This window comes from Paenibacillus sp. P32E (genome assembly GCF_001909085.1).
In the GTDB taxonomy this organism is placed as follows: Bacteria; Bacillota; Bacilli; order Paenibacillales; family Paenibacillaceae; genus Paenibacillus_AQ; species Paenibacillus_AQ helianthi.
In genome coordinates this window covers 57672-173014 of sequence record NZ_LVYY01000002.1, presented here as the reverse complement: position 1 = coordinate 173014, position 115343 = coordinate 57672, and the positions used below count along the sequence as shown (strand labels likewise).

99 protein-coding genes, 1 pseudogene and 1 other annotated feature (2 of these 101 cut by a window edge) are annotated in these 115343 nt (G+C 48.7%); of the genes and pseudogenes, 77 read left to right on the top strand and 23 right to left on the bottom strand.

All coding sequences use genetic code 11. The features are described from left to right. From A3848_RS02970 to A3848_RS02940, 7 genes are all read left to right on the top strand, one after another. A protein-coding gene (locus A3848_RS02970; protein ID WP_178381891.1) for a glycosyl hydrolase crosses the window boundary here: on the top strand, positions 1 to 715 show its final stretch. It extends 2357 nt beyond the left edge of the window; the window shows 715 of its 3072 coding nt (coding positions 2358-3072); the start codon falls outside the window, past its left edge; it ends in the stop codon at positions 713 to 715. A gap of 200 nt (positions 716 to 915) precedes the next feature. Then, positions 916 to 1779, top strand: coding sequence for an ABC transporter permease (locus tag A3848_RS02965; RefSeq protein ID WP_371916078.1), 864 nt, complete (start codon positions 916 to 918; stop codon positions 1777 to 1779). 49 nt (positions 1780 to 1828) lie between these two features. After that, positions 1829 to 2734, top strand: coding sequence for a carbohydrate ABC transporter permease (locus A3848_RS02960; RefSeq protein ID WP_074083466.1), 906 nt, complete (start codon positions 1829 to 1831; stop codon positions 2732 to 2734). Positions 2735 to 2763: 29 nt separating this feature from the next. Then, positions 2764 to 4455: an extracellular solute-binding protein gene (locus tag A3848_RS02955; RefSeq protein WP_074083465.1), complete on the top strand. Its 1692-nt coding sequence runs from the start codon at positions 2764 to 2766 to the stop codon at positions 4453 to 4455. A gap of 127 nt (positions 4456 to 4582) precedes the next feature. Then, positions 4583 to 6148, top strand: a complete 1566-nt coding sequence (locus A3848_RS02950) for a response regulator (RefSeq protein WP_074083464.1) — start codon at positions 4583 to 4585, stop codon at positions 6146 to 6148. 1 nt (position 6149) lies between these two features. Further along, entirely contained in the window at positions 6150 to 7868 is a 1719-nt protein-coding gene (locus A3848_RS02945) for a cache domain-containing sensor histidine kinase (RefSeq protein ID WP_074083463.1), read from the top strand. Positions 7869 to 7918: 50 nt separating this feature from the next. Further along, entirely contained in the window at positions 7919 to 9706 is a 1788-nt protein-coding gene (locus A3848_RS02940; protein ID WP_074083660.1) for a glycoside hydrolase family 36 protein, read from the top strand. A gap of 229 nt (positions 9707 to 9935) precedes the next feature. On the opposite strand, the gene A3848_RS02935 is transcribed toward A3848_RS02940, so the two are convergent. Beyond that, positions 9936 to 10823 carry a LysR family transcriptional regulator gene (locus tag A3848_RS02935; protein WP_074083462.1) on the bottom strand — a complete coding sequence of 296 codons (888 nt, stop codon included), beginning with the start codon at positions 10821 to 10823 and terminating at the stop codon, positions 9936 to 9938. Between the two features lie 197 nt (positions 10824 to 11020). Here A3848_RS02935 and A3848_RS02930 point away from each other — a divergent pair, with 197 nt between their 5' ends. Beyond that, positions 11021 to 12097, top strand: a complete 1077-nt coding sequence (locus A3848_RS02930; protein ID WP_074083461.1) for a YeiH family protein — start codon at positions 11021 to 11023, stop codon at positions 12095 to 12097. 83 nt (positions 12098 to 12180) lie between these two features. Here A3848_RS02930 and A3848_RS02925 read toward each other — a convergent pair whose 3' ends face one another. The 3 genes from A3848_RS02925 to A3848_RS02915 form a co-directional block, all read right to left on the bottom strand. Then, positions 12181 to 12591, bottom strand: a complete 411-nt coding sequence (locus A3848_RS02925; protein WP_074083460.1) for a VOC family protein — start codon at positions 12589 to 12591, stop codon at positions 12181 to 12183. 113 nt (positions 12592 to 12704) lie between these two features. Beyond that, complete coding sequence (locus A3848_RS02920; RefSeq protein WP_074083459.1) at positions 12705 to 13559, bottom strand: SDR family oxidoreductase; 855 nt, start codon at positions 13557 to 13559, stop codon at positions 12705 to 12707. Positions 13560 to 13634: 75 nt separating this feature from the next. Next, complete coding sequence (locus A3848_RS02915) at positions 13635 to 14462, bottom strand: helix-turn-helix domain-containing protein (protein WP_074083458.1); 828 nt, start codon at positions 14460 to 14462, stop codon at positions 13635 to 13637. Between the two features lie 157 nt (positions 14463 to 14619). Between A3848_RS02915 and A3848_RS02910 the strand changes: the two genes are divergently transcribed. The 10 genes from A3848_RS02910 to A3848_RS02865 all read left to right on the top strand — a co-directional run bounded on the left by A3848_RS02910 (position 14620) and on the right by A3848_RS02865 (position 27463). Next, entirely contained in the window at positions 14620 to 15783 is a 1164-nt protein-coding gene (locus A3848_RS02910; protein WP_074083457.1) for a Gfo/Idh/MocA family protein, read from the top strand. 22 nt (positions 15784 to 15805) lie between these two features. Beyond that, entirely contained in the window at positions 15806 to 16570 is a 765-nt protein-coding gene (locus A3848_RS02905) for a sugar phosphate isomerase/epimerase family protein (RefSeq protein ID WP_074083456.1), read from the top strand. Positions 16571 to 16591: 21 nt separating this feature from the next. Continuing rightward, positions 16592 to 17680: a Gfo/Idh/MocA family protein gene (locus tag A3848_RS02900; RefSeq protein WP_074083455.1), complete on the top strand. Its 1089-nt coding sequence runs from the start codon at positions 16592 to 16594 to the stop codon at positions 17678 to 17680. A 37-nt stretch (positions 17681 to 17717) separates the two neighbouring features. After that, positions 17718 to 18752, top strand: coding sequence for a Gfo/Idh/MocA family protein (locus tag A3848_RS02895; RefSeq protein WP_074083454.1), 1035 nt, complete (start codon positions 17718 to 17720; stop codon positions 18750 to 18752). Between the two features lie 74 nt (positions 18753 to 18826). Beyond that, positions 18827 to 19339, top strand: a complete 513-nt coding sequence (gene msrA, locus A3848_RS02890; RefSeq protein WP_074083453.1) for a peptide-methionine (S)-S-oxide reductase MsrA — start codon at positions 18827 to 18829, stop codon at positions 19337 to 19339. A 243-nt stretch (positions 19340 to 19582) separates the two neighbouring features. After that, positions 19583 to 20953, top strand: coding sequence for a glycoside hydrolase family 64 protein (locus A3848_RS02885; RefSeq protein WP_074083452.1), 1371 nt, complete (start codon positions 19583 to 19585; stop codon positions 20951 to 20953). A 218-nt stretch (positions 20954 to 21171) separates the two neighbouring features. Beyond that, a complete protein-coding gene (locus tag A3848_RS02880) occupies positions 21172 to 22362 on the top strand; it encodes a cell wall-binding repeat-containing protein (protein ID WP_074083451.1) in 1191 nt (396 codons plus the stop codon). A gap of 77 nt (positions 22363 to 22439) precedes the next feature. Beyond that, on the top strand, positions 22440 to 25370 hold the full coding sequence (locus A3848_RS02875; protein ID WP_074083450.1) for an insulinase family protein: 2931 nt from the start codon (positions 22440 to 22442) through the stop codon (positions 25368 to 25370). Positions 25371 to 25373: 3 nt separating this feature from the next. After that, complete coding sequence (locus A3848_RS02870; protein ID WP_074083449.1) at positions 25374 to 26078, top strand: response regulator transcription factor; 705 nt, start codon at positions 25374 to 25376, stop codon at positions 26076 to 26078. A 38-nt stretch (positions 26079 to 26116) separates the two neighbouring features. After that, positions 26117 to 27463, top strand: coding sequence for a sensor histidine kinase (locus tag A3848_RS02865; RefSeq protein ID WP_256702124.1), 1347 nt, complete (start codon positions 26117 to 26119; stop codon positions 27461 to 27463). Positions 27464 to 28301: 838 nt separating this feature from the next. Here the strand turns inward: A3848_RS02865 and A3848_RS02860 are convergent. Beyond that, positions 28302 to 28787: a DUF6803 family protein gene (locus A3848_RS02860; RefSeq protein ID WP_074083447.1), complete on the bottom strand. Its 486-nt coding sequence runs from the start codon at positions 28785 to 28787 to the stop codon at positions 28302 to 28304. A gap of 145 nt (positions 28788 to 28932) precedes the next feature. On the opposite strand from A3848_RS02860, the gene A3848_RS02855 reads away from it, so the two are divergent. From A3848_RS02855 to A3848_RS02825, 7 genes are all read left to right on the top strand, one after another. Beyond that, complete coding sequence (locus A3848_RS02855; protein ID WP_074083446.1) at positions 28933 to 29610, top strand: HAD family hydrolase; 678 nt, start codon at positions 28933 to 28935, stop codon at positions 29608 to 29610. A 458-nt stretch (positions 29611 to 30068) separates the two neighbouring features. Continuing rightward, positions 30069 to 31982, top strand: coding sequence for a threonine--tRNA ligase (thrS, locus tag A3848_RS02850; RefSeq protein WP_074083659.1), 1914 nt, complete (start codon positions 30069 to 30071; stop codon positions 31980 to 31982). Positions 31983 to 32160: 178 nt separating this feature from the next. Beyond that, positions 32161 to 32763 carry a GNAT family N-acetyltransferase gene (locus A3848_RS02845; RefSeq protein ID WP_256701501.1) on the top strand — a complete coding sequence of 201 codons (603 nt, stop codon included), beginning with the start codon at positions 32161 to 32163 and terminating at the stop codon, positions 32761 to 32763. Between the two features lie 127 nt (positions 32764 to 32890). Then, complete coding sequence (locus A3848_RS02840) at positions 32891 to 33325, top strand: SRPBCC family protein (RefSeq protein WP_074083445.1); 435 nt, start codon at positions 32891 to 32893, stop codon at positions 33323 to 33325. Between the two features lie 274 nt (positions 33326 to 33599). Beyond that, on the top strand, positions 33600 to 35111 hold the full coding sequence (locus tag A3848_RS02835; protein ID WP_143192327.1) for a hypothetical protein: 1512 nt from the start codon (positions 33600 to 33602) through the stop codon (positions 35109 to 35111). Between the two features lie 11 nt (positions 35112 to 35122). Next, on the top strand, positions 35123 to 35881 hold the full coding sequence (locus tag A3848_RS02830) for a DUF6063 family protein (protein WP_074083443.1): 759 nt from the start codon (positions 35123 to 35125) through the stop codon (positions 35879 to 35881). Further along, complete coding sequence (locus A3848_RS02825; protein WP_074083442.1) at positions 35868 to 40364, top strand: coiled-coil domain-containing protein; 4497 nt, start codon at positions 35868 to 35870, stop codon at positions 40362 to 40364. The genes A3848_RS02830 and A3848_RS02825 overlap by 14 nt, the downstream gene beginning before the upstream one ends. Positions 40365 to 40474: 110 nt before the next feature. On the opposite strand, the gene sstT is transcribed toward A3848_RS02825, so the two are convergent. After that, positions 40475 to 41704: a serine/threonine transporter SstT gene (sstT, locus tag A3848_RS02820; RefSeq protein ID WP_074083441.1), complete on the bottom strand. Its 1230-nt coding sequence runs from the start codon at positions 41702 to 41704 to the stop codon at positions 40475 to 40477. 404 nt (positions 41705 to 42108) lie between these two features. After that, on the bottom strand, positions 42109 to 42627 hold the full coding sequence (locus tag A3848_RS02815) for a hypothetical protein (RefSeq protein ID WP_074083440.1): 519 nt from the start codon (positions 42625 to 42627) through the stop codon (positions 42109 to 42111). An 85-nt stretch (positions 42628 to 42712) separates the two neighbouring features. Here A3848_RS02815 and A3848_RS02810 point away from each other — a divergent pair, with 85 nt between their 5' ends. The 3 genes from A3848_RS02810 to A3848_RS02800 all read left to right on the top strand — a co-directional run bounded on the left by A3848_RS02810 (position 42713) and on the right by A3848_RS02800 (position 46097). Further along, on the top strand, positions 42713 to 43876 hold the full coding sequence (locus A3848_RS02810) for a phosphodiester glycosidase family protein (protein WP_074083439.1): 1164 nt from the start codon (positions 42713 to 42715) through the stop codon (positions 43874 to 43876). A gap of 157 nt (positions 43877 to 44033) precedes the next feature. Next, on the top strand, positions 44034 to 44966 hold the full coding sequence (locus A3848_RS02805; protein ID WP_074083438.1) for a LysR family transcriptional regulator: 933 nt from the start codon (positions 44034 to 44036) through the stop codon (positions 44964 to 44966). Positions 44967 to 44981: 15 nt separating this feature from the next. Further along, positions 44982 to 46097 (top strand): 5-methyltetrahydropteroyltriglutamate--homocysteine S-methyltransferase, encoded by a 1116-nt coding sequence (locus A3848_RS02800; protein WP_074083437.1) that lies wholly within the window; start codon positions 44982 to 44984, stop codon positions 46095 to 46097. A gap of 328 nt (positions 46098 to 46425) precedes the next feature. Here A3848_RS02800 and A3848_RS02795 read toward each other — a convergent pair whose 3' ends face one another. Next, positions 46426 to 46827 (bottom strand): hypothetical protein, encoded by a 402-nt coding sequence (locus tag A3848_RS02795; RefSeq protein ID WP_074083436.1) that lies wholly within the window; start codon positions 46825 to 46827, stop codon positions 46426 to 46428. 223 nt (positions 46828 to 47050) lie between these two features. Between A3848_RS02795 and A3848_RS02790 the strand changes: the two genes are divergently transcribed. The 6 genes from A3848_RS02790 (at position 47051) to A3848_RS02765 (ending at position 53635) form a co-directional block, all read left to right on the top strand. Beyond that, entirely contained in the window at positions 47051 to 48373 is a 1323-nt protein-coding gene (locus A3848_RS02790; RefSeq protein ID WP_074083435.1) for a S8 family peptidase, read from the top strand. A gap of 66 nt (positions 48374 to 48439) precedes the next feature. Beyond that, positions 48440 to 48703 (top strand) — a binding site (T-box leader). Between the two features lie 66 nt (positions 48704 to 48769). Continuing rightward, positions 48770 to 50323 (top strand): lysine--tRNA ligase, encoded by a 1554-nt coding sequence (lysS, locus tag A3848_RS02785; RefSeq protein ID WP_074083434.1) that lies wholly within the window; start codon positions 48770 to 48772, stop codon positions 50321 to 50323. Positions 50324 to 50417: 94 nt separating this feature from the next. Continuing rightward, positions 50418 to 51137: a YebC/PmpR family DNA-binding transcriptional regulator gene (locus A3848_RS02780; protein WP_074083433.1), complete on the top strand. Its 720-nt coding sequence runs from the start codon at positions 50418 to 50420 to the stop codon at positions 51135 to 51137. A 164-nt stretch (positions 51138 to 51301) separates the two neighbouring features. Then, positions 51302 to 51481, top strand: coding sequence for a hypothetical protein (locus tag A3848_RS02775; protein WP_074083432.1), 180 nt, complete (start codon positions 51302 to 51304; stop codon positions 51479 to 51481). Between the two features lie 180 nt (positions 51482 to 51661). After that, positions 51662 to 52426 carry a TSUP family transporter gene (locus A3848_RS02770; protein ID WP_074083431.1) on the top strand — a complete coding sequence of 255 codons (765 nt, stop codon included), beginning with the start codon at positions 51662 to 51664 and terminating at the stop codon, positions 52424 to 52426. 33 nt (positions 52427 to 52459) lie between these two features. Continuing rightward, a complete protein-coding gene (locus A3848_RS02765) occupies positions 52460 to 53635 on the top strand; it encodes an alanyl-tRNA editing protein (protein WP_074083430.1) in 1176 nt (391 codons plus the stop codon). On the opposite strand, the gene A3848_RS02760 is transcribed toward A3848_RS02765, so the two are convergent. Both A3848_RS02760 and A3848_RS02755 read right to left on the bottom strand, forming a co-directional pair. Next, on the bottom strand, positions 53625 to 54053 hold the full coding sequence (locus A3848_RS02760; protein ID WP_074083429.1) for a GNAT family N-acetyltransferase: 429 nt from the start codon (positions 54051 to 54053) through the stop codon (positions 53625 to 53627). The genes A3848_RS02765 and A3848_RS02760 overlap by 11 nt on opposite strands. Positions 54054 to 54088: 35 nt before the next feature. After that, the gene (locus tag A3848_RS02755) at positions 54089 to 55195 is read right to left on the bottom strand and encodes a hypothetical protein (RefSeq protein ID WP_074083428.1); all 1107 of its coding nucleotides are present in this window, start codon (positions 55193 to 55195) and stop codon (positions 54089 to 54091) included. A gap of 70 nt (positions 55196 to 55265) precedes the next feature. Here A3848_RS02755 and A3848_RS02750 point away from each other — a divergent pair, with 70 nt between their 5' ends. Then, positions 55266 to 55427, top strand: coding sequence for an ATP-binding protein (locus A3848_RS02750; RefSeq protein WP_083609758.1), 162 nt, complete (start codon positions 55266 to 55268; stop codon positions 55425 to 55427). A gap of 12 nt (positions 55428 to 55439) precedes the next feature. Here the strand turns inward: A3848_RS02750 and A3848_RS02745 are convergent, their stop codons facing one another. Beyond that, positions 55440 to 56006 (bottom strand): GNAT family N-acetyltransferase, encoded by a 567-nt coding sequence (locus A3848_RS02745; protein WP_074083427.1) that lies wholly within the window; start codon positions 56004 to 56006, stop codon positions 55440 to 55442. 132 nt (positions 56007 to 56138) lie between these two features. Here A3848_RS02745 and A3848_RS02740 point away from each other — a divergent pair, with 132 nt between their 5' ends. Next, the gene (locus A3848_RS02740; protein ID WP_074083426.1) at positions 56139 to 57281 is read left to right on the top strand and encodes a stalk domain-containing protein; all 1143 of its coding nucleotides are present in this window, start codon (positions 56139 to 56141) and stop codon (positions 57279 to 57281) included. Between the two features lie 94 nt (positions 57282 to 57375). Here the strand turns inward: A3848_RS02740 and A3848_RS02735 are convergent, their stop codons facing one another. Further along, a complete protein-coding gene (locus A3848_RS02735) occupies positions 57376 to 57579 on the bottom strand; it encodes a TOBE domain-containing protein (protein WP_074083425.1) in 204 nt (67 codons plus the stop codon). Positions 57580 to 57841: 262 nt separating this feature from the next. Between A3848_RS02735 and A3848_RS02730 the strand changes: the two genes are divergently transcribed. From A3848_RS02730 to A3848_RS02705, 6 genes are all read left to right on the top strand, one after another. After that, positions 57842 to 58825, top strand: a complete 984-nt coding sequence (locus A3848_RS02730; protein ID WP_074083424.1) for an aldo/keto reductase — start codon at positions 57842 to 57844, stop codon at positions 58823 to 58825. Positions 58826 to 58834: 9 nt separating this feature from the next. Next, positions 58835 to 60808: an elongation factor G gene (locus tag A3848_RS02725; RefSeq protein ID WP_074083423.1), complete on the top strand. Its 1974-nt coding sequence runs from the start codon at positions 58835 to 58837 to the stop codon at positions 60806 to 60808. 35 nt (positions 60809 to 60843) lie between these two features. Then, positions 60844 to 61245, top strand: a complete 402-nt coding sequence (locus A3848_RS02720; protein WP_074083422.1) for an NUDIX hydrolase — start codon at positions 60844 to 60846, stop codon at positions 61243 to 61245. 185 nt (positions 61246 to 61430) lie between these two features. Then, complete coding sequence (locus A3848_RS02715) at positions 61431 to 61856, top strand: DMT family transporter (RefSeq protein ID WP_074083421.1); 426 nt, start codon at positions 61431 to 61433, stop codon at positions 61854 to 61856. A 14-nt stretch (positions 61857 to 61870) separates the two neighbouring features. Next, positions 61871 to 62617, top strand: coding sequence for a Crp/Fnr family transcriptional regulator (locus tag A3848_RS02710; RefSeq protein ID WP_074083420.1), 747 nt, complete (start codon positions 61871 to 61873; stop codon positions 62615 to 62617). 7 nt (positions 62618 to 62624) lie between these two features. Beyond that, entirely contained in the window at positions 62625 to 63119 is a 495-nt protein-coding gene (locus tag A3848_RS02705) for a DMT family transporter (protein WP_074083419.1), read from the top strand. 78 nt (positions 63120 to 63197) lie between these two features. Here A3848_RS02705 and A3848_RS02700 read toward each other — a convergent pair whose 3' ends face one another. Both A3848_RS02700 and A3848_RS02695 read right to left on the bottom strand, forming a co-directional pair. Continuing rightward, the gene (locus A3848_RS02700; protein WP_074083418.1) at positions 63198 to 64256 is read right to left on the bottom strand and encodes an anthranilate phosphoribosyltransferase; all 1059 of its coding nucleotides are present in this window, start codon (positions 64254 to 64256) and stop codon (positions 63198 to 63200) included. Positions 64257 to 64261: 5 nt separating this feature from the next. Next, a complete protein-coding gene (locus tag A3848_RS02695) occupies positions 64262 to 64858 on the bottom strand; it encodes an ANTAR domain-containing response regulator (protein WP_074083417.1) in 597 nt (198 codons plus the stop codon). A 334-nt stretch (positions 64859 to 65192) separates the two neighbouring features. Between A3848_RS02695 and nirB the strand changes: the two genes are divergently transcribed. The 9 genes from nirB to A3848_RS02650 all read left to right on the top strand — a co-directional run bounded on the left by nirB (position 65193) and on the right by A3848_RS02650 (position 73966). Next, positions 65193 to 67640, top strand: a complete 2448-nt coding sequence (nirB, locus tag A3848_RS02690) for a nitrite reductase large subunit NirB (RefSeq protein WP_074083416.1) — start codon at positions 65193 to 65195, stop codon at positions 67638 to 67640. A 2-nt stretch (positions 67641 to 67642) separates the two neighbouring features. Beyond that, positions 67643 to 67966 (top strand): nitrite reductase small subunit NirD, encoded by a 324-nt coding sequence (gene nirD / locus A3848_RS02685; RefSeq protein WP_074083657.1) that lies wholly within the window; start codon positions 67643 to 67645, stop codon positions 67964 to 67966. Beyond that, entirely contained in the window at positions 67963 to 68730 is a 768-nt protein-coding gene (gene cobA / locus A3848_RS02680) for a uroporphyrinogen-III C-methyltransferase (protein ID WP_074083415.1), read from the top strand. The genes nirD and cobA overlap by 4 nt, the downstream gene beginning before the upstream one ends. Before the next feature lie 132 nt (positions 68731 to 68862). Further along, positions 68863 to 69180: an iron-sulfur cluster biosynthesis family protein gene (locus tag A3848_RS02675; protein WP_074083414.1), complete on the top strand. Its 318-nt coding sequence runs from the start codon at positions 68863 to 68865 to the stop codon at positions 69178 to 69180. Positions 69181 to 69320: 140 nt separating this feature from the next. Beyond that, a complete protein-coding gene (locus A3848_RS02670; protein ID WP_074083413.1) occupies positions 69321 to 70010 on the top strand; it encodes a response regulator transcription factor in 690 nt (229 codons plus the stop codon). Further along, positions 70003 to 71097, top strand: coding sequence for a HAMP domain-containing sensor histidine kinase (locus A3848_RS02665; RefSeq protein ID WP_074083656.1), 1095 nt, complete (start codon positions 70003 to 70005; stop codon positions 71095 to 71097). The genes A3848_RS02670 and A3848_RS02665 overlap by 8 nt, the downstream gene beginning before the upstream one ends. A 106-nt stretch (positions 71098 to 71203) precedes the next feature. Then, positions 71204 to 72082 carry a M15 family metallopeptidase gene (locus A3848_RS02660; protein WP_074083412.1) on the top strand — a complete coding sequence of 293 codons (879 nt, stop codon included), beginning with the start codon at positions 71204 to 71206 and terminating at the stop codon, positions 72080 to 72082. After that, positions 72079 to 72564, top strand: a complete 486-nt coding sequence (locus tag A3848_RS02655; RefSeq protein ID WP_074083411.1) for a VanZ family protein — start codon at positions 72079 to 72081, stop codon at positions 72562 to 72564. The genes A3848_RS02660 and A3848_RS02655 overlap by 4 nt, the downstream gene beginning before the upstream one ends. Positions 72565 to 72601: 37 nt before the next feature. Next, a complete protein-coding gene (locus A3848_RS02650; protein WP_083606615.1) occupies positions 72602 to 73966 on the top strand; it encodes a sedoheptulokinase in 1365 nt (454 codons plus the stop codon). Between the two features lie 30 nt (positions 73967 to 73996). On the opposite strand, the pseudogene A3848_RS02645 reads toward A3848_RS02650, so the two are convergent. Continuing rightward, positions 73997 to 74248 (bottom strand): annotated as a pseudogene (locus A3848_RS02645) (acetylglutamate kinase); the annotation flags it as partial. Between the two features lie 198 nt (positions 74249 to 74446). Between A3848_RS02645 and A3848_RS02640 the strand changes: the two are divergent. Then, on the top strand, positions 74447 to 75013 hold the full coding sequence (locus tag A3848_RS02640) for a VanZ family protein (protein WP_208619385.1): 567 nt from the start codon (positions 74447 to 74449) through the stop codon (positions 75011 to 75013). A gap of 99 nt (positions 75014 to 75112) precedes the next feature. Here A3848_RS02640 and lacZ read toward each other — a convergent pair whose 3' ends face one another. Beyond that, the gene (lacZ, locus tag A3848_RS02635; protein ID WP_074083410.1) at positions 75113 to 78235 is read right to left on the bottom strand and encodes a beta-galactosidase, LacZ type; all 3123 of its coding nucleotides are present in this window, start codon (positions 78233 to 78235) and stop codon (positions 75113 to 75115) included. A 107-nt stretch (positions 78236 to 78342) separates the two neighbouring features. Here lacZ and A3848_RS02630 point away from each other — a divergent pair, with 107 nt between their 5' ends. Further along, positions 78343 to 79167 (top strand): AraC family transcriptional regulator, encoded by an 825-nt coding sequence (locus A3848_RS02630; protein WP_074083409.1) that lies wholly within the window; start codon positions 78343 to 78345, stop codon positions 79165 to 79167. A 31-nt stretch (positions 79168 to 79198) separates the two neighbouring features. Here A3848_RS02630 and A3848_RS02625 read toward each other — a convergent pair whose 3' ends face one another. Beyond that, positions 79199 to 79789 (bottom strand): P-loop nucleotide/nucleoside kinase family protein, encoded by a 591-nt coding sequence (locus tag A3848_RS02625; RefSeq protein ID WP_074083408.1) that lies wholly within the window; start codon positions 79787 to 79789, stop codon positions 79199 to 79201. A gap of 143 nt (positions 79790 to 79932) precedes the next feature. Between A3848_RS02625 and A3848_RS02620 the strand changes: the two genes are divergently transcribed. Genes A3848_RS02620 through A3848_RS02605 form a run of 4 tightly spaced genes read left to right on the top strand, consistent with a single transcriptional unit; the run spans position 79933 to position 83322 of the window. Next, complete coding sequence (locus tag A3848_RS02620) at positions 79933 to 81084, top strand: DUF116 domain-containing protein (protein ID WP_178381890.1); 1152 nt, start codon at positions 79933 to 79935, stop codon at positions 81082 to 81084. A gap of 50 nt (positions 81085 to 81134) precedes the next feature. Continuing rightward, positions 81135 to 82310: a YARHG domain-containing protein gene (locus A3848_RS02615; protein ID WP_074083406.1), complete on the top strand. Its 1176-nt coding sequence runs from the start codon at positions 81135 to 81137 to the stop codon at positions 82308 to 82310. A gap of 56 nt (positions 82311 to 82366) precedes the next feature. Further along, positions 82367 to 82930 (top strand): TetR/AcrR family transcriptional regulator, encoded by a 564-nt coding sequence (locus tag A3848_RS02610; protein ID WP_074083405.1) that lies wholly within the window; start codon positions 82367 to 82369, stop codon positions 82928 to 82930. Beyond that, entirely contained in the window at positions 82930 to 83322 is a 393-nt protein-coding gene (locus tag A3848_RS02605) for a DMT family transporter (protein WP_074083404.1), read from the top strand. The genes A3848_RS02610 and A3848_RS02605 overlap by 1 nt, the downstream gene beginning before the upstream one ends. A gap of 98 nt (positions 83323 to 83420) precedes the next feature. Here the strand turns inward: A3848_RS02605 and A3848_RS02600 are convergent, their stop codons facing one another. Both A3848_RS02600 and A3848_RS02595 read right to left on the bottom strand, forming a co-directional pair. Continuing rightward, on the bottom strand, positions 83421 to 83963 hold the full coding sequence (locus A3848_RS02600; RefSeq protein WP_074083403.1) for an NADPH-dependent FMN reductase: 543 nt from the start codon (positions 83961 to 83963) through the stop codon (positions 83421 to 83423). A gap of 119 nt (positions 83964 to 84082) precedes the next feature. Beyond that, positions 84083 to 85540 carry an alpha-L-fucosidase gene (locus A3848_RS02595; RefSeq protein WP_074083402.1) on the bottom strand — a complete coding sequence of 486 codons (1458 nt, stop codon included), beginning with the start codon at positions 85538 to 85540 and terminating at the stop codon, positions 84083 to 84085. 121 nt (positions 85541 to 85661) lie between these two features. On the opposite strand from A3848_RS02595, the gene A3848_RS02590 reads away from it, so the two are divergent. From A3848_RS02590 to A3848_RS02560, 7 genes are all read left to right on the top strand, one after another. Beyond that, complete coding sequence (locus A3848_RS02590) at positions 85662 to 86498, top strand: AraC family transcriptional regulator (RefSeq protein WP_074083401.1); 837 nt, start codon at positions 85662 to 85664, stop codon at positions 86496 to 86498. 215 nt (positions 86499 to 86713) lie between these two features. Continuing rightward, positions 86714 to 88363: a spore germination protein gene (locus A3848_RS02585; RefSeq protein WP_074083400.1), complete on the top strand. Its 1650-nt coding sequence runs from the start codon at positions 86714 to 86716 to the stop codon at positions 88361 to 88363. Positions 88364 to 88388: 25 nt separating this feature from the next. Further along, complete coding sequence (locus tag A3848_RS02580) at positions 88389 to 89492, top strand: GerAB/ArcD/ProY family transporter (protein ID WP_074083399.1); 1104 nt, start codon at positions 88389 to 88391, stop codon at positions 89490 to 89492. Beyond that, positions 89485 to 90681 (top strand): Ger(x)C family spore germination protein, encoded by a 1197-nt coding sequence (locus A3848_RS02575; protein ID WP_074083398.1) that lies wholly within the window; start codon positions 89485 to 89487, stop codon positions 90679 to 90681. Before A3848_RS02580 ends, A3848_RS02575 begins: the two co-directional genes overlap by 8 nt. A 371-nt stretch (positions 90682 to 91052) precedes the next feature. Continuing rightward, positions 91053 to 92435, top strand: coding sequence for a DHA2 family efflux MFS transporter permease subunit (locus tag A3848_RS02570; protein WP_074083397.1), 1383 nt, complete (start codon positions 91053 to 91055; stop codon positions 92433 to 92435). A gap of 197 nt (positions 92436 to 92632) precedes the next feature. Beyond that, on the top strand, positions 92633 to 93403 hold the full coding sequence (locus tag A3848_RS02565; RefSeq protein WP_074083396.1) for an NAD(P)H-dependent oxidoreductase: 771 nt from the start codon (positions 92633 to 92635) through the stop codon (positions 93401 to 93403). 50 nt (positions 93404 to 93453) lie between these two features. Then, entirely contained in the window at positions 93454 to 93840 is a 387-nt protein-coding gene (locus A3848_RS02560) for an FMN-binding protein (protein ID WP_256701743.1), read from the top strand. 187 nt (positions 93841 to 94027) lie between these two features. On the opposite strand, the gene A3848_RS02555 is transcribed toward A3848_RS02560, so the two are convergent. Beyond that, entirely contained in the window at positions 94028 to 95671 is a 1644-nt protein-coding gene (locus tag A3848_RS02555) for a cellulase family glycosylhydrolase (protein ID WP_074083394.1), read from the bottom strand. A gap of 199 nt (positions 95672 to 95870) precedes the next feature. Here A3848_RS02555 and A3848_RS02550 point away from each other — a divergent pair, with 199 nt between their 5' ends. Continuing rightward, positions 95871 to 96692: a methyl-accepting chemotaxis protein gene (locus A3848_RS02550; RefSeq protein ID WP_074083393.1), complete on the top strand. Its 822-nt coding sequence runs from the start codon at positions 95871 to 95873 to the stop codon at positions 96690 to 96692. Positions 96693 to 96762: 70 nt separating this feature from the next. Here the strand turns inward: A3848_RS02550 and A3848_RS02545 are convergent, their stop codons facing one another. After that, on the bottom strand, positions 96763 to 98430 hold the full coding sequence (locus A3848_RS02545; RefSeq protein ID WP_074083392.1) for a ribonuclease J: 1668 nt from the start codon (positions 98428 to 98430) through the stop codon (positions 96763 to 96765). Positions 98431 to 98645: 215 nt separating this feature from the next. On the opposite strand from A3848_RS02545, the gene A3848_RS02540 reads away from it, so the two are divergent. The 12 genes from A3848_RS02540 to A3848_RS02495 all read left to right on the top strand — a co-directional run bounded on the left by A3848_RS02540 (position 98646) and on the right by A3848_RS02495 (position 113396). Then, positions 98646 to 101282 (top strand): sensor histidine kinase, encoded by a 2637-nt coding sequence (locus tag A3848_RS02540; RefSeq protein WP_074083391.1) that lies wholly within the window; start codon positions 98646 to 98648, stop codon positions 101280 to 101282. Further along, positions 101275 to 101991, top strand: coding sequence for a response regulator (locus A3848_RS02535; RefSeq protein ID WP_074083390.1), 717 nt, complete (start codon positions 101275 to 101277; stop codon positions 101989 to 101991). The genes A3848_RS02540 and A3848_RS02535 overlap by 8 nt, the downstream gene beginning before the upstream one ends. 231 nt (positions 101992 to 102222) lie before the next feature. Further along, positions 102223 to 102366, top strand: coding sequence for a hypothetical protein (locus A3848_RS32090; protein WP_178381889.1), 144 nt, complete (start codon positions 102223 to 102225; stop codon positions 102364 to 102366). Between the two features lie 91 nt (positions 102367 to 102457). Further along, entirely contained in the window at positions 102458 to 102595 is a 138-nt protein-coding gene (locus tag A3848_RS32085; protein WP_178381886.1) for a hypothetical protein, read from the top strand. Then, on the top strand, positions 102592 to 102669 hold the full coding sequence (gene kdpF, locus A3848_RS33390; RefSeq protein ID WP_074083653.1) for a K(+)-transporting ATPase subunit F: 78 nt from the start codon (positions 102592 to 102594) through the stop codon (positions 102667 to 102669). Before A3848_RS32085 ends, kdpF begins: the two co-directional genes overlap by 4 nt. A 53-nt stretch (positions 102670 to 102722) precedes the next feature. Beyond that, positions 102723 to 104399, top strand: a complete 1677-nt coding sequence (gene kdpA / locus A3848_RS02525; RefSeq protein WP_074083389.1) for a potassium-transporting ATPase subunit KdpA — start codon at positions 102723 to 102725, stop codon at positions 104397 to 104399. Positions 104400 to 104414: 15 nt separating this feature from the next. Beyond that, on the top strand, positions 104415 to 106448 hold the full coding sequence (gene kdpB, locus A3848_RS02520) for a potassium-transporting ATPase subunit KdpB (RefSeq protein WP_074083388.1): 2034 nt from the start codon (positions 104415 to 104417) through the stop codon (positions 106446 to 106448). A gap of 39 nt (positions 106449 to 106487) precedes the next feature. Further along, positions 106488 to 107072 carry a potassium-transporting ATPase subunit KdpC gene (gene kdpC / locus A3848_RS02515; protein WP_074083387.1) on the top strand — a complete coding sequence of 195 codons (585 nt, stop codon included), beginning with the start codon at positions 106488 to 106490 and terminating at the stop codon, positions 107070 to 107072. Positions 107073 to 107140: 68 nt separating this feature from the next. Further along, the gene (locus tag A3848_RS02510) at positions 107141 to 109477 is read left to right on the top strand and encodes a histidine kinase (protein ID WP_074083386.1); all 2337 of its coding nucleotides are present in this window, start codon (positions 107141 to 107143) and stop codon (positions 109475 to 109477) included. Between the two features lie 328 nt (positions 109478 to 109805). After that, positions 109806 to 111284 carry an Lsa family ABC-F type ribosomal protection protein gene (locus A3848_RS02505; protein WP_074083385.1) on the top strand — a complete coding sequence of 493 codons (1479 nt, stop codon included), beginning with the start codon at positions 109806 to 109808 and terminating at the stop codon, positions 111282 to 111284. Between the two features lie 31 nt (positions 111285 to 111315). Then, positions 111316 to 112443 (top strand): NAD(P)/FAD-dependent oxidoreductase, encoded by a 1128-nt coding sequence (locus tag A3848_RS02500; RefSeq protein WP_074083384.1) that lies wholly within the window; start codon positions 111316 to 111318, stop codon positions 112441 to 112443. A 305-nt stretch (positions 112444 to 112748) separates the two neighbouring features. Continuing rightward, on the top strand, positions 112749 to 113396 hold the full coding sequence (locus tag A3848_RS02495) for a FusB/FusC family EF-G-binding protein (protein ID WP_074083383.1): 648 nt from the start codon (positions 112749 to 112751) through the stop codon (positions 113394 to 113396). Between the two features lie 442 nt (positions 113397 to 113838). Here the strand turns inward: A3848_RS02495 and A3848_RS02490 are convergent, their stop codons facing one another. Beyond that, positions 113839 to 115095 (bottom strand): MFS transporter, encoded by a 1257-nt coding sequence (locus A3848_RS02490; RefSeq protein WP_256702123.1) that lies wholly within the window; start codon positions 115093 to 115095, stop codon positions 113839 to 113841. Between the two features lie 20 nt (positions 115096 to 115115). Continuing rightward, positions 115116 to 115343 carry the 3' end of a TetR/AcrR family transcriptional regulator gene (locus A3848_RS02485; RefSeq protein WP_074083382.1) on the bottom strand. The gene runs 423 nt beyond the window's last position, so 228 of the gene's 651 nt are visible here — the last part of the coding sequence; the start codon falls outside the window, past its right edge; it ends in the stop codon at positions 115116 to 115118.

Genomic DNA, 115343 nt, shown 5'->3' with positions numbered 1-115343 from the left:
CGGCCGGCCTATTGCTATCGGGGAAAATGGTGAGCTGCCGGATATGCAGATGCTTCGGGAAAAGCAGTCAAGATATGTGTATTTCATGACTTGGTCCCAGTATTTAACCGACAAAAATTCGATTAGCGGTATTCAAGCACTCTATAGTGATCCGCGGGCGCTCAACAACGGAGAGACCGGAAATGGCCCGTTTATTCCACCTCCGGTGGACTCCTATCTGATCGATGATTTCGAATCCTATGGTGGCTCGAATGGAAGCCTGCGCTCCAAATGGCAGCGCAATGTCTCGGGCAATGCTGCAACTGTAACACTGGATACGTATCAGCTGAACAGCGGAAGCTATGGGCTTAAACTGGACTATACGGTTGGCAATCCTGGCTATGCAGGTGTCTACCGCAGCATGGGCAAGGAATGGCCGGGCATGGGAGCGATCTCCTTCTGGCTCCAGCCGGATGGCTCGAACCGCCAGCTGGCAGTTCAGTTTCATGAGACGAACGGAGAAGTCTGGGAAGCCGGAATCAAGATTGAAGGCACCGAGCCAAGGCTTGTAACCATTCCGTTTACGGACTTCGCAAGGCCCGGCTGGTCAACCGGCGGTAACGGGGTCATTGATTTGGGCTCCATTAAAGAGTTCGCCTTCTATGTAGCCCAGGGCAGTGGGACCCAGGGCAGCGGGACGATCTACTTTGACGATGTGAAGGCCATTAAGCTCTAATCTGCTCATCATTGCTGAACCACACATTTCGTTGACCACGGTACTGGTTCCTCCTTTCCGAACTGCATAAGATTAAGGTGTAGAGCAAAGAAACAGGAAGGATGACAAACGTGGAAATCGAACGAAAGGTCATTACCAGGGCGAAAGGTAAGCCGGTATCATGGTGGACCAGGTGGTTCAGGCAATGGGATATTCAGCTGATGGTTATACCCGCTATGATGTTTATCTTCGTATTCAGCTATTTGCCCATGTACGGGGTACTGATGGCGTTCCAGGATTATCAGCTGTTCGGCGGTTTTTTTCACAGTCCCTGGGTCGGGCTGAAGCATTTTGAAGCATTCTTCAATTCGCCCGACTTCTGGACGGTCATGCGCAACACCATTGTAATCAGCCTGCTGAAGCTGTGTATCGGGTTCCCGGCTCCGATCCTGCTCGCGCTGATGCTCAATGAGATTCGGCTTATGTTATTCAAGCGGATCATCCAGACTGTCAGCTATCTGCCGCATTTTCTGTCCTGGGTGATCGTCGGAGGGTTCGTAGGATCGATGCTGTCGACTGATAATGGAAGCGTTAACATGCTGCTTATGAGTCTGCATCTTACCTCAGAGCCTATCAGCTTTCTGTCCGTGCCGGAGTATTTCTGGGGGATTCTGGTGGGAACAGGCATCTGGAAGGAGATGGGGTTCGCAGCCATCGTCTATCTGGCGGCAATTGCCGGAATCGACCCGCATCTCTATGAAGCCGCTTCCATTGACGGTGCTGGGCGGTTCAAGCAGATCCAGCTGATCACATTGCCCTGCATCCGGCCGGTCATCATCATCTTTCTCATTCTGGCTGTGGGTAATATTCTGAATGCCGGGTTCGAGGATATCCTGATCTTGGCCACCAATCCGATCCTGCGTGATGTTTCAGACGTAATCGATACGTATGTCTACCGGATGGGGATTTTGAACAACCGCTTCTCTTATGCGGCGGCGGCGGGACTGTTCAAAGCGGTAGTGAGTATTGGACTGCTGGCCCTGGCGAATAAGGCAGCCAGAAAAATGGGTTCAAGTCTATGGTAAGCAACAGTGAAGCAGAACAAATGTGGAGAAGGAAGGCGGGGGTCAGGTTATGATGAAGCTGTCGGCGGGAGACAAATTCCTGCAAGTTATTATATATGCAACGCTGCTGCTGCTGGGCTTCATCACCCTGTACCCCTTCTGGAATTCACTCGTGATTTCCTTCAATAGGGGCTCGGACACGGCGCTTGGCGGGATTACGTTCTGGCCGCGCAGCCCAACGCTTGATAATTACGAGGTCGTGTTCCGGGACAGCCGCATCGGCCATGCATTTCTAATCTCCATCATGCGCACCATCGTAGGAACCACTCTATCGGTCATGTTTACCGCCATATTGGCCTACGGACTCTCCCGGCATGAACTGATGGGACGCAAAATATATATGGTATTCTGCATCATAACTATGTATTTCAGCGGAGGACTGATTCCCACCTTTCTACTGCTGCGCGAGTTTGGCATGATGGATACCTTCTGGGTGCTGGTCATTCCCGGGATGATCAGTGTCTACAACATGATTATTTTCAGGACTTTCTTTTTGGGACTGCCGGCGGGACTGGTTGAATCGGCGCGGATTGACGGCTGTAACCATATCGGAGTGCTGACCCGTATCATTTTACCCATCTCTGGTCCTGTAGTGGCTACACTGTCCTTGTTTACGGCCGTATATCACTGGAATGACTGGTTCTCGGCCAGCATTTATATCAATAATCCCGATCTGATCCCGATTCAGACCCTGCTGAAGCAGATCCTGAATTCCAATATTGTGACAGATCAGCTCCAGAAAGCTATCGGGAGTAGTGCAGCTGCTCAAGACCGGCTCGCCCTCGTGCAGTCGGTAACCAGCAAATCGCTGATCATGGCAACCACCATGGTCGCTACGCTGCCGATTATTATGGTCTACCCGTTTTTGCAAAAGTATTTTGTGAAAGGTGTGTTAATCGGGTCGCTTAAGGAGTAGAAAGTGAACATTAGAGAGGGGTTACTCATTTGAAATCTACGAAACGGTACCATCCCTTCAAAGGACGGCAAAGCCATTTCTGCTTGCTGCTGAGTGTTGTGTTGTGTTCGGCGCTTTTGATTGCCGGTTGTGGAGGGGGGAACAATACTGCAGCGCCATCCGCTGATCCTACCAAAGAACCAGCGGCAACGGAGGCAGCAACGGCAAGTGCAAGTCCTGAAGCTACATCATCCGCTATAGGAAGCACGGTCAAACCGGTCTCCTTCACGTATTACAGTAATTACGATTGGGATACCACGGAAGAATGGGGAAGGGATTCGACCACCAAGTGGATTGCCGACACCCTCAAGGTCAAGATGACCCCGGTTCAGTCCAGCGGCGCTGCCGAAACTAAGTTCAGCACCATGATCGCCTCGGGAAGTCTGCCGGATGTCATTATGATGGACCGAGGTGCGAATGTCGAGCGGCTTCGTCAGCCCGGGCTGCTGGTACCCTTCGATGATTATCTGGACCGTTATCCTAATCTGAAAAAGAACGCCGGTGAAGCCACACTGAACATGCTGCGCTCTGAAGACGGCAAGCTCTACCAATTCCCCAACTGGTATACGTCAAGCCCGAATGGCAACGGCGGCTGGATCATTAACCGGAAAATATACAAGGAACTGGGTTCACCGAAGCTGGAAACCTACGATGAACTGTATGCCTACCTGAAGCAGGTGAAGGTGAAGTATCCCGATGTAGTGCCGCTTGAAGTGGGAGCCAAAGGCCGGGGACTCGAGACGATGTACGGCGGATTTGCTGAAAATAAACCATATCTGCCCAAAGCCAATCCGGTGGGTACCACGCTGCAATCGATTTTTGAGGATCAGGTGTTCATCGAGAACATGCAGTACGCCAGCAAGCTCTTCCGTGAAAAGCTGATCACGCAGGATCTGTTCACCCAGACCGGTGACCAGATTTCCGAGAAACTCAAGACTGGCCGCGTAGCAGTATATGTAGACGGTGATGTGGTGAACCCTGGACGGGGAGCGGATACCGCGCTGCGTACAACAGACCCTGATGCCGGCTACGATATCATCTGGCCGATTCACAAGGCGGGTCTGGATGCAACCCAAATTACACCCAACAATTACAACTCACTGGGTTGGAACGTGCTGGTCATCACGAAGAACGCCAAGGACCCGGAAGCGATCTTCTCCTACCTCGACTGGGTGACCAGCGAAGAAGGCCAGCGGATTTTGAACTTCGGACGTCAAGGCCTGTATTGGGATGAGTACGATGCAGACGGCGTGCCTATTCTGAACGAGGCCGGCCTGAATACACCACAGGGAGACAAGGATAAGGAAAGAATCGGCCGTTTCAACTGGGTCGGCAACACCACCTTTATTGACCAGACCAAAGCCAAGATGGATGCGCAGCTTCCGGCCGACAAGCAGAACTGGACTACGCTTGCCCAGCAGAAGGTGACCTGGAAGACATCGAAGAACTTCACGGAGTTCGTCAATCTGGACCCGCTGCCGGACTCGGAGGAAGGAACGATTGCTACGGCGGTTAACGATATTTATCAGGAGGTTTTTGCGAAAACCCTGTACGCCAAAAGTGATGATGAAGTTCTCAGCCTCTTAAACAAAGCGAATGAAGACGCCAAAAAAGCAGGCTATGAGAAGCTGCTGAAATTCCAAACCGCGAAATGGCAGGACAATTTGAGCAAGATGAAATAAAGCTAGAGCCAGCCTAAACCGTGGGGTATACTGAATCCAAGTGTACCCCTTTTACTATTATATGGTATTCACCACAAGCACAAGTTGCCGGGGGCGGATTGAATTCTGAGTGCGAGGGTGGGATGGGATGTACAAGGTACTGCTGGTCGACGATGAGCTGCTGGATCTGGAGGGTCTGCAGCGCTTCATGAACTGGGAAGGTCTTGGCATGGAGGTGTGTGCAGCCGCGAGCAGCGGCTTTGAAGCTCTGGAGGTGCTGGATTCGCAGGCTGTGGATATTATGGTCACCGATATCAGAATGCCGATCATGTCAGGGATGGAGCTTGCCCGCAGAGCCCTTGAACTGAACCCGAAGCTGAGGATTATTTTTGTCAGCGGCTATGAAGATTTTCAATATGCCAAGCAGGCCATATCCATGAGCGCATCCGGTTACGTGCTGAAGCCTGTGGACGACGACGATATGCGCAGATCACTGGAAGAGGTTCGGGAGACTCTGGACCGTGAGCGTGAGCATTCCCATTTAGAGCGTTATTTCTCCGAGTCCGAACCGCTTCTGCGCAGAGAGCTGTTCATGCAGCTTCTTGATGGTACACCTGATGAAGAAAAAGTGGTGTCCCTGCTTCAACGTATCGGCATTAACTGGAATGGGGCGAGGCTGTACACTGCGCTGCTGGAGCCCGATGATATGTCCTGGAAGCTGAATGGCTTCAGCGACGGGGCTAAGGCAGAGATGGAGAACAGCCTGGAGACGTCGATTGAGCGGTACTGTGCTGAGGAACAGATACAGGCCTGCCGGACGGAGCGGTTCCATTACGCACTGATTCTGGAAGAAAGTGTGGGACGTGAAAGACTCCGCAGGCTGATCCATCAGGCAGCGGATGGTATACCGCTGACAGTAACCATTGGTGTAGGTCCCACCGTTAGCCATTTGCGTGGGCTGCGGGATTCCTTCCGGCAGGCGAGGAATGCGCTGGGACTGAAGCTGTTCCTGGGCAAAGGCAAGCTCATCCTCCATTCCGATGCCAGAGGGCCGATCTCGGCCTCCGCCAAAGATTTGGACAGTATTCTGCAGGCCTTGTTCGCGGCGGTGACCTCTTACCGTCTGGTCGATGTGGACGACTGCAATGAGGAGCTCTTTGTTTGGGTGGGCAATATGGAGACCAAGCTTGAGATTTACCAGCTCTTCCTGCACCTCGTCTCCAAGCTCGATGCGTATTTGCATACAATCAATGAGGATTTTTATGAGCTGCTGGGGCTGGAACGAAAACATCTGAATATTTTATATGATCTGGAAACCATTGAGGATATGAAATCCTGGCTCCGCCGCCGGATGTTCGAGCTGTCTGAGCGGCTGCAGCGCAAACGCCAGGGGAAGAAACGTAAGCTTGTGGAGGAGATCCAGGCGTACATTGAAGAACATTTGGAGCATAATGTCATGCTGCGGGATGCCGCCAACCACTTTTCCTTCTCACCTAATCACTTGGGCCAGATCTTCTACGAAGAGACCGGAGTGTATTTCTCCGATTATGTGGGGCTGAGGCGGCTGGAGCGGGTCAAGGTATTGCTTAGTGATCCGAAGCTGAAGGTATATGAAGCCGCGAACCGGGTGGGCTATAAGAATCTTTCCCATTTCAGCAAGCAGTTTAAGGAATTTTATGGTGTGAGCCCAGGTGATTACAGGAGACATTTGTGACATGCGGCGCATGGGGAGCATTCCTTTTGGATACAAGCTCATTCTGCCTTACGTGCTGTGCCTGCTGATTGCCGTGCTGACGGTTGGCCTGTTCGCCTATGCGCATTCTGTGAATTCCCTGCGGGAAAAGACGCGGGAGAATCTTCAAGGAACGCTAAGGCAAATGCGCGACAATATCCGTTACCGTACAGATGATATCGAACGCATCTCGAACAGCCTTTACTATAATTACAGTCTGCAAAATGCGCTTCGCCGTTATGATCAAGGCTGGTACAGCTATGAGACCATGACCAGGACACTCATGCCGGCGCTTGAAAATCTGCTGAATTACACAGCCAGCAATATCGGCCTGTCTCTGTATCTTCAGAACGAAACGCTGCCTGAAGTGTTCTATAAGGACGGGGGGCAGAATCCACTGCTATCCACGAAACGTTACGAGATCTATCATGTGCAGCGGATTCAAGACGCAGATTGGTACCGTATGCTGGAATTCTCGGGTAACCTGCCGGGTCTCAGCCGCTGGCAGCAGATTCTGCGCGATCAAGAGGATGGCAATATTTCGCTGCTGCAGCGTCTGGATGATGTACAGCGCGGGAAGGCGATTGGTCTTGTCCGGGTGGCGGTACAGATCAAGGATCTGCTGGATTCTGTGGATTACCGCAAAATTGGCGAATACAGTACGCTAGTCGTGCTTGATGACAACGGCAGGATTGTGATGCAATCTTCACCGGAAGGCACGATAGCGGCGAGCAGCCGGACAGAGCCCGGAGAGCTTGTCCTTAGTGAATCACTGCACGGTCTGGGCTGGCAGCTTCAAGCCTACATTCCTTACAGCCTGTTCGATCAGAGCGCGAACGAGGTCCGCCGGATGACACTGCTGGTATGTCTGGTCAGTGCCGTTGTCCTGGCAGCCTTGGGGATCTGGGTATCCGGTTATTTCTCACGGCGGATTCAGAAGATCGTGGGGTCCCTTAATGCTTTTCATGACGGGGATTTCCACAAAAGAATCCGCTTCAAAGGCAATGATGAGCTGGCGCAAATTGCTATCGCCTTCAACCGGATGGGAAGCAATATGGAAGAGTTGATTCATAAAAATTATGTTGCCGATCTTCAGAAAAAAGAAGCGGAGCTGGAGTCGCTGCAGGCACAGATCAATCCCCATTTTCTATACAATACCCTCTCCTCTATTAACCGTCTGGCCCAATTCGGCGATATCGATAAACTGCATATTATGGTAAAGGAACTGGCGAAATTCTACAGGCTTAGTCTGAACCGCGGAGAAATCCTGACTACTGTGGGTAAGGAAATCGAACATGCCAAAGCCTATGTGGCGATCCAGTGCATTAAATACGGTGAACGGCTTAGTGTATATTATGATATTGATCCGGAAGTTCTGGAGTACGCAACGGTCAAGCTGATTCTGCAGCCGCTGATTGAAAATGCACTTGAACATGCCTGGTTCGGAGCCACCTTGGGCATCCGGCTTGTCGTAGCAAAGCGGGATTCGGAGATTGTGTTCAAAGTGATTGATAATGGGGTGGGTATGAATGCAGATATCATCCGGCAGATTATGGCCCCTCAGGGTCCCCGTATCGGTTATGGCATCCGTAATGTGGATTCCCGGATCAAGCTGCATCATGGCAACAGCTACGGGGTAATCATTGCCAGCCGTTCAGGGATCGGGGCTTGCATACAGATTTCGATTCCCTGCCGGATGTAACATTGACCATTCAATCAGACATATCCGGTTATAAAGGAGCTAAGAAGCAATTGAAAATCATACTTAGCAATGGCTGTGAAATGAGGCTGGAGGGACAGACCGGAACTTTTGCCCTAGCTCTCTCTTCCTTTATGGATGTCGCTGAGGCCGATGTAGAATATGTTCGTCTTATTATGGATGCCTCTAGTCCGGCTGTTCTACCGGAATTATCCCTGAAGTGGAGCTGTGCAGCAGTGGATGTACAAGGCTTGTGGCATCCAACAGTGGAGCGGAGCCGGGGGCTGATCCCCGATTGGCGGCAAGGCTTCCCTTCAAGATCCACTTCGTCCGCACCGGTTATCTGTCTCTACGGAAACCGGGGCAACAATGTGCTGACCTTTGCCTGCTCGGATGTACTAAGCCCCGTGGAGCTTCATGCAGGCCTGAATGAGGAAACATCCAGCTTCCATTGTTCCGTGACGCTCTTTGCAGACCCTGGCGCGCCCGAAGACCATGTTGAGGTCATGTTGCGATTGGATACGCGAAGTCATCCCTATTATGATGCGCTGAAAAGGGTGGGCGAATGGTGGGCCGGACTTCCCGGCTGTAACCCTTCACCCGTTCCGGACGCGGCCAGGGAACCGGTGTATTCTACATGGTACAGCTTTCATCAGCAGCTTTCGCCTGATGCAGTGGAAGCCGAGTGCAGAGCAGCTGCAGCCATGGGCTGCAAGACGGTTATCATGGATGACGGCTGGCAGACCTCAGATGAGACCCGGGGTTATGCATATTGCGGGGACTGGAGGGTGAGTGCGGATAAAATTCCTGATCTGAAGGCACATGTAACCCGGATTCATGAGCTTGGAATGAAATTCATGCTGTGGTATGCGGTTCCGTTCATCGGGAAACACAGTCAGGCCTGGGCGAGATTCAAGGATAAATTGCTGTACGTAAGTGATGAGCTTGGAGCGGGGGTCGCTGATCCCCGTTATCCGGAAATCCGGGAGTATTTGACCGGCATCTATGAGCAGTCGCTACTGGAATGGGATATGGACGGGTTTAAGCTGGATTTCGTTGACAGCTTTTATGCCAAAGGGGATCAATATCTTCCCGCAGATGGGCAAGACACGGGGTCGGTACCGGAAGCAGTGGATAAGCTTCTAAGTGGAATCATCTCCCGTCTAAGGCAGTTGAAGCCGGATATTCTGATCGAATTCCGCCAGAATTACATTGGACCGCTTATGCGCAAATACGGGAATATGTTCCGGGCCGGCGATTGTCCTAATGATGCGCTCGAGAACCGGATCAGGACGATCGATATAAGGCTGATATGCGGCAGCACTGCGGCACATTCCGACATGCTGATGTGGAACCCCCGGGAGTCTTCGGCGGCAGCAGCCCTTCAGTTCATAAATGTGCTGTTTTCCGTTCCCCAGATTTCAGTCCGGCTCGACCGGCTGCCGGAGGAACATACTGCGATGCTGGCGTTTTGGCTATCCTTCTGGCGTGAGCACCGGGAGGTATTGCTGGATGGCCGCCTGGAGCCGCAGCATCCCGAGCTGCTGTATCCGCTGGTCACAGCCCGCACTACCCGGAAATGGGTGATTGCGGCTTACCATGATACGGTTATCCCTGTAACCGGGGATTTGCCAGAGCTGGTGGTTGTCGTCAACGGTACGTTGCTCTCACGACTGGTACTTGAGCTGGACCGTGACACGGGTCCTCTGGAAATTTGTGTTCGAGATTGTCAGGGAATAGTGACGGCAGAGTATCCATTGAACTGGAACAGCGGGGTGCACACGCTTGAGGTGCCTGCAGCTGGTGTGATTACGGTGCAGTCTGTCAGCGGGAAAGAATGAATACCCGAGAGGTCATCCATACCGCTGTTCCCGCATTGCTGTAGCTGCTGGCCTGAGCTTCTATCAGCCATACAGTACGTCAATAGCCGCTGTTCCCAATTAAATTCGGGTCAGCGGCTTTTCTCCGTCAAGGCCAGAAATGCCGCTAGTGGAGCCCCACAGGCGGGTCTGCCCAGGAACAACGGCAGAAATGCCGCTGTTGAAGCGCCGCATATCGGTTTTTCTAGCGTTACGTTCGGGGTACAGCGAGCAGCTTCTCAATAAACATCTGTACCGCCATACTCTCCGGGTTGCCTTTGTGCCGGATGATCAGAAATTCACGTTCCAGCAGTCTTTGTCTGAGCCGTAGCTCGCAGATTTCGCCGCCCGCCAGCTCTTTACGCACGATCCATCTGGACAGGATCGCCAGCCCCAGTCCGGCAGAGACGGCCTCCTTGACACCCTGACTGCTGTTGAATACATACGATCTTTTCATAGTTACCCCCGATTCCTGCAGAAAATGATCGCTAAAAGCACGGGTGCCGGAGCCATGCTCGCGCAGGACCCAGGTCTCCTCCTGTAGCATATCCTTTTCCACCGCAAGACTCTCTGCGAGCGGATGTCCTGGAGGGGCGACAATGATCATCTCATCCTTCATGTAAGGAATGATCACAAGCTCGGGGTCAGTGGTTTCACCTTCGATAAAAGCCACATCCAGCTGGTTCATTCTTACTGCCGCGATAATCTCCTCCGTATTGCCAATGGTCAACTGAAGGCTGACCAGCGGATACTGTTTGGCGAATGCAGCAAGCTTGGCCGGTAAAATATACTCCCCGATCGTAAAGCTTGCCCCGATATGAAGATTTCCTGTTACTTCATCCCGCAGCAGACGAATTTCCCGCCCAGCCTCCTCATAATGGGATAGAATCTGCTTGGCATGCTTATAGAGTATCGCTCCAGCTTCCGTCATGCGGACCTGCTTCGGCGACCGATGGAGCAGCTTGGTTCCCATTTCATTCTCCAGATTGCGGATATGAAGACTTACACCAGGTTGTGACAAGCCCAGCAGCTCGCCCGCCTTAGAGAAATGACTCTGTTCCACAACGGTAACAAATACATTCAGTGCATCAACAATCATATGAATCCCTCATTTTAAATCGGCAAAAATGCCGGAATAGCCTTTATATCATGCATTTTATCATATCGTTCGCGTTCGATCATAACAAAAACTGATGCTAAGAATAGCAAAGCTGTATTTCACTTTCACGTGAGAGGCACTTATAGTGAAGCTATCAAGACTTAGCCGCCGTGAGCGGTGGACGGAGAGTGAAGCAGATGAACCCTACACATAAGCTGAATCCATATACAGTGAAGCTCCCGGGGGTGACCTGGGGGATTGGAATCACATTCCTGCTCGCCGTAGCAGCCAAATATCTCGCTCTGCTGCCGCTAATGAATATTCTGGGGCAACTGGTCCTGGCCATTCTGCTGGGTATAACATTCCGTGCAGCGGCTGGCGTTCCGCATAGTGCGATGGCAGGGATTCAATTTTCCAGCAAAAGACTGCTTCGGGCGGGAATCATTCTGCTGGGGATGAGACTCAACCTTGCAGATATCCTGGCTGCCGGCCCGAAGGTATTTGCCATTGCAGTAATCAATATCTTGTTCACTTTATTCACCGTGTACGGCTTGGCCAAATGTTTCAGAATCGACAGAAGATTAAGTCTGCTGACAGCCTGCGGTACAGCCATTTGCGGAGCGGCAGCAGTCGCGGCAATTGCCCCGCAAATCAAGGCTTCTGAACATGAAACGGCTGTCGGTGCAGCCACTGTAGCAATACTGGGTACGATTTTTACACTGGTATATTCGTTGCTGTATCCGTTCATGGGATTGAGTCAGGCAGGCTACGGGATCTTTGCAGGAGCTACACTTCATGAGGTGGCTCATGTGATTGCTGCTGCCGCTCCGGCGGGCAGGGACGCTGCGGATCTGGCGGTCATTGTGAAGCTGACCCGTGTGGCGATGCTGATCCCTGTCGCTATCCTCATCGGAAGCTGGGAAGCCTACAGAACACGTAAGAAGGAGAGAGTGGAGAATCCTGCTGAGGAAGCGGAGGCGCGGGAGATTAAGAAAGCCATAGAGTGGAAGAAGCTGCCGGTCCCTTGGTTTATCCTCGGCTTTCTGGTAATGAGCGGAATCAATACATTAGGTATTATCCCGGCAAGAATCACAAGTGAGCTTGTTGTTCTGGCTTACCTTTTGCTGGCAATGGCAATGGCGGGGATGGGGCTGGGGATTGATCTGAGAACCTTTGGCCGGATGGGGAAAAAGCCATTTCTGGCCGGACTGATCGGATCTGTTCTGCTATCCGTGCTGGGGTATATACTGGTGATTGCTTTTGGATTTGCTTAGATGAAGAGGGCTGGCCGTACAGGTAATAGACGCCTCTCGATAAGATCAAGAAGCGTCTATACCCGAAGCATATTTGCATCAGCTTACTGCTGGTCCTGCTTAGGCACTGTAGTGATCATCCAGAGGATGCCGAATTTATCCTGAACATGTCCGAAGAGCGCTCCCCAGAATGCAGGGTTCAGTGCTTCCTTGACCACACCACCCTCTGCCAGATTGTCAAAAGCTGCATGCGCTTCAGCTTCTTCCGCGAATTCCAGGTTTAAGTTGACTGTATTCCCATAACTAACCGGTTCGAGGACGGAATCAGACATCATAAAATGGACTCCGGCAGCTATAAAGCTGAGATTGATCACCTTGTCCTTCAATTCCTCATTCGCATTAGGCAAGTCTCCGTGTTTGGTAATGGAATTCATTTTGCCGCCAAGCGCCTCAATGTAGAACTCCGCTTGAGCTTTGGCATCCTCCGACATCAGGTAAGCCGTAAAATTAGCCATGTGAACAACATCCTTTCCAGGGTTGATGTTTGGTTCTGACCTGCCCATTGTACCAAACTTCTTCAGCTGTATTTCTTATGGATTGCTATATTATGGGGCTGGGTTGATGGAATCTATACCCCCGAATATGCCATAAATCCGCCGTCGACCGGAACCGTAATCCCCGTAACAAAACCCGACATCTCTTCGTCCGCCAGCCAGAGCAGGGTACCCAGCAGATCCTCCGGTTTCCCGAAGCGGCGCATCGGAGTCTGGGAGATGATTTTGTGTGATCGTTCGGTCAGTTCCCCGTCTTCCCGCAGCAGGAGCTTCTCATTTTGATTCGTCAGAAAAAAGCCCGGTGCGATAGCATTGACCCGAATTCCGGACTCAGCCAGGTGGACGGCCAACCATTGGGTGAAGTTATTGATCCCTGCCTTCGCCGCACTGTACGCAGGGACTTTGGTCATTGGCGATGCAGCGCTCATGGATGAGATGTTAATTACGGATGTGCCCGGACGCCCAAGCATTTGCCTGGCGAAAATTTGCGTGGGCAGGAGTGTGCCAACCAGGTTGAGATCCAAGACCTGACGGAAGCCGGATGCTGAAAGATCGAAGAAAGAGGTAATTTCCGGGTTCTCCAAATCTCCTTCAGATAATGTTTCCTTCGTTGTAACCGCTGACGGCTGATTTCCCCCGGCCCCATTGATTAACAGATCGCAAGGCCCCCAATGCTTCAGAACTACAGCTGCGGCACTCCGCACGCTGCTGTCTTCTGTAACATCACAAGCCACAGCAAGGGCCTGTCCACCAGCTGCGCTAATCCTGGCAGCAAGAGAGTCACCTTTTGCAGCGGTGCGGTTAAGAATAGCAACTTTGGCTCCCTGGCGTCCTAATTCCTGTGCCATGACAGCGCATAAGACACCCGCTCCTCCGGTAATGACAGCAACTTTGCCTGCAAGTGCAGGCTGTAAGGCTAACTCAGCCATATATAGCACTTCCTCTCTGAAGGGTGCTGCGCGGAGGCGCAACCCAGGATGAGTAAACAAACAGTTAACAGGGATTTATCGTGTACTGCTCCGGTAGGCCGAAGGGGAGACCCCGGTTGTTTTTTTGAAATATTTAGAGAAGTGGGCGAGCTCCATGCCTACCTGTTCGGCGATATCGGAGATGCTGAAGCCGGTATAAGAAAGCTGTTTTTTGGCTAGCTCCATCCGCTTGAGCTGTACATAATGCATGGGGGTGACCCCCATGAATTTTTTGAAGTAAGGGATGAAGTAATTCGGATGCAAATGCACCTGCTCCGCCAGCTCCTCGACCTCAAGGGGGCGCTTCAGCCGCTGGTCAATGTATTCCAGCACATGCGCGAGTTTGCCCTGATCACTGGTATGCAGCAGCTCATCCATGAAGTCAGAGTAGCCGCCAGCCTCCAGGCACAACGCCATCAGATTGAGCAACGCGGCCTGCACACGAATCGAGGAGAGAAAGCCCTCAGCCTGAAACAGTGAGATCATCTCAGTAAATACCGCCCGGACCGCATCCGGATCGGCAGCATCGCTGATATACAGCTTGTTCGCGGAATAAAACAGCGGCCACTCCCCGATGCGGGCATCGAAATGGCAATAGTAGCGGGTATATGGATGGTCTGGCGATGTTTCGGTCGTCTGTATGGAACCGGCAGGCATGATCATTAATTGTCCCGGTCTGGGATAATAAGCAACTCCGTTAATGATCACTTTTCCTTCTCCGCGGTCAATAAAATAAAGCCGGTTAAAGGAAGGTGTCTCGTTCGTGCGGTTCCAGCCGGGGTACCCGGTGGTGAGCTGGGCATGGGTTACGGTGACATTCAGATTTTGCAGCAGGCGTCCTGTCATATTTCCCAATCGATCCATAGAGCACCTCCTTTCAGGTTATTGTTCTATTATACCGCTTTCATTTATCTAATACATCTTAATTATATACAAATACTCCTTAATTCCAGTCATGTTCACACTCTAAGATTAAGGTTATTCTCATAACATAAACTGAAATCAGGAAGTGATTATAGAGATGACAAAGGTACGATATGGAATTATCGGCATCGGAAATATGGGCCGGGCTCATGCCCTGAGTCTGCTTGAAGATGTGAAGGGGGCGGAACTGGCTGCCGTATGCGATATCAGTCCTGAACGCCTGGAATGGGCGGTGGATCAATTACCGGAGAAAGTGAAGCATTTCAGCACCGCGACAGCGATGTTTCAGTCAGGCGCTATTGATGCCGTATTAATTTCCACGCCGCATTATGATCACCCTCCGCTCGCGATAGAAGCGCTGGACTACGGACTTCATGTTCTGATTGAAAAGCCTGCTGGTGTATACACCAAAGCGGTTCAGGAAATGAACGACGCCGCTGCTAAATCGGACCGCAAATTCGGTATTATGTATAATCAGCGGACCAACCCGCTGTACCAGAAACTACGGGAGCTGATTCAGGCCGGTGAGCTTGGTGAGATCCGCCGTACGAACTGGATTATTACCAATTGGTACAGATCCCAGAACTATTACGATTCTGGCGGCTGGCGTGCGACCTGGGCCGGAGAAGGCGGTGGGGTGCTGCTGAATCAGGACCCGCATCAACTGGATCTCTGGCAGTGGACCACTGGAATGATGCCGGTGCGCATCCGGGCATTTTGCCACTTTGGCAAATACCGCAAGATCGAGGTCGAGGATGATGTAACCGCTTATGCCGAGTATGCAAATGGTGCTACCGGGCTGTTTATCACCACAACCGGAGAAGCTCCGGGGACGAACCGTTTTGAAATTACAGGGGACAATGGAAAAATCGTTATTGAAGACGGTACACTGACCTTCTGGCGGCTGCGTACACCGGAGCCTGTGTTCAATGCTGAATTTAAGGGCGGATTCGGAGCACCGGAATGCTGGAAATGCGAGATCCCGGTGGAAAAAGGGGATGGAGAGCAGCACAAAGGTATTTTGCGCAACTTCACAAATGCCATCCTGTTCGATGAACCTTTGCTTGCACCAGGAGAAGAAGGCATCCATGGCCTGACACTCTCAAACGCCATGTATTTGTCCGCATGGACAGACAACTGGGTGGAACTGCCGCTCGATAGCGATCTGTTTCATGAGAAGCTGATGGAAAAAGTGCAGAATTCCACCTTCCAGAAGGATATAACTGCACAAACGACACTGAATGTATCTGGAACACACTAAGACTCAAGGAGTGAAGCGACCTATGAAGACTTCAACGATTGCCGCGCAAATGTATACCCTAAGGGAATTCACCCAGACTGCTGAAGGACTGCGTGACAGTTTGCTGAAGGTACAGGACATTGGCTATCAGGCAGTGCAGGTATCGGGTATTGGCCCGATTGATCCGCAGCTGGTGAAGCAATACGCGGATGAAGCCGGGCTTGCGATCTGCGCGACACATGTTCCCTGGGACAGGCTGGTGAACGATCTGGATGCACTGGCCGCCGAGCACAAGCTCTGGAACTGTACATACATCGGGCTTGGAGCACTTCCGGGTGAGTACCAGACAAGTCAGGAAGGCTATCGCACATTCGCGAGGAAAGCCTCCGAAATTGCACAAGTCTTGAAGCATAAGCACGGACTGCAGTTTGTGTATCATAATCATGATTTTGAGTTCGAGCGTCTGGACGGCCTCACCGGTCTTGAAGTACTGCTGCAGGAGTCAGACCCGGGGGCGTTCGATTTTGAACTGGATCTCTACTGGGTTCAGGCCGGAGGAGGAAGTCCGGTGGATTGGATCAACAAGGTGAAAGACAGAATGCGGGTAGTGCATCTGAAGGATATGGCGGTGGTCGCGAGAAAAGCGGAGTTTGCGGAAATCGGCCAAGGCAATATGGATTACAGAGCGATCATTGAAGCCTGCCGCGAGACAGGAGTAGAGTGGTATGTGGTAGAACAGGATGTCTGCCGCCGCAATCCGTTCGAGAGTCTCGAGATCAGTTTGAAGTATCTGCATACCTTGCTGTAATCAGATCTGGAGGGAAGAAGAATGAGCCGTAATGACGGAATGAATTATGCTCCCAAGCATGAAGCAAAACCGGTTGTGGGACCGGGTGAATTCATAATCGCTGCAATTGCGCTGGACCATGGGCATATTTATGGAATGTGCAACGGCCTGGTGGAGGCCGGAGCGCAATTGAAATGGGTATATGATCCGGATCAGGAAAAAGTCAAAGCCTTCACCGCCGCATATCCGGGAGTCCGGGTGGCCAGATCTGCAGAAGAAATACTGGAAGACCCTGAGGTACGCCTGGTGGCGGCAGCCGCCGTTCCTTCCGAGAGGGGACCACTGGGCCTGCGTGTAATGGCACATGGGAAAGATTATTTTACAGACAAGGCGCCTTTTACAGCTATAGTGCAGCTGGAGGCAGCGCGGGTACAGGCAGAGAAGACAAAACGTAAATATATGTGCTATTTTAGTGAACGGCTGCATGTGGAAAGTGCAGTATATGCAGGTCATTTGATCAGACAGGGCGCGATTGGCCGCGTGCTTCAGGTCATCGGAATGGGGCCGCACCGTCTGAATGCGCCTAGTCGTCCAGGGTGGTTCTTTCAGCGTGAGAAATACGGAGGTATTCTCTGTGATATCGGCAGTCACCAGATCGAACAATTTCTATATTATGCCGGCTGCCGTGACGCCAAGGTGCTGCACAGTAAGGTTGCCAATTACAACCACACAGCCTACCCGGAGCTGGAGGATTTCGGAGATGCCACATTGGTGGGTGACAACGGAGCAACCCAGTATTTTCGCGTGGACTGGTTCACTCCGGAGGGACTCGGCACATGGGGAGACGGGCGCATGATTATCATGGGAACCGAGGGATACCTGGAGCTGCGTAAATACACCGATCTAGCCCGCTCGAATACACCGGATCATGTCTTCTGGGTAGACAGTCAAGGCGAGCATTATGAGCAGGTGGCCGGTAAGATTGGCTTTCCTTTCTTCGGAGAGCTTATTCTGGATTGTCTGCAGCGCTCGGAACTGGCGATGACACAAGCCCATGTTTTTAAAGCGGCAGAGCTGTGTCTCATCGCACAATCGCAGGCTCTGAACCTTACACCGGATAGTCTCAGATAGCAGAATCTAACACAGAGCAGAGCGGAAGGTGAACTGGATGAGTACAATAGGCGCAGCTATCATCGGCTGCGGGGCCATTGCTCCCCTGCATGCCAGGGCTATTCTATCTATGGAAGGGGCTAGGCTGGTAGCCGTTGCCGATTCAGATCCTGAACGGGCAGCACAAGCTGCACAGGACTACGGCTGTGAGTCGGTAACAGACTACAAGCAGCTTCTCGGGAGAACAGATATCGGCATAATCCATTTATGCACACCGCATCATCTCCACGCGGCGATGGCAGTAGAATTTCTTCAGGCAGGACATCATGTTCTGACAGAGAAACCAATGGCCATAGATGTGTCTTCTGCCCAGCGGATGCAGGAGGCTGCTGCGGTCAGCAAGGGGCAACTGGGTGTTGTTTTTCAGAACCGCTATAATGAACCATCCATACGGATCAAAGAAACTATCGATTCCGGCATTCTGGGCCAACTGATCTGCATGAAGGGGATTGTGACCTGGAACCGGAACGAAGCCTATTACACAGAGAGCAGTTGGCGCGGAAAATGGGCTACCGAAGGTGGCGGAGTCCTGATCAACCAGACGATCCACACCCTGGATCTGCTGCAATGGTTCGGCGGCGAAATTGCCTCCATTAAGGGAAGTGTGACCACTGACGTGCTGAATGAAGTGATTGAAGTGGAGGATACTGCTCATGCCTGCATTCTTTTCAAGAATAAAGTACGCGGGCTTTTTTATGGTACAAATGCGTATTCAGTGAATTCTCCGGTTGAATTAGAGCTTATCTTTGAACTGGGCACACTGCTTCTGCGCAGAGACTGCCTGTACCTCTGGAAGGATGGCCATGAAACGCTGCTCTGTGAACCCCTGTCCACGGCAGTCGAAGGGAAGTCTTACTGGGGAACCAGTCACAACCTGTTAATCCGTGATTTCTACAAGCATATCATCGATGGCCGGGAATTCTGGATTGACGGGAACGAGGGGATCAAGGCCCTTGAGGTTATTGCCGGTATTTATACATCCTCAGAAGTATCTGGAAAAAAATGGGCCATGGACTCCCTCAAATTGACTTGAAACGGATTTAGCCTTATCTTCATAACATACGTTTCTAGTATGGCAGATGATAGACAGGGAGAGGGATACAGATTATGGAACAGGCAATGTTTGCCGGAGGCTGCTTTTGGTGCATGGTAACACCCTTTGAGGAGCTCCCCGGAATTCATGGGATTATCTCCGGTTACACCGGGGGATCCGTAGAGAATCCGACCTATGAGCAGGTCAAAACTGGAACGACAGGCCATTATGAGGTAGTCCAGATCACTTATGATCCGGCGTTGTTCCCATACGAGAAGCTGCTGGAGCTGTTCTGGCCGCAAATCGATCCGACCGATGACGGCGGACAGTTTCAGGATAGAGGGCCCCAATACCGGACAGCGGTATTCTACTATAATGAAGAGCAGCGTCAGGCTGCGCTGTCTTCCCGGGAACAGGTAGCGGCCAGCGGCAGGTTCGAAGGTCCGGTAGTAACGGAAATTCTGCCGGCGCCGGTCTTTTACCGGGCGGAAGAATACCATCAGGACTATCATAAAAAGAATCCGAAGCACTATAAAGAGGACCGCGAGCAATCCGGACGCGACACCTTCATCGCGAAGCATTGGTAAAGCTAGAATCGAATTTGAAAAGCCTTATGCCTCCTGTATTATGGAGAATTAAGGCTTTTTTCTTTTTTTGCAGTATCCGATGCCGAAAATACCCTTATTATAACGTTTAACCCGAAATATGGTGCCGAAAACCGAAATTCCGCTCCTACTAAATGTTCTGTAAGGATACTATAATCAACACTGTAAACGCATACATTTATGGTGCGTGATTGAACCTATACCAATTAATGGAGGAAGATTGCGATGAGAAAAAAATGGCTAATGTCCGTACTCGCGCTTCTGCTACTGGTTTCCTGTTTCCCTTTGTTCGCCTCCAAGGCGGAGGCAGCCGATTACTCGCAAGGTGTTGATTTGTCAGGATCTACGGCAACTATCTGGTTCAAATCAACTGTCAGCACGAGTTGGACTGATGTGCATTACAAGGTTAATAACGGTGCTCAGATGAATCTCCGCATGACTTACAGCAGCAGCAACGCCCGCTATGAACAAGCCGTAACGGGTGTTTCCAGCGGAACCGCAATCAACTATTTCTTCACGTACAACAATGGAACGCCTGCTTTTGACACTGGCTGGTTCTCTTACACTGCCGGAACCACACCTACACCAACACCTACACCAACACCACCGAATCCTTCCGGGTCGATCTATTCGATTCCTGCTTCTTCCATTCCTACAGCGCCAAGCGGTTCATTGTCGCTTAAGGTAATGAACGGAACCGGCGGCGCATATCCGGACAGCCAGATCTACTGGGGCGTTCTCGGCATCAATCCGGCCAACGGACAATGGAGTTATTTGGACCTCAATGGTAACCTGGTGCCGATCTCACCAGCTCTGAATGACGCTTCAGGCCACTTAACCAAGAATGGCGTGAATTATGCGAATATTTATCATACGGTCAGCCAGGCCTCTTGGGTGAACTTGCCTAAAATCACTTCCGGGCGGATGTTCCTCAGTGTAGGTTCACCATTGTACATCAAAACCTATACTGAAGGCTTCGCCGGACCGGATATCAACAATCTAACCGATCCGAACCGCAATATTTATTTTGATTTCGTAGAATTTACTGTCGATGGATCCGGATATCATGGCAATACTACCCGGGTTGATGCTTTCGGTTTCCCGATCCAGCACCGTCTGGTGAACTTGTCCGGCTCCTACGACCGAACCGTAGGTGAATTGGAATCTGAAACCCGTGCCGGAATATTCACCAAATATCAGAACGAAGTGCCGGCCGCTTTCAAATCGCTGGCTACCGATCAAGCGCCATACCGGATCATAGCGCCGATTTATGGATCCTTTGCTCCAGGCGGAGCAAATGCCAACTATTTCGCTGGCTATTCCGGCTATAGCACGAAGGATATTCTCCGCTGCGACGGAGCACTAACCGATGCCGCTACTGCGGCTGCGATCAACCGCCATGTCTATACAACCAGCAACTGGAACAATGTAGCTAATTATTACAATGCTGCTCCAGCCAATTATTATGCGAAGTTCTGGCATGACCACAGCATCAGCGGCCTGGCCTACGGCTTCCCGTATGATGATGTCAACGGTCAAGCGGCTTATCTGGAGGTTGGCGATCCCAAAGGTCTGATTATCCGTGTAGCCTGGTAAAAAGAACTGCAAATTGATTCATAGGAAGCAGGAAAACGGCTGTAACGCTCAGAGAAGGGCGGTGCAGCCGTTTTTGTACGAAAAGAAAGATTCAAAGAAATATCACCTCTCAGATAATAGTCATTCTTTATTTGTTGCAATTCTACATTCTTTCTACATAATTATCCGGTACACTTCTATTTACATTCGCGAGTGCAATGAAATGGAGGGATACACCGGTGAAGAAAACCATATGTAAAGCTGCTTTGACTATATTGCTGGGTGCGGCGCTGGCAGGCTGTTCTACGGCGAATAACTCACGTTCCGCGTCAACGGACACTCCATCACAATCAGCTGTTTCTATACCCTGGATCGCTACCAAGAATACAACCAGAATCAATACCTCAGATCCGATCCAAGCGGCAGTGCTCGTATCTCAATCCCTCTGGACGGCGGAAACGAAGAACAATCGGCCTTCCAGTGTAGTCCTTACCGATGTCAGCAGCTGGCAGATTGCCGCGGTAAGCACGGACTTGATCCATCATCCAAGCAATGGTCCGGTGCTATTCATCACCAAAGAGGGTATTCCGGAAGCGACGCTGACGGAACTCAAAAGACTTAAGCCTATGGGAGCGGAGAGTAACGATGGTGTTCAAGTGGTTCTTGTCGGAACAGTAGCAGACGGTGTAGAAGATCAACTAAAGGTCCTGGATTTGAAGGTGGATAAAATAGAGGGGGAAGAACCGGATGAAGTTGCTAAATCGATCGATGCCTATTATGAAAAAGTGTCCGGAGCGCTGCCGCAAAGCGTCATAGTCGGCTCCGTGGACAGTCCTGAATATACACTGCCCGCAGTCAACTGGATCGCTCATATGCCCGAGCCCTTACTCTATGTGAGTAAACGAAAAATTCCGGAAGCTACTGCAGAAGCCCTCAAAGCCCGCGGAGGTAAAGCGGCTATCTACATTCTTGGCCCAACGTCCGCAATTTCGGCAGATGTTGAGGCACAACTTCAGGAATACGGAACGGTAAAGCGGATTTCCGGCGATAATCCTTACACGAACGCTATTGCTTTTGCGAAGTTCAAGGATGAGGCTAACGGCTTCGGCTGGGGCATCACAACGCCCGGACATAACTTATCTTTGCTGACGGCGGATTCGACCATGCTGGCGATTGCAGCCGCGCCGTTGTCACACTTAGGCAAACATGCACCGTTAGTTTTCACAAAAAAAGATGGTATGCCGGATTCGTTAATGAATTATACAATGGAGCTTCAACCGAAATTCAAGGATTCTCCTGCGGAAGGTCCGTATAATCATGCCTGGCTGACCGGTGATACCGACACCCTTTCCAGCGGTACGCAAAGTGAAATCGACGATATGCTGGAGATCTCTTCTGCCTCCGGGGGAGACCCTCACTCCGGGCATTAACTTAGGTTAGAACAATAAACCCGTAATATGATAAGCTCATAGAGTGAAATACAGCCCTAAATAGAGGAGGACAATCTATGAGCAGCTTGAAAACAGGCAATGTCTACTCCGGATTTAAAGTCATACTTGAGGAATATATCCGGGAAATCGAATCCTCCGTATTTACAATGGAGCATCAGCAAAGCGGCGCAAGGCTGCTTTTCGTGCAGAATCAGGATGATAATAAGGTGTTCAGCGTCAGCTTTCGGACTCCGCCCGTGGACAGCACGGGAGTCTTTCATATTTTAGAGCATTCCGTATTATGCGGTTCGGCTAAATATCCGGTCAAGGAACCGTTTGTTGAGCTGTTAAAGGGCTCGATGAAGTCATTTCTGAATGCATTTACATTTGCCGATAAGACCATGTATCCGGTGGCAAGCCGGAATGACAAGGATTTCTCCAACTTGATGGAGGTCTATCTGGACAGCGTGTTTAAGCCGAATATTTATAAGCAGCAGGAGATTTTTGAGCAAGAGGGCTGGCATTACGAGCTACAGCGTACGGAGGATGAGCTGATCTATAAGGGCGTTGTATACAACGAAATGAAAGGCTCTTATTCCTCACCGGTTACGGTACTGCTGGACCGGATCAAAAAGTCGCTGTATCCGGACACCCTATACCGTCATTCCTCCGGCGGAGATCCTCAGGATATCCCTGCATTGACCTACGAGCAGTTCCTTGCGGCGCACAGCAACTATTACCATCCGTCCAACAGCTATTTTTATCTCTATGGGGATGTGAACATCGAAGAGAGGCTGGAGTTCATCCATCAGGAATACCTCAGCCAGTACACCCGGAATGACTTCGATACCGCCATACCTATGCAGCAGCCGATGGGAATGACGGAATTTAGGGCGGATTATTCCATTCTGGAATCAGAAACAGCTGAGGATAAGACCTATCTGAGCATGAACTATGTGATTGGAACCTCTTTGGACCGGGAGCTGAATCTGGCCTTTGCTATTCTGAAAAACATATTGATGGACAGCAACGCTGCTCCGCTGAAACAAGCACTGCTGGAAAGCGGTCTGGGCAAAGACGCGTTTGCCTTCTATTCCGACAGTATGGTCCAGCCGCTGCTGGGTATTACATTGACTCACTCCAATCCCTCATCCAAGGCTGCTTTTCTGGACCTGATCAGAACGACATTAAGCCGCCTTGCAGCGGATGGACTGGATGAGAAGCTGGTTCTCGCCGCAGTCAACAGCAAGGAATTTGAACTGCGTGAAGCGGACTTTGACCGCTATCCGAAAGGGCTGACCTATAATATTGAGGTTATGAAGTCCTGGCTGTACGAAGGTTCACCGTCTGCCCATCTGGAATATGAAACAGTGTTTGCTGCCATCCGGGAAAAATGTGCGGACCGTTATTTTGAACAGCTGATCGAAACGTATCTGCTGAACAGTCAACATTGCAGTGTAGTCATACTTCAACCGTCGAATACCATCGCAACCGAAAAAGAAGCATGTAACCGTAAGCAGCTTGCTGAATATAAATCGTCTTTGACCCCTGAACAGCTCGGTCAGCTTGTTGAGAACACACAGAACCTGTTGGCCCGGCAGAGCCGTCCGGACGCACCAGAGGATCTGCAAAAACTTCCGAGGCTGTCCCTTCAGGACATTACCCGCTGCGCACCACCTCAAGTACCTACTCATGAATACACGCTTAAAGGCATAAAACTGATTCATCATGAGATACCTACGAACAGAATCGCCTATATCAAGTTGTATTGGGATACCAGAGTTGTTACCGTGGAGCAGATTTCTTATCTGACACTGTTGTCTAAGGTATTTGGCCAATTGGAGACTGACGCTTACAGTATTGAAGAGCTCACCAGTGAAATTGGGATCAAAACCGGAGGTATTCATTTTCAAAATGAGGTTTTTGGTGCTGCTCAAGATTCTGATGTCAAATATCAGCCTAAATTCAGTGCACGCATAAAAGTGATGAAGGGCAACATTGGCGATTCTCTGCAGCTGCTCCATGAGCTGCTCTATGCCAGCAATCTGGATAACTTGACCAAGCTGCAGGAAATCGTCCGCCGGGAAGCCTCAAAGATGGAATCCATTCTGAACCAGAAAGGCAATGAAATCGCAGCCAGCCGTTTGCTTTCCTACTTCTCAGATAGAGGTGCTTATCAGGAACAGCTCGGAGGGGTAGCTTATCACCAGTTTATCCGGGATCTTGCCCATACGATTGACCAGCAGAGTGAACGGCTCTCTGACACGCTCAAAGAGATCTGCGCAGTCTTGTTCAACAAGCAGAATCTGATCTTGTCTGTGACAGGGGCTTCGGATATCTATGAGGAGTTCGCTGCGAATTTGGAACAGCTGGATCTACAGGACCGGCAGGTGGAGCTGCAACCTGTGCTGAAGGCACAAGACCAGGCCAGTAACGAAGGCTTCATGTCTTCAAGCCAGGTGCAGTATGTAGTTAAGGGATATGATTTCAACAAGCTCGGATTTACGTATTCCGGCAAGATGCAGGTTCTCAAAAAAATCCTCAGTCTGACCTACCTGTGGAATGCCGTCCGGGTAAAAGGCGGAGCTTATGGTGGGAGTCTGATTCTACAAAAAGAGGGTATTCTCTTGTTCACTTCCTATCGCGATCCGAATTTGCAGGGGACACTGGAGATCTACGATCAGGCGTACCGGTTTGCCGAAAGCTTTGTAGCAGATGAGGATGAAATGACCAAATCGATTATCGGCACCCTGGCTATGTTTGACCAGCCGCTCAGTCTAAGTGCTCAGAGACGGCAGGCGGACCGGCATTATTTTGAACACATTACTGGAGAAGAGCTGCAGCAGGAGCGGGATGAAATCTTGTCTACTACACCCGGAGATATCAGAGAATATGCCGGGCTGCTAAAAGCTGTGGCGGAGAAGAACTACCTCAGTGTGGTTGGTAATGAAACCAGAATGAAAGCGGCACAAGCCTTATTTGGAAGCCTGGAGGAATTAGTGAGGTAACGTATGAAAACACAAATTCTGATTATAGACGACGAATGGAATATGCGGAATTTGCTGCGTATCTATTTACAAAAAGAAGGCTTTGCTACTCAGGAAGCGGCGACAGGGCACGAAGCGCTCCGTATGGTCGAACAGCACACCTTTGATCTGCTGCTCCTGGATGTTATGATGCCTGACATGGATGGCTGGCAGGTCTGCCGTGCTGTGCGAGAGCATACGCAGCTTCCCATTCTGATGCTTACCGCACGCTCTGAAACTAAGGACAAAGTGCATGGACTGGGAATTGGTGCGGATGACTATCTGACCAAACCTTTTGAGCCGGAAGAATTATTGGCACGAATCCATTCCTTGCTGCGGCGTTCATCGCTGACCCGGGCGGTCGAACCTCAGGAAGAGCAGTTGAATTATCCGGGCCTGCGAATCTCTCCAGAAGCACGAGAGGTCTGGATTGAAGGCCAGAGTGTTGATTTTACCTTGAAGGAGTTCGATCTTCTGACAATGCTTGCACGAAGCGGCCAGCGGGTATTTACCAGGGATGAACTGGTGGAACGTCTCTGGGGCAATGATTTTGGCGGAGAGATACGCGTGATCGACACACATATCAAGAATATCCGCGAGAAGCTGCAAAAGGCAGGACTGCCCTACAACCCGGTTCAAACGGTATGGGGACTGGGGTATAAATTCCAAATTCCCGGCACTGTCGAATGAAAAACAACATCATCGGTTTTAAACTGGGAGTTGTGATCATGTCAGTGTTTGTGATTGTTTTGCTGTTTCTGGGGATAGTCATCGACCGGATGTTCAGCAGCTTTTATTATAAAGAAATGCAGACTGAAACGAATGAACTGGCTTCGCATTTCACTGTGATGGCTGAATCCAAGGATACGACAAGCGAACAAATGATGCGTACCTTTGCTGAATTTTCCAATGTGAGTATTTTTAACATTTCACGGGACCGGAGCGTCAGTTTTCACTCAGGCTTGCATAATTCGGCTGACCGGTCATTTATTCATGCTGCAGATTTGGAACAGATTTTTTCCGGCAACGGTGTGAGCTTTCTCTATAAAGATCCCGGTGGAAACCGCTATTTCGTGACAGGACAACCCATTAAGGCAGGCCAGACCATCAGTTCAGCGCTTTATGTCATGTCCTCTACAGCAAGTATGGAGCAATCCATAGATTCGGTGCGGGTTATCCTGCTGCTCTCGGGAATGGGGGCTTTGGTGCTGGCGCTGGGAATCACCTGGATTATTGCCCGGGTGCTGTCGCGTCCGTTGGTGCAGATGCAAAAAGCTACCCGCAAAATTGCGGCAGGAGAGCTTGAGACCCGGCTGACGATCAGCAGCAATGATGAGATCGGGTTTCTAGCGGCTGCAATCAACGATCTGGCCATCGACTTGCAGCGCTATCGAGACACCCGGCAGGAGTTTCTGGCAAATATCTCGCATGAGCTGCGGACACCGATCACCTATTTACAGGGCTATGCCAAGGTAGTGAAGGGTGAATTATACGAGACGGATGAAGAAAAAAATCTGTATCTTGATATCATTGACCAAGAGGCCCACCGTATCCAGCACCTGGTGGATGATTTATTTGAGCTCGCCAAGATGGAGGAAGGCAAAATTCCGCTACACCTGGAAGATGTGGACTTGAAGCCGATTGTGGAGCATGCGGCCCGCAAGCTGGAATTAACGGCCAAAGAAAAAGGCCTCAGTATTACAGTTTCTTATAGCGGTCAAGCTGTTGAAGTTCGCGGGGACCGCAAACGGATGGAGCAGATTGTCATGAATCTGCTGGAAAATGCCGTGCGCTACACCGACGAGGGCGAGATTAACGTCCAGCTGAATTCTACACCCGACGCCATACTTTTCATCGTAGAAGATACCGGGATTGGGATTCCTGAAGACGAGCTTCCGTATATCTTTGACCGCTTTTACCGGGTAGAGAAATCCCGCTCACGACAGTATGGAGGTACGGGCCTTGGCCTTTCTATCGTGAAGAAGCTGATCCAGCTCTTGGGCGGTTCGATCCGCATCACCAGTACATATGGTGTGGGCACCCGCTGCGAGGTCAGGTTTCCAAAACGTAGTTGAGAACAGTATCAATCTTGACTGTGAACTAAAACTAAATAAACTCAATTGGATCTAATTGAATTCGACCGAATCGAACTTGATTGAATGGAGTCGAACTTGATTGAATGGAGTCGAACTTGATTGAATGGAGTCGAATCTATTCTGAATGTTATAAGTTTCGCATAAACTTTTGGTTTTCAGCATAATAAAGCCTGCACTTGGTTCGGATTTTCCTCTGTATATTCACGAGTGTTGCGGACCGCATCTTTTATCCTTTATTGGTCGGATCAGGCGATTCTTTAGATCATACGGACACAGATGACGTTACGTAGCCTGTTCCTCTTCAATTCAGGAGGGAATGCACGAAATAACGCCTCCTGAGTCCGTATATGCTAAAGAAACAAGTGTATTCGCAAAATAACGCCTTCTCTGTCCGTAAAACTCTGCATTCTTAGACGATAACGAGTTACCAGATCACATTATGTTCAGCCTAAATGCTTTTAAGGTCCCCATACATTCTATGTATTTTATAATTTCATAAGCAATAAAAAAAGAACGCGCAACCACACGCGTTCTTTTCCATTTTCCTATCCCTATGGATGGAAAATAAATAAAAACTTTGAGAAAGGTGGAGAGTAACGGAGGGGATTTTGGAACTGTAGGAGCGGCAGCGTCCGCCTGAAAGCTTTCCGAAGGAAAGCTCGCATCGGAAGCATATACTGTCTGCGGATTTCAACCGCTTATTGCGGTTCAATCATAGAAATCTGCAGACAACAGCGGCCGAAAGTCCAAACATTCCCGCAGTTACGGCTATATACCTTTTCGCTCGTTCTATTTAATTTTCACATCCAACCCAATCTCAATGACTCATCCCAGCCATCCCGCTCATTATCTCAGGATTCACCATCCCGAAGATCATCGCGATATGCGCTACCACAAGAAAGCCGCTGATCAAGATGAAATGTAGTCTCAGCTTATTTTCCTCACTTTGCTTACGGGCAATAAGTCCAAGGTCCAGCAGGGCAAGGGGCAACAGGAAGATGACCCCGCTTAAGTAAAAGCTTACCGCCACTACGTCAACCCAGGTATGCCATTCCCCGTTTGCGGTAATCGGAACAAAAGCGGTAGGGAATAAATACAGAAACACTCCTGTAAAATACAGCCCGGCAAGTATGCTGCATGCCCGGTTAAACGCCCTAAGCGGCCCGTTGAGATTTTTGGTGAACAGAATAATAAATTCGGTCACTGTGATTGTCTCAGCAAAGATGACCGGAATCGCCATAAAAAGAATCAAATTCCATGGCTGATTGTCCGTTAGCAGGGACATGTAATGCGTCATGTTCATGTTAGTTCCTCCATTAGATTAAATAACTGCCATGATCATGTTAGTAAATAAGTGTGTGGAAAGTATGGAGAATCGAAGGTATGATAGTTAAAGCTGTAGAATCACGCAAGTAGCAATTGATCGTGAAGGGAGCACTGCGTAAGTAATGGAGAGACTGCAGAGTATTTTATTTGATCTGGACGGCACCTTAACCGACCCCAAAGAAGGGATCACCAAAAGCGTAGAATACGCGCTGGGCAAATTCGGAATTACCGTGGAGCATCCGGACCTGCTATTGCCCTACATCGGACCGCCCTTATACGATTCTTTCATAGAAATCCAGGGCTTCAGCGCTGAGAAAGCGGCCCAAGCCGTTGAATACTACCGCGAACGGTACCGCACACTGGGAATGTTCGAGAACGCGGTAATACCCGGTATCCCGGAATTGCTTGAGGAGCTGCAGAGTAAAGGCTTCAATCTATACGTAGCTACTTCAAAACCAACGGTATTTGCGGAAGAGATTATCCGTCATTATGGCCTGGACTCCTATTTCAGACATGTAGCTGGAAGCAATCTGGACGGTACCCGCTCCAAGAAGAAAGAAGTTATTCAGTATGTGCTGGACGAGAATCACATTCCTCCGGAAACAGCGCTGATGATTGGAGACCGCGAGCATGATATTATCGGTGCCAAAGCCTGCGGGGTAGCCTCTATCGGAGTCATGATCGGCTATGGCTCGGAAGCGGAGCTTCAAAGTGCCGGTGCGGATCATATTGCATACAATGTGAAAGATATTGGTAATATTATCTCACGTATTCACGATAATTTAATTGACGTGAAATAATGCTGTGATCATACTTTTTCATCCGCAGGTTCAATGACTGGTGAAAAGTCTTTTTATTTGAGTGGTTGACATTTCATAAATGACATGAGTATTATGTAACCAGCAACACCATATCCAAGGCAATGACCAAAGACATGATATCCTTCGCGGACTGGCCAGAGAAAGAAGTGAACGGTGAGAGCTTCTTACAGAGACCGGCAGGATGTTACCCCTTTGCAGCCGTGGCACTGAACCTTCCCTGCTGTTAGGGACGCTGTAAATGCCACCGTTTTATCCCCGATAACGGATACCAATGAGGATCTAGTATATTATTCTTCCGCCGAACAGCCGGGGGTCGAACGTTGCAGATCAAATTAGGGTGGAACCACGAGCCAGAACGCACTCGTCCCTTTCCGGGAGAGATGCGTTTTTTTGCGTTCTATAACACCAATAAAATCGAAGAAATGGAGGCCACAATCATGGAGATCAATGTAACGCTGCCGGATGGAACAATTAGGAGGTACGCACGCAGCACCACGATTGCGCAAATAGCGGAATCGATCAGCCCTAGCCTGAAGAAGCAAGCAGTAGCAGGCAAAATCGACGGTAGACCCGTTGACTTACATCAACCGGTTGAATACGACTGTCTCGTTGAAATCGTGATGCCGGAAAGCTCAGATGGACTGTCTATCCTGCGGCATAGCACAGCACATCTCATGGCTCAGGCCATCCAACGAATATATGGCCCATCGAAGATTAAGCTGGGCATTGGTCCGGTTATCGAGGACGGCTTCTACTACGACATCGACATAGCTCAACCGATATCCATAGATGAATTCGCTGCAATTGAGCAGGAGATGCAGAAGATCATCCGGGATAATCTGCCGATTGTCCGGCGGGTCGTCAGCCGCAGTGAAGCAATCGAGTTCTTTGAAGCAAAGGGTGAACCGTTCAAGGTAGAACTGATTCACGATTTGCCGGAGGACGCAGAGATCAGCCTGTATGAGCAAGGGGAGTTCACAGATTTATGCCGGGGACCTCATCTGGTTTCTACAGGCCAGATCAAAGCCTTTAAGCTGCTGAGTGTAGCCGGAGCCTATTGGCGCAGTAATTCCGATAATCCAATGCTGCAACGGATCTATGGAACGGCTTTTTACAAGAAAGCGCAGCTGGAAGAGCATCTGCACATGCTGGAGGAAGCGAAGAAACGTGATCACCGCAAGCTGGGTAAGGAGCTGGGACTCTTCATGTTCTCCGAAGAAGCGCCTGGTATGCCTTTCTATTTGCCCAAAGGAATGATTCTCCGCACTGAGCTGGAGAACTTCTCTCGGGCATTGCAGCGTGAACGGGGATATGACGAGGTCCGCACACCCTTGATGATGAACAACCGGATGTGGGAGCAGTCAGGCCACTGGGACCACTACAAGGATAACATGTACTTTACTCAGGTGGATGAAACGAAATATGCGCTGAAGCCTATGAACTGTCCAGGGCATATGCTGATGTTCAAAAACAGTTTGCATTCCTACCGGGAACTACCGATGCGTATCGCGGAGTTTGGCCAGGTGCACCGTCATGAATTTTCAGGAGCGCTGAACGGGATGATGCGGGTCCGGACCTTTTGCCAGGATGACGCCCATTTGTTCGTGCTTCCTAAGCAGATCGAAGAAGAAATCGGTGGTGTACTGGAGCTGATCGACTACATCTACAAGGTATTTGGCTTCGAATACAAGGTAGAGCTGTCTACACGGCCGGAAGACTATATGGGTTCGGAAGCGTTATGGGATCAGGCGGAAGCGTCGCTCCAAAGGGTACTGGATGCGCGTGGAATAGACTATCGGATAAATGCGGGGGACGGTGCGTTTTACGGACCAAAGATTGACTTTCATATTCAGGATGCACTGAAGAGAAGCTGGCAATGCGGGACCATTCAACTGGATTTCCAGATGCCGGAGAAGTTCGATCTGACTTATGTCGGTGAAGACGGCGAGAAACACCGCCCGGTCGTCATCCACCGAGCCATCTATGGCTCCATTGACCGGTTCATGGGGATTCTTACGGAGCATTTCAGCGGTGCTTTTCCACTGTGGCTGTCTCCGGTGCAAGTGAAGCTGCTGCCAGTATCCGAACACTATGCCGATTATGCCTTTCAGGTAAAAAAAGAACTGCTGGCTGCCGGAATCCGCGTCGAACTGGATCTGCGGAATGAGAAGTTGGGTTACAAAATCCGTGAAGCCCAGCTGGAGAAAGTACCGTACATGCTTGTGCTTGGTGAGCAAGAGCAGAGCTCCGCTATGGTAGCTGTAAGAAAACGTGAGGGCGGCGATGCCGGAGTCATGACCCTATCTGAGCTTGTCCGGCGAATTGCAAGTGAGATTGAGGGTAGAGGATAGGTTTTCTTCATTAATATGCCTGCAAAAATAACGGCCTTATGCAGCTCCGTTTTACACAAACGGGGCTGTTTTTTTATATGAATGAGGCAGACAGAGATAATATATGTAATATATAATCATATGAGGGTTCCCTTCTGCGGGGATTGGCTGGCATAATATGTCTATAGGAGGCATCTTCGTGATTTCCAACAATATCAAAGAACTTATCGGCACTAGTATTAGAATGGTTCCTATGGAAGCCGAGCATAAGGCCGAACTGGTTGCTATTCTGATCAATCCGCAAATTTGGGAGTATACCTGGCGCAAAATTACCTCTGCCGCACAAGCGGAAGGATTAATAGATACGGCTCTTGCCAATCAGGCGAAGGGGACGGAGCTCCCTTTTGTCATGATCGAACAATCCACAGGCAGGATCGCCGGTACATCGCGAATTATGCACATCGATCACAATCACCGCAACGCGGAAATTGGCTGTACCTGGATTTCACCGGAGTTCTGGCGGACAGCTGTTAATACGGAAGCCAAGTCACTGCTGCTACAGTATTGTTTTGAATCCTTGGGTTTCATCCGGGTCAATTTTACTATCGTAGGGGATAACCTTAGATCTCAACAGGCGATCGAACGTATTGGTGCGGTGAGGGAGGGCGTTTTGCGCAAACACCGGATCACTGCGGAAGGCTCTATTTTGGATACCGTACTGTACAGTATCATTGACGACGAGTGGCCTGCGGTGCAAGCAAATCTGCATTACTTGCTTCATGTGAAGTATGCAGAACATTAATTATGGTAAATAATAAGATGAACAAGTTTGAGAATATAGCAATCAAAAAGAAATGTAGTACATACCTTTTTGCTATAATAAAGGTTGTAAGTAATGTATATATCTCAGCCATCAAGGAGGTTATGTGTTGGAAACAGGTAAGCCGGTAACAATAACAGTGGAAACAATCGTTCATTCTCCCGTTGAAAGTGTGTGGACCTATTGGACAGAGCCGAAGCATATCACGCAGTGGAATACCGCTTCCGAAGACTGGCATACGCCACATGCCGAGAATGATCTGAAGGTCGGGGGTAAATTCCTCTCCAGAATGGAAGCCAAGGACGGAAGTTTTGGGTTTGATTTTACCGGAGTATACGACAATGTGAGCATTAACGAGGTCATCTCCTATACGATTGCTGACGGCAGAAAAGTGGAAGTCAAATTTTCCCGCCAAGATAACGACACGAAAATCATCACCGTGTTCGATGCGGAAACGATCAATGCCGTCGAGATGCAGCAAGCCGGGTGGCAGGCAATTCTCGATAATTTCAAAAAATATGTGGAAACATCTCCAGAAGAATAGAATATTCCATTCTTAGAAGCGCATGCCGGTGTTGGCATGCGCTTTGCTGTGTCTATATTAGTAATAACCTGATACTTATCAGGTTTATTTATAATGCATTTATATTTTTGCAAATAGCCAGAATTCTATATCATTGGTATAATAGAAACATATATTCCCTAGTAGCATATAGCCCATATTCCACCCTTCTTGGGGCAGATATGGGTTTATGTTATTTTATGAGGTTTCCTAGAAAGTCTTAAATTACGAAGTGATGGCGAGGTTAGAGTGAAGCATGAACTGGAGTGATTTTGGAGAACGGAACAAACGTCTCAATCCCTTATGGACCTTGGGGGCGGGTATGAATCTCGGCGAGCTGCAGCCTTATAAGGAAATGGTTGCATTGAGCGTATTGCTGCAGGTCTATTATCTGGAACTGGAATCCAGTGAGCTTAGAGCCAGGGAGGATATCGTGGAGCTGGCCTGGAGTTCACTCGAGCGGTTCAATATAACCAAACTCGGTACTGCCGAATCTGTGGAACGGCTGGTGGATGGTCTGCTATGGAGCGGGAGCGGCGGAGATTTCGAAGCCTTTTATTATGATGATCTGTCCCGGCAGATGGCGGTGCAGAAATACAAGTACTTTACTGTCGATGAAGACGCTACCCGCACCAGCTGGGAAGAGAGCGGCAAAACCGTATACCGGCTGTCCGAATATGCCATGGAGCTGATCTTCATGAGCCATGAGATTATAGAAGAATTTCAGATCAGCATCAAGCTGCTGGAAATTCAGATGCACATCAAGCATGGACGGGTGACGCGCGCGATGCAGGATGTGGGTGAACTGATCTCGCGGGTACGGAAGATGACTCAGCAGCAGCAGGAATACCGCAATGCGCTGCGCCGCAATCCGAAGCACATATTCAGTGAATACGGGGTGATGCGGCATCAGCGGCTGGAGGAGATCCACCTGCAGTTTGATGAAGAGCGCAAGCATTTTGATAATATCCACCGCTCACTGGCACGTCTGGCCAATGATGAGAAGGATGTTATCGACTTCAATGAGCTCCGTCAGCTTTCGGAAAGAGTGGAGCTGTCGAGACGGGTGCATGATGAACTAGCCGAGGTGGTCCTGAGCATCTTTGAGGCTGAGACGAATCTCCGGCTGAATTTCCCAGAGCTCTTCTGGGGAGCGGGCGGCTTTAATTTCCGTACGAATGTCTGGGAGGAATGGGTCAAAGCCGATGGCTTGCCGGATGCGGACAGCCTGGAGCTGCTGGTTAGCGGACTGTTTGCCCCTAATCAGGATTTTATCTATCCGCTGGCCTGGGCATGGGAAGAACAGGAGGTCGGGTTCCTGCCTGAAGACGCATTGGACGAGCCGGATGAAGCTGGTGAAGAAGAGAGCATCTCCTATACGCCTAGATCTATACCATGGCCGGAGGTTGCTGAGCTGTGGCGTCCTGTTTTTATAGGACTGGCAGATCACGGCAGCTTTACTTTCTCAGCAGAAGCTTTCACAGAGGAGCAACAGCACAAATGGTCGCTTACACCGGATGCAATCGATCTGTGGGTGCAGTTCTTCCATACTGAAATTACAGTCCAGGAGCAGGACCCGGATAATAAGCAGGGCGGAGCAGCAGATGAATGCCAGACCTTAATCCAGCGGCTGCTGGGGGCAAACCCTGATTTGGAGGTGCTGCGCGGTAAGGTGCTGCGTACAACGATTCAGGGCAATAATAGCGCAAGTATCTCCTGGCCGGGCCTGGAAATGAGTCCGTATACCATTACTATAATCGAGAGGTGAGATGATACAACATGAGCTATTCACTCGAACAATTGCAGCAGGCCTCACGGCTGTTTTTTGACCTGCTTCGCCGCAAGGTGATCTCGCTGGATGATCCCGCAGCCGCCGAGTGCCTTCAGGATACTGGAGCCTATGATGCGCTGCAGTACATGGCCAAAGAAGGAGGCTGCCGGATTATGAATTCCGGACACCGCCTGCATCTGCTGGTCAATCCGCTCGGCTCGGGTTTTGCCAGCAACTTCACCCAACTCCGGAACAAATATTCACGGATTGAGCGTAAAACCCATTTACATATCATCAACATCATCATTCTGGTGTTCCTGGCCGAGATGGATCAGGATGAGCACCACTTCAAGCCGGGGCAGGACAGTATGTCCTATATTCAAATCTCCGACCAGGTATCCTCGCTGTTTCAGGCGTGGGTGGAAATGGATGCTGACGGGGGCTTCAGCAAGCAATGGCGCCTGGACATTCAGGCGATGCATAAGGTTTGGACAAGCCTATACATGCAGACCAAAAGCCAGGAGGAAGGCGATTCCCTGACCCGGGGGGCAGGTTCCCGGATCGGCCTGATTCATGAGGGGATGAAGCTGCTGGAGGAAGAGCATCTGGTATTCATATCGGAGAATGAGAAGCGGATCTTCCCGCGGGAAGAATTATATGAAAGAATGCGTTACCTGTACCATGATGTTGACCGTTATAAGGAACTGAAGGCACTTACCCTACGCACCTTGACGGAGAAGGAGGGGGAGGCCCATGCCGCGTATTGAACGGATCCGGATTGCCGGACTCAAATATGAGAAGATGCTCAAAAAGTATGACGATATGGTTCTGGACCTAAGTAATGATGAGGGTCCGGCGAACACGCTGATTACCCTGATGAATGGCGGCGGCAAAGGAGTGCTGCTGCAGTCGATTTTTCAGTTGCTAATTCCGAAAGCGGCCTGGGGTAAGGACAACGAGAACCAGGTAGAAGCATTTTTCCATAATCACAAAAAACAGCTCAAGCCCTACACCTTCCACGTGGCTATTGAGTGGCGGCTGGACAACAGTGATCGTAACGAATATATGACTACAGGCATTGCGATGACGGCCCACAGCTCTGCGGATCAATTGGAGATCAAGGTCGACTATCTGCTCTATGCGTTGCTGGATTATGAAGAGCATGCAGAACTTACGTTATCTACCTTGCCTCTATATGATGCCAATGCCGGAGGCCCTGTTAGCTTCGATAGTATACAGCAGTTCGTGCGCGACCGGCGGGGCGAAATTGCCTCCTTTGGAAGTCACAGCTCAGATCTGAAAAGGTACTATCATTTCCTGGCGGAACGGGATATCCATATCGGTGAATGGCGCAATATGCGGCGGATCAATGGTGAAGAGGGTGGTATTAAAGGGTATTTTCAGAAAAATGATGCCTTTACGAACCAGAACTTATTCGAAAAGCTCATCATTCCCGAAATCGGCACCAGCCTGAACGAAGGTCTGTCTGAACAGGAGGGCTCCCTTCAGAAGATGTTCATGGACGCGGCGATTATTGCGCAGAGACTGCCGATGCTGGAGCAGCGGGAGAAGGCGTTTGCCGAATTTACTACGTTAGCAGCACCGCTATATGAACTGGTGAAACAGGGGATGGAAGCGGACCGGAGCTACCGTGAAACGGAGCTGCTGGGACGGCAAATGTACACGGTCATACATGATGAATTGAAAGCAGCCGAGGAAGAGCGCCGCAAAAAAGCAGACGAGCTGGTGCTGCTGCACCAAGAGGCCCGTCAGCTGCGTTTTGAGGGAGATAACCTGAACTACCTGCGCAGCAGAGAGGAAGTTATCCGGAAACAGGAGGATTTCAAACAGGTTAGTGACAATCTGAACAGGGCCCGTCAACGGCTGGAAGATTCGAAGACCAAGGAAAAGGAGCTTGAAACCGCCCTTTATCTGGCCCGCCGGAAGCTTCAGCTTCGTCAAATGGAACAGTGGCAGAAGGAAATTGAAGCCATCGAAGGCTCCTTAGAAATGAAGGAGCGCCAAGAAGTGGTGCAGGCTTCGAAGGAGAGCCTACGCAAGCAGTGGGCGGATGTATTCAAGTTGTGGCAAGAGCAGATTTCCATGTTCAGCCGCCGCCAGCATTCATTGACTGCTGAAGAGGCGGGGGTTCGCAAAGAACGGGAAAGCTTTTTACTGGAGCTTGGAGGGTTGGACAGCCGGATTAATGAGCTGACCGCTTCTATCCGCCAATACACGGAAGCGCTGGGAGTGTTCGCTTCCCGCCATGGGCAGGAAGCCGCCCATTCACCGGCAGCGTCGCTTCAGCGGGCCATCGCTTACGCCAGAAGTTATGCTGACAATATCAGCGCGCTGAACGAACGGCACAAGGCTGCGGATGAAGACCGCTTCAATTTGCATAAAAAGCAGACTCAGCTTAGCGAGAAGCTTCTCAGTCATGAACAGCAGGAGAGCGAGCTTCAGTCGCAGCTGGATGTACAGCTGAACAAAGAGTCTCAGCTTTGGTCTCAGCTCGTGGTGCTGCTGGAGTTGTATGAGGAGCATAATGTGCTGGGCGCTACAGGCTTGTTCGAAGCGAAGGCCGCCGTACAGGAACGTTTCATCCGCAGACTGGATGAAGCTGAGGTGCAGACCAAAAGGCTCAGAAGAGAGTATTATCATCAGCTGCTGGATGTTGAGCTTCAGCATGAAGCGTACTGGCTGCCGAATAGTGATCTGCTGACGGTCAAGGACAGGCTAGATTCGCTGAAAATCAGCTCGATGCTGGGCAGTGCCTTCCTGAACGATCAGCCTTACCTGATCCGGGAGGAAGAGCTGGAGCGTCATCCTTTACTGGCTTACGGCCTCATCATTAGTGAACGCGAGGCTGCCAAGCTGCAGCCGGACATACTGAAGGATCTGCTGCTAAAATCAGCGGTGCCAATCTTCATCCGCGAACAGATGGCGCAGCCTGCGGCGCAGCCCTTCCTCGTGCTGGACGGGCAAGGTCCGCAAATGGTGCTGCAGCCGGACCGTTTTCTGGAATGGAAGCAGGGGATTTCTGCCAGACTGAAAGAACAGGAAGCTGAGCTGCAGGATGCTGAAGGTTATCTGTCCAAGCTGAAATCCGCAAGGCAGGAATATGAACGGTTATTCCAAGGTGAACATTCGGTTAGTCTGAAGGGCAAGCTGAATGCACTTGAGGGTTTGCAAAACGAGGTGCGCACAGCTATAAGCGCACTGAATACAGAAATCAGTGGAAACGAAGAAACAATAGCGATGATCGTGAGAGAAGCCGCCGAATGCGAAGCTGGCAAGGCCGAGCAGGAGGACAGAGCGGCAGCACTGCGCGAATGGAACGAACGGACCAAGAAGCAGGAACAGGATTATAAGGACAAGCAGAAGGCGCTCGAGCGCAAAGTGGATCTGAATAAAGAGATCACAGGCAAGGAACACCAGCTCGCACAGCTTAAGGCAGAATTGGACAGCATCGCCCTTGAGCGGGAAAAATGGCTTGGAGATACCCGATATTCATTATTCCCGAGACTTCAAACCTGGTTCCCTGAGCTGGCCTTCCCGGACGGGCTTGAGGTTTCAGTTCGTGGGATTCAAGAAGAACTTTCGGAATTCCTGCCTGATGCTACCGTTCAGAACAAGCTGCTGGAGACACTCAGCACTCTAGAGAGTCTCCAGCAATCCCTAAGCCGCAATGAGCTGGAGATCCGTACGAGATCGGCACAGATTAAATCAGCCGCCGGGCAGCTGGCTGAGCTTGAGACGGCGGTCCAGCAAATAGACCCTGACTGGCGCAAGGTACCGGAGCCCGTTGACACTCCAGACTCGATTATGTCGGCCAAAGCGCGTCAGAAGAGCGACACCGAGATTCTGGACGAAGACTATCAGCATCTCCGTGATTCCTTCGTCCGCTGTCAGACCGAGCTGGATAACCTTCAGAAGCAGCTGGCCAAATTGGAGAGGTCGATTAAGGAGAAGCATGAAAGGTCGGCTGAGCAGTGGCATGATCCGCTGGACCTCAAGGAAGAAGAGATTAGAGAACGGTCCCGGGAGAATGAATATACGCTGAATAGCTGTAAGCTAAAGCTGACTTCCCTGGATCAGTGGCTTCAGACGCTTGGAAGCCAGAGTAAAATCATGGAAACTCATGTGGAAGGGCGGCTGCAAATGCGGGACATTCCTGAGGAGGTCCAGCATCTGGTAAAAGAGGAATGCGAACATACGGTGAGTGAATGGCTTCTGCGCAGCAGGGAGAGCCGCAGTGAACGGAGCGAAATTTCGCGGAGAGTTAAGGAAGAGAAGAACGCACTCAGCGGCAAGCTTGCCAAGAGCGGCTGGAATGCGGAGCTAGAGGTTAAGATCCAGGAACGCCTGAACACTGTTCACTGGGAGGATTTCTCCATTGCGCTTCAGGTGCTGGACTCCATGCTCCAGAGCTCCCAGGACCAGATTGAGAGCATCCGCAGTGATAAGGAAGGCATGGAGCTCTCCCGCAAGATGTGGGTCGGACGAGCTGCCAAGCGGGTTGTGCAGATCGTCGACATTCTGAAGCGGATGGAACGCCGGATGATTATCCACAATGAGAATGGTCATGCCTTCCCGTTGGTGCGTTTGAACTATAAGAACATTAATGTTCCAAAAACCACAGAAGATATCGAACCGCTGGTCAGCGACTACTTCAACAACTGCATCAGCAGCCTGCTGGAGAAATTCCCGAAGATGGAGCAGGTTCCGGCAGCAGCGCTCAAGGATCTGATCAGTGACGGTAAGATTGTCTATGCCTCAATGCAGAACCGCTTCCCGGTCTTGCAGGTTTACAAGCCGGTAACAGAGAACTATTTCTTATATGCAGCTCCTGAGGAGTACCACTACTCCGATTGGGAAGTCATCAACCGTGGTGCGCTGGATGAAGCGGTCGGCAGCGGCGGACAACGCCAGTCGGTCCAGCTGCTGGTGGCGATGATGATCATGACCCATAAACGGGTCAACCGCGAGAACAAAGGCTGGACGGTTTTTTTATATGACAATCCCTTTGGTGAAATGGTCTCCAACAACGTACTCGATCCGGTATTTGAAATCTCCAAGGCACTTAGGTTCCAGTGGCTGATCGTTACGCCGCCGGAGCTGGTGAAGAATGATGTCAGTATCCGGTTCGGTGTGTACTGGCAGCTGTATTTTGGCGGTGAAAAGGGAGAAATGCTGGAATCCACGCTTATAAAAGGCGGACGCAAGCTGATTCCGGCAACATTGTTCTAATTAACGGGGCATTCAAGGGGGCGGTGTTGGACGGAATCGCCAAATCTGAAAAAAGACGACATTTCATTCCGAAACAAATGAATGAATGTCGTCTTTTTTGGCATTTTTATCTAGACATTAGTTAGATATGCTTTGCCCTCTTTACGGTTTTTTGAATATTCAGCGGTTGCTGTGAAAAGTACGTCAGAGGATGAATTAAGTGCTGTTTCAAATGAATCCTGTAATACGCCGATGATGAATCCTACACCAACGACTTGAATCGCAATATCATTAGGAATTCCGAATATGCTGCACGCTAGAGGGATGAGCAAGAGCGACCCGCCAGCAACACCTGAAGCACCTGCAGCAGATACAGCAGATAGAACACTTAGAACAAGTGCCGTACCAAAATCTACTTCAATGCCAAGGGTATGAACCGTTGCGAGAGTTAAGACAGAAATCGTAACCGCTGCACCCGCCATATTAATCGTAGCCCCTAGTGGAATGGATACCGAATACGTATCTTTGTCCAAATCGAGTTTTTCACATAATCTCATATTGATTGGAATGTTAGCAGCAGAACTTCGGGTGAAGAATGCGGTAATTCCACTTTCCTTCAGGCAACTAATGACAAGCGGATACGGATTTCTGCGAATATTCAGGTATACGATCAAGGGGTTCACAACAAGCGCCATAAATAACATACATCCCACCAGAACGAGAAGTAATTTCCCGTAATCAAGCATGGAAGAAAGCCCGTTTGATGTGATGGAATCAAAAACAAGTCCCATAATTCCCAATGGTGCCAGATTGATTACCCATTTGACGATTTGTGATACGGCATCTGAAAAATTGGTTAGCATATTTTTTGTAGTTTCATGGGCATTCTTCAAAGCAAATCCAAGCAGGATAGCCCAAGCCAGGATACCGATGTAATTAGCATTCAGCAGCGCGTGAACCGGGTTGTCGACCACCTGGAACAACAAAGACTTTAGGACTTCTACAATCCCATCAGGTGGAGTCAGATCAGTAGCTCCCTTTACAAGTGACAAAGTTACCGGAAATATAAAACTAGCAATGACTGCAATCAGACCTGCCAGAAAAGTACTTAAACCATAGAGGACAAGGATGGATTTCATATTCGTTTGATGGCCTTTTTTATGCTGCGAGATGGCAGATATCACCAGGAGTAAGACCAATACAGGCGCAACCGCTTTTAGTGATAATACAAATAATGAACCGAAAATGTTGATCCCTGTTGCATTTGGAACGGACAACGCCAAGATTACCCCCACTATAATCCCCACAAGGATCCGATTTACAAGGCTTAGTTGATTCCACTTGAGTAGTAATGTTTTCATGTATTCCCTCCGGGTTTATTATGGAAAATATTACTAAGCCCAGCCAAAAGACTGTTGTGCGGCAAGTAAACATTTTCGTTAGTTTATCACGGAAGTTGCCGGTTGTGTGCGATTGGAAGGATTTGTGCGTGAAAACATACTTTATCGTGGTAATACATTAAAAGAATATCTTTTTAGCGTGGAATAAAGCGGGTACCAGCATCCATTAGGCGGATGGAATCAGCTAACAATATAGATAAGCTAAATCGATCCGCTCTCATTGGGATCGCTAATCATTTTAACCCCAATTAACGAGCCCACCTCATTGTAAACTTCGATTTCATAAGGTAGTGAAACCAAAGCAGGCAGATGCGCATACCAGATCCGGTGTCCCTGTTCATCGCTGGAAATTACGGAAGGATATTCTACTGCGTTTCACCTGTAGTTTTGACTATGACACGCTTCACCGACGGATTTAGAACATCCCCGAATACGAGGGGGAAGGGGGATTCAATATGTTTTACTTCAGGTATATTCAAATAATTTAGTACGGCCTTATCCTGCAGAGTGCCCCCAGTTCCGTATCCACCGCCCCACACCCATTTCCAGCCGAGCCATGTTTTACGCACATATTCAACCTCAAGATCGCTACCATCCTTCTGATAGGACCGTTTCAAAAAGAGGAGCATGCCGCCTTTGACGGGCTCACGATAAATCAATTGGGCTGCTGAAGTATGCCGAAACTGTTGAACCGCTGCTTCCGGTGACTTTTCAAGTGGAATACGCAGAGTCTCTTGCAAGCCTAGGGCTTGAGACATCCGCCAATCGGAGTAGCTTCCGGGAATATCTTTTATAACTAAAAATGCGATATATAAAATGGCAAACACTTCAATAATTCTTGAACCAATCCATAGAATTCGCTTATCTTCTTTTAGCTTTGTCATTACTCTCACCAGCTTCATAGGGGATAGTTGAACAAACTGAAACCTTTAATCTATCATTATCGTCTATGATGGGGTATATGAGCTAATGCCCATTTACATTATCAGACAGTACCAGGGAGGAAATCAAGAAGTGAATTCTTCATCATTACCACAGCGCAACACCGTCCGCAAGAAGAAGCCCGTTCGTAAACCCAAGAAAAAAAGCTTTTTTCGCACACTCTCCAAAGTTTTTCTGTTTTTCGTATTTCTGCTGTTAGCCGCTGGCGGATGGCTCTATTTTGCACCCTCTGCACAGAACACCCGCTACTTAATAGCAGATACGCTAATAACCACACAGCACCGCTATCTGGCGAAATATATTATTGGCGAGGATGAGCTGAAGGAACGTGTCACTGAATACAATCTGCGGTTTCAGCATATGGGGGATGAGAAGGATACCCACGTGATCAAGAAACCCACCGCAGAAGAACAAGACAAGCCCCTGGTCGAAATCGAGAAGGTTTCCGGCAGCGGTTATACCGGTTTTGTTATGACGGTTAATGATCCAACCAAGGTTCGCTTGGGCGTACCGGACAAGACTGGTTCGGGCGAAAAAGTGACCAGCATGGTGGCACGTACAGGAGCCATTGCCGGTGTGAACGGCGGGGGATTCGCAGACCCCAACTGGAAGGGAAATGGCTTCAAACCGATTGGACTGGTTATTTCACAAGGCAAGCTTTTCTATAATGGACTCGGGGGTAAGAATTCCACACAGATCGTTGGCCTTGATAAGCAGGGTAAAATGATTGCCGGAAATTACACTCTCAATGAGCTTAGCAAGATGGGCGTGCAGGAGGCCGTGTCTTTTCAACCGCGGATCATAGTCAATGGCAAAGGCCTGATCAAGAATGCTGCCGAGGGCTGGGGAATCGCTCCCAGAACCGCGATGGGTCAGCGTGCCGACGGTGCGCTGCTGTTCGTAGTCATAGACGGCAGACAACCCGGGTACAGCATTGGTGCGAACCTGTATGATGTGCAGCAGATTATGCTGAAGCATGGAGCGGTTATCGCTGCCAACCTTGACGGTGGATCATCCACTGTTCTGGTGAAGGACAATGAGATTGTCAACAAGCCTTCCTCCCAGTATGGCGAGCGTTATCTGCCTACTGCATTCCTGGTGTTTGAGCATCCTGAGCAGGCGGATATCAAGAACATCTGGGAAGGCCTGGACCCGTCCAAGATTGATGCAGGTAAAAAGCGCAGCCAATAAGAAACCGCAAACCCTTCTTGTATCCGGCATGGATGGAACCGTAAATCTATGCTACTATAAGCAGAAACCCAGGTGCCGTTCCTTCCGAGGGACGGCATCTGTTGTAGCCGGGTAATGAAGTATTAGCAATATAGTCCTTGTAAAAGGAGGAACAGGTTTGACTTTGCAGCAGCTCCGCTATGCTATTGAGATTGCGAACAGCGGCTCAATGAATGAAGCGGCCAAAAGGCTTTTTGTCTCCCAGCCAAGCCTCTCCAACGCCATCAAGGAGCTGGAGAACGAGCTGGGAATTACGATCTTCGAACGGAACAACCGGGGCATCAGCATTTCAGCCGAGGGTGTAGAGTTTCTCGGTTATGCCCGGCAGATTATTGAACAGACTGAATTCATGGAGAACCGTTATACCGGCAAGAAACGCAGCCCGATCTATTTTTCCTTGTCCACTCAGCATTATCCTTTTGTTGTGGATGCTTTTGTAAAGCTGATGAAAGAGAGTAAAGTGCCGGAATATAACTTCAGTCTGAGAGAGACGCAGACCTATGAGATTATTGAGGATGTGCGGACCCTCCGCAGTGATCTGGGTATTCTCTATATCAATGAGAGTAACTATAAGGTGATGAATAAGCTGTTCAGTGACGGGAATCTGAAGTTTACCCCGCTGTTCAACACGAATCCGCATGTGTATGTGAGGGCAGGGCATATTCTCGCCGGCAAGGAAATGATCAAGCTGGCTGATATTCTTCCCTATCCGTACATTACCTTTGAGCAGGGGGAGAACAACTCGCTGCATTTTTCGGAGGAGATGCTCAGCTTCACGCAGATTGAGAAGAATATCCAAGTAACGGACCGGGCGACGCTGACCCATCTTTTGCTGGGTAGTGATTCCTACACGGTAGGAACGGGAATTATGGATACTGAACGGTATGGCGATGGGCTGGTAACGATTCCTTTTGACAGTCCTGAGGTATTCACCGTCGGCTGGATCGCCCATAAGGACCGCAAGCCAGGTGAGATGATGTCCGCCTATATCGATATTCTGAATGACCAGGTATCCAGGAATGTTTTCGACCTTAAATCTTTCTTACTCTAACCGCAGGAGGGACGTATGATCAGTCCAGTTATCGGCTCCAAACGAAATACTCCGCCCTTTCGCTACGACATCGTCGGCAGCTTCCTCCGCACAGAGGAACTGAAATCCGCGCGCAATCTGCGTTTGCAAGGAGAAATTACAGACGGGCAGCTTCATGAAATCGAGAATACGGAAATATTCAAGCTGCTGGAACAGCAAAAAGCTCTGGGACTTAAAGCTGTTACAGACGGAGAATTCCGCCGGTCCTGGTGGCATCTGGATTTCTTTCTTGGGATCACAGGCACGCAGAAGATCAGTCTGGATCAAGGCAGAGGTGCTAAAGAGACGGTTCAGCGTGCAGAAAGCTTCCGGATCGTTGACAAAATCTCCTTTGGTGATCATCCCATGGTGGGAGAGTTCATTGAGCTGCAACAGATGGCTGGAGATACACTGGCCAAAATGACTATTCCTTCTCCGGCTTTGTTCCACTTCGTGCAGGACTACAACGGCAATGAGATCTATCCTGACCGCGAGACGCTGTATCATGATATTATCCAAGTCTATCAGCAGGCCATCCGTGACTTCTATGAGGCAGGATGCCGTTATCTGCAGTTGGACGATACGACCTGGGGGACTCTCTGCAGCGGCAGACACCGGGCGCATCTGCGCAGCCGCGGCATTGATCCCGATCAGCTCGCCAAGGATTATGTGAGGCTGATTAATGAAAGTATCAACGAGCGGCCGGAGGATATGACGATTGCACTGCATGTCTGCCGGGGAAATTTCCGTTCTACCTGGTTTGCCGCCGGCGGGTATGAGCCAATAGCTGAAACTCTATTCGGAGAGGCTAAGGTAGATGCCTTTTTCCTCGAATATGATAATGAACGTTCCGGCGACTTCACTCCGTTGCGCTTCATCCGAGGTCAGCAAGTTGTACTAGGTCTCGTGACAACGAAGCATGGCGGTCTGGAGAGCAGCGAGCAGATCATCGCGCGTATTGAAGAAGCTGCACAGATGGTTCCGATCGACCAGTTGTGCCTCAGCGCCCAATGCGGCTTTGCCTCTACCGAAGAAGGTAACATGCTGACGGAGGAAGAACAGTGGGATAAGCTTCGTCTAATCATTGAAACGGCAAATAAAGTTTGGCTTTGATTTTGTGCGGATATTGTCCAGCCAGTAATCGCAGCTAGAGGTCAAGCTCTTTCGGAAATGGGCGCAAATACTGCAACAGTGGCTCATAACGCGCTTACCGTACAATTGGCAAAGAAGCAGCTGTTGAACTCTACAGTGATGTTTTAAATACAATTAAGGAATCCAATGTACAATTGTATATAGAAGTACATAAAGCCATCTGGTATTGGATGGCTTTTATATTTGAAACGATTTACCTGTTCTAAAGTGGATATCTAAGTGTTTTTGGCTATGCGAGGTGCAAAAAAACTGACCGGAGTTGTTAACCGGCCAGTTTTTATTCTCAGTTCTATAAAAGCGCCATGAGAATTGCAACAATTTGTTTTGCCTTAATACATTGTTTTCCAGCAGGAGTATCAACGCATATCTCTGATTCTCCAACAATTGTGGGGTTAATCAAATCGTAGGTACCATTAATTTCATATGTTACTGAATATAATGTGACACCAGCAAAAACTTTATGCTTTGATCGAATCCATACTTTTAAATTAACTACAGTTCCATTAAGTGAAAGTTCTTCAACCCGAGCATCTCTTTCATTTCCAACCGCTAAGTTTTCCTTACAATAATCAGCAATTCTTGCTTTCACTTCATCAATTGTTGATGTAGATTCTAAACGAAAAGCATTTTCATTTAACGCAGTTTCAACCTGAATATTCGTAATTTCAAATGAATTAAGCGCAGTAGCCAAATTAATCTCCACCTTTTATTTTTTTAACTTCGTTCTTTAGAATGGAGTGGAAAAGGATGAATTATCCTGTTAAAAATTGGTATGTAAACCTTTTTAATAAAATTGTATATTCCTTACTTTCATTTGATATAAACGATTAAAACATAAATGTTAATATATAACATTAATATTCGTTTTTTAGAAGGAGATGATAAGACCGAAAATTTATTTAGGAGGGTAAGACATGACAAAAGAAAACGATAAAACAATTATCCTAATATCGTTAAAGGAGAATGTGAATCCAGAAAGTGTACTTCCTGTGAATATAAGATCAAGCGGTAATTCTACACTTAGCCATTCTGAAATACCTGAGGGGATTGAAATCCAGAGAGTACACAGTATTGAACCTCTTCTGAAGAACGGCATAATAGAAGGAGCATCTGTTGATAATAATTCACTCAATCAGAAAACATTTGAAAATGAATACAAAAAAATGAGCGAAACTGAGAAAAAGTTATACAGAACATTTGAAATTAAGCTAAATAAAAATATTGATGTTGAAGAATTTTTGGAGAAATTAAGGAAAAATAATGGCGTTGAAAGAGCAGAACTAGATACAGTTAATGTACTACATGACGTACCCAATGATACGCGATATGAAGAACTATACGGCCTGAAAAATATTCAATGCGAAAAGGCTTGGGAGATTAGTCAAGGTGAAGATGTTGTGGTTGCGGTTGTGGATTCAGGAGTCGATTATAATCATCCTGATATTAAAGAGAATATGTGGAAGGATGTAAATGGGAACTTTGGCTATGATTTCTCAGATGAAGAAAGTGACCCGCAAGACCAAAATTTACACGGTACGCATGTTGCAGGAACCATAGCAGCTATTGGCAATAATGATATGGGAATTATCGGTGTAGCCCCTAAAGTTAAAATAATGGCTTTAAGAGTTTTCCCGAAGGGTGGAAGTAACAGTAAAATCATTGCAAGAGCTTTAAAATATGCAGTCGATAATGGTGCCAAGGTCATTAATAATAGTTGGGGACCGATAGAAAGAACTAAGGAAAACTTTGTAATCGAAGATGCATTAGATTATGTTTTTGAAAAAGGGGCCATTGCTGTTGTCTCTGCAGGTAATGCAAATGATGAAGCGAAGTATTATTCACCCGCTAACTATAGCAAAACAATATCTGTTGGAGCAGTAAATATTGCTGATCAGCGGGCTGATTTTTCAAATTATGATGATACCGTTGATGTTGCAGCACCGGGAGTGCAAATTCTATCCCTTAAAGCCCGTAGTAATGACTACTTAAAAATGGATGGTACTTCAATGGCGGCACCACATGTCAGTGGTTTGGTGGCTTTACTGTTATCGAAAAAGCCGGATCTTACATTTGGGCAAATTAAAGAGATACTGCAAGATAGTGGTGATACTATACAAACAGATAAATTTGTTGGTAAGAGAATAAATGCATTTAATGCTCTAAACCACAGTTTAATGAACGGCAATGTAATTGAAAGAGAATTAGCGGGTGTAGGAAATATGTCATTCCAAAGTTAGCTGCATAAGGGTAATGACATTCTGAACTAGTTTTGCTATAGTGGAATATATTGAAAACAGCATATCACTTCAGCGATGACGAGAAGAGTACTTAGGCGGCACAGTTCACAGAGAGCTTCGGAATGGTGAAACGGAGCAGCAGTGTGCCTAACGAAAAAAGTCTCCGAGCCTCATACGGAATTGGGCAGCACGCCTAAGGATGCTATGACGGGTTCTCCCGTTACAGAGATAGGGTATAAGCGTAATGGCCGTACCCGAAGAGGCGTTCATGGTGACATGTCCGCGAACAGAGGTGGTACCACGGCGCTGATTACAGCTCTCGTCCTCAAGATGACAATCTTGAGGATGAGGGCTTTTTTTGTTGTTTTTTTACAATAATTGTAGAGGTGATTATTCATGCATTGGTCAGAGAAAATTGCAAAACGGTTAATCGAAAGCCACCCGGAGCAGCAGACATTCGTATGCGCATCAGGGATCAGTCCGTCAGGCCACATCCATATCGGGAACTTCCGGGAGATTGTGACGACTTATTTTGTAAGTAAGGCGCTTGAAAAAGCGGGTAAAAAGGTCCGGTTTATTTTTTCATGGGATGACTTTGACCGTTTCCGTAAGGTTCCGGTTCATGTGGACCCAAGTTTCGGTCAGTATATCGGCAGGCCCTATACGCAGGTTCCTTGTCCATACGGGTGTCACACTTCCTATGCGGAGCATTTTGAGCAGGAATTTGAACAAGCGCTCAGCGCTTTTGGGATCAGGCCTGAATTTATCTATCAGAGCAAAGAATATCAATCCCGCCGTTATGCACCGGGAATCCTTCAGGCGCTGCGCAGCAGAGGAGAAATCTATGACATTCTGATGGCCTTCAAAACAGGAGAAGCCAGCGAAGCAGAGAGAGCCACATTTTATCCTGTAAGTGTGTATTGCGGGGATTGTGGCAAGGACTCGACTACAGTGCATTATTTTGATGAAGAGCAAGGACTCTTGACCTACAGCTGTAAATGCGGCCATCACTGTACGATGTCTGTTGCGGAAGCGGAGAATATCAAGCTGCAATGGAAAATCGACTGGCCGATGCGCTGGAATCTGGAGCAGGTGCTGTTCGAGCCTGGAGGCCGCGACCATTCGTCGGAAACGGGCAGCTACAATGTAGCGTCCGTGATCTCGGAGAAAATTTTTGAGAATGAACCGCCTATGTATGAGCCTTACGAATTTATTAGAATCAAAGGCAGCTTTGCCAAAATGTCCAGCTCGTCCGGGAATAACTACACGCCTGATGATCTGCTGAAGGTCTATGCCCCGGAGAATATTCTGTTTCTGTTTGCCAAATACCAGCCGGACGCTGAGTTTCATATCGGGATGGACGAAGATGTGCTGCGCAATTATACGGAATTCGAACGTTACCGGAAGGCTCACGATTCCCGTACACTCACGGATGATATGGATTCGGCGGTAGAGCTTTCGCTGATTCATCCGTTGAACGACAGAATACCTAGCTTCGGTCCCATTGCAGGCTTGCTGCCTCTGATTCATTTCGATCTACATCTGCTACAGGAGATTATGACCCGGAACGGAGAGGTAGTGGATGCGGATGGGCTGAAGCAAACAGCGGAGCGGGCGGAATATTGGATCAAGCACTGGATGCCGCAAAAGCTGGTTACCGTAAATTCCAGCCGTGATACTGCCTTGTATGATACCTTGGAGACACATGAGCAAGCATGGCTGGAAGCCTTTTGCGGACTGCTGAGGACCGGGGGGTTGGAGGATGAGCAGATGATGACAGAAATTTACGCTATTTGTTATAACGAGGATAAAAAAACGATGAAAAACAATCAAAAACGTTTGTTCACCCTAATCTATCAGCTGGTGCTGGGCCAGGAGACAGGTCCGCGAATCCCTGTGCTGATCCAGGCAGTCGGGCTGGATAGGTTGCTGGCTTTGCTGGATTTTTAGCCGTCACCGGGACTGCCCTTTACGGGATACACAGAGCGGAGGTATAATATATTGGACTGTTTATAATTAATGTTGGAAAGTGAGCGGGAAGAATATGGGTCGTAAATGGAATAATATTAAAGAAAAGAAGGCATCCAAGGATGCCAATACAAGTAAGGTATACGCCAAGTTTGGTGTGGAAATTTATGTAGCGGCGAAGAAGGGTGAACCGGACCCGGAATCGAACCGTGCATTGAAAGTCGTGCTTGAGCGCGCCAAAACGTACAACGTGCCTAAGGCCATTATCGACCGGGCGCTGGACAAGGCCAAAGGCAGCGGTGACGAAAATTACGTAGAGCTACGTTATGAAGGATTTGGACCCAGCGGTTCGATGATCATTATCGACGCGCTGACTAACAACGTTAACCGTACTGCCCCGCTGGTGCGTTCCGCATTCAGTAAAAACGGAGGCAACATGGGTGTCAGCGGTTCGGTAACCTATATGTTCGAGCCTACAGCTGTAATTGGCCTGGAAGGCAAAACAGCTGACGAAGTGATGGAGCTGCTGATTGAAGCGGATCTGGATGTGCGCGATGTGCTGGAAGAGGACGAGGCTGTAATCGTCTATGCCGAGCCTGACCAGTTCCATGCCGTTCAAGAGGTTTTCCGCGGTGCCGGAATTACCGATTTCACTGTCGCTGAGCTGACCATGCTCCCGCAGAACTATGTTGCTCTTCCGGAGGATGCCGAAGCACAGTTCGAGAAACTGATCGACGCTTTGGAGGAACTGGATGATGTACAGCAGGTCTACCACAATGTAGATTCGGAAGAATAGAAGGATTGTAGATGAGAAAGCCGGACAGGCAGATCGTGAATCTGCTTATCCGGTTTTTTTTGCGGACATTCTCTGGTTCCAGCCACAATGCATAATCTGCTCCATATCTTGCCACAATAAGCTGATGCGACCCATCAACCCAACAACTTAAAGGAGGCAATACAATGGATAGTCACACCAAACCGGATAAGAATCTGATCAATACGGTAGACGAATTGAACAATGCTCCGGTGACCAGTCAGGAAGCTCAGCAGATGGATCAGAAGAAAAGTGATATCCGCAAGGAAGCGCTGCGGGATGACAAAACTACCTATAAGAAAAATGAACAAAATACGTACAAATGAGCTAGTACAGTCTGAAGGTGACAAGAGTGGCAGGGAGGGTTCCTGTCACTTTTTTTGTATTCATAAATGAAAAATTTCAAAAGTTCATCAAAGAATACTATGGTACACACCCGCGAAATTGTGTATGCTGGAGTTTGTTTGTATGACACTTACCCCCTGGCAGGAGGCATTTTTTGCATTATGGAGCATGGCAGTATAGCAATGATTTCGATTTTGGTGATTTGCGGTTTTTTGGCGGGAGTGATTGATTCTGTGGTAGGCGGCGGAGGCCTGATCTCCATTCCAGCGCTGCTCGCAGCCGGGATCCCGCTCCCAATGCTGCTGGGCAGCAATAAATTAGCCGGGACCTTATGCTCGTTCACGAGCACGGCGTCTTTTGTCCGTTCCGGGAAGATTAATTTTGGAATGGTCAAATTCCTGATTCCGTTCTCTATCGCGGGTGCAGTGGCTGGCTCGCTTACGGTCCGGCAGGTACCTTCAGCATTTCTGAAACCGCTTGTGATTGTGATGCTGGTCGTCATTACGGTCTATACTTTGTTCAAAAAATCCTGGGGGGACGTCTCAACGTACTCCCAAGACAGCAAAAAACCGCTGATTATCGGCATGGGTTTTGCCTTGGTTATTGGATTTTATGACGGATTCTTTGGTCCGGGCGCCGGTTCGTTTCTGATCTTCGCCTTCCTCATGCTGGGCTTTGAATTTGTGACTGCCGCCGGCAATGCCAAAGTGCTTAATTTCTCGAGTAATATCGCAAGTCTGCTGACGTTTGCCGCATTTGGCTCAGTCAGCCTGTATTATGGCCTGCTTCTGGGCATTCCGATTGTCATCGGAGCTGTAGTCGGTTCAAGGCTGGCTATCCGCAAGGGGGCCAGTTATATCCGCCCGCTGTTTATTACGGTTACGGTAATCTTGATCGGGAAGCAAATATGGGATACGATGCACTGATACCTAAAGACGATTCGGAAAGGAACTTTGACTATGACTAAGAAGCTGTATTACGAGTCGGCCTATTTGAAGGAATGGCAGACCTCGATAAGTAAAGTGGTAGAACGCGAGGACGGGCAATATCTGATTCTGGAGGAGACAGCTTTCTATCCTCATGGAGGCGGGCAGCCTTGTGATACCGGAACTATTGGCGGAATTCCCGTGCTGGATGTCATTCTTGAAGAGGACGAGGTCTTGCACAAGGTTGATCGTGTTCCAGAAGGAAGCCAAGTGAGCTGTCAGATAGACTGGAACCGCAGATTTGACCATATGCAGCAGCACAGCGGCCAGCATCTGCTATCAGCGGTATTCCTTGAGCTGTTCGAAGCGAATACGTTAAGTTTTCACCTGGGCAATGATTACGCAACTATCGACATTGAGCTTCAGGAGCTAACCGCGGATCTGCTGGCTACGGCAGAGCAGGAGGTTAACCGCCAGGTAGTGCTTGACCACCGTATCGTAAGCTATTTTGTCACCGCCGAGGAAATGGCTAACCTGACGCTGGTGAAGCTGCCCAAGGTTACGGAGAATATCCGCATTGTTGAGATTGAGGGAGTGGAGCATAATGCCTGCGGCGGGACTCACGTATCTGCTACCGGAGCGATTGGGATGATCAAGCTGTTGAGAGCGGAGAAGCAGAAGGGCAATATCCGGGTCACGTTCAAATGCGGAGGGCGTGCGCTGGACGAAGCTAACGAGAATCAGCGTATCCTTGGCGCGCTTTCTGCGAAATTCAATACAGGCAAAGATGAAATCCTGGACCGGATCGGGAAGTGGGAAGCCGAGCAGAAGCAACTGCAGGCCGAACTGGGTGCACTCAAAGAACAGAATGATCATTATTTGGCCCAAGAGCTCCTATCCGGACTTGAGTCTGAGGCAAGGGTAGCCGCACACATCTTCGAGGATAAAACCCTCAAGGATTTACAGAGTCTGGCCATGAAGCTGACTGCAAATACCGGACTTCCCGTGCTGCTGCTGACGGCGGCGGAGAATAAAGTCGTGCTCGCTTGCAGCGGAAGTACAGAATGGTCCTGTGGTACCTTTTTTAAAGCCAATCTGGGCGAATTCCAGGGAAAAGGCGGCGGCAGCGATAAAATGGCCCAAGCCGGGTTCCCGGACTGGGCACATGCACTCGGATTTTATGAGTTCACAAAAGGCTCTATTCGATAGACTTATCCAGAATATGTTGCGATTTCACAAGAACAAAACCAAGCCGGTTATAGAATTGAACCGCATCTGACCTTTTTTGATTCGTACGCACTCTGAGTTTGGTGAACCCGGATTGTGCTGCCCAAACTTCAGTCTGTGCGATTAACTGCCTGCCAATGCCCTCTCCCCGGTGAGCACTGTCTACAACCAGTCCGGTTATTTCCACAAATCGCGGGGCCTCGACCAGAACACGGACCTGGGCATGAATCCAACCCAGCAGTTGATTCCCTGAATCTGCTACATATACGATATTGTCTCTCTGTTCAGTGAGATCACGAAGCCTCTCAGCCATTTGGGAGGCTTCTGCTGCATATCCCAGCTCGCCCGAAAGTCTGGAAATTTCATGTGAATCGCTTATTAACGCTGTCCTGATTAGCATGTGAAGTACCTCCAGTGTTCAAATGTCAATTCATCTCAGATTAGCCGCTTGCCCGATATACAGGCGGATTCATTAATTTCAAGAAATACCTCCGCATATGGATGGTAGAAGTAGGGACATAATGTCTTGTCGGTGAACTCCATTTCACCCGAATCAGGATTTAGAACGGACAAACCCTTTTCCGGTCCCCACATTACAATCTTCCCGTATACTGCAGCGATTTGACCATGTGGAAAATAATGCTCCCCATCGCTCAAGGGTTGGGTCCGGTATTCAGGTACTGGATTGAACAGATTTTTCCGTTCTCCAGTTTGCACATCATATATAGCCAGAAAATGAGAGTAACCGTTATCGCCGTAATCCTTCGTGTCTTCTTCATCATACATATCACTTGCCAGTTGTCCCCAGACTGCGATAGTAGACGAATTAAGCCAGACTACAGGCTGATCCCAATCTTCCATGTAGTCCCCGAGCACCCGTAAGGTAACTCCATCCTCTGACTCCCAGCAGTTCGTCAGCCATGATTGAAGATTCCATGAGCGTATGGATGCGACAGGCTGCCAGTGCCAGCCAGTATCGACGATCCACTCCCCTTGAGGGGAGACATGGATTTTACCGTGAAAATAATCGAGATCGTGTTTCGTGAGCTGTTCTCCATTTTCTGCTACGGAAACCGTTGACTGACGTGTAGACAGATTCTCACCTGAGAGGACATCGAGCAAATCCATCTGGTTCCATTTCGTGCCGTGAATCAACAGTGTCCTGCCCTCATGTTCAGCAAAAGCAAGCGGGAAGGTACAAACATCATAATGATAATGATCACGGGACAATGCCATGATCTGCTTGGAATCTTGGAGATCGTACAACGCTGCGTGCTGGCTGAATCTACCCGAAACTGCTGCGAAGCATTCATTTGCCGATACTACAATCTGTACAGGTTCCTCTAATTTCAAATCAGGTATATCGACATGCAGCAGCATTCTTGCGTATCCTGTGTGCAAGTCAAATCGCCAGAGATCACTATTCCGATCCAGCGCAAGCAATGAGACTGCTCCTTCCCCGGTACCTTTTAAGGCCTGGACAGCGACAAGCTGGCCCGCACTCGGCACGACTTCAGGAAATGGGATAAGTTCAAACGGCATACTTCAACCTCCTCATGGATTTTGACATCTATGTACCGGATCTAAGCCTTGCACTTAGTCATTCTACCAGATGACGAATTCAATCTTCCAGCGCGGTTCGAATGCAGAAGGAAAGAAAGGGAACGGTCTGGGACTGTATATCTGTAAACAGCTGCTGCAGAAGATGGACGGTGATATTTATGCTGAAGCCACAAGTCGTGGCATGCGCTTTGTGCTGGTGCTCCGTTACTAAGTTCTTGCTATTCTAGTCCCCGCTTTTACGGAAGGATTTCATATGGAAATTGGTAATATGTCGGAATAGGGCTTGTCCATCACCGGTAATGACAAAATCCTGGCTCAGCGGCAGCACCATGGCCCGGTAAGGCTCGGGAATCCAGATATATTGGTGCACATAAGATGTTGCAATGAAGCCGCAATGCTCCCAGAAATGGACCCGCGCCGTATCGTCTTCCGTATTCCCAGCTTCCACCTCAATTAGAACCGCGTGAACGTGATGCTCCTGCACCGCCCAGTCGCGGATCATCTCCAGAAATTGTCTTCCCAGACCTTGGCTGCGAAGCTGGGTATCCACGGCCATATAGTCGATGATTAGTATCCGTTCAGCGGATGAACCGCTAAGACCTGTAACCGCCATCGCAGCGATTTTCCCGTTCTGGTATCCGGCATGCAGCCAGGCGATTTTTTTGTCCAGCATGGCATGCAGAATGTTAACCGGTTTGGCTCCATGCGGAAAAGCTTCGCGGTAGAGCGGCTCGATTGCTGCCCACAGCGCGTCATCCCACTCCCTGTAAGTCATGAATTCAAGTGTCATTTCAGTCACCTCCAGGATGATCATAGCAGAGCGGATCACATGTAGTAAAATCAGAGCCCCTACGTAAGGTTTTGCAACTTTTTCCAGTCATTCGCGTCCAATTTGTAGGATTATTATAAGGAGACTATGCGAATGCAAAAATGGAAGCAGTCATTGGGCTGTATTGGTGCAGTCTTGGTGTTTGCCTTAAGCACCGGGACCGTGCATGCAGCCAAGGAAAGCGGGATTCTATTAAATGACAAAAGTACCACAATGGGCAGCAGTCAGATCATTGTGAAGGGGGCAACATGGGTCCCATTAAAGGAACTGGCCGGTTCTATGGGCTATGCGCTGTCCTGGAATCAGAAGACTAGGGCTGCTGTATTGATACGTCCAGGGCGTGAAGTGATCCTTAAGGCAGATTCAAAAATAGTGTCTACGAACAGCATACCTTTAATGCTTGCGGAGGCACCGAATATTCTTGGTGGCAAGTTATACGTTCACTTGGTATCAGCGGTAAGCGCCATGGGCGGCAAAACCTGGACCGATAAGAGCACGGGCAACATCATGCTCGTAGATGAACCGAGATTTACTTCTGCTTCCATTCAAGGCAGGACTTATTGGGTATCCCAGAAGAGCGGAGAAATCTTCCTTAGATCATCATCTGACGGCAAGCCGGAGTCCATCGGTACCTTTCAACTGGGTGAATCGCCATATTCCCACTGGCTTCAGATCAAGAGTGCGGGGAAGGGCAGTGATCTGCTGCTGCTGACCGACAAGCACTACGCGATGTTCGGTGATTTCAGCAATGGCTATCAGGCTCTTATCCAGAACGGAAAAATTGTGAAGCAAATGGATTATCACTACAGAATACCCGCTTATCCGCATCCCGCTGAGCTCCAGTCGCAACAGTTATATATGACAGACGGAAAGAACGTTCAGTATATGAATACCGATGGCAGTCTCGGCAAGCTGTTTGAGCTGGAGAAGGGCAGCGGAAGAACAGGAGATTTCACAGTGGAATATGCGGCAAAAGATGTGCTGCTCGTTCGTGAATTGAAGCATGCCGGGCTGTTTGCCATCCATACATTTTCTGGTGAATTCACGAATCTCAGTGAGGAATTGATCAGCTCAGAGGACCGCAAGGATTGGGATACGGCAGACGGCTCTGACCCGTATGTGGTGACCAAAATGCTGGCTCTAAAAAAGCGCGAAGGGAATGTAATGACCTTCACATACGCAGCCCTTCCGAACGGTAAGGTGAAGACGGTGGTATATACCCTAAACAAAGAGTAATTTTTTGATAAAACGGCTCGCCATAAAAAGGACCCCAATCCAGACTGAGCCTGGATTGGAGTCCTTTTCGCTGGTTATAGAAATTCTCTGCTGGTTAAGCCATCAGCATTACGGAGGAAGCTTTGATGACAGCAGTCACACTGGAGCCTTCCTTAAGGTCCAAATCCCGCAGCGCTTCTACGGAGATAATGGAAGTAATCTTCTGACCACCTGTGTCGACCACGATTTTGGCATTGACTTGGCCCTCTTCGATGGAGAGTACTTTGCCTTCGAACTGGTTTCTGGCGCTGATTTTCATAGTCCTTACCTTCCTTTCAGTTGGAATAATTGCGAAATGAAGATTTATAGTGTGCTTCGTGGATGCTTTTCAACTAATTATATTTAAATTCACCTAGATAATACTAGATATATATTCGGTAGACAATGATTTCTACAGAATGTAACAAATATCTCGAAGGAGAGTTAGTCAATGATTGAGCTGGGCTATGCTGGGTTTTGAACCCGTGGCGAATTATCCGGTATAATAGAACAAGAATCTATTAGAACGGGAGGCTAATCATATGAACTACCGCAAACTGGGCAAAACAGGTCTATCTATAAGTGAAGTCAGCTTCGGCACATGGGCCATTGGCGGGGATTGGGGTGTGAGCCGGGATGAGGATGGTCTGAAGGGGCTGGAGCAGGCGATAGAACAGGGTGTCAATTTCTTTGATACTGCCGATGTGTATGGCTCCGGCCATGCCGAGGAGCTTCTCGCAAAGGCAACCAAAGGTAAAGAGGATGAGATCCATATCGCCACTAAATTTTGCCGGGCGGGTGACATCCATGACCCGGAAACCTATTCGGAGCGGAAGGTAAGCGATTACTGTGAGCAGAGTCTGCGCCGTCTGAATAGGGAGACTATTGATCTGTACCAGATCCATTGTCCGCCCATTGAGATCCTGCGGGACGGAAGCGTGTTCAGGGTGCTGGACAAGCTGAAGGCAGACGGTAAAATCCGCCATTACGGAGTCAGTGTAGAGACCATCGAAGAAGGACTGCTTAGTCTGGAGTATCCTGGTGTAGAAGCGTTGCAGATCATCTTCAATTTGTTCCGCCAGCAGCCGGCACTTACGCTTCTGCCCCGCGCAGAAGCTGCAGGGGCCGGAATCCTGGTGCGGCTGCCGCTGGCCAGCGGACTGTTGACCGGTAAGTTTAAGGAGAACAGCACCTTTGCCGCGAATGACCACCGGAATTTCAATGCCAACGGCGAGCAGTTCAATGTGGGGGAAACCTTCGCCGGACTGCCTTTCGCAAAAGGTGTCGAGCTGGCGCGGGAACTTGAATGGATTGTGGAAGGACGCGGCAGCATGGCCAGAGCGGCTATGCGCTGGATTCTGGATCATCCAGCGGTCAGCTGCGTAATTCCAGGCTTCAAGAATGAGGCCCAAATCACGGACAATCTGGCTGCTTCTGGGGTTCCAGCCTTCAGCAACGTTGAAATGGAGCGGCTAAGCGCTTTTTACAAGACTGAAGTTGCACCGCATATCCGTGGAGGTGTATAGCCCTACTCTATGAAGAATGTAACCATTGGACTGCTGGCGCATGTCGACGCCGGTAAAACGACGTTTGCCGAGCAGCTGCTCTATCATACTCAGGCCATCCGCAGCCGTGGCAGAGTAGATCATAAGGATACTTTTTTGGATACCCATGAGATTGAAAAGACTCGTGGGATTACGGTGTTTGCCGACCAGGCAGAGTTTGTGCGCGGGGACACGCGGTACTTTCTGCTGGATACGCCGGGTCATGTCGATTTCTCGCCGGAAATGGAACGTGCGCTGCAGGTGCTGGACTATGCTGTAGTAATTGTCAGTGCTGTTGAAGGTGTGGAAGGCCACACCGAAACGGTATGGCAGCTGCTGCGCAGGCATGGGATTCCAACCTTCTTTTTTATCAATAAAACCGACCGCACCGGTGCTGATCCGCAGCGTGTGTATGAAGAAATATACGCTCAGCTTAGCGATGGGGCGCTGCTTCTCCCGGAATGGGAAGATACTGCATTACCAGAGGAGCTGAAGGTCTCCCTGGCTGAACGCGATGAACGTATACTGGATGCTTATTTCGAAGGGTCCATGAGTGAATCAGATTGGCAGGAAGCAATGAGGTCCATGGTCCGGGAAGGCAAGCTATTCCCTTGTATGCAGGGCTCTGCTTTGCTGGATCTCGGAATCGATTCTTTTCTGGATAAGCTGGAATACCTGACTGCAACCGATTATGATGCCATCGGGCCTTTTGCCGGAAGAGTATATAAGATCCGCCACGATGATAAAGGAACCCGCATTACCTATATCAAAGCGCTGCAAGGCGTGCTCAAGGTCAGGGATGAGCTGGCCAGCGGGCCTGCTGAAGATGACGAACCCAAGCGGATTACCGGAATCCGCAGAGTAAATGGCCTGAAATATACTACTGTGGATTGGGCAGCAGCAGGAGAGCTGTTTGCTGTCATTGGACTGTCGAAGGTGAAGCCGGGCGATGGTGTTGGTTCTTTGCAGGACAGAAGGGACAGTGAGCTGGTTCCCACGCTGAAGTCTAAGGTCCTGTTCGAGCCTCCGGTTCATTTGAAGGAAGTTCTAAATGCCTTTCAGCTGCTGGGCGCAGAGGACCCGTCACTGAATGTGAGCTGGGATGTGACGCTTCAAGAGCTGCATATCCAGGTGATGGGTCAGATTCAGCTGGAGATTCTAGAACAGATTATGAGCGAACGGTTCATGATCCCGGTAGCTTTTGGACCGCCGGAAATTCTCTACAAGGAGACGATTGCTTCAGCAGTTTATGGCTGCGGACATTTTGAACCGCTGAAGCACTATGCGGAGGTTCTGCTAAAGCTCGAGCCTGGCGAACGGGGCAGCGGACTGAACTTCATGAACGAATGTCATCCTGATGATCTGGCAGTGGGATATCAGCACCAAATCGGGCAGGTTCTGCTGGAGTGTGGACACCACGGTCTGCTTACGGGTTCTCCACTCACTGATCTGCGAATGACTCTTCTTAGCGGTAGAGCGCATAACAAGCATACCCATGGCGGAGATTTCAGGGAAGCGGCGTTAAGGGCGTTGCGTCAGGGGCTGGAGCAGGCAGAGAATATCCTGCTGGAGCCGGTCTATGACTTCAAAATCAGCATAGACCCCGGGCATCTGGGTAAAGTAATGACGGATATACAACAGGCCAGCGGCAGTTTTGCCCCACCGGAGATGACCGAAAGCAAAGCAGTGATTACAGGCAAGGTTCCGGTAGGCACTTTCATGAATTACGCAGTACGGCTGGCTTCCATGACGCAAGGGAAAGGTGCATTATCGCTAAAAGTCACCGAGTACCAGCCTTGCCACCAGACAATAACTGTGGTTGCCCTCAAAAATTACAATAAGGATGCCGATCCGGCGTATCCTTCCTCCTCTATATTTTGTTCTAAAGGGCAGGCCTACCCGGTCCCTTGGGATGAAGCACAAGAGCATATGCACATCCATAATGATTATCCGCCCGTCAGCTGAACTGCGGGGACAAACAGAGGAGGAATACTTTGGTTATGAGTGAAATTATTGATAAGGTTGCCTGGATTCTGATCCGTGAAGGGCGAGTGCTGGGGGCGCGCTCCCAGGGTAAAGATACTTATTATTTTCCCGGAGGAAAAAGAGAATCCGGTGAAACCGATGCAGAAACGCTGATCCGGGAAGTGAAGGAAGAGCTGTCTGTCGATATCCTTCCGGACACAGCGATAGAGTTTGGAATTTATGAAGCTCCGGCTCATGGCAAAGCGGAGGGAATACAGGTGAAGATGACCTGTTTTACCGCTGGTTATACCGGGGAATTGACTCCGGCTTCGGAAATTGCCGAGCTTGCCTGGCTTACCTATGAAGACCGGGAGCGGGTCTCAGCCGTCAGCAGGATCATTTTTGACCAGCTCCATGAGATGAAGTTGCTGGACTAATAATTTTACAGCTACCAACTGTTTGTTCCAGCCCGTTTTGAGCCATTTTCGGCTTGAGGCGGGCTTTGTATTGTTTTGGAGAGTAATCCTGACGTACGAAATTAGCTGTTCAGGACATATGTCCTACCGTAAATGGGGAATATGTCTTTTAATGAAGACAGAGATGAAGAATGAGGAGAGAAGTTATGAAAGGGATTATTTTTGCATTTATCGGCGGGGCCTGTATTACCTTGCAAGGGGTGGCTAACGCGCGGATTAGTCAGGACATCGGCACCTGGCAGGCCGCAACAATAACACAGTTCACCGGATTCCTGATAGCGCTGATGATCCTGCTGTTCGTACGGGATGCGAAGAAGCAGGGCTTCAAACAGGTCAAACCTTTATATCTGATAGGCGGAGCACTGGCCGCATTCGTTATTTACAGTGAAGTTACAGCGATTCAAGGCATTGGCGTTACGCTGACGATTTCTGCCCTGCTGATCGCCCAGCTCTGCCTGACCTTTGTGATTGATATTAACGGGTGGTTTGGTGTGGTGAAGCAAAAGATGCGGCTGCCGCAGTTTATCGGGATCGGTATGATGATTGCCGGTGTGGTTATTTTGAAATTCTAAGGGCGGTGCAGACCATGAAAGAAATTCTGGATTCGGAGCAGCTTGAGGGATATATTGCGGCACAATCCCTGGAATCTATTTTCAATGAACCGCTGAAGGAACATTTGCATCTGTACAGCTTTGAACAAGGGGAGCATATTTGCTCCAAAGGGGACCCATCCGAATATTTATATGTTCTGGTCAAAGGAAAGCTGAAAATTTACACCACCACGCCTGAAGGAAAAACGCTGATCATTTCATTCAAAACTCCGCTGGAGCTGATCGGCGATGTGGAATATATTCAAAACACGGAATGGATCAACACGGTAGAGGCCGTGTCTCCGGTGCATATGCTTGGCATAGAGTACCGCTGGCTGAATAGATACGGTAAGGATCATCCGCCGCTGCTGCATTTTTTATTGGAGATTATCACCCAGAAGTTCTACCGCAAATCCAATTTTCTAAGCCTCAATTTGATGCATCCGGTAGAGGTGCGGCTGGCCAGCTATTTGCTGGCCATCTCCTATGATGAATCCGACCCCAACTTTATGGGGCATCTGAATACGATCAACCTGACAGATACCGCCAATTTCATTGGCACAAGCTACAGACATCTGAACCGGGTCATTTACAAGCTTTGTCTGGATGGTCTTATTGAACGGAATAACGGACATATTCAGGTGAAGGATAAGGCAGGACTTAGTGCACTTGCGAGCCGTAACATCTATGAGCCGAATGGAGTCACATCGATGAAAGTATCGTACACAAAGGGATTGGAGTGAGTATACAATGTTAATAGGAATCCTGCTTGCGCTAATAGCCGGCTCGCTGGTGAGTCTGCAGAATATTTTTAACAGTAAAGTAAATGAGCATACCGGCTCCTGGTCTACTACAACTTTGGTATTAGGCATGGGATTTATCGCTTCACTGCTGATGGGAGTGATTATGGAAGGCACCAACATGTTCACCCTGCAGCATATGCAGCCCTGGTATTGGTTCAGCGGTATGATCGGTGTTGGCGTGGTCATCTGTCTGGTACAGGCTACCCGGCTGCTCGGACCCACTTATGCGATTTCCATCGTGCTTACTTCACAGCTCGGCTTTGCGCTTCTGTGGGATTCACTAGGTTGGTTAGGCTTGGAGAGGGTGCCGTTCTCTTTCAATAAGCTGATTGGTGTGTTAGTCATTGTTGGGGGAATTCTGGTGTTCAAGTTAGGCCAAACGCGTGAATCGGATAGCGAACCTTCGTCCGGTAAGCCGCAACAGGCCTTGAATCTGAAGTGAGATTTCACAAAACATGCGATATCAACATCGAACAAAAAGCGCGTATCCATGTAGACTCGGATGCGCGCTTTTTAGCTCTTATATGGACAAGCCGGACCCGGACGGAGCCTTGTTGCCCAGGAGCGAGTGTTTCCATTGCTGATATATTCCCCATGCCTCACCGTTATCCAGCAAATGCTTACAGGTGTAGACACCTTCTTCAATGGAATTGACCTTTTCGGCCAGATGCAGCCGGACTGCCGCATTAAGCAGCACCTGATTGTAAAAGGCGATGTGGCCGCCGCCTTGGAGCACCGCTTCCGCCGTCAACAGCTGCAGCCGGGGGGTCCAGTCCATTTCCGGCACCGGCGTTTCCAGGCCGAGCGACTCCGGATCGATAATATCCAGTTGCGCGGTGCCGCCGGAAACGGTATATACCCGGTTAGCGCGGTCGATGTATAGATCCTCTGACCCTTCCGCACCTTGTACGACCAAGCCTTTGCGGTATCCAAGTTTGATAATGATTCTGGATATACGGTCAAATACTGTGTTGTGATAAATTCCATATACAATATAAGGCGAGCAGGAATAATCAATCAGCTTTTCTACCGTGTTAAAAATAGTGCGCATCCCAATATCCTCACGGAGATTACGAATGTCTGCTAAGGGTGGACACCACTTTTCAGAATCCACGAACAGCACACCGCTCTTGACAGCGGATTCAATCATTTCAGCTTTGCCAAGCGCACCGACCTCAATCCCGGTTTCTTGAATGATATCCTGCAGGGTGATTCCCCATTTAGGCGGTAAGGAAGCTGAACCGTGAAGCGTGACAGGAAGCCCGGCTGCAGCTAAGACAAAAGAGGTCGGGAAGGTGGCGGCAAAGGATTTTATACGGCCGTCATATGGTCCTGCGCAATCCAATCCCTGTTGAACCGGTTCACGGTGGGCATATTTCCGGCAGACCGCTACAAAGGCCTCCAGCTCTTCAATGCTCTCCAGCTTGATGCGCTCTGCGATTAGAAAGGCACCGATCTGGACGGGAGAAGCCGTCTGTTTCAGAATCGACTCCGCTGCGGCTTCCGCTTCAATGTAGGTTAAGTCCCGGGCACCCCGTTTGCCCCGGGCGACTTCTTTTAGAATATTAATCATATGGATTCTCCTTAAGTTTGATCCTGCAGCAGCTGATATACCTTGACGATAGAAGTCGCTACATCAACCATTCGTTTGCGTTCATTCATGGCCTGCTTGCGAAGAAGATCATAGGCTTCCGATTCACTGATATTTTTGGCTTTGGAGAGGATGCCTTTGGCCATATCAATCCATTTGCGCTCTTCAATCCGTGATAGAAGCTGCTCCCGCTCCTTCAGCCATTGCTGGCGCTCGAAGCATTGTCTGGCGCTGAAATGAAGAATCCAATGGATTTCCTGAGACTGCATGGCGGGGGACAAGATTCCGTCTACCATAATATTTTCTTCACAGGCAGCAGCGGATAAGGTTGAAGTTAATGAGGTACACCACCATAGAATGGGAGCCGTTTTGCACTTCATCAGCGATGCTCTCCAGGTGTTGATCTCTGTAACGGGCAGATCGAGGATGGAGGCATCCGCATCTCGGATCATCAACGTCGCCTCTTCTGGTGAAGCTGCCGCTGAGACCACATAGCCGCAGGAACGAAGCAGGGTATCCGGGCCTGTTGTTGAACGCTCTTCTGTGACGTTCTCTGTCTTGTTATTCTGAATTATCAACAGGGAATGCATAGTTTGACGCTCCTTTTATATCGTAGTCACCGGTTGTGATGAACCAGCAGCAGCGTAGCCACGAAACATAGATGATGTAATATTATATAACACAGAAATGCTTGTTTTGTCGATAAATTTAAAATTTTAAAATTTATGTGTTAACAATATTGACGTAATTAGAGCTCCTGTAGTATAGTCGGTTTAACAAATTCATCAAGTCTACGAATACAATGGTGTATTCGCTTGAAGCGGCAATGGCGCCTGCTTTCACTTTTCGCAATCGGAAGATGTATGTTTCCGTGCGGAGTGAAGCGGGCTTTTTCTGTTGCTCACATGGAGAGGAGAGAGACAGATGTCACATATTCGCAAAAAACTCGTATTGGTGGGCAACGGAATGGCGGGGGTACGGGCCATCGAGCATTTATTGAAATTATCCCCGGAGGCTTACGAGATTACCATCTTCGGCTCCGAACCGCATCCAAATTACAACCGGATTATGCTGTCTTCTGTCCTGGCAGGCGGGACCAGCATGGAAGAAATCGTCATCAATGATCTAGAGTGGTACCACAGCCACGGGATCCGTCTATATATGGGTCATACCATTACAAAAATTGACACGGTACAGCGCAAAGTATTCTCGGATCAAGGGGTGGTGCTGCCTTATGATGAGCTGATTCTGGCTACTGGCTCCAATCCGTTTATGCTGCCGCTGCCGGGAGCAGATAAGGAAGGCGTAATCGCTTTCCGCGACATCAAGGATTGTCAGATGATGCAGGAAACCTCACAAACGTACCGTAAAGCTGTAGTTATCGGCGGAGGGCTGCTGGGACTGGAAGCGGCCAGAGGTTTGCTTCATCTGGGAATGGAAGTATCTGTTGTCCACATTCACCCGTATATTATGGAACGCCAGTTAGATGAACCGGCTTCCATCATGCTCCGCAAGGAGCTGGAAGAGCAGGGGATGAAGTTCCTGCTGAGCAAGCAGTCCGAAGCGATTCTCGGCAAAAAGAGAGTCAAAAGCCTGCTGTTCGCAGACGGTGAGGTTGCCGAGGCGGATCTGATCGTTATGGCAGTGGGGATCAAACCCAATGTTGAACTGGCGCAGAAGAGCGGCGTAGAGATTAACCGGGGCATCATCGTCAATGATTTTATGGAGACTAATATTCCTGGAATTTACGCCGTAGGTGAATGTGCCGAGCACAGAGGGATCGCTTATGGACTTGTGGCTCCACTGTACGAACAAGGTGCGGTTCTTGCCAAAAGACTGGCGCAGGTCGCCACGGAAGGTTATTCCGGCTCTGTAACCTCGACCAAACTGAAGGTGTCCGGTGTCGATGTATTCTCAGCAGGCCAGTTCATAGAACGGCCGGGTACCCGGGCGCTTAGATATCAGGACGAGATCGACGGGGTTTATAAGAAGCTGGTTATTGAGGATGATAAGCTGGTCGGCGCGGTATTATTCGGTGATACGGGTGATGGTGCACAGCTCTTCTCCATAATAAAGAACGGTGAGAATATTAAAGGCAAAGAAAAAGAACTGCTGCTTGGTATATCCTCAGATGCGCTGGCTTCTCCCAAAGGCAACCGGCTTGAAGGGATGGCCGATGATGAAATTATTTGCGGCTGCAACGGAGTTTCGAAAGGAGCCATTGCCGAAGCCATTCAATCCGGAGGCTGCACAAGTGTGGGCCAGATCAAGGCCTGCACCAAAGCCTCCGCATCCTGCGGCGGCTGCAAACCCCTGGTGGAGGGACTTCTTCAATTATATGCCGGAGATCATGTTGTAACGGTGAAGGAAGGGATTTGCGGCTGCACCACCTTGGGACGTGACGAGATTGTCGCGGAAATCAAGCGCATGGAGCTGAAGACCGTCAAGGAAGTCATGAATGTCCTGGAATGGAATAACGAAGAGGGCTGTCCCAAATGCCGTCCTTCGCTGAATTACTATTTGGGAATGCTGTGGCCGGAAGAATATGTGGATGAAAAGGAATCCCGCATTACCAACGAACGCTATCATGCCAATATCCAGAAAGATGGAACCTACTCCGTTGTTCCCCGGATCTATGGCGGGGTAACCTCTCCCGCTGAACTCATGAAGATCGCCGAGGTTGCTGCCAAATTTGATGTTCCTCTGGTGAAGTTTACCGGTGGTCAAAGACTGGATCTGCTCGGAGTCAAAAAAGAAGATTTGCCCAAGATGTGGGAAGAGCTGGATATGCCTTCAGGACATGCTTACGGAAAGACACTGCGTACGGTCAAAACCTGCGTGGGCTCTACCTTTTGCCGGTTCGGAACCCAGGATGCCATGGGCATGGGAATCAAGCTTGAAAAAGCATTTGAACGGCTGAACACACCAGGTAAGGTTAAGCTTGCAGTATCAGGCTGTCCCCGCAATTGTGCGGAAGCTACGATTAAGGATTTTGGCGTAGTAGCGATTGATGGCGGATGGGAACTGCACATTGGAGGCAATGGCGGTGTACATGTACGGGCAACCGACTTGCTCTGTGTGGTCAAAACCGATGATGAGGTCATGGAGTGGTCCAGCGCTTTCCTGCAATATTACCGGGAGAATGCCGGGTGGAATGAGCGGACCGCGCAATGGGTTGAAAGGGTAGGCCTGGACAGTATCAAAGCTGCACTTGAGGTACGGGAGGACCGCCTTGCCCTTCAGGAGAGAATCCAGACTGCACTCAGTCTTATAACGGATCCTTGGAAGCAAATCGTGAATGAACCGGAGCTGCGTAAAAATTTCGAGCAACTGTCTGAGATGAAGAAGGTATTGGAGGGGGAAGCCATATGACAATGACCAAAATACTGGTGGGCAAGGTGACGGATATTGATGTGAAAGGCTCCCGCATCGTCAGAATGGGTGACAAAGAAATCGCACTATTCCGCCTGTCGGATGGAGAAGTCCTTGCTGTAGAGAATAAATGTCCGCATAAAGGCGGAGTCTTGTCGGAGGGAATGGTCTGTGGTTCCAAGGTGCACTGTCCGCTGCATGATTGGCGTATTGATCTGCGCAGCGGGGCTGTGCAGGCGCCGGATCATGGTCATGTAGTCACTTATGAGGTTGAAGTGGACAGGAGAAGTGGTTCCATCTATTTGACTCTGGAGGGAAGCCTATGATCCAAGGAAGTGTGTCTATTGTCGGAGCAGGTCCAGGTGACCCGGAACTCCTTACCATCAAGGCCATGCGCAGAATACAAACCGCTGATGTAATTCTCTATGATCGGCTGGTGAATGAAGAAATTCTCAGCTACGGCAAGCCAGAAGCGCTTCGGATCTATGTCGGGAAAGCGCCCGGGCATCATTCCATGCCGCAGGAGGCTATTGAGAAGCTAATTATTAAGTATGCTTCTGCAGGTAATCATGTCGTCCGGTTAAAGGGAGGAGACCCCTATGTCTTCGGGAGAGGCGGCGAAGAAGCATTGGCTGCAGCTGCTGCCGGCATCGATTATGAAGTCATTCCTGGCATCACATCGGCCATCGGTGCTGCGGCTTCTGCCGGAATTCCGCTGACTCACCGCGGGTTGGCTGCATCGTTTGCGATTGTAACCGGGAGCCGCTGCCATGATCAGGCTTCAGCTGCACACTGGGAGGGTCTTGTCCATAGTGTAGATACGCTCGTTATTTATATGGGTGTTAGTACACTAAGTGACATCCGGCAACAGTTATTGAAGTTCGGGAAGAATCCGGCAACACCGGCGGCCCTGATCGAGAATGGAACGACTGCCCGCGAACGGACAGTGACAGGAACGCTGGGGAATATTGATAAGCTGGCTGCCGCACTGAAGATTAGCAATCCGGCCCTTATCATTATTGGTGAATCCGTGGCGGTAAGAGATCAGCTACTGGGGCTTCAAAAGGGTGTACGCTCCCGGATCGGCTAAAGCCGGGTGTGCCTTTTGCCGGAGTGTCATAATTGAAGTGACCGCAATCACTGGACCTAGAGGTTCAAACGGACTATACTTTGCAGAGATTACAGTGTTGTATTTTACTGATGCAAAGGAGAGAACGGTGAGATGCAGATTCAATTGGACCAAGTGACAACCGGACGCCTTGAGGAAAATCTAGGTGGTAAGCCGGGATATCTTAAGTTGTTCTACGATACCGAGGATTGCGGCTGCAATGGAGTTCTTGTAATCCGAATTATTGACAGACCTAGTGATACAGACATCGTTTTTCAGAACGAGCCCTTCGTCTTCGTGTGTGACCGCCAGCAGGAATCTTTGTTTGATCCCACTATGACGCTGCAAGCAGAGGAGAACTATCCTTCCTATAAGCTGACCAGCCCTTCCGGACTGTTCAGCTCTAATCTAAGAATTAAGGATCTACGGTAAGTAAGGAAATCCTGGGACACTACAAATCGCTCTCTATTAGAGCGGTTTTTTTGTGTTTGGGTGAGGATAGACGCAGAGGGTGCGGGGAATGGCAGTTTCAAGTATAATGGGAGGCATCTGAAACTGGAGGCTGTGACGAAATGAAGCCGATTACAATCTTGATTGCGGATGATGAAGCGGAGATCGCCGATCTGATTGCCATGCACCTGGAGAAGGAAGGCTACCTTACGGTCAAGGCATTGAATGGTAGAGCGGCTATGCATGTAGTGCAAACCCAGCCGGTTGACTTAGCGATACTGGATATCATGATGCCTGAGCTGGATGGTCATGAGGTCACCCGGCAGATCCGTGAGCAGCACCGCATGCCGATTATTTTTTTGAGTGCCAAGGCATCTGATTTGGATAAAATAACGGGGCTTGTCCTTGGTGCGGATGACTACATGACTAAGCCGTTTAACCCGATGGAACTGGTGGCCCGGGTCAATGCCCAGCTTCGCCGGGCCATGCAGTTGAACCAGCCGGCTGCAGATACCCTGTCCAGCCTGCAGGTTGGCGGACTGATCATTGACCCGGAAACACGCACGGTTACGATCTATGGGCAGACCGTTGAGCTGACTCCAAAAGAATTTGATATTTTGCACCTGCTTGCCAGTCATCCGAACAAAGTGTTCAGTGCAGAGAATCTCTTTGAACAGGTATGGGGCGAGTCCTATTACGACAGCGGGAATACCGTGATGGTTCATATCCGCACCCTCCGGAAGAAGCTGGGCGAGGACCCCAAGAAGTTCATCAAAACGGTATGGGGAGTAGGGTATGCATTCAATGGCTAGACAACAACGCAGTTTCCGCACTAGTATGCTGATGCTGTTCGGACTCAGTATGCTGATCTCGGGTCTCTTCACTTATCTGGTTTATAAAGGGCTCCAAATGTACTATCATAAGCAGGTCCTGGCAGAAGACGATATTGTCCGTCTGCGGGTTTTCATGAACAAGGTCGGCGATGTTAACTTTTTTCTAATTCTGTTTGTGCCGCTGGCGATCTTCTTCTTCTTTCTGCTGACCAAACGCTACGCCACCTATTTTGATAAAATCTCCTCAGGCATCCACAATCTCGCCAACGGTGACTTCAGCGCCCGCGTGGATATTGCCTCTCATGACGAGTTCCAGGTTATTGCAGACGACATCAACCGGGCAAGTGAACAGCTGCAAAAGGCTGTGGCGAGGGGGGATTTTGCCGAGAGCAGCAAGGATCAGCTGGTGCTGAATCTGGCGCATGACATCCGCACACCGCTGACGTCGGTGCTGGGCTATCTGGATTACATCCTGAAATCCACGGATTTGTCAGCAGAGCAGGCAAGGCATTATACCCTGATTGCTTATACTAAATCCCAGCGTCTGGAGAAGCTGATTGAAGAGCTTTTCGAGATTACCCGTATGAATTACGGGATGCTTACTGTGGAGAAGAAGCCCATTGATCTAAGCGAGCTGCTGTTCCAGCTCAATGAAGAGTTGTATCCGCTGTTTGAGAAGAACAAACTGGTTTCCAGGCTGCATATTACGCCACAGCTGATGATTCCTGCAGAAGGGGAGCTGCTCGCACGTGTCTTTGAGAATCTTTTGACTAATGCGGCGCGCTACGGCAGGGATGGGCAATATGTGGACATACACTGCAGGGCGGAGGAAGGAAACGCGGTTGTTCAGGTCATGAATTACGGCCATTTCATCCCACCGGAAGAGCTGCCGTTCCTTTTTGATATGTTCTATACGGGTGACCGGGCACGCACATCGGATAAGAACAGTACGGGTCTTGGACTTTTTATCGCCAAAAATATCGTCGAGCGCCATGGCGGCACCATCACAGTAGAGAGTAGTATCACAAGTACCATTTTCAAAGTGACTTTACCGCTTAATGCTTGATAGGGGTCATGGCTTCAGTTTAAGGAAAATTTTATTTTTAGGCCACTTTGTATTTAAGCTTTTCCCTATAATCTGGTCTTACACATGATAAAGGGAGATGCTTGCATTGAAGAAGTGGCTTTTTTTGTGCATTGTTTTGCTGGTCATCGTATTCAGGTTTTTTCTAAAGGAAGGACTGCCGGGACATAATCCCTCCATTACAGAGCATACGTCAGAAATATCCGCTTCTGCCGAAGACTCTGTCACCATAAAGATAGACAAAGCACAAATTCACCAGGGAAATCTCATTTTGGTCAATAAGGATTATCGCATACATACGAAAGGTGTTTCTACGGATATCGTTGCACTTTCAGAGCATGAGGAGCTGACGCAGGGCTTCGGACTGCTGGATCATTCCATCGAGCTGTCCCGGAGCGTAACCGAACGGTTCTCTGAATTGACTGAAGCGGCTGCCAGGGTTGGGGTGGAGCATTTCCGCATCAGCAGCGGGTATCGGGATCAAGATGAGCAGCGTAAGCTCTATCGTGAAAAAGGTGCGGATTACGCACTTCCTGCGGGTCACAGTGAGCATAACACAGGGTTGTCGCTGGACATTGGCTCATCGCTTGGAGAGATAGCTCATTCTCCGGAGGGGGACTGGCTGCTGGCCAACGCATGGCATTATGGATTTATCCTGAGGTATCCTAAAGACAAGACAAATATCACCGGGATTAAATACGAGGCATGGCATTTCCGATATGTCGGGCTGCCGCACAGTCTGCTGATGAAGGAGAAGAACCTGGTGCTGGAGGAATATCTTGCCGATCTCAAACAACAGAAACGTCTGAAGGTCACGGTCGACAACCGAAAATATCTCATACTCTATGTACCGGGTTCGGAGCTTGACAGTGTTCAATTGCCGGCGGGACATCCTTATGAGATTTCAGGAAACAACATCGATGGGGTAATCGTCACTGTAGAACTGAGCAAATGGGGGAAAAGATGAAGCGACGGAACCGGAAATTTTTGATACTGGGATATGCTCTATACGTGTACCTGCTGATAAAAATTATTTTGTTTAAGTATGGAGCCGTGGATGTCCAAGTGCTCTGGCGTCAGCTGCACAGTGTGCTGGAAGACCCTGGGATGATTCAGAACCGGCTGGCATTTGCCAACTTTACTCCCTTTGTCTCTATCAACCGCAATCTGGACCGGCTCTCGCAGCCCAATGATTTCATGAATTTGTTCGGGAATATTGCCCTCTTTATTCCGCAGGGAATTTTCGTCCGGCTATCGGGCAAAGGAAGCTTCCTCACTGCTTTTTTATTCTCTTTAGCATGGAGTGCAGCTCTGGAATGCACACAGGTTCTCTTGGCCATGGGCAGCTTTGATGTGGATGATCTGATTCTGAATGTGCTCGGAGGCCTTATTGGATATGCTCTTTGCAAGATATACCCTCAACCTGTTGTTCTTCAAAAGAAATCATAAGAAATAACGCAACAGATTCAACATAGGAGGCAAGCATGTGAAAATCATCGGAATGGATATAGGAACGACCTCCATAACGGGTTTGGTCTATGATCTGGAACACCGCAGGGCTGTGCACTCTATCACTGAAAAGAATTCGGCGCACTTGCGTGCCAGCCGGGAGGACTGGGAACGTCTACAAGATCCCGCAGTCATTCTAAATATAGTGCAAGGTATACTAAGCAACTTGTCGGCGGTGGAGCCGGAGGTCCGGAGAATCGGTCTGACCGGACAAATGCACGGCATAGTGTATACGGACGCTGCCGGGAAACATCTGACCCCGCTTTACTCCTGGCAGGATGGCAGAGGCGGTCAACCTTACGATGATCAATTTACAGTAGCGCAGAAACTGAGGGAGAGCACCGGCTATCCAGTTGCGCCCGGTTACGGGCTGGCAACTCATTTATATAACCTGCAGCATGACCTTGTCCCACCCGGGGCAGTCAGCTTCTGTACCATTGCTGATTATGTTGCCATGAGACTTACCGGGCGGACGTTGCCGCTGGTTGATCCCACCCAAGCTGCAGGAATGGGATGCTACAGCATCCCTGAGGGTGATTTTGACAAAGAAGCCATTGCACGGCTAGGTATAAATATAGACCTGTTGCCTAAGGTAACTTCATCCGGAACGCTGTTGGGATTAACCCGGGAAGGTATTCCGGTATTTACACCTCTCGGAGATAATCAGGCGAGCTTTCTGGGTAGCGTGCCATTTACCGAAGAATCGATACTGCTGAACATCGGCACCGGAAGCCAGCTCTCCGTTCTGATGAATCATTCGGGCATCGGAGCTGAGGGTTTGGAGGCACGCCCGTATCCGGGTGGCGGTGTGTTGATGGTCGGAGCCGCGCTGAGCGGCGGGAAATCCTATGCGCTTCTGGAGAAGTTTATCCGTGAGCTTATAGAAGCTTATACCGGAGAGACCCAGGAGGATATGTACACATTTATGGATAAATTACTCGGAGACGGGCAACCGTCCACTGAGGGATTGTCTGTGAATCCGCAATTTCTGGGGACACGGCTGCATTCTGAATCGCGGGGAAGCATAGATGGGATTACGCTGGACAATTTCACTCCGGGCCTGCTGACCCATGCTTTTCTTCAAGGCATGGTTGATGAGCTATATGCTTTTTATAATCGTATGAAGCAAATGAGTTCTGAGAATCACTGGACTCGATTGATCGGCTCCGGCAACGCGTTGCGCGCAAACCCGGCTCTGTGCACCAAGGTGGAAGAGCGGTTCGGACTGCCCCTTACACTTAGTTCAACTTCGGAGGAAGCTGCCATCGGTGCGGCCTTGTGCGCGGCAGTTGGCGCTGGGCTAATTGGTAGCTTCAAGGAAGCCGGTCAATACTTGGAGTGAAGTCACCATTCACCCACGTGAGGCAATTCATTAGAAGCACTGCGGGAACTGTCGGATGATCGAATTAGTGAGCATATCAGCCATGGCCAATGCTCCCCTTTCGATGGAATCATACAGCTGAACACTTTGTTTGTAATCCTTTTGGAGCAGAGCTACTGCTTCCCCTTTTGTCAATGCAAGATGCTGATAGAACATTTGTCTGAATTCTTCCTTGGGGTAATACGGATTGAGGCGGCTGAGGAATTCCACAATCTGGTCGCCATTGGCCACCCATTTCTTCTCGGCGGGAAAGTAGGGTCTCCAGTGGTATTGCATGGAATTTCCTCCTTAACGTTTAGCCTATGTTCCTTGCACTAGCTTCGTACAAACTGGCTTCTGAAGCATAGGCTTAGATCATGTATACCGTATCTTATGGTATATCCGCCCAAGTGGTTCATAACAAAATATATATACTGAATTTCAGAGAATAGGCGGAAAGAAATGAAAAATAGAGGTATTATGAATAAACGAGAGAGAATTGAAACAGTCATTTTATATGGAGTTTTCATATGTTACATACTTTTTTTATTTAAAATATTTATCTTATCAAGAGTATCACTTGTGGATGTGTTTAATAATCAGAGGACATTACATAGGTCAATCAATCTCATTCCTTTTTATAGTATAAAGGAGTATGTATTTAGCAACTCAGCCAGTATAAAAAGTTTCGCTTTCGCTAATGTGGGCGGCAATATAGAAATCTTTATTCCTCTGGGCGCATATTTGTCACTATTCAGAGCCAATAAAAAAGTAATAACCAATCTGCTATTTATATTCATAGTGAGTTTATTAATTGAAACCATTCAGGGGCTTTTTGGCATTGGAGCATCCGATATAGATGACATCATTTTAAATAGTGTGGGTGGATTCATCGGTATTTTAGGGTATAAGTTTTTATTGTTGATATTAAGAGATCATAAAAAAGTACGTACTGCAATCACAATACTATCAGTAATTGGATTACCTGTTTTATTAAATTTATTATTTGTGGTGAAATTGCACCTCTGAATCTGCACAAAAGATTAATCCACAGAATCGATAAAAGGCGCGTTTCCCCTCATTATAAAGGGAAACGCGCCTTTTTCATTTTCATGAATCTCTTAGTGATTAAAGAACAGACAGTGTGAAGCGGAAGCTGTAAGGACGGTTGGCCGGCAGGGTGAACTCATCGTGCGTTGGAGCACCCCAACTGTCATCTCCGCCGACACCCATTTGTTTGTAATTGACTCGCAGTACGCTTTTGGTGGAAGGAGTCAATTTGTAGGTATGATCGCTGGCTTCCAGCTCTTCAGGCGTCCAAGGGAGCGCATTGATTTCCATCGGCAAGGTGCTCTCCACATGAAATCCGTTGCCGGTTGCACTCTCAGTAAGGGAAGCAAAGCGAACTCCAGTTTTGTTGCCGCACTCCTGTGGTTTGAGGTAATTAACGAACTGATCTTTTACCTTCCCTGTGTAACGTCCCAGCTTGGCACCTGTCTGGCGGTCCCAGTAGTTCTCATGCGGGCCTTTGCCGTACCAGGAGATCGTATCCAGCTCCCCGTCCAGTTCAAAGAGCAATCCGAATTCGGGGATTTCCGGCAATGTATCGCTTCCTGGATTCAGCTCCTGTGAAATATCCACCGTTCCGTCCGGTGTAATCTTATATTGCAGCAGCAAGGTGGAAGCGGGCTCAGTACCCAGCAGGTAGTTCACTGTCACTGTGCAAAGACTATCATCTGCAGAATAAGAGAAGCCGGTAAGTGTTCTGTTATAAGAGACATCCTTCCATACCGCACAGCGTTTATCGAGTCCGTTACCCAGATCGTTGTCCGTCACCGCTCTCCAGAAATTCGGTCTTACCGGTGCAAGCAAGCGTTCTTTGCCGGAAGAAGTATAAGAGAACAGGTCACCTGTTGTAGTATTGAAGGCTAGAGCAAAGCTATCTCCCTGAACGGTAAGCTGATCCGTCGGCTCCGTGATGCGCAAGGTACTTCCAGCAGTGGAAGTATACACAGAGGGGCTTACTTCGACATGCGGCGACAATATAAATTGTTCCCAGGCAACCTCATGTCCTGCTTCAGACCATGCTGTAGCGGCAGGCTGCGTGAAGGACAGAGTCAATACTGCTTCTTGATCGTTCACAATTGTGCTCTGGTCGTAAGGAATGGTGCACTCGGCCGTTCTCCCTGGTTCAGCAGAGACCTGCATTACACCTTCCTGAACAACTGCACCACCCAAGGCTACTGTCCATTTCAACTCATACTCAGCGATGTTCGTGAACAGGTAGTTGTTGCGGATTTCAAAACGGCCTTGAGCCAGATCCGCAGCGGTTATTTTCAAATTCTGATAGCACTTCTTAACCTCAAGCAGCTTAGGGGTAACGGTACGGTCAGCGAAGAGCAGCCCATTGCCGCTGAAATTACCGTCATGAGGCGTTTCTCCAAAATCTCCACCATATGCCAGATAGGAAATGCCTTCGGCTGTAGTCGTGCGGATAGCCTGATCAACCCAATCCCAGATGAATCCGCCCTGAATGATATCATATTGATCGAACAGCTCTGTGTATAAATGCAGACCTCCGCATGAGTTGCCCATCGCATGGCTGTATTCGCAGAGGATGTAAGGCTTTTTCGGATCATTCTTCGCATATTCCACAACTTCCCGCGGCTTGATGTACATTGTGGATTCAATATCGCTTGCCACGTCCGACGGCCGGTAATGGAAGATGCCTTCATAATGAACGATCCGGCTCGGATCCGCTTCACGCAGATAATCATGCATCGCGATAAAGTTATCGCCTCCGAAGGACTCATTGCCAAGCGACCAGATGATCACGGATGGATGGTTCTTGTCTCTTTGCATCATGGAATTGCAGCGGTCAAGTACATTGACACGCCATTCGGGTCTGCTGGCAGGAACGTTGCCGTCATGGAGCTCTTTTTGACCATATTGCCAGGAACCGTGCGTCTCCAAGTTTGTCTCATCGATCACGTAGAGTCCATATTCATCACACAGCTCATACCAGAGCGACTGATTCGGATAATGCGAGGTTCGAACAGCGTTGATATTATGAGCCTTCATCAGCTCAATATCACGAATCATATCTTCTTTGCCGAGTGCGCGTCCGGTCTCACAGGAGAACTCATGGCGGTTCGTACCCTTGAAGACGATCCGTTGTCCGTTAATCTTCATCAGGCCGTCCTTAATTTCGAAGGTGCGGAAGCCAACCTTAGTGCTGACCGCTTCCTGCAATACACCCTGTTCATTCTTTAAAGAAAGGACAAGAGTATATAGATTCGGCTTTTCAGCGCTCCATTTATCAGGTCCGACTACTGTAGCCCCGAGCTTCAGCTGCTGCAATTCACCATCTCCAAAGGAAACGCCTGCAGATACAGGAGCGGCCCACACGGTCTTGCCAGCACCGTCATACAGCTGGATTTCAACCGTACAGGTGCCTGCTTCCGTATTAAAATAATTCTCCACCTTCACATCCACGCTGAGTTCCGCATTGGCGTACTGCTCATCCAAGTTGGTGTGCACGAAGAAGTCGGCAATGTGTACAGGAGGGGCCGTATACAGATAGACATCACGGAAAATACCGCTGAGCCGCCAGAAATCCTGATCCTCCAGCCAGCTGGCATCACACCAGCGGTAGACTTCAACCGCCAGCGTATTCTCCCCTTCTTGCAGGTAGGCCGTAATATCGTATTCGGAAGGTGTAAAGGTATCTTCCCCATAACCTGCGAGCTCACCATTCACCCATACATAAAAAGCAGACTCAACGCCCTGGAAGCTGATATACACCGGCTGGCCCGCCCAATCCTCCGGCACTGTAAAGGTACGGATGTAGGAGCCTACAGGATTGTACTTCGTTGGGGCAAAAGGAGGCTTCAAATCCGGCTCGGATACCACCCACGGATAACGGACATTCGTATATTGAGGGTAGTCATAACCCTGAAACTGCCAATGGGAAGGGACGGGAATTTCGGCCCAGCTGCTGCTGTCATAATCTGTTGAATAAAAGTCTTTGATGCGCTTCTCAGGTGTCTCTGCAAAAGCAAACTTCCAGTTTCCGTTCAGCAGGTGATAATTAGGTGAACCTGCCCGTTCACCCTTGAGCGCCTCGGAGATACTTGGATATGAGATCATGGAAGCATGCGCATCCAGGCGGTTCAGCTGAAAAATCTCCGGGTTGTTATTCCATTCCGGGTATCCATTTGCAGGGGGCTCATAGGTAAATTTGTTGCGCACATTAACATCTCCTTATATTATTATATTCATATTATAAAATGCCAACACTTCAAGATATATAAAAGAATATTCACTTCTATATCATAATATGAAACAGGAGAACTGACATGGAGAGTACATTGATCTTTTGCGAAACAGAAGAAATCGAGGCGCTTCCACTATATGCAACAACTATCGGATTCTGGGAGCATCAACCGGAATTGGAGCGGCCCACGGGGTTCCCGGACTATCAAATGCATCAGGTTCTTGAGGGCAAAGGGGAACTGTTTATAAAGGATAGACGGTACATTGTGGAGCCGGGGGATGTTTTCTTTCTGTTTCCGCATGTTGCTCATGCCTATGCGCCAATCAGCGCTGAATGGAGACTGTCCTGGGTATCTTTTAATGGAAGGGAGGCGGGAAGACTTCTGACGTATGCCGGAATCCGGGAATCGGGACCAGGACGGCTGAACGATCTCTCACTGCTGAATCCTCTGCAAAAAATGCTGGAGCTGTCCCATGGCAACAGTCTTGCTGTGAATATGGAACGTTCCAAGCTGATGTATGCATTGATGCTTGATCTCAAAGCACAGTTGTCGGCACCGACAGACGGACAGGATGAGCTGGAACGCATCAAGCCGGTGCTGCAGCATATCGAACAGAATCTGCACCGGACACTGCCGCTCAAAGAATTAGCTGAGGTAGTTTCGATCTCTCCTCAATATTTATGCCGTTTGTTCCAGCGGACACTTCATGAACGGCCTGTAACTTACATTAACAAGCAGCGGATCAACCGCAGCAAGCAGCTGATGTTCAGCGGCAGGGAGAAGAAAATTTATGAGATTGCAGAGCAGGCGGGATTTGAGAATACCAGCTACTTCTGTGCGGTCTTCAAACATGTCACCGGTATGCGGCCTGAGGAGTTCAAGCAGCTTCATGGGCTAGAGGGGTAAGCCTTAGGGATAAATTAATGATGGCGTTGTATTAAGCCGAACCGAAAATAAACGTTTCGACTGCGTCGACCGCACCTTGAACATCCGGATTCGAATTATCAATCTGTATGATATTTTCCGCCGGAAGCGGCCAGGAAACCGTTCGGCTTCCTAATGATGTGCGGAACATCTCCCAATTCTGAAACTTCCAATCATCCAGCGGCGAGTGCCTGCCTTCAATCCGTGCCCGGTACAGCTCGGCGTTACCCAGGCTCACCAGCACAACCTTAACTTCAATCTCTTCCAAGGTCCGGCCGATCCGGGCCAGCTCACTACTTATCCATCCAGGGTCTTCGGCTTCCTTGGTAAATGGACCCACTACAAATACATCACATTCCAGTCCCATATTGTCGAGCGCAGCATCCATCGTGATCCGGTAGCCCAGATCGCGGCAAAGCTTTTTATATTCGGCTGAATCCCTGTCATCGGGGTCCAGACCGTGCATATTCATGATTACATCTGCAGCAGGCCGGAGCAGAATGTCCATATCCAGGACAGCAGCTTTACGGCGTGACGCGACCGCTTTGGCCAGGGTTGTTTTGCCGGCACCCGCCGGTCCTAGAAAAAATACAAGCTGGTTCATCTCAGTCACTCCTTACCTATAAATATCGTCCCACTATCCTATCACGTTTCCATCGGAAAATCTTTAGGTCCGGACGTAAAGTCACTGACAGTCTGCAGGTGAAATGCTACCTTGTTGGTATAGTGAAACGGGAGATGATCTCTTTGGACGAGCGTCGCGATGCACCAACGTATTCCTTAACCGGTGAAGACGGAGGAGCAGATCAATACTATACAGATGTTGCTGTGTTTACCGATGAAGTTCTGGAGAAATGGCATGAAGATCAGTCTATATCCAAGTTCAGCCAGTATATCGCATTGCGAAAACTGGAAGCCTTCGATCATAATATCTATGCACTTGAATTGCTGATGATTGGCGTACTGTGGAATGTATACAGATCAAGGGCGACTGCGGGAAGTGTGTACATGGGTAAGCTGTTATCCTCACTGTACACGCTTAGAAGCCGAAGCCAAGAGGCGCGCCGAGTCGTAGACCGGTTTAAGGGAATTGCTGGAACTTCGGTGTTGGCCCGGCGCCGACATGTGGATGAACGAATACAGCTGCATTCATTAGCCAAATTGCTAGGGTGGCTTCGCGCCAGTGGTGAGTTTGAGCAAGAGAGTAGGCGGCTAAAGGTCTGGCTGGATTTTCTGCGGGGATTGCCGGAGAAGGAGGGCGAAGGCATATTGCAAAGGGTGGTTCGGAAGGCTGTATGGTTTGAACGGCGGAGTCTGGAATGTCTGGGCAGGTACACCTCGAACGTAGACACTTATATTGAGAACAACCGCCAACGTCTGAGATGGCAGGAAAACCGTATATTCTGCAGCAGGAATCGGGTGGAGTACCATTTGAACATGGTCGGTGCCGAGATCATGAACCGGGTATTTTATGACGGCTTTCATGCAGCACCTGGAAAAATAGTTTTTCTGCCCATTTGCATGCGTAACAAAACCGCCGGGAAATGCCAGGCTGTACAGGAGGGGCCCGGGTACGTCTGCAGACGCTGCTCCAAAACCTGCCGGGTACAAGAAGTAACAGCTCTGGCCGAAGTCTATGGCTGTAAGGTGCTGATGATACCGCATGCCTCTACCGCTTTTGGTCAGGAGCGTATACGTGTGGGAGAGGTTGGCATTATCGGAGTAGCTTGTGTGCTGAATCTCATCTCAGGGGGCTATAAAGCACGGGAAATGGGATATCTGCCACAATGTGTGCTGCTTCATTATTCAGGCTGTGTGCTGCATTGGCATCGGGAAGGAATAGAGACTTCCCTAGATATGGAGCGGCTGGAGCAGAGTTTGCGTGAGGGGCAGACCTGAAGATTTCTTATTTAGTTTCTACTTCAGCTACATGAAAGGAGGATGCTAAATTGAATCGTCATAAACTCCAACTGTTATTACTCATAGCAGCCTTGCCGCTGCAAATTGTCGGATGTGATACCCATAAAGACGCACAGCCGGATAAGCCGCCTGAGGTGCACCAAACTACAAAAAACGATCAAAGCAAGGATACTCAAGCTTTCAAGGGCAGAGACTATGTATTTCGGGAAAGCAGCACAACGTTATTAACGGAAGACAATCTCAGCAACATCGACAGCAGAATGCTGGAGCTGGCCCGGAATGAGATTTTTGCCCGGCATGGATTAGTGTTTGAACGGGCCGACCTCAATACCTTCTTTGCGGGTAAACGCTGGTACAAGGCGGATGGGAATTATAAGGGTGATTTAACGGAAATAGAGAGTCAAAATATCAAGCGGATTCAGAAATACGAAAAACTGCTCTCGGCAAACAAGCTGGAGAGACAATGGGATGTGGATTATCACTTTCTGGGATATCCGCAGGAGAAGAATTCAACCGGACTTCAAAATGCCCATGTGGACATGAACGGTGACGGAGCTAATGATCATATCCATATGACGTTAAGCAAACACTTCGAGGTAGATGACGAATGGATTCTCATGGTGAATGATACTACAGCGAAGATTTCCCTGTCTAATAATTCCATCCCCCATTTCAAGGTCGTAGATGCCAATATCCAAGACCCGTATTTTGAACTCGCCTTGGAGGATACCAATGAGAGTGCGCAGCATTCCACATATTACTATTATTACAATGGAAAAAGGCTGATAAGCATGGGGACCCTGGACGGGTTTACCGGTAATGCGCAAGCCATGGATGGGCAGGGAACCGCGGTTTCTCCGAGACAGGCCTATGATTTTCAATGCTGGTTCTATCTTGAAAATTATAAGCTGGACAGCAATCACTTGTGGAAAGAAGCTCCTGCAGATTTTTATCCGATGGAGCCGCCAACGCCCTGGGTAGCCAAAGTACGGTTTCCTATCTACAAAACCTCCGGGAAGCAGGACATCCTCAAATGGGTAGCGCCGGGAGAGACGGTTTATTTTCTGGGCGGTGACACTAAGAAGTATGGGAAGATCAAGATGGCTGACGGCACAACCGGCTGGATTCAGCTTGAAAATCATAAGCTTTCCGGGACGGATACGGATATCAACGACTGTTTTGACGGGAGATTATTGTACGGGTAGATCATTTGACATCTAAACCGTCCAGACGGTATAGTTATTTCAGGACGGTGATAAGTATGGATTCGCAAGCTCAAGAGAAAGAAAAAATCCCCAAACGAAAACTAATTCTACTTGCTGCCGCAGCTGTGATGAAGGAACTGGGAGGAGAGCAATTGACTCTGGATTTGGTTGCCAAGAAGGCGGGCGTCAGCAAAGGTGGCCTGTTGTACCATTTTCCCAGTAAAGAAGCGCTGGTGCTCGGTGTAGTGGAGGAGATGACGAAGACCTTTGAGGCCGATATCGCCAGAAGGATGGAGCGGGATAAGGAAGTAAAAGGGAGATGGAGCAGGGCTTATCTCGAATCTACCTTAGATGATATTGGTGTCGGTAATGACATGGGTCCGGTGCTGGCTTCCGCGCTCTTTTTCAATCCTGAATCATTGAATAGTATCCGGTCTGCATATGTACAGTGGCAGCACAACATTGAGAATGACGGCCTTGACCCTGTAAAATCGACCATCGCCAGACTTGCGGCTGACGGGTTGTGGTTTGCGGAAATGTTTGGCCTTGCTCCCCCTGACAAGGAATTGAAGGAGCAGATCCTAAACGAATTACTGCTCTATGCGAAGGAGGTGAAATGATGGCTTATTTGTTATTAGCCTTATCCATTTCCAGTGAGCTGCTCGGAACCTCGATGCTGAAAGCTTCTCAAGGCTTTACCCGGCTGTATCCGTCCATCGTGACGGTTGTTGCTTTCGTGTGTTCGTTCTATTTCCTGTCCATATCGCTGAAGACCATCCCGCTAAATACTGCCTATGCGATCTGGTCTGGACTAGGCACAGTAGTAACTGTGATAATTTCGGTAGTTATTTGGAAGGAAAAGATTAATACGGCAAGTGTTGTGGGCATTGCCTTTATCGTCATTGGAGTGGTTGTCCTGAATCTGCTCGGACCGGGTCATGGTTCCTCTGATGATGCGGCCTCTTCGAAAGGGCCAATTCATACAGTACAAGAGCAAAGCTCGCTACATTAGAGTCTCAGCATCCAATTGCCATTCATGCCGCTGTCCCGGGTCATAGAAAAAGCCACTTCAACATCTGAAGTGGCTTTTTGGGTCTTAGCTAGCTTTATTTATGAACGCAAGGTCTTTAAGGCACCGCTCCATGCGAGCACTTGATCAAGCATGGCATTTACGTTAGGTGTGTGGAGGGCAGCCGGCTTGAAGACAGAACCGTTCTCAAAGTCGGTGAACAGGGACAATAGTGGATGTACACGAACATCGGCGACCATCAATTCGCCAAGAATTCCGCGCAGGTGCTCGGCTGCACGAACGCCTCCAGCAGAGCCGTAGCTGACGATGCCCGCTGCCTTATTGTTCCATTCTTCACGGGCGGAATCCAGTGCATTCTTGAGTGCGCCCGTAAGGCTATGATTATATTCCTGTGCAATGAAGACGAACCCATCGAGAGTAGCCAGCTTAGCCGCCCAAGCCTGTGCAGGAGCATAGTCATCCGATTCTCCAAGGAGAGGCAATTTATAGTCGGCAATATCTACGATTTCATAGTTTGCATCTCCGCGTGCATCCGCTATACCTTTCACCCATTCGCCTACCTGCGGGCTCACGCGTCCTTGACGGGTGCTGCCCAGAATAATTCCGATGTTTAAGGTTGTCATTTAATTTTCCTCCTAAGTAGTTGTATTAGCTTCCTAATCTGCTGTGTAACTTAACATATTTTTATTATAGCATATTACTTTTATATAGCAAGTGTTAATTTGAAACCATAAAATTTTTACTAATCAAGCTCAATTTTAAAAACAACGGGTGCGTTGCTTGCAACAGTAGTTGTTGTAAGGATAAGTGCTTCTTCCGTTCTCTGCCAGGCGGGTTTCTCGTCGCAGCCCAATATACTGATATTTTGGATGATTCCCTGGAAATGATGGGATTTCTCTTTAAGTGACTTAATGTGAACCGTACCTTGCTCAGGATACACAAGAACGGTGGCATATAGAACAGAACCTTTAACCGTAAAGCGGATATCCTCGCTTGTGAACAGCTTGGTCTGGCCATCTGTAAATTGGCCTTCCTGGATTTCTGTCGGCCCTTCACCGAAGGTGCGCCAGTATGACGTATCATAGATGGCTTCGCCATTGACTTTTAGCCATTCCCCAATCTCCAGAAGAATATTCTTGTCCTCCTCGGGAATGGAGCCATCCGCCTTAGGGCCAATGTTCAGCAGCAGATTGCCGTTTTTACTGACGATATCGACCAGATCCCTGATAATCTCTACAGCAGATTTGTAATTGTTGTTTTCAGTGTAGCACCAGGAATTCTTAGCCACGGCGGTGTCTGTCTGCCAGAAATAGGGCTTCAGCCCGGCGAATTGGCCCCGCTCCACATCGGGAACGGCAGCGCCGAACATAAAGGCATCATGCTTGTAATTGATTGCCACCGGATAACCCCATTCTTCACCCCGGTTGTAATAATAAGCAGCGAATTTCTTAAGGTAAGGCTTGAAGGCAGCGGTATGAATCCACCAATCAAAATAAAACACCTTAGGCTGATACTGATCGACCAGCTCGCAGCAACGGATCAGCCAGTCCTCCAGATATTCATCTGTCGGGGGAGAACCATATAAGTCCTGATGCTCCGGTTCAAGCATTGCCGGCCAGTAGAAATCTCCGGGAACGAGCGGTTCATGAATATCGGATGCGAATTCTTTACCATGCGACATGAAGAACCAGTGCTCTGCACGGTGTGAAGACACGCACAGCTCCAGCTTCTGTTCGGCAAAGGCAGCCTTCATTTCACCCAGCAGATCACGTTTTGGCCCCATTTCGTACGTGTTATAATGAGAGAAAACGCTTTTATACATCTGGAAACCGTCATGATGCTCTGCAACTGGCATAATGTATTTGGCACCGGACTGCTTGAAAAGCTGTGCCCATTCGGCCGCATCGAAGTGCTCTGCTGTAAATAATGGAATAAAATCCTTATAACCGAAATCTGCATGCTTACCGTATACAGCCAGATGATGTTCATATTCCGGGGAGCCCTGAATGTACATATTGCGGGAATACCACTCGCTGCCAAACGCAGGAATAGAATAGAGGCCCCAATGAATGAATATTCCGAATTTAGCCTGCTCATACCACAAAGGAACCCGGAACTCACTTAACGAGTCCCAATTATCCTTGAATCTGCCACACCCAATCGTATCATTGATCACCTTTAAGTAGCTGGCTTTGTCCATTATTGTTCCCATCCTCTCGAAGTTCTTGTACCGCTCTCATTGTAGCGGGGGATGGAGAGAATAGGTATGTAGATCATTAACTTGTTGATGTACAAAAATAACCCTCTAAGGCGGTTTATTTATGAATAACTCTACGCTGCTCACCAGCTACATATCTAACCTGAAGATTGATTTAATTATGGCGGACTATAATCTGTGCAGTACGGATTGGAAGGATCTCGGCTACACCCCTGACTATAGCAAGTTCTATTTCATATGCGAAGGCGAGGGCTGGCTGAAGATCGGTGAACAAGAGTACTATCCCAAGCCCGGTGAGCTTTATTTGATGCCGGAGGGAGTGAAGCAATCTTATTCTTGTATCAGCAGCCAGCCCTTCCGCAAATATTGGTGCCACTTCAGTGTGAAGGCAGGAGATATGAATCTGTTCAAAATACTGGAACTGAGTCATATATGCAGCTCCGTAGACCGCGGAATCGTCAAGGAGATGTTCAGCAGCATTGTATTCCATGCCAAATCGAGTGAGATTTACGCCCAGCTGCTTGCGAAGAGCAAGCTAATGGAGCTATTTGCCTATTACCTCAGCAAGCTGGACCTAAATGAAATTACCCTTAAGAATTTAACCACCGTTGAAAAACTAACCAAAATCCTGAATCATATTGAAGCGAATATTGAACAAAATATTACAGTCCATGAGCTTGCCGAGATTGCCCACATGCACCCCAATTCCTTTATCCGCCTGTTCAAGAAGCAGTTAGGCGTGCCTCCCATACAGTACATTACACGAAAAAAAATCGAAAAAGCCAAGGAACTGCTCACTGCTACAACCAGCACGATCAGTGAAATCGCCATGCAGCTCGGCTTCAGCGACCTGTTCTACTTCTCCAAGCAGTTCAAGAAGAATGCAGGGCTTACGCCTACGGACTTCAGAAAACAGATGCAGATCCTTCATTTCGAATAACAGACTCCTGCCAGAGAAGTATTCCCTGGCAGGAGTTTTTGTTATGGGAACATCCTTTAACAACGATGGATGAAATTACCTTTGGAGAGTTTTATTAACTGTGACTAAAGAAATCTTTATTTTGGCACACTTTAGGTTATAGCCTCTCACCTGGAAACTGCAGATTTCATCACGGAGCGTTATTTCAAAAAAAACTACAGTTAAGGATGATCAGGATGTGGTCAACTATCGTTTCTTTTATTCCTGATTGGAAAACATTTATGCAGGCTGCAATAACGCTAGTGTGTCCATTAGGAATTTATTATCTATACAATTCGCTGTACTCCGTTGTAGGGAGCGGAAGGGCCTCGAAAGCGGGGAAAGCTTCAGTTCCTGCTTCACCTAAGAAAATGGCTACTCAAACCAGTCCACAGCTTAGCGGGAATTATAATGCTGATCTTATATCCATTAAACAAGCCATAGGCGAAAACAGTGATGTGCATTTTCGTGAATTTATGGTGTATGGGTTTAATGTACAGGCTGTGCTTATCTTCATAGATGGCATGCAGGATGAAGGGTTGATCAACAAACAAGTGCTGCAGGTTTTGATGCAAGACCTCAAAGTTGATAGTGAGGCTATAACCTTATCCAGTATAAAAGAAAAAATCCTTCCGCTTACGGAGCTTAGTGAAATCAATGAATTGGAAAAGCTCCAGGAGAAGATTCTGTTTGGCTATACAGCATTAATCATAGAAGGGATGTCCACAGCGCTGTTGGTGGGATTGCCAAGCGGTTCCAAACGGGCGATTACAGAACCAGTCTCAGAAGGATTGCTTCGCGGGCCGCGAATTTCATTTTCGGAGGTCCTAAGCGAGAATACCTCCATGCTGCGCCGCCAAGGTCTTAATAAAAATCTGGAGATGAAGCTCTATGAGGTTGGAACCAGCATCAAAAGAAAGCTGGTTGTTGCCTATATTAACGATATTGTAAATCCTGAGCTGCTTCAGGAGGTTAAGGACAGGATTTCAAAAATTGATATGGATTTTATCGCTGAATCCGGATATGTGGAGCAACTGATTGAAGATAATTATATGAGCCCTTTCCAGCAGACTCAGAATACGGAACGGCCCGACCGGGTTATTAACTCTCTGCTGGAAGGAAGAATAGCAATACTGCTGGACGGCACTCCGTTTGCACTCATCGTTCCTGTGACCTTTAGTATGCTGCTGCAATCCCCAGAGGATTATTATGAACGGTGGCTTCCAGGAACCATGTATCGGATCCTGAGGTTCTTCACAGCCTTTCTGGCGTTGCTGAGTCCGGCTTTGTACATTTCTTTTATCTCGTTCCATCCGGGGTTAATCCCCACTCAGCTGGCGATAACCATCATTCAGACCCGTCAAGGCGTTCCATTTCCATCCGTTATTGAAGTTATGATTCTTGAAGTGTCCATTGAGATATTACGTGAAGCTGGGATTCGGCTGCCCAAACCCATTGGACCAGCAATGGGCATCGTAGGGGGCTTGATTATTGGCGATGCCGCTGTGGCAGCCGGAATTGTTAGTCCATTCCTGGTTATCGTCGTGGCGGTGACAGCGATCTCTTCCTTTTCAGTACCGATGTACAGTACGGGCATTACACTCCGCATTTTGCGTTTTGCTGGCATGCTGTTTGCATCCGTACTCGGGATGTTTGGAACGATATTGTTTTTTCTGCTGATCATCATTCATCTCAGTAAATTAAAGAGCTTTGGGGTGCCTTATGTTACTCCCTTTGCTCCCATACGCTTTAGTGACTGGAAGGATCTCTACGTTCGCGCACCTCTGTCACTTATGAAACGAAGACCTGAAATGATGAAAACACAAAAGAAAAAGCGCAGATCCTAGCAAGTAAAAGGAAGGGGGGGAAGAAATGTTTGTACGCTCTGATGATAAAATCACATCGGGTCAGGCATCGTTATTCTTGACGAATACGGTACTGGGGGCGGGTATTCTGACTCTGCCCAGAAGTGTGACGCAATCAGCCAAAACTCCGGACTCCTGGATGTCCGTACTGCTGGGCGGGCTAATTGTAATGTTGGTTATTTTCGTAATGGTGAAATTAAGCCAGCAGTTTCCAGGGAAAACCGTTTATCAATACTCCAAAGGAATTATTGGTACATTCCCGGGAGGTTTTTTAAGCTCGCTGCTCATTATTTACTTTATTATCATCGCCGGATTTGAAATTCGGGTATTGGCTGAAATTACGATGTTTTTTCTACTTGAAGGAACTCCCGTTTGGGCAATCGTCATTCCATTTATCTGGGTGGGGGCCTATCTGGTGTTTGGAGGCATTAATTCCATCGCCAGAGTCTATCAAATCATTTTCCCCATAAGCCTTTTTATCTTGATTTTATGTTATATCCTTAGCATAAGAGTATTTGATATTAACCATTTGCGTCCTGTACTGAGTGAAGGTCTTATGCCTGTAATTAAGGGACTGAAGTCCACTGTACTCGTCTATACGGGATGTGAGGTAGTGATGACGATTACAGCCTTCATGCAGCATCCCCAGCATGCGGTTAAATCCATGTTAGCGGGGATTGGCATACCTATGGTCTTATACCTTCTGACTGTGATTGTGGTTGTAGGAGGCCTGTCCATAGATTCTGTGACTACGAGCACTTGGCCTACAATTGATTTAGTCCGCAGTTTTGAGATCTCCGGATTCTTTTTTGAACGGTTCGAGTTTCCGCTATTGGTGATTTGGATGATGCAAATGTTTTGTAACTTCTGCAGTTTTTTCTTCAATGCTTCCCTCGGGATCTCTCAGGTGTTCAAGTTGAAAATTGTCCCTGTGATCTTCGGGCTAATGCCGTTGATTTTCATCTCGACCATGGTTCCCAAACGTATGAATGATGTATTTGCCGTTGGTGATGCCATTGGAAGGATGGGAATAATATTGTTTATTTTGCTTCCTGTGCTGCTTTCGGTAGTTTTGATCATTCGAAAGAAAGGATTGAAGCAGAATGTGTAAACGTCATCCTCTCCTTGTATTGCTAGCGGTTACGCTCCTGATCACGCAATCCGGCTGTTGGAGCAGTAAGGAAATTGAAGACCTAAGCCTCTATACCGGTGTGGCTCTTGATACAGGGGAACTATCTTCGACAGAGCAGACATTGGTGGATGAGGGCGGGGATTATTTTAAGAATAATAAGCTTACGGCGACACTTCAAATAGTGCCCAAAAAATCAGCTGGCGGTGCATCTAAATCATCAAATAGCGTAAATAAGCCACAATATATCAATGTCTCGGAAACGGGTGACTCTGTGCTGGAGATTTTTCGCCAATTCTCGGTTCGTCTGGACCGCCCGATCATTGGTCACCACCTGAAGGTAATCGTTATTTCTACAAAACTTGTGGAGCAGCAGAAGATAGAGCAATTGATGGATTTTATGCTTCGTGACAACGATATCCGTCCCAGCTGTGTTGTCTTCTTAAGTACCGGGCGGGCCTCAGATACTTTTACATTGAAAGATAAGGATGATATTCCTTCCTTTCATCTCAGGGAAATGGTCCGCAACCGCTTTAGAAGCAGCAAAGTAATGAAACCCGTCAACTTATCCACTCTGGATGCACGGATGCACTCTAAACAAAGCTTTGTGCTGCAAAATATTATAGAAGCCAAAGGTGATATCGAGTTGTCTGGGGCTGGGATCATCAAGGGGGAAACCGGCAAATGGATTGGGTCATTAGACCAGGACGACATGAGGAGTATGAACTGGATTAAAGGAGATGTCAATGGAGGGACGATCAAGACGTACAATAATAAACATGAAACCATAACCTATGAAATCAAGTCCGCAAAAAGTAAAATAACTTCTAAAATCACGGAAGACAACAAGGTCTCATTTCACGTGAATATAGAATCGGATGGACGCTTAATTGAAAATTGGGACCCGGAGCAGCGCTCAACTAAAATAGGCTCCCTTAAAGAGAGGGAAAAAATTTTTGAAGAGAGATTGAGCATTATGCTTAATCATTTGATGCAACAGATGCAGTCCACTTACAAGGTGGAGGTTGCCGGCTTCGGAGAACGCCTAAGTATTGAACACCCTAAGGTATGGAAAAAGCTGAAGGATCATTGGGATGATACTTTTAGCAAAGTACCGGTAACCTTTAGTATAAAGTTCACCATAACTGATTATGGGTCATTTAATGAATGAATGCACTTAGCAGACTTCTCAGTACTTGGTTGAACAGGCTCCTGACACACTAATTTGGAGAAAAGCAATCTACTGGGCCGTTTCTATGGCTGTACTCCATGCACGGAATCACCTTTACACCAGCGCCGCCCATAACCCCGGGCGGCGTTTTGCTCCATGTTTTATATTCTCCACGTTGAAGTTCTGTTTGACAAAAAAACCATATAAATATATTCTGGATATATTAAGTCCGTGATTAAGCTCGTATGTATCGCTTACCCGGAAATTACCCCTTTTGTTAATGCAAAAGTAGTGAATTTTTTCGGGATAATTAGGGACTTAATCAGCCTTTAATATATTTAATCAAACAGACAGATAAGGTGGGGTAAGGAATGAGAAGTAAACCTGGGATTATGGTCTCCTCACTGGTGATCGCAAATTTTCTGGCACAGCTGATGCAGACGATGCTGAATACTGCACTGCCGCGTATCATGGTGGACCTGAGAATCAACGAGAACAAGGTGCAATGGCTGATTACAATTTATTATCTGGTTGCAGGTATTACTGTGCCTGTTGCCGGATTTTTGGTCGGAAGATTCACTACAAGAGCACTATTCTTTACTTCCGTAGGATTATTTGCCACAGGAACACTGCTGGCTGCAATCGCTCCAGAGTTTGGTTGGGTCCTGACAGGCCGTATCATTCAGGGGATAGGAGCAGGCCTGTTGATGCCGCTGTTTCAGACTACGATTCTAAGAGTTTTTCCAAAGGAAAAGATCGGTTCTGCGATGGGGCTGATCGGTCTGGTGATGGGACTCGCTCCGGCACTGGGCCCGTCGTTATCCGGTTTGGTCGTTCAGGAGCATTCCTGGAGAATTCTGTTCTACGCTGTGCTTCCCGTCGTGATTGCTAATTTGCTGCTGGCTACAGTTAGTCTAAAGAACGTAGGGGATACTCATCATGAGAAGCTGGATCTGAAATCCATCCTTTATTCAACCCTTGGATTTGCAGGATTACTGTATGGGGTAAATCGGGCGGGAGAACAGGGAGGTTCACGTTTGATCACGTGGGCAATCATTTTTGCGGGGATAATCATTATTGTTATGTTTATCCATCGTCAACTTAAGCTGGCCGTTCCGCTCTTGGATTTCAATATATTCCGCAACCGAAGATTTACCCAGTCCTCTATGATCGGAGTGCTGATGTTCATAGTCATGGTAGGGGTGGAACTGCTGATACCGCTATATGCCCAGAATGTCAGGGGATTGACTCCGAAAATGTCTGGTCTGTTGCTGTTGCCGGGGGCAATCCTCTTAGGTATAACCAGTATGGTCTCTGGCAGGCTCTATGACCGGTATGGTATACGGCTGATCATACGGGGAGGCTTTTCTATCATTGCCATCATCACGCTGCTTTTGACTCTTTTGTTGTCAACGCATACTTCAATGGTTCTTGTGGCCGCTATTTATGCGCTGCTTATGGTTGGCATCGGGTTCATTATGACACCGGTAACGGCCTATGCGATGGCAAGCGTTCCCGTCACCATGATTGCTCATGCTTCTCCTATGACAATTACCATACGCTCCTTAAGCAGTTCGATGGGTGGGGTAATGTTAATTTCCATAATGACTGCCTCGATGAGCCATAGTTCAATTCACTTCCCTGAGAGTATGCTCCATGGGCTGTATGCCTCCTTCTGGACATTGACAGGGATCGCAGCAATTGGACTCTGTATCTCCTTTTATCTGCGAGACCGTAAGGTGGGCCAAGTATAATAATCATAAGGTATGAAACAAAACTATTGTTAGAAAAGATCACCGCCCGCATCCAAATTTCAGGATGTTGGGCTATTTTCATGTAAAGACAGAATAACCAGACAGAAATATGGATCTGTGCTACAATGTGAATGAATATTATATTATTCATTCATTTGACTGGAAATAATAAGACACACTCTAAAAGGAGGACTTCGATGAAAAAAGTTACGGCATTTCTTGGCACTCCAAGAAAGCAAGCAACGTATAAGGCGGTACTTGAATTTGAAAAGTATCTGACAAATGATGCAGAAATTGAATTTGAGTATGTGTTTTTAAAGAATTACCGGTTGGACTATTGTCTTGGCTGCAAGCTTTGTTTTAACAAAGGTGAGGAACATTGCCCTTTAAAAGATGATCGTGATTTGCTGTTGGAGAAGATGCAAGCGTCCGATGGCGTTATTTTTGCGACTCCGTTATATGCCTTTCAGGTATCGGCTCCTATGAAGAATTTGCTGGACCGGCTCGCGTTTGTATTCCATCGGCCGCAGTTTTTTGGCAAGACATTCACAGCAATCGTCTCACAAGGAATACTCGGAGGGGGAAAAATCGTGAAATACCTTGACGATATGGGAGGATACTACGGCTTTCAAGTCGCCAAGGGTTGTGTATTGAACGCATTGGAGCCGACCACAGCAGCCGTAGAGGCAAGAAACTCCCGCAAATTGAAAAACGCTGCAGCCAGGTTTCACAAGGAACTCATGCGTACTGCCATTCCTGTTCCTTCTTTGTTCCGTCTGCTGTTATTTCGAATGGCCCGAACAAGTATAAAAAGCATGCTGAATCCCCAGTACCGTGATTATCGGCACTACGAGGAGAAAGGCTGGTTTGAGTCTGGCTATTATTATCCTGTATCACTGGGGCCATACAAAAAATTATTAGGCCGCCTGTTTGATGTATTGGGGACACGTATGGTTAAACGCCCTTAACGGTTGAAGAAAGGAATATAACGATGAAGAAATTATGCCTGAAAATAGTAATGGGAATCTTCGTTCTGCTGATTATAGGCGGCGCTCTATTGTGGAACATGTTATCCAAAGAACATCGTGAAGCCAGGAACCTGTCACTTGATTCGCATTATTTTAAACATCTCCAAGACGGCATTTATACGGGGAAATATGAAGGCGGGATGTACAAGTGGAGAGCCAACTCCGTTCAGATTACAATCTCCTCCGGAAAGGTTACAGCCATTGAACTGCTGCAGAACAAAGAGAATAAACCCCTTGAATTCACGAATACATTATACGGCAAGGTGATAGCTTCACAGTCTCTGCAGGTAGACACGTTGAGCGGTGCAACCCTCACTTCCAAGGCCTATCTCAAATCAGTGGAGAGTGCACTGTCCAAAGCACAAATTCCTGAATGAGCTGGCTAACGTTTTTCATTCACTGATAACCAGCTTGAAACGAATGGCATGAAATTCGAGACTGTGATTCAGCGAAAAGAATAAACCTATACCCTAAAAATTATGCAAGGTGTCCGATCATTGAGGTATGCGGACACCTCGCCGCGTTTTCATCCAGGTATTATTTTACGATATAAATAATTGTACTTTAAGGCTCAATCCCATAGATCAGCTTCCCTTTATGATAGATTGTGATATGATTATTCGCTGCATAGCTGGTAATGGCAGGTTTGAAGGAATAATCATCCACTTGATTGTAATTCGTCCAATTGTTTTTATGAATGCGGAACTGAATGTCACCGGTTGTGCCGGATGCTGCAAGAGAGCCTGCGCTTGCTGTAAAACCGATCTCTGCATAGGTGTCGGCACCGCTCAATGGCTGCGCCATGGGAACAATCGATGCCAGCAGTTTTTCTTTTCCAATGGCAGCATAATCAAATTCCAAGGTCTGAGCGGTGTTTCCATCACTTGTGTACCAATAGCGGATCGTGAGTTCATTTAGAGGAATAGAGGTGCCTGACTCGTTCTTAAGCTGCAGGCTCGCCCCGATTGAGTTAACAGCAGTCCCCGTTTCACCCACCCGATAAAGAGATATGGCGTGCACGTCACCCGGGTTATCTCCCGGATCAGGAGGAAACGTAACCGGCTTCATGATAGGGTCAAGCATCGCTTGCTTAGGCTCATTCCACGAAACCCAGTCATCCAGTAATAGCCCCCCGGTATCTCCACTGTTAGGATTAAGACTCCAGTAGGTCCAGTAGAGATTATTCTGGCCAATGTAGCTGACAAGCGCATTTTGCCATTTCCCTTCTACGGTAAGGGTATCTACACTGCGGCCGCCGAATTCACCTGCAAGAATTGGGGCGATTTGTTCCTTGCTGATATACCCCCAGGTATCGTCCCACAACTTAGGCAGGTTGTTCGGGAAATTGGCAGCGCTGAACCAAGGCTGTGAAGCTACCCCGGGCCCGTAATCATGCGGAGAATAGACTACACGGTTCGGCTGGGTAAGCACGACCGGATGACTCCGCACGCCTGATAGGTTGCCGCCCCACCAATAGCTGGTGGAGTTTCCCTGCACGTTGGTTTCTACGCCTTCGACGATGATCAGCCAGTTCGGATTCGCGGCAAGAATCGCATTTCCCGCACGCTCACTGGCCAGCTGCCAGTCTGTGGCAAGATTCCCGGTGCCCCAACTTGCTGTGCCGTGCGGCTCATTATGCAGATCTGCCCCAATAACCGTGGGGTTACCCGCGTAGCGTTCAGCCAGCATCACCCAGTCACTGATCCAACGGGTTTCGGGATAGGCCGCAGTATACCATAGTGTCGATTGCCCTCCCGAATCGGGACGATGGCGGTCCAGGAAGATCCGAATACCGCGTTTCCCGGCTTTTTCAACCAACTTATCCATGATCTGAATCGGCTTCAGACCCACGAGGTCTGGATTTTTGGCATAATCGATACTGTTGGCGGCAGAACCTGCATCCAGCATCTGGTTGCAGTAGGGCAGACGGATCAAGTTATAGCCCTCTGCCTTGATTTGATCGAGCACATCATCCATGGAACGTGACCACAAGCCGTGCGGAGAATAATTTGCGGTTTCGAAGCCAAACCAATTGAGTCCGTTGAATACTGCGGGGTTGCCTGATGAATCCACGATCCGGCTGCCTGAAGTGTGATAATAGCCCTCTGCACCTTGAGCCTTAACCTTTTGGCCCGGAGACGCATAGGCACCTGCCAGCAATACCAAAGCAACGAACAGTAAACCAAATTTTCTGAAACCAAACGACATTCATTTTCCTCCTCTTAGTCATTTCAATGAGGTCAGACTGTATAGCATACGATAGAAATGTAAACGTATTCGTTAGAGCCAAGCTGTAAATATGTAGAAACAGCGACATCACTATAACTTTCATACAATTTCTCTCTAAATTTATGGCTGGAATGTGACGATAATAATGGAAAAATGCTTGAATTAGGAGAGAGACGTCATGGACAACTTAAATGCCTTAGTTTTAGCTGCACCATTCTTCAAACAGATTCATTCCCAGGATATTATGGTCGGGATCACCGACAAGGAAATATTCCATTATTATGCTCCCAGCAAGGTGCTGGATTTCGGTCTGACCAAAGGAAGCCCTATTCCTCCGGATGACCCTTCCCTCGGAAATGCGCTCGCAGGACGAGCCACAACCAACCGGCTGTCGCCCGAGCTGTATGGGGCTACCGTGATTTCTTCAGCTGTCCCGATTTATGATGCTGCAGGGGAGATCATTGGTGCTTTTGCGATCGCCTATACCTTGGAAAACGAGGATAAAATGGAGCAACTGACCGGCAGCATTAATCAAATCAGCGGTCAACTGGTTGATATGGTTCAAAATGTAGCTGCCCAGTCTGAAGAGTTATCGGCTACCACAGCACAGATTCTTGAGAATTCACGAAAGACGGTGGAAGAGTCTAATCAGGTCAGCAAGGTAGCGAGCTTTATCCGTGAAATTTCCGAACAGACCAATCTGCTGGGGTTGAATGCAGCCATCGAAGCCGCGCGTGTTGGACAGGAGGGGGCTGGCTTCGGTGTCGTCGCCACGGAAGTGCGTAAATTGTCCGTACATACGAGGGATGCGACCAAATCGATTGAGGATTCACTTCATACGGTTCAACGCTCAATCCGTCAAATGGAAACGGAAATCGAAGCTATTGCCGCTTCATCCTCTGAGCAAGCCGAAAGGGTCATCGAGTTCAGCGATGTTATTGAACGGCTGAACCAGACCAGCGTCGAGATGGCAAAATTCATTAATTCCATGATTCAGTAACGTCAAATCCCGTAAAAAAAATCCGCAGACAGGACTTCAAAGTCCATAGTCTGCGGATTTTTCTCCATTTCTAGACCTCAATGATAATGGGCAGAATCATAGGTCTGCGTTTTGTGCGTTCATACAGGAATTTACTTAATGTTCCTTTGATGGTTTCCTTAATGATATTCCATTGACCGAGATCTGCGGTGCTCATCTTCTGAAGAGTAGCTGTAATCAGCTGGTTGATCTCTTCCATCAGCGTATCCGAGTTGCGCACGTACACAAAACCTCTGGAGATCGTATCCGGCTCGTTCAGAATCCGCCCGTCACTTTGGCTTAATGTAATGACTGTAATCAGAATCCCATCCGCAGACAGCTGCCTGCGGTCGCGCAGTACAACACTGCCAATATCCCCGATTCCCAGTCCGTCCACGAAAATTTGTCCAGCTGTGATCCGTCCGGTTTGGCGGACATCTCCGCCGTTTGACTCAACAATTTCCCCATTTTTCAAAATAAAGATATTCTCACTCTTCACCCCTACAGCTTCAGCCAGCAAACTGTGATGATGGAGCATCCGGTACTCCCCGTGAATCGGGATAAAATATTCGGGTTTCATCAAGGTCAGCATCAGCTTCAATTCCTCCTGGCTGCCATGCCCCGAGACATGAAGCTCACTCCGTGATCCGTAAATTACTCGTGCACCCAGCATATACAGATTATCAACGATTCTGGAAACGTTGCGTTCATTACCTGGAATCGGATTCGCCGCGAGAAGTACGGTATCTCCCCGGCTGATCTCAAGCTGCCTGTGACTGGAATTCGCGAGGCGGGATAGTGCTGCCATAGGCTCCCCCTGGCTTCCGGTACATAATATAGCGATCTTATCGCGTTCCACATTGCCCGCCTCAGCCGTCTCTACCAGCATGCCCTCGGGGATATGTAGATACCCCAGTTCTTGTGCTACTCCAACGACATTGACCATGCTTCTGCCCAGCAGGGCGATCTTGCGTCCTGTATGCTCTGCTGCGTCAACAATCTGCTGCAAACGGTGCACGTTCGAAGCAAAGGTAGAGATAAAGATTCGATTCTCCGCTTTTTGAAAGGCTTCCTCCAAATGAGCGCCTACCAGCCTTTCCGAAGGAGTAAAGCCAGGCCGTTCAGCATTTGTACTCTCCGATAAAAGAAATTTTACCCCCTTTTCTCCGATCGCCGCCATTTTATGTATATCTGGATACTGCTTGTTAACAGGAGTCATATCGAACTTGAAATCGCCGGTATGAACCACTGTTCCTTCGGGTGTATCGAAGACAATGCCAAGGCAATCCGGAATACTGTGGTTTGTCCGGAAAAAGGTAGTGGTGATGGAACCGAAATTCAGCGTGGACTCCGTATCAATGCAATGAAGCTCAGTCTGGCGCAGAAGTCCATGCTCCTTAAGTTTGATCTCAATTAAGCCGAGTGTCAGGCGGGAAGCATAGACCGGAATATTCAGTTGTTTGAGGAAATATGGGATTCCGCCAATATGATCTTCATGTCCGTGGGTAACCACCAAAGCCCTGACTTTATCTATATTACTAAGTAAATAGGAAATATCGGGAATAATTAGATCAATACCAAGAAGCGTCTCATCCGGGAATTTTGACCCGCAATCAATGACAATAATGTCTTCGGCGTATTGCAGAAGATACATGTTTTTGCCAATTTCATATACACCACCCAGAGCTGCAATCCACAGCCGGTCGCCCGTCATCTTCATGCTGATGCCTCCTTTATTTAGATAACGTATAGTATGAGTAATTCTTTGCAGGTTTATCCAGAGAGACTTGAATTCATATATTCTGCAGGAGAATCTTAATACAATCTTAATGCTTGATCCAAAACCGTAATGCTATGCTGATTTGCCTCATGCTATACTTACAGTAAAACGATTACAGCTGCATTAGCTGCGGATAGACAGAAAGAAGGCATGGAATGGCAGTACGGGGAAAGCTAAAAATATATTTCAGCTATGCGGCAGGAGCCGGCAAAACCTGTGCCATGCTGAGTGCTGCCCGGGAAGAGCAAAAAGACGGAATGGATGTTGTTGCCGGGATCATTGAGAACCGGGACAGGCCGGAAACGGAGGCACTGCTGGTTGGTATGGAACAGATTCCTCCTCAGGAAATATCCCGGGAAGGAACGGTCATGCATGAATTTGATTTGGACCGGGCGATCCGGAGACATCCCGAACTGATTCTGCTGGACGAGCTTGCACATACCAATCCTGCGGGAAGCCGGCACAAAAAAAGATATCAGGATATGGAGGAATTGCTTCGCGCTGGAATTAATGTCTATACTACCGTTAATGTCCAGCATATAGAAAGCCTGCAGGATCTGGTGGTATCCATCACTGGTCTTTCCGTACACGAACGCATTCCGGATCATGTATTAGACAGTGCTGATCAAGTGGAACTGATCGATATTGAACCTGATGATCTGATCGACCGTCTGAACAGAGGGAAAATCTATCATGAACAACCTCAAGGCCAAAATGCGAGCGGGTTTAGCCCGGAAAAGCTGATTGCGCTCCGCGAGATTGCCCTGCGCTACACGGCGAGCCAGCTGAACCGGATTGCGCTTCAAATTAGTAGCCAGGAAGCTAACCAAGAGCATTATTCCAATGAGCATATACTCGTTTGTCTGTCATCGGCAGCGTCTAATAAGAAGGTAATCCGTACTGCCGCGAGAATGGCTGAGGCGTTCCACGGGGATTTCACAGCGCTGTTCGTGGAAACACCGGAAACGAAGGGGCTCACCCAGAAGAATAAAACCGAGCTGAGAGCGAACCTGCGGCTTGCGGAACAGCTTGGTGCTCAGATTGCGACAACTTACGGGGAAGATATTTCAGGACAGATCGCAGAGTATGCCAAAACAAGCCGGGTCTCCAAGATTATTTTGGGCCGCTCACACTCTAAAAAGAGCTGGTTCGGTAACACTAATATCATGGACAAACTGGCTGCGGCCTCCCCGAATATGGATATTTATATCATCCCGGATACCCAGCCTTCCCTTTACAACAGATTTCCGCAATATCGGATTTCGCCGCGGCTGTCACTGACCAGCACCTTCATAACCTTTGGAATACTCCTGGTCTGTACTCTCATCGGCTTGTGGTTTAGTGCACTGGGTTTCAGGGAAGCAAATATCATCACTGTATATATTCTGGGCGTTCTCCTAAGTGCGATGATTACCGAAGGAAGACTCTATAGTGCCGCAACCTCTATATTCAGTGTTCTGGTTTTCAATTATTTTTTTACCGCACCTTACTTTTCCCTGCGGGCATATGATTCGGGATATCCGGTCACCTTCCTGGTGATGCTGGCCGCTTCATTTATAACCAGTACGCTGACAATGCGGGTTAAAGAGCAGGCAAGACAATCTGCGAAAAAAGCCTTTCGTACCGAGGTGCTGCTGGAGACTAGCCGCAAGCTGCAGCAGGCCAAAGATCCGGCTGCCATCATCAATGAAACGGCGCAGCAAATGGTTAAGCTTTTGGACAGGACAGTGATTTTTTATTCTGTATTACCCGGTTCCTTGTCGGAACCTCTTATATTTCCCAAAGAAGATTCGGCTGCCAATCTGCATATCTATACAAGCAGCAGTGAGCGTTCAGTAGCCGACTGGGTCTACAAAAACAATAAACGAGCCGGTGCCACCACGGATACTTTTTCTGCTGCCGGCTGTCTGTATCATGCGGTTCGCGGGGGAGACAGCGTTTTTGCCGTAGCCGCTATTGTGATGGAGAACGAAGACCCGCTGGAGGTTTTTGACAAGAGCCTGGTGATTGCTATGCTGGGAGAGTGTGCGCTTGCGCTGGAGAAAGAGCAATTGAATGAAAAACAAAAGGAAATCTCCATCCAGATTCAGCAGGAACAACTCCGGGCGAACCTGCTTCGGGCCATATCGCATGACTTACGCACACCGCTCACCAGCATTTCCGGAAATGCCGGCATTCTTATAGGGAATTCTGGCGTACTGAGCGAGGAACAGAAGACAGGACTGTATACAGATATTTATGACGATTCCATATGGCTGATCAATCTGGTAGAGAACCTGTTGTCGATTAGCCGGATCGAAAATGGAAGCTTAAATCTGAATGTTCAGGCAGAGCTTATCGAGGAAGTCATTGCTGAAGCGCTGCAGCACCTGAATCGAAAAAGCAATGAACATATCATTCGGACCGTGCTGAGTGATGAGCTGATCATGGCCAGAATGGATTCCAGATTGATTATCCAAGTGCTGATCAACCTACTAGACAACGCGATAAAGTATACAGGAACCGGCTCTCATATCACTGTTTCGGCCAAAAGGGATAAACAAATGGTAGTGGTTGAAGTGGCTGATGACGGTCCTGGTATCTCTGATGAAGCCAAGACCAGGATATTCGATATGTTCTATACGGCGGATAATATCCGTGGGGATGGACGCCGGGGACTTGGCCTGGGCCTGTCTTTGTGCAAATCTATTATTAATGCCCATGGCGGCACATTTGCCGTGCATGACAACTTCCCGCAAGGGGCCCTATTCCGCTTCACCCTGCAAGCAGAGGAGGTAAATGTTCATGAATAAACCTTTGATTCTCGTTGTTGAAGACGACAAACCGATCCGTAAGCTGATTACCACCACACTAGAGACACAAGGGTACAAATACCATACGGCTGAAACCGGAGAAGCTTCTATCCTTGAAGCGGTATCAGGGCAGCCCGATCTTATGATCCTGGATTTAGGTTTACCGGACATGGATGGTGTGGATATTATCCGAAAAGTACGTTCCTGGTCCAATCTTCCCATTATTGTGGTCAGTGCCCGCAGCGAGGACCGGGACAAGATAGATGCACTGGACGCAGGAGCAGATGATTATTTGACCAAACCATTCAGTGTGGAGGAACTGCTGGCCCGGCTCAGGGTGAGTCTGCGGCGCATCCGGTATGACAGCGAGAAGCTGTTGAAGGATGCCTCTGTTTTCACGAATGAGGGCCTCAAAATCGACTATGCGGCAGGCTGTGTATGGCTGGATGAAGAAGAAATTCATCTGACCCCTATAGAATACAAGCTGCTGGGCCTGCTCGCCAAAAATGTGGGTAAAGTGCTGACACATAATTACATTCTTCATGAAATCTGGGGCAGCCACACGTACGATATTCCCGCCCTGCGTGTTTTTATGGCCACCTTAAGGAAAAAGATCGAGAGAACTCCCTCGCAGCCCAAATTCATTCAAACGCATATTGGTGTCGGATACCGGATGCTGCAGGTTGGCGATGACAACAAAGCCATTTGAACGGGCATGTGTAAAAAGCGGAAGACCAAGGCTGTAAGTATAAGCCTTGGTCTTCCGCTTTTTTTTGTCCGGAAAATGATCTTGATTCTCCTCTTTACCTTAACGTGATCTTGATTCTCCTCTTTACCTTAACGTGATCTTTATCTGCTCCGGCAAATCCTAATCCTGAATAAATGGCTTCAGTGATACGCTGGAAGGGTAGTGAACAGCTGAAGAGAGAAGGAGTTATGTATGAATGAATTTTTTGAAAATGCAGGTCTTATCTCCATCATAACCGGAATTCTATTTGTTGTGAAAAAATTCTATGACCATTACTATTGGCAAAGCCTGCTTAGTGAGGAGAATGAGGACGATAAAGAGACACGCCAATCTTAATGCAATCTTAATTCGCTGCCGGAATCTCTAATCCTTAACTAATGGCAGAAATGTTACGCTGAATTTAAGAAAAAGAGAAAGAGATCAAAAGATGATAGTGAGAGGAGTGGCAAAGAACATGATGGATGTGTATATGGTGGCAGCTCTGGCGGTGCTTTTCGTACTCCTTTACGCCTTTGCACAGTGGTGCGGTCATATGACTGACGATACAGGGGGGACGGAACAATGACGGTGGTTATTGCTGCAACCTTGCTCTTATTTCTGTATTTGGTATATGCCTTGATTCATCCAGAGAAATTCTAAAGGTTCATTGAATGATGCGAAAAGAGAGAGTGTCAACTTAAGGAGGGGCCTTCGTGGGTATTGTGCAAATTGCCGCAGTCATTGTCATACTGCTGCTACTGGTTAAGCCAGTAGGAACTTATTTATATCATGTATTCTCAAATGAACCGAGCCGAACGGACCGCATATTTGGCGGCTTCGAACGTGGAATATTCAAACTGAGCGGACTAAAGAACCGTGAGGGAATGACTTGGAAGGGATATGCCATCAGCTTCCTGGGGACAAACATTGTACTGGTTGCTTTCAGTTACTTGTTCCTTCGTCTGCAAGGCGCACTTCCGATGAATCCCAATGGAACCGGGGGCATGGAACAGTCACTAACGTTCAATACAGTCATCAGTTTCATGACGAATACCAATCTGCAGCATTACAGCGGAGAAACGGGTCTATCCTATTTCTCGCAAATGGCTGTCATTACAATGATGATGTTTACTTCAGCGGCGAGCGGCTTCTCCGTGGCAGTCGCTTTTGTGAGAGGCATTACTGGAAGAGAAACCGTAGGGAATTTCTTCGAAGATTTCGTGAAATCTATCACCCGCATCTTTCTCCCGCTTGCCCTGCTGGTGACATTGGTATTGGTGGCCCTGCAGGTTCCGCAGACACTACAGCCATCGCTACATGTAACAACGCTTGAGGGTGGTTCACAGCAGATCGCTATCGGTCCGGTTGCCTCACTTGAATCGATCAAGCACCTGGGTACGAACGGCGGCGGATTCTTTGGAGCCAACTCGGCCCATCCGTTTGAGAACCCTTCACCTTTGACGAATGTCATTGAAATCCTTTCGATGTGGACGCTGCCCGCATCCCTGCCTTATATGTACGGATTATTTGCCAAAAACAAACGTCAGGGCTGGATGATATTCAGCGCGATGATGACCTTGTTCGTATTGCTGCTGGGCCTCAACTATTACGCGGAAACGGCAGGGAATCCGGCAATCAATGCCATGGGTATCGACGCCTCCCAGGGCAGTATGGAGGGGAAGGAAGTCCGATTTGGTATCGCGCAGTCTTCTTTGTTCACTGCTGTAACAACGGCGGCAACTACCGGTAGCGTTAATAATATGCATGACACCCTCACCCCGCTTGGCAGCATAACTCCGCTGTCCCTGATGATGCTGAATAATGTGTTCGGGGGCAAAGGTGTAGGTCTAGTCAACATGCTGATGTATGCGATCCTGGGAGTGTTCCTCTGCGGTCTGATGGTAGGGCGGACGCCGGAGTTCCTTGGACGGAAAATAGAAGCGAGGGAAATGAAGCTGATCGCCATCGCAATACTCATTCATCCGCTGATTATTCTGGCACCTACCGCTGCCGCCTTCTTGACCGAGCTGGGTAAGGGGAGCATCTCAAATCCGGGCTTCCATGGAATGACGCAGGTGCTCTACGAGTTCACCTCTTCTGCGGCCAACAACGGTTCGGGTTTCGAAGGGCTGGCCGATAACACCACCTTCTGGAATGTACTTACAGGGATTGTCATGCTGCTCGGAAGATATGTATCCATTATCGCCATGCTGGCGGTGGCCGGCTCCATGATCCGTAAGAAGCCCGTTCCGGAGACGATCGGCACGTTCCGCACCGACAATGGCCTATTTACAGGAATTCTGATCGGTACGGTGCTGATTATCGGTGCACTGACCTTTCTGCCGGTTGTGGTTCTCGGTCCGGTTGCAGAATATTTGACCTTACGTTAAGAGAGGGAGAACAAGATGAGTACCATACCTAAAAAGAAACTGCTAACCGGCCCTATTCTGCAAAGTGCGGTCAAGGACAGCTTCATGAAGCTGAATCCGGTGACCTTGATGAAGAATCCGGTGATGTTCGTTGTAGAAATCGGCACTATTGTCGTACTAATGATGGTGTTGGCCCCCGGATATTTCCATACCGAAGACTCCATAGGCTTCAATATTACAGTGTTTTTGATTTTGCTGGTTACAGTATTGTTCGCTAATTTTGCAGAAGCACTGGCTGAAGGCCGCGGCAAGGCACAGGCGGATACCTTGAAGAAAACGAAACAGGATATTTCCGCAAACAAGCTGGTGGGCGGAGCTGTTAAGATCGTTTCTTCTTCTGATCTGCGCAAAGGAGATATCGTGGTCATCAGCCAAGGAGAACTCATTCCCGGTGACGGCGAAGTCATTGAAGGCCTTGCTTCCGTGGACGAATCTGCGATTACCGGAGAATCCGCTCCAGTCATCAAGGAGGCTGGAGGAGACTTCAACTCTGTCACAGGCGGCACAAGAGTAGTAAGTGATCAGATCAAGGTTCGAATCACCAGTGATCCCGGTGAATCGTTTCTGGACCGTATGATCTCGCTTGTCGAAGGGGCCAAACGCCAGAAAACACCCAATGAAATTGCACTCAATACCCTTTTAATCAGCTTAACCATTATCTTTCTGATTGTCGTAGTCACATTGCGTCCGATTGCCGCTTATCTGAATGTCGATTTGGAGATCCCCGTCCTGATCGCGCTGCTGGTCTGTCTGATCCCTACTACCATCGGCGGTCTACTGTCTGCAATCGGAATCGCAGGCATGGACCGGGTTACCCAGTTCAACGTGCTGGCGATGTCAGGTAAAGCGGTTGAAGCAGCCGGAGACATCAATACGATGATTCTCGATAAAACAGGCACCATCACCTTCGGGAACCGTATGGCCAGCGAATTTGTCCCCGTAGGGAATGAGAATGAAGCAGAACTGGCGGGGTGGGCTGCAGTCAGTTCACTGAAGGATGAGACACCGGAAGGGCGTTCCGTGATCGAACTGATCAAAAAACAGGGTCATCCTTATCAGGCCGGTCTGGCAGAAGAGGCAGAAATCATTGAGTTCCGTGCCGAAACGCGAATGAGCGGACTGGATCTGAAGGATGGACGCAAGGTCCGAAAAGGGGCTGTTGATTCCATGAAGCGCTGGGTCTCTTCCCAAGGCGGGCAGATTCCCGATAATCTGGACAAAAGGTCGAATGAAATAGCCGGTAAAGGCGGAACTCCGCTTGCAGTAGCCGTTGACGACCGGATATTCGGACTTATTTATCTGAAAGACACCGTGAAGCCCGGAATGAAGGAACGATTTGACGAGCTGCGCAAAATGGGCATCAAAACGATTATGTGTACCGGAGACAATCCGCTAACCGCTGCAACGATTGCCGCCGAAGCCGGAGTAGACGGTTTTATCGCCGAAAGCACGCCGGAGAACAAAATTGAAGTCATTCGCCGTGAGCAGCAGGAAGGCAAGCTGGTCGCCATGACGGGTGACGGAACGAACGATGCTCCTGCTCTGGCCCAGGCGGATGTGGGGCTTGCCATGAACAGCGGAACCTCTGCCGCCAAGGAAGCGGCGAATATGGTCGATTTGGACTCAGACCCGTCCAAGATTATTGAGGTCGTAGCCATCGGCAAGCAGCTGCTGATGACCCGTGGTGCCCTGACTACCTTCAGTATTGCGAATGACATCGCCAAATATTTTGCAATCATCCCTGCTATGTTCACGCTCGCGATTCCGGAAATGGAGGTGCTGAACGTAATGGGGCTGGGATCGCCAAGCTCCGCTATTATCTCGGCACTGATCTTTAATGCGATTATTATTCCGCTCCTGATCCCCCTTGCCATGAGAGGGGTATCCTATAAGCCAATGAGCTCTGTCAAGCTGCTGCGCCGGAATATCTTCATCTATGGATTTGGAGGCGTACTGGTTCCTTTTCTGGGCATTAAGCTCATTGATATGCTCGTTAGTATTTGGATATAAGCTTAATAGGATTGTTAAGATAGAGAGGATGGGTCACGAATGAAGAACACTAGTTCTTATATACTCAGCATAGTAAGACTCAGCGCCATATTTATTATTCTTTGCGGAGTTGTGTATCCGCTGGCTTCCACTGCTATTGCCCAGGTGCTAATGCCTTCACAGGCGAACGGCAGCCTGCTGAAGAACAGTGCGGGCCAGGTTATTGGCTCCGAGCTGATTGGTCAGAACTTCACCAATCCGGCGCTGTTCCACGGGCGTGTGTCCAGCATTGATTACAAAGCGGAGGCTTCGGGCTCGAACAATTATGGCCCATCCAATACGGATATGCTGAAGCGTACCAGCGACTTTATCGCCCAGTGGAAGCTGGACAATCCGCAGGTTCCTGTGAATCAACTGCCTATCGATCTGGTTACGAACTCTGGCTCGGGCCTGGACCCGGATATTTCCCCCGCCTCGGCTATCGTGCAGGTTCCCAGAATCAGCAGTCTGACCGGTCTTTCTTCGGATAAGCTTGAACAATTAATCCAAGCGCATACGGAGGGCCGCGAACTTGGATTGTTCGGCGAAGAACGTGTGAATGTGCTGAAGCTGAATAAGGCTTTATCTGAATTGTCTGCTAAGTAATCAGGCGGTTACCCTGTTCGGTTCCACACGGACAGGGTAATTTATCTTCCTATAAGGAGGCCACCCGGATGTCCCCGTATAAACGTAAAACTCCGGAAGAAATTCTGTATTCCATTTACCGCCTGCGCCGGGGCCGTCTCAAGATCATCATCGGTTCTGTCAGTGGTTCAGGCAAGACCTATCACATGCTGGAGGAAGGCAAGCTTTTGCAGCAGCAAGGGATCGATGTGGTGATCAGTGCGGTCTCGACGATGCAACGGGCGGAGACTGTTCAGCAACTGGTGAATTTGGAGCGTGTACCCAGCCTTCACTGGATCAAGGATGGAAAGGAACAGAAGGATCTTCCTGTCGATATTCTGCTTCAGCGCAATCCTGAGGTCCTTTTGGTGGACAGTCTGGCCCACCGCAACCGGGAAGGAGCCCGTTTCGAGACACGGCTCGACGATATCCGTTATTTAATGGATCACGGCATAAGTGTGATTACTACCATTAACGTGTATGAGCTGGCTGGGATGGCCGAAATTATTCAGCAGAAAACGGGCATCTGTGCGGAGGAAACGGTTCCGCTCAACACGTTGGAGCTGGCGGATGAGGTGCGCCTGATCGATGTGTCCCCCGAAACCATATTAAAACGTATTGAAGAAGGGGTTCTTGGCGGAGAGACGCCACCGGCGCTGACCCGGCGCGGAAATCTCGGCGTCCTCCGTGAGCTCTCGCTCCGTCTGGTTGCCGAGGGGGTCAATGATTCGCTGGAAAGACACCGGGAGGAGCAAGGGTTAATTGGCCCTTCCGGCGCCACTGAGCGGATTCTCGTATCCACGCAATATCATTGGAACGGTTCGCTGTATGTCAGAAGAGGACAGCAAATCGCCAAGCGGCTGAACGGTGAGCTTATGGTGGTAACCTTTGTGCTCACAAAACGTCAGCTAACGAAAGATCAGCAGAGCTTCAAACGCGCGATCACCAAGCTGGCCCAGCGGGTCGATGCCCGCTTCGAAGAGCTGTCTCTTCCAAGTCTGCGTCTGCTCCCAGCAATATTGGTACGTTATGCCATCCGGAATAACGTCACCCGGATCGTCATGGGGCACTCCAAAAAAAGCCGCTGGCAGGAAAAGTGGCAGGGCTCCATCGCTAACCGTGTCCTCCGGAAGTCACGGAACATCGATGTATTCCTGATGGCTGACAGGGCAGAGCAGGAAGGGGAACGGATATTGCCGATCAAGCCTGGCTCCAAAGGGAAGGAGGAACCTTTTCACCGGTTAACCAGTCAGGAGATGGAACAGAAGATTGAGCGGATTCACCGCGGAACATTCAAGGTCTATATTGGTGCGGCGCCTGGTGTTGGAAAAACCTATAAAATGCTGCAAGAGGGGAATCTGCTGCTGACGAAAGGCATTGATGTTGTCATAGGTCTGCTGGAGACACATGGAAGGAAGGAGACCCAACGGCAAATCGGGGGATTGACCCTGATTCCGCGGGCCCGCATTCAGTATCAGTCCTCACAACTAGAGGAGATGGACACAGACAGCATTATTGCCCGTCACCCGGAGGTCGTGCTGGTGGATGAATTGGCACATACCAATTTCCCCGGAAGTGTGACCAAAAAGCGCTATGAGGATGTTATGCGGCTGCTCGATAACGGCATTTCCGTAATCACAACCGTGAATGTTCAGCATCTGGAGAGCCTGAATGACGCAGTGGCACAGCTGACGGGCGTTCGTGTCCGGGAAACGGTCCCTGATGCGGTTTTGAAAATGGCCGGTGAGGTTGAACTCATTGACGTTACGCCACAAATGCTGCAGGAGCGGATGCGGGAAGGGAAAATATATGCAACGGAGAAAGTGAACCAGGCCTTAGAGTCTTTTTTTAAGATTGGGAATCTGATTGCTCTGCGCGAACTGGCTCTTCGTGAAATTGCCGACGATGTCGATGAACGGCTGGAGGCGTGGGACCGGGAGCCCTCCCTGCGGGGCCCATGGAGCCGCAGGGAGGTCATCTTTGTCTGTGTCGATCTCGGCCCGCGTGCAGAGCGCCTAATCCGCCGCGGCTTCCGTATTGCCCACCGGCTCAAGGCAGAATGGTATGTGCACTATGTGCACTGCGGAGGGCACCATACCCCCGAAGAGCAAAAGCGGCTGGGGTCCCTGCGGCATTTGACGGAACGGCTGGGCGGGAAAATGGAGGTGGCTCTGGCGGGCAGCAGTGCTGTCGTACATCAGCAGCTGCTCTACAGAATGAATGAAGTACAGACCACTCAGCTGATTATCGGACACTCACGCAGGCCGCTGTGGCGCAGCTTATTCAAAGAAAGCTTCGTCCATTATTTGCTCCGGCATGCAAGGCATATGGATATGCTGATTGTGGCGGACTTTGACCCGGAGGCGGCCGAAGCGGTAAAGTATTGACAGATAGGCATACCCTAGTTGATCATAAAAAAAGTGTATGCTAAACTACAATTAATTAAATGAACGGAGTTGAAGAGGATAATGTAGGATTTTCTTGCTGATCGATATGAGAATAAAACCACTATAAGACTGGACTTCATGTTCAGCTATTGTAATGCGATCGATTTCGCATGTTTTATTTCTTGTTAAGCAAGAAAGTTACATTTCCTTTCACTCAAACGGTAGATCCTTAATCAGCCCCTCGGGGGCTTGATTTTCTGTATCTATTTGAGCTGCAAGAAATTAACTTTCTTGCGGCTTTTATTTTTTTATACAGGAGGATCACCAGATGTCATTAATTAATGTTACCAACCTGACGTTTGCCTATGAGGGCAGCTACGATAACATATTTGAAAACGTGAATTTTCAGATCGACACGGATTGGAAGCTGGGATTTACGGGGAGGAACGGAAGAGGGAAGACCACCTTTCTGCAGCTGCTGCTCGGTAAACATGAATACAGTGGAGCCATTTCTGCTAATGTAACATTTGAATACTTTCCATACCCTGTGCCGAACAAGGAAAATATGACCCTGGATGTCATCAGCGAAATCTTTCCGGATTATATTCACTGGCAGTTGATGCGAGAGCTTTCTTTGCTGAAGGTAGATGATGACGTTCTCTATAGGCCCTTTGCTTCACTATCGAACGGAGAGCAGACGAAGGTGCTGCTCGCCGCATTGTTTATTAAGGAAAACAGCTTTCTGCTCATTGATGAACCTACTAATCATCTGGACATGCAAGCAAGAACATTAGTCAGTAATTATCTCAATACCAAAAGCGGATATATTCTGGTATCTCACGACAGAGCCTTTCTGGATAACTGTGTAGATCATATTCTGTCTATCAACAAAACCAACATTGAAATTCAGAAAGGGAATTTTTCGAGCTGGTGGGAGAATAAGAGGCGATTGGATAACTTTGAGCTGGCACAAAATGAGAAGCTGAGAAGAGATATTAACCGGCTTGCGGATTCATCCAAAAGAACAGGGAACTGGTCACACGAAGTGGAAAAGACAAAAAACGGGACACGAAACTCCGGCTCCAAGGTAGATAAGGGGTACATTGGCCATAAGGCTGCCAAAATGATGAAACGTTCTAAATCTATCGAGCAAAGGCAGCAATCGGCAATTGACCAGAAGTCCAAGCTGCTGAAAAACATTGAAAGCTCGGAAACCCTGGAGATTGCACAGCTTCCTTATCATAAAAGTACCTTTGCAGAGCTTGAACAAGTTTCCATTTATTATGGTGAGAAACTAGTCTGTTCAGATGTGGATTTTACAATTGAGCAAGGAGACCGCATTGCACTTTCGGGTAAGAATGGCTCCGGCAAATCCAGTATCCTGAAACTGATTTGCGGCGAGGACATACAGTACACAGGCAGCCTCAGTAAGGACAGTCAGCTCAAAATCTCCTACGTGTCCCAGGATACCTCGCATTTACAAGGCAATCTTACGGAATTCGCCCGCGACAATGGAATAGACGAGAGCCTGTTCAAATCCATCCTGAGAAAACTTGATTTCTCCAGAGTACAATTTGAGAAGGATATTTCCACTTTCAGCGGCGGCCAGAAGAAGAAGGTGCTCATCGCCAAAAGTCTAAGTGAGCACGTTCACCTGCATATTTGGGATGAGCCGCTGAACTTTGTTGACGTTATTTCACGGATGCAAATAGAAGAGCTGCTGTTGGAATACACCCCGACCATACTTTTTGTGGAGCATGACCGGGAGTTCTGCGGCAATGTCGCTACGAAGATCATAGAGCTCTGAGCTTGCTGAAGGAAGGGAAGAAAAGGGACTTATGAAGAAAGTCATCGTAATCGGCTCAGGAATTCTAGGGGCATCTACCGCCTATCACTTAGCCAAAATGGGGGCAGATGTCCTGGTCGTTGACCGCAAAGATAAAGGGCAGGCCACCGATGCTGCTGCCGGCATTATCTGTCCTTGGCTGTCGCAGCGGCGTAATCAGGCTTGGTATCGTCTCGCCAAAGCAGGTGCCCGTTATTACCCGGAGTTGATTGCACAACTTCGGGACGAAGGGGAGACTGATACCGGCTATGCTCAGGTAGGTGCTCTTAGTATACATCATGACATGATGAAACTGGGACAGATGGAGGAACGGGCAAAACTACGAAAGACAGATGCACCGGAGATAGGAGATGTTACACGGCTCAACACAACACAGACCCGTGAGCTTTTTCCTTTGCTGGCAGAAGATTATTCCTCCATTCATATCAGCGGTGCCGCCCGGGTAGATGGTCGTGCACTTCGCGATGCTCTCATACGGTCGGCACAGCACAATGGGGCTGTTATAGTCAGCGGGGAGGCCAGGCTTGAACATCTTGCAAACCGTGTAACCGGAGTGAATGTAGGAGCTCAACACTTTTCGGCTGATCTCATCCTTGTATGTGCGGGTGCATGGGCCAATCTATTGCTGCAGCCTTTAGGCATTGATTTTAAAGTCCATTTTCAAAAAGCTCAAATCGTTCACTTAGAGGTTCCGGACCGTCAAGACACAGATGCCTGGCCAGTAGTTATTCCGCCAAATGATCAGTATTTGCTTTCAATGGGATCACGTAGGATTGTTATTGGATCGACACACGAAAATGATATAGAAGGGTACGATACCAGGATAACTGCTGGCGGAATCCAGGAAATTCTGAATAAGGGGATCGATCTTGCACCTGGTTTAGCAAACAGCACATTTCTGGAGACGAGAGTCGGTTTTCGCCCCTTTACGCCTGGGTTTCTTCCTGTTATCGGGAATGTGCCCGGCTGGGAAGGTTTGCTTACAGCAAATGGCCTCGGAGCTTCAGGGTTAACCATGGGCCCTTATTTGGGAAGGCAATTGGCGAGGATGGCTCTTGAAAGGGAAATGGAAATAGACGTAAGTGATTATGATATCCGGAATGCAGTAGATCAAGGCTGATGAATTGCGACTTTCTGAATTCCCTGCTATACTTTTTTCGAAAGATAAGAAGTTATTAGCTTCACGCTGTAAATGTTCCTTGTCTTTCTTACAGTAAAGTGTTCATCTGACAGGGGGTTGTACTGATGGCAAAACCGAATTGCTCATTAGCTAGGAAGACCTCATGCAAAGCCTAATTCAGGGGCGATACTTTGCGTGAGGGCGAGAGAAGAGAAAGATCCGATCGCCCATACTTGACTTTATCGTTTCTAATAACGGGCTTTGCACCTTATGTTTTTTCAACAAAAATAAGGGGCTGAAGAGCTATGAATACACCATTTATTAGAAACCATCAATATAATGTCATTAAGAAACAAGCCGAATTTCTTCAGAAAACACTGCGATCCGTCGCGGATCAGAGTGTCTTGAAAACAGTAAGATATCGTACAGCTGTGAATATGATTGAAGCGTTTTCTTCTCTGACAACAGAGCGGGAACACCAGCTGGAGCAAGTATCGAGCTTGGAAACAGCACATGAATTTCAGAATTATCTTATTGCATTAGAACCCTATCTGGAGCCATTTCCACCGATTACACTGAAGCAGATTCAGAAGCTTTTCCCTAAGAATAAGAAGTTGAAGGTACCTGATCTGCAATCCATCGACTTTAGATATATCACGTATCTGAGCTGGGTAGACATCGCCACGAACAAATTATTCATGGTCTATCCATTCGAAGGACAGTTCATCGGCATCGAGGGAAGAATAACACCGACACACAAAAAAGGGTATTGCATGTTCTGCAACCGGCATCAGGAGCTTGCGTTCATAACAGTCAAGACGAAGCCTGCGGGTGCTTTGCCCGATCAATATTCTTCCATTGGCCAATACGTATGTATGGACGGCCATGCATGTAATCAGAGTATCACCGATACTAGTTCGCTGGAAAAGTTCATTGTCTCCGTTCGTAAATAATTCATCGATGCGGTTGCCTTTAGAGGCAGCCGTTTTTTAGTATAAATCTATGTTCAACGGTTGAAGAGATTCTCAGGTGAAAAACAAAGAGTACTTCTACCCAAAACCCGTAATCTTTTAATTTTGAAAATACATTAATGAAGCAGGGCCTATATTCTGTACGATTTTTTTTGCCTGCTACACGTTAAAGTATTCTGACTATGTTTGGGAACAGATTTTGAGAAACCTTAACAGTCTTGATGAGCAGTATGCAACAATTATTCTTTTATTAATTGACATATTAAACTTGAGGCAAGATTGTTTGATAGAAATTAAGGGTCAATTCGATGTACAGTCTGGTAGAACTAACTCCAGAGATGAATTTCCAATGGGGGAATAGACTGCAACAAGGCCGGGGACAAGCCCCGGCCCTTCTATGTTGTGGGCAGAACGAAAAATATAATTATGCGCGCTCCCCTTCCGCGATTGTCCCTTCCGACGTCACCTTCATCATGCGCTTGCGGACCAGCGGTGGTAGTGCAGCCAGATAAAATAAACTGACCACTATGGTGCAAAAGCCAAGTATGTAGTGAAGCCAGGTGACGGAGATCAAGGCCGGAAAGGCTAGCGCGATGCCCCCCAAAGCCAGTGAATGGCCCAGCATCATTACCGGCTCAATCAAGGCGTTAACACGGCCCATATTCTGCGGAGGAACAAGCTCTGGCAACCAGCTGCCGAGCGCGATATTGATGGGCGCGATGGCGATTCCAGCCAGCATTACAAGGAAAAAATAGACTTCAATCCTTTCGGTTAACCCAAGTCCCGTAATGAGCAGGCTGGAGATGAACAGACCCGCAATCAGGATCGGCGCTCTTGTGAAACGGCGAATCAGCCGGGGGCCGAAGACGCTGCCGAGCAGAAAGCCGACGCCCAGAAAGACGGTAATCAGCGAAGAGTGGACGACATAATTATCGGGACTGAGCTTGTATTTCATGGCGAAGATGGGAAGCACGGCGAATACGCCGTTCACAATGCCAAAGAACAGAAAACCGCTGATCAGAACCATAAGCAGTCGATTTCCTGTAATATAGCGGAGGCCCTGCCAAAAATCCTTCAGCAGCAGTGAGAACCGGAGCTCACGAATACGGTTTTTTCCGTTGGGGGTACGGGCATGTTCTGGGAAATCCCCCCAGGCAAGCAGCAGGCCGGACAATAAAAAGCTTAGTCCGTCGACGATGATGGCGCCTTCAATTCCAATAAAATGATAGGCCGTAGCCCCCAGGCTCATGCCGAAGAGCATAAACAGCCCCATCACCATTTGATTCAGCCCCGAAGCCTGGACATATTGGTCCTGGTCGATACTGCCCTGCAGAAGTCCCATTTCCGCAGGACCGAAGAATTTGGATATCGAGCTACGCAGAAATAGCACCAAAAAACAGGCGAAAAGCACGTTGAAATGAACAAACAGCAGCAGCAGCAAGGTTAGTCCCGCCCGTATCCAGTCGCTATAGGCGGCAATATTCTTGCGGTCGAACCGGTCCGCGATGACGCCGACGATCCAGAAGACCGCCAGGGTGGGCAGAGAATACATCAGCTCTGCTGTAGTGGCCAAAGCCGGCCGCTCGCTGTACCTGTCGATCAGATAGTAGGCGAATGCCATGTTCCCCACCACGGTGCCCAGCTGCGAGGCAAAAGCGGCAATGAATAACTTGTTGAACATTGGATTGCGAAAGAGCGTCCTCATTCAATTTCCTCCCTATGGTGCTCTCTGATAAGCACAGGTTTGAGCAGAACTTGCAAGTAGTGGACGAGCGACTCAAGCTGCATTCGGGTGTTCGCCTTCTCCAGACCCACAGTGATGGTATGGGTCATAATGCCTTCCTGATAGGAAGCGGCTAGTCTGGAGATGTCCGTAACGTCCATGACAGGGAAAAACTCACCGCGGTCAATTCCGGTCTGAAGCAGTTC

Bases quoted from the DNA above. Each gene is read 5' to 3' on its own strand.
- A3848_RS02855 (WP_074083446.1), top strand. From the start codon at position 28,933: ATGGAGAGACTGCAGAGTATTTTATTTGATCTGGACGGCACCTTAACC.
- A3848_RS02535 (WP_074083390.1), top strand. From the start codon at position 101,275: ATGAATAAACCTTTGATTCTCGTTGTTGAAGACGACAAACCGATCCGT.
- A3848_RS02595 (WP_074083402.1), bottom strand. From the start codon at position 85,540: ATGGACAAAGCCAGCTACTTAAAGGTGATCAATGATACGATTGGGTGT.
- A3848_RS02550 (WP_074083393.1), top strand. From the start codon at position 95,871: ATGGACAACTTAAATGCCTTAGTTTTAGCTGCACCATTCTTCAAACAG.
- A3848_RS02875 (WP_074083450.1), top strand. From the start codon at position 22,440: ATGAGCAGCTTGAAAACAGGCAATGTCTACTCCGGATTTAAAGTCATA.
- A3848_RS02830 (WP_074083443.1), top strand. From the start codon at position 35,123: ATGAGCTATTCACTCGAACAATTGCAGCAGGCCTCACGGCTGTTTTTT.
- A3848_RS02870 (WP_074083449.1), top strand. From the start codon at position 25,374: ATGAAAACACAAATTCTGATTATAGACGACGAATGGAATATGCGGAAT.
- A3848_RS02545 (WP_074083392.1), bottom strand. From the start codon at position 98,430: ATGAAGATGACGGGCGACCGGCTGTGGATTGCAGCTCTGGGTGGTGTA.
- A3848_RS02565 (WP_074083396.1), top strand. From the start codon at position 92,633: ATGAAAAAAGTTACGGCATTTCTTGGCACTCCAAGAAAGCAAGCAACG.
- A3848_RS02555 (WP_074083394.1), bottom strand. From the start codon at position 95,671: ATGTCGTTTGGTTTCAGAAAATTTGGTTTACTGTTCGTTGCTTTGGTA.
- A3848_RS02810 (WP_074083439.1), top strand. From the start codon at position 42,713: ATGCCCATTTACATTATCAGACAGTACCAGGGAGGAAATCAAGAAGTG.
- A3848_RS02540 (WP_074083391.1), top strand. From the start codon at position 98,646: ATGGCAGTACGGGGAAAGCTAAAAATATATTTCAGCTATGCGGCAGGA.
- A3848_RS02895 (WP_074083454.1), top strand. From the start codon at position 17,718: ATGAGTACAATAGGCGCAGCTATCATCGGCTGCGGGGCCATTGCTCCC.
- A3848_RS02885 (WP_074083452.1), top strand. From the start codon at position 19,583: ATGAGAAAAAAATGGCTAATGTCCGTACTCGCGCTTCTGCTACTGGTT.
- A3848_RS02580 (WP_074083399.1), top strand. From the start codon at position 88,389: ATGTTTGTACGCTCTGATGATAAAATCACATCGGGTCAGGCATCGTTA.
- lysS (WP_074083434.1), top strand. From the start codon at position 48,770: ATGCATTGGTCAGAGAAAATTGCAAAACGGTTAATCGAAAGCCACCCG.
- A3848_RS02575 (WP_074083398.1), top strand. From the start codon at position 89,485: ATGTGTAAACGTCATCCTCTCCTTGTATTGCTAGCGGTTACGCTCCTG.
- A3848_RS02725 (WP_074083423.1), top strand. From the start codon at position 58,835: ATGAAGAATGTAACCATTGGACTGCTGGCGCATGTCGACGCCGGTAAA.
- A3848_RS02905 (WP_074083456.1), top strand. From the start codon at position 15,806: ATGAAGACTTCAACGATTGCCGCGCAAATGTATACCCTAAGGGAATTC.
- sstT (WP_074083441.1), bottom strand. From the start codon at position 41,704: ATGAAAACATTACTACTCAAGTGGAATCAACTAAGCCTTGTAAATCGG.
- A3848_RS02750 (WP_083609758.1), top strand. From the start codon at position 55,266: ATGACGAATTCAATCTTCCAGCGCGGTTCGAATGCAGAAGGAAAGAAA.
- A3848_RS02600 (WP_074083403.1), bottom strand. From the start codon at position 83,963: ATGACAACCTTAAACATCGGAATTATTCTGGGCAGCACCCGTCAAGGA.
- A3848_RS02825 (WP_074083442.1), top strand. From the start codon at position 35,868: ATGCCGCGTATTGAACGGATCCGGATTGCCGGACTCAAATATGAGAAG.
- kdpC (WP_074083387.1), top strand. From the start codon at position 106,488: ATGAAGAACACTAGTTCTTATATACTCAGCATAGTAAGACTCAGCGCC.
- A3848_RS02765 (WP_074083430.1), top strand. From the start codon at position 52,460: ATGACTAAGAAGCTGTATTACGAGTCGGCCTATTTGAAGGAATGGCAG.
- A3848_RS02500 (WP_074083384.1), top strand. From the start codon at position 111,316: ATGAAGAAAGTCATCGTAATCGGCTCAGGAATTCTAGGGGCATCTACC.
- A3848_RS02585 (WP_074083400.1), top strand. From the start codon at position 86,714: ATGTGGTCAACTATCGTTTCTTTTATTCCTGATTGGAAAACATTTATG.
- A3848_RS02605 (WP_074083404.1), top strand. From the start codon at position 82,930: ATGGCTTATTTGTTATTAGCCTTATCCATTTCCAGTGAGCTGCTCGGA.
- A3848_RS02860 (WP_074083447.1), bottom strand. From the start codon at position 28,787: ATGAACATGACGCATTACATGTCCCTGCTAACGGACAATCAGCCATGG.
- cobA (WP_074083415.1), top strand. From the start codon at position 67,963: ATGATCCAAGGAAGTGTGTCTATTGTCGGAGCAGGTCCAGGTGACCCG.
- A3848_RS02630 (WP_074083409.1), top strand. From the start codon at position 78,343: ATGGAGAGTACATTGATCTTTTGCGAAACAGAAGAAATCGAGGCGCTT.
- A3848_RS02735 (WP_074083425.1), bottom strand. From the start codon at position 57,579: ATGAAAATCAGCGCCAGAAACCAGTTCGAAGGCAAAGTACTCTCCATC.
- A3848_RS02835 (WP_143192327.1), top strand. From the start codon at position 33,600: ATGAACTGGAGTGATTTTGGAGAACGGAACAAACGTCTCAATCCCTTA.
- A3848_RS02740 (WP_074083426.1), top strand. From the start codon at position 56,139: ATGCAAAAATGGAAGCAGTCATTGGGCTGTATTGGTGCAGTCTTGGTG.
- kdpF (WP_074083653.1), top strand. From the start codon at position 102,592: ATGACGGTGGTTATTGCTGCAACCTTGCTCTTATTTCTGTATTTGGTA.
- A3848_RS02625 (WP_074083408.1), bottom strand. From the start codon at position 79,789: ATGAACCAGCTTGTATTTTTTCTAGGACCGGCGGGTGCCGGCAAAACA.
- A3848_RS02965 (WP_371916078.1), top strand. From the start codon at position 916: ATGGTTATACCCGCTATGATGTTTATCTTCGTATTCAGCTATTTGCCC.
- A3848_RS02800 (WP_074083437.1), top strand. From the start codon at position 44,982: ATGATCAGTCCAGTTATCGGCTCCAAACGAAATACTCCGCCCTTTCGC.
- A3848_RS02715 (WP_074083421.1), top strand. From the start codon at position 61,431: ATGAAAGGGATTATTTTTGCATTTATCGGCGGGGCCTGTATTACCTTG.
- A3848_RS02655 (WP_074083411.1), top strand. From the start codon at position 72,079: ATGAAGCGACGGAACCGGAAATTTTTGATACTGGGATATGCTCTATAC.
- A3848_RS32085 (WP_178381886.1), top strand. From the start codon at position 102,458: ATGATAGTGAGAGGAGTGGCAAAGAACATGATGGATGTGTATATGGTG.
- A3848_RS02945 (WP_074083463.1), top strand. From the start codon at position 6,150: ATGCGGCGCATGGGGAGCATTCCTTTTGGATACAAGCTCATTCTGCCT.
- A3848_RS02745 (WP_074083427.1), bottom strand. From the start codon at position 56,006: ATGACACTTGAATTCATGACTTACAGGGAGTGGGATGACGCGCTGTGG.
- A3848_RS02900 (WP_074083455.1), top strand. From the start codon at position 16,592: ATGAGCCGTAATGACGGAATGAATTATGCTCCCAAGCATGAAGCAAAA.
- A3848_RS02775 (WP_074083432.1), top strand. From the start codon at position 51,302: ATGGATAGTCACACCAAACCGGATAAGAATCTGATCAATACGGTAGAC.
- A3848_RS02815 (WP_074083440.1), bottom strand. From the start codon at position 42,627: ATGACAAAGCTAAAAGAAGATAAGCGAATTCTATGGATTGGTTCAAGA.
- A3848_RS02490 (WP_256702123.1), bottom strand. From the start codon at position 115,095: ATGTTCAACAAGTTATTCATTGCCGCTTTTGCCTCGCAGCTGGGCACC.
- nirD (WP_074083657.1), top strand. From the start codon at position 67,643: ATGACCAAAATACTGGTGGGCAAGGTGACGGATATTGATGTGAAAGGC.
- A3848_RS02910 (WP_074083457.1), top strand. From the start codon at position 14,620: ATGACAAAGGTACGATATGGAATTATCGGCATCGGAAATATGGGCCGG.
- A3848_RS02710 (WP_074083420.1), top strand. From the start codon at position 61,871: ATGAAAGAAATTCTGGATTCGGAGCAGCTTGAGGGATATATTGCGGCA.
- kdpB (WP_074083388.1), top strand. From the start codon at position 104,415: ATGAGTACCATACCTAAAAAGAAACTGCTAACCGGCCCTATTCTGCAA.
- A3848_RS02640 (WP_208619385.1), top strand. From the start codon at position 74,447: ATGAAAAATAGAGGTATTATGAATAAACGAGAGAGAATTGAAACAGTC.
- A3848_RS02760 (WP_074083429.1), bottom strand. From the start codon at position 54,053: ATGCTAATCAGGACAGCGTTAATAAGCGATTCACATGAAATTTCCAGA.
- A3848_RS02665 (WP_074083656.1), top strand. From the start codon at position 70,003: ATGGCTAGACAACAACGCAGTTTCCGCACTAGTATGCTGATGCTGTTC.
- A3848_RS02610 (WP_074083405.1), top strand. From the start codon at position 82,367: ATGGATTCGCAAGCTCAAGAGAAAGAAAAAATCCCCAAACGAAAACTA.
- A3848_RS02560 (WP_256701743.1), top strand. From the start codon at position 93,454: ATGGGAATCTTCGTTCTGCTGATTATAGGCGGCGCTCTATTGTGGAAC.
- msrA (WP_074083453.1), top strand. From the start codon at position 18,827: ATGGAACAGGCAATGTTTGCCGGAGGCTGCTTTTGGTGCATGGTAACA.
- A3848_RS02920 (WP_074083459.1), bottom strand. From the start codon at position 13,559: ATGGCTGAGTTAGCCTTACAGCCTGCACTTGCAGGCAAAGTTGCTGTC.
- A3848_RS02495 (WP_074083383.1), top strand. From the start codon at position 112,749: ATGAATACACCATTTATTAGAAACCATCAATATAATGTCATTAAGAAA.
- A3848_RS02670 (WP_074083413.1), top strand. From the start codon at position 69,321: ATGAAGCCGATTACAATCTTGATTGCGGATGATGAAGCGGAGATCGCC.
- A3848_RS02780 (WP_074083433.1), top strand. From the start codon at position 50,418: ATGGGTCGTAAATGGAATAATATTAAAGAAAAGAAGGCATCCAAGGAT.
- A3848_RS02930 (WP_074083461.1), top strand. From the start codon at position 11,021: ATGAACCCTACACATAAGCTGAATCCATATACAGTGAAGCTCCCGGGG.
- A3848_RS02695 (WP_074083417.1), bottom strand. From the start codon at position 64,858: ATGCATTCCCTGTTGATAATTCAGAATAACAAGACAGAGAACGTCACA.
- nirB (WP_074083416.1), top strand. From the start codon at position 65,193: ATGTCACATATTCGCAAAAAACTCGTATTGGTGGGCAACGGAATGGCG.
- A3848_RS02960 (WP_074083466.1), top strand. From the start codon at position 1,829: ATGATGAAGCTGTCGGCGGGAGACAAATTCCTGCAAGTTATTATATAT.
- A3848_RS02935 (WP_074083462.1), bottom strand. From the start codon at position 10,823: ATGATTGTTGATGCACTGAATGTATTTGTTACCGTTGTGGAACAGAGT.
- A3848_RS02570 (WP_074083397.1), top strand. From the start codon at position 91,053: ATGAGAAGTAAACCTGGGATTATGGTCTCCTCACTGGTGATCGCAAAT.
- A3848_RS02950 (WP_074083464.1), top strand. From the start codon at position 4,583: ATGTACAAGGTACTGCTGGTCGACGATGAGCTGCTGGATCTGGAGGGT.
- A3848_RS02925 (WP_074083460.1), bottom strand. From the start codon at position 12,591: ATGGCTAATTTTACGGCTTACCTGATGTCGGAGGATGCCAAAGCTCAA.
- A3848_RS02770 (WP_074083431.1), top strand. From the start codon at position 51,662: ATGGAGCATGGCAGTATAGCAATGATTTCGATTTTGGTGATTTGCGGT.
- A3848_RS02590 (WP_074083401.1), top strand. From the start codon at position 85,662: ATGAATAACTCTACGCTGCTCACCAGCTACATATCTAACCTGAAGATT.
- A3848_RS02675 (WP_074083414.1), top strand. From the start codon at position 68,863: ATGCAGATTCAATTGGACCAAGTGACAACCGGACGCCTTGAGGAAAAT.
- A3848_RS02705 (WP_074083419.1), top strand. From the start codon at position 62,625: ATGTTAATAGGAATCCTGCTTGCGCTAATAGCCGGCTCGCTGGTGAGT.
- A3848_RS02755 (WP_074083428.1), bottom strand. From the start codon at position 55,195: ATGCCGTTTGAACTTATCCCATTTCCTGAAGTCGTGCCGAGTGCGGGC.
- A3848_RS02720 (WP_074083422.1), top strand. From the start codon at position 60,844: ATGAGTGAAATTATTGATAAGGTTGCCTGGATTCTGATCCGTGAAGGG.
- A3848_RS02915 (WP_074083458.1), bottom strand. From the start codon at position 14,462: ATGGATCGATTGGGAAATATGACAGGACGCCTGCTGCAAAATCTGAAT.
- A3848_RS02730 (WP_074083424.1), top strand. From the start codon at position 57,842: ATGAACTACCGCAAACTGGGCAAAACAGGTCTATCTATAAGTGAAGTC.
- A3848_RS02865 (WP_256702124.1), top strand. From the start codon at position 26,117: ATGTCAGTGTTTGTGATTGTTTTGCTGTTTCTGGGGATAGTCATCGAC.
- A3848_RS32090 (WP_178381889.1), top strand. From the start codon at position 102,223: ATGAATGAATTTTTTGAAAATGCAGGTCTTATCTCCATCATAACCGGA.
- A3848_RS02510 (WP_074083386.1), top strand. From the start codon at position 107,141: ATGTCCCCGTATAAACGTAAAACTCCGGAAGAAATTCTGTATTCCATT.
- A3848_RS02505 (WP_074083385.1), top strand. From the start codon at position 109,806: ATGTCATTAATTAATGTTACCAACCTGACGTTTGCCTATGAGGGCAGC.
- A3848_RS02790 (WP_074083435.1), top strand. From the start codon at position 47,051: ATGACAAAAGAAAACGATAAAACAATTATCCTAATATCGTTAAAGGAG.
- thrS (WP_074083659.1), top strand. From the start codon at position 30,069: ATGGAGATCAATGTAACGCTGCCGGATGGAACAATTAGGAGGTACGCA.